General features: G+C 35.5%; 138 protein-coding genes and 3 pseudogenes (2 of these 141 cut by a window edge). 113 read left to right on the forward strand and 28 right to left on the reverse strand.

Features of this window, described 5'->3' with window-relative positions:
• The 34 genes and pseudogenes from ILT06_RS03405 to ILT06_RS03570 form a co-directional block, all read left to right on the forward strand.
• Positions 1–94, forward strand: partial view of a hypothetical protein gene (locus tag ILT06_RS03405; RefSeq protein ID WP_222654828.1) — the 3' end only. The gene continues 296 nt to the left of window position 1, outside the view; 94 of the gene's 390 nt are visible here — the last part of the coding sequence; its start codon lies beyond the left edge, outside the window; the stop codon is at positions 92–94.
• Positions 95–1,010: 916 nt separating this feature from the next.
• Complete coding sequence (locus ILT06_RS03410) at positions 1,011–1,238, forward strand: hypothetical protein (RefSeq protein WP_149692981.1); 228 nt, start codon at positions 1,011–1,013, stop codon at positions 1,236–1,238.
• 216 nt (positions 1,239–1,454) lie between these two features.
• Positions 1,455–1,811 (forward strand): hypothetical protein, encoded by a 357-nt coding sequence (locus ILT06_RS03415; RefSeq protein ID WP_222654829.1) that lies wholly within the window; start codon positions 1,455–1,457, stop codon positions 1,809–1,811.
• Positions 1,812–1,849: 38 nt separating this feature from the next.
• Positions 1,850–1,972, forward strand: a complete 123-nt coding sequence (locus ILT06_RS03420) for a DUF3983 domain-containing protein (RefSeq protein WP_002138060.1) — start codon at positions 1,850–1,852, stop codon at positions 1,970–1,972.
• Positions 1,973–2,085: 113 nt separating this feature from the next.
• Positions 2,086–2,256 (forward strand): hypothetical protein, encoded by a 171-nt coding sequence (locus tag ILT06_RS03425; protein ID WP_222654830.1) that lies wholly within the window; start codon positions 2,086–2,088, stop codon positions 2,254–2,256.
• A gap of 20 nt (positions 2,257–2,276) precedes the next feature.
• Positions 2,277–2,747: an ArpU family phage packaging/lysis transcriptional regulator gene (locus ILT06_RS03430; RefSeq protein ID WP_222654831.1), complete on the forward strand. Its 471-nt coding sequence runs from the start codon at positions 2,277–2,279 to the stop codon at positions 2,745–2,747.
• Complete coding sequence (locus tag ILT06_RS03435; RefSeq protein ID WP_222654832.1) at positions 2,744–3,286, forward strand: tyrosine-type recombinase/integrase; 543 nt, start codon at positions 2,744–2,746, stop codon at positions 3,284–3,286. Before ILT06_RS03430 ends, ILT06_RS03435 begins: the two co-directional genes overlap by 4 nt.
• A 732-nt stretch (positions 3,287–4,018) precedes the next feature.
• Positions 4,019–4,384: a hypothetical protein gene (locus ILT06_RS03440; protein ID WP_222654833.1), complete on the forward strand. Its 366-nt coding sequence runs from the start codon at positions 4,019–4,021 to the stop codon at positions 4,382–4,384.
• Complete coding sequence (locus ILT06_RS03445; RefSeq protein WP_222654834.1) at positions 4,371–4,583, forward strand: hypothetical protein; 213 nt, start codon at positions 4,371–4,373, stop codon at positions 4,581–4,583. The genes ILT06_RS03440 and ILT06_RS03445 overlap by 14 nt, the downstream gene beginning before the upstream one ends.
• 132 nt (positions 4,584–4,715) lie before the next feature.
• On the forward strand, positions 4,716–4,934 hold the full coding sequence (locus tag ILT06_RS03450) for a hypothetical protein (RefSeq protein ID WP_222654835.1): 219 nt from the start codon (positions 4,716–4,718) through the stop codon (positions 4,932–4,934).
• 6 nt (positions 4,935–4,940) lie between these two features.
• Positions 4,941–5,165, forward strand: coding sequence for a hypothetical protein (locus ILT06_RS03455; RefSeq protein WP_222654836.1), 225 nt, complete (start codon positions 4,941–4,943; stop codon positions 5,163–5,165).
• Positions 5,166–5,171: 6 nt separating this feature from the next.
• On the forward strand, positions 5,172–5,345 hold the full coding sequence (locus ILT06_RS03460) for a hypothetical protein (RefSeq protein WP_222654837.1): 174 nt from the start codon (positions 5,172–5,174) through the stop codon (positions 5,343–5,345).
• The gene (locus ILT06_RS32845; protein ID WP_222654838.1) at positions 5,338–5,700 is read left to right on the forward strand and encodes an HNH endonuclease; all 363 of its coding nucleotides are present in this window, start codon (positions 5,338–5,340) and stop codon (positions 5,698–5,700) included. Before ILT06_RS03460 ends, ILT06_RS32845 begins: the two co-directional genes overlap by 8 nt.
• Positions 5,701–5,861: 161 nt before the next feature.
• Complete coding sequence (locus ILT06_RS03470) at positions 5,862–6,242, forward strand: phage terminase small subunit P27 family (protein WP_222654839.1); 381 nt, start codon at positions 5,862–5,864, stop codon at positions 6,240–6,242.
• Positions 6,223–7,995: a terminase large subunit gene (locus ILT06_RS03475; RefSeq protein ID WP_222654840.1), complete on the forward strand. Its 1,773-nt coding sequence runs from the start codon at positions 6,223–6,225 to the stop codon at positions 7,993–7,995. The genes ILT06_RS03470 and ILT06_RS03475 overlap by 20 nt, the downstream gene beginning before the upstream one ends.
• Positions 7,996–8,010: 15 nt before the next feature.
• Complete coding sequence (locus tag ILT06_RS03480) at positions 8,011–9,225, forward strand: phage portal protein (protein WP_222654841.1); 1,215 nt, start codon at positions 8,011–8,013, stop codon at positions 9,223–9,225.
• Positions 9,203–9,958, forward strand: a complete 756-nt coding sequence (locus ILT06_RS03485) for a head maturation protease, ClpP-related (protein ID WP_222654842.1) — start codon at positions 9,203–9,205, stop codon at positions 9,956–9,958. The genes ILT06_RS03480 and ILT06_RS03485 overlap by 23 nt, the downstream gene beginning before the upstream one ends.
• Positions 9,955–11,136 carry a phage major capsid protein gene (locus ILT06_RS03490; protein ID WP_222654843.1) on the forward strand — a complete coding sequence of 394 codons (1,182 nt, stop codon included), beginning with the start codon at positions 9,955–9,957 and terminating at the stop codon, positions 11,134–11,136. The genes ILT06_RS03485 and ILT06_RS03490 overlap by 4 nt, the downstream gene beginning before the upstream one ends.
• Positions 11,137–11,161: 25 nt before the next feature.
• A pseudogene (locus ILT06_RS32850) lies at positions 11,162–11,413 on the forward strand (fibronectin type III domain-containing protein); the annotation flags it as partial.
• An 8-nt stretch (positions 11,414–11,421) separates the two neighbouring features.
• Positions 11,422–11,697, forward strand: a complete 276-nt coding sequence (locus ILT06_RS03500) for a head-tail connector protein (protein WP_222654844.1) — start codon at positions 11,422–11,424, stop codon at positions 11,695–11,697.
• A complete protein-coding gene (locus ILT06_RS03505; protein WP_033679186.1) occupies positions 11,684–12,031 on the forward strand; it encodes a phage head closure protein in 348 nt (115 codons plus the stop codon). Before ILT06_RS03500 ends, ILT06_RS03505 begins: the two co-directional genes overlap by 14 nt.
• Positions 12,019–12,456 (forward strand): HK97-gp10 family putative phage morphogenesis protein, encoded by a 438-nt coding sequence (locus ILT06_RS03510; RefSeq protein ID WP_222654845.1) that lies wholly within the window; start codon positions 12,019–12,021, stop codon positions 12,454–12,456. Before ILT06_RS03505 ends, ILT06_RS03510 begins: the two co-directional genes overlap by 13 nt.
• Entirely contained in the window at positions 12,453–12,812 is a 360-nt protein-coding gene (locus ILT06_RS03515) for a structural protein (protein WP_222654846.1), read from the forward strand. The genes ILT06_RS03510 and ILT06_RS03515 overlap by 4 nt, the downstream gene beginning before the upstream one ends.
• Positions 12,813–12,825: 13 nt before the next feature.
• Positions 12,826–13,410 (forward strand): major tail protein, encoded by a 585-nt coding sequence (locus tag ILT06_RS03520; RefSeq protein ID WP_222654847.1) that lies wholly within the window; start codon positions 12,826–12,828, stop codon positions 13,408–13,410.
• Positions 13,411–13,469: 59 nt separating this feature from the next.
• Positions 13,470–13,865 carry a phage tail assembly chaperone G gene (gene gpG, locus ILT06_RS03525; protein WP_261784463.1) on the forward strand — a complete coding sequence of 132 codons (396 nt, stop codon included), beginning with the start codon at positions 13,470–13,472 and terminating at the stop codon, positions 13,863–13,865.
• A 17-nt stretch (positions 13,866–13,882) separates the two neighbouring features.
• A complete protein-coding gene (locus ILT06_RS03530) occupies positions 13,883–14,023 on the forward strand; it encodes a hypothetical protein (RefSeq protein ID WP_000938714.1) in 141 nt (46 codons plus the stop codon).
• A gap of 15 nt (positions 14,024–14,038) precedes the next feature.
• Complete coding sequence (locus ILT06_RS03535) at positions 14,039–19,054, forward strand: phage tail tape measure protein (RefSeq protein WP_222654849.1); 5,016 nt, start codon at positions 14,039–14,041, stop codon at positions 19,052–19,054.
• 35 nt (positions 19,055–19,089) lie between these two features.
• Positions 19,090–20,571, forward strand: a complete 1,482-nt coding sequence (locus tag ILT06_RS03540; protein WP_222654850.1) for a distal tail protein Dit — start codon at positions 19,090–19,092, stop codon at positions 20,569–20,571.
• On the forward strand, positions 20,568–24,476 hold the full coding sequence (locus ILT06_RS03545; protein WP_222654851.1) for a phage tail spike protein: 3,909 nt from the start codon (positions 20,568–20,570) through the stop codon (positions 24,474–24,476). The genes ILT06_RS03540 and ILT06_RS03545 overlap by 4 nt, the downstream gene beginning before the upstream one ends.
• A gap of 127 nt (positions 24,477–24,603) precedes the next feature.
• Positions 24,604–25,293 (forward strand): hypothetical protein, encoded by a 690-nt coding sequence (locus tag ILT06_RS03550; RefSeq protein ID WP_088028630.1) that lies wholly within the window; start codon positions 24,604–24,606, stop codon positions 25,291–25,293.
• Positions 25,294–25,659: 366 nt separating this feature from the next.
• Positions 25,660–26,619, forward strand: a complete 960-nt coding sequence (locus ILT06_RS03555; protein ID WP_222654852.1) for a tyrosine-type recombinase/integrase — start codon at positions 25,660–25,662, stop codon at positions 26,617–26,619.
• Positions 26,620–26,633: 14 nt separating this feature from the next.
• A complete protein-coding gene (locus ILT06_RS03560) occupies positions 26,634–26,915 on the forward strand; it encodes a hypothetical protein (RefSeq protein WP_222654853.1) in 282 nt (93 codons plus the stop codon).
• 2 nt (positions 26,916–26,917) lie between these two features.
• Positions 26,918–27,130 (forward strand): hypothetical protein, encoded by a 213-nt coding sequence (locus ILT06_RS03565; RefSeq protein ID WP_222654854.1) that lies wholly within the window; start codon positions 26,918–26,920, stop codon positions 27,128–27,130.
• Positions 27,130–27,930, forward strand: a complete 801-nt coding sequence (locus tag ILT06_RS03570) for a GH25 family lysozyme (protein ID WP_222654855.1) — start codon at positions 27,130–27,132, stop codon at positions 27,928–27,930. The genes ILT06_RS03565 and ILT06_RS03570 overlap by 1 nt, the downstream gene beginning before the upstream one ends.
• 359 nt (positions 27,931–28,289) lie before the next feature.
• On the opposite strand, the gene ILT06_RS03575 is transcribed toward ILT06_RS03570, so the two are convergent.
• The gene (locus ILT06_RS03575; RefSeq protein ID WP_222654856.1) at positions 28,290–28,490 is read right to left on the reverse strand and encodes a helix-turn-helix transcriptional regulator; all 201 of its coding nucleotides are present in this window, start codon (positions 28,488–28,490) and stop codon (positions 28,290–28,292) included.
• A 163-nt stretch (positions 28,491–28,653) separates the two neighbouring features.
• On the opposite strand from ILT06_RS03575, the gene ILT06_RS03580 reads away from it, so the two are divergent.
• The 9 genes from ILT06_RS03580 (at position 28,654) to ILT06_RS03620 (ending at position 33,527) form a co-directional block, all read left to right on the forward strand.
• Positions 28,654–28,956, forward strand: coding sequence for a hypothetical protein (locus ILT06_RS03580; protein ID WP_072191936.1), 303 nt, complete (start codon positions 28,654–28,656; stop codon positions 28,954–28,956).
• A 2-nt stretch (positions 28,957–28,958) separates the two neighbouring features.
• Positions 28,959–29,141 carry a hypothetical protein gene (locus tag ILT06_RS03585; protein WP_000170772.1) on the forward strand — a complete coding sequence of 61 codons (183 nt, stop codon included), beginning with the start codon at positions 28,959–28,961 and terminating at the stop codon, positions 29,139–29,141.
• Between the two features lie 115 nt (positions 29,142–29,256).
• Positions 29,257–30,438: an FtsK/SpoIIIE domain-containing protein gene (locus ILT06_RS03590; RefSeq protein WP_222654857.1), complete on the forward strand. Its 1,182-nt coding sequence runs from the start codon at positions 29,257–29,259 to the stop codon at positions 30,436–30,438.
• Complete coding sequence (locus tag ILT06_RS03595) at positions 30,380–31,003, forward strand: replication-relaxation family protein (RefSeq protein ID WP_222654858.1); 624 nt, start codon at positions 30,380–30,382, stop codon at positions 31,001–31,003. The genes ILT06_RS03590 and ILT06_RS03595 overlap by 59 nt, the downstream gene beginning before the upstream one ends.
• A 130-nt stretch (positions 31,004–31,133) precedes the next feature.
• Positions 31,134–31,478 carry a ComGF family competence protein gene (locus ILT06_RS03600; RefSeq protein ID WP_222654940.1) on the forward strand — a complete coding sequence of 115 codons (345 nt, stop codon included), beginning with the start codon at positions 31,134–31,136 and terminating at the stop codon, positions 31,476–31,478.
• Complete coding sequence (gene comGG / locus ILT06_RS03605) at positions 31,475–31,846, forward strand: competence type IV pilus minor pilin ComGG (protein ID WP_046956345.1); 372 nt, start codon at positions 31,475–31,477, stop codon at positions 31,844–31,846. The genes ILT06_RS03600 and comGG overlap by 4 nt, the downstream gene beginning before the upstream one ends.
• A gap of 175 nt (positions 31,847–32,021) precedes the next feature.
• Positions 32,022–32,672: a 2OG-Fe(II) oxygenase gene (locus ILT06_RS03610; protein ID WP_088048115.1), complete on the forward strand. Its 651-nt coding sequence runs from the start codon at positions 32,022–32,024 to the stop codon at positions 32,670–32,672.
• 118 nt (positions 32,673–32,790) lie between these two features.
• On the forward strand, positions 32,791–33,288 hold the full coding sequence (locus tag ILT06_RS03615) for a shikimate kinase (protein WP_000836644.1): 498 nt from the start codon (positions 32,791–32,793) through the stop codon (positions 33,286–33,288).
• Between the two features lie 38 nt (positions 33,289–33,326).
• Positions 33,327–33,527 carry a YqzE family protein gene (locus ILT06_RS03620; RefSeq protein ID WP_000106080.1) on the forward strand — a complete coding sequence of 67 codons (201 nt, stop codon included), beginning with the start codon at positions 33,327–33,329 and terminating at the stop codon, positions 33,525–33,527.
• Between the two features lie 67 nt (positions 33,528–33,594).
• On the opposite strand, the gene ILT06_RS03625 is transcribed toward ILT06_RS03620, so the two are convergent.
• Complete coding sequence (locus tag ILT06_RS03625) at positions 33,595–34,227, reverse strand: VC0807 family protein (protein WP_001073110.1); 633 nt, start codon at positions 34,225–34,227, stop codon at positions 33,595–33,597.
• A gap of 140 nt (positions 34,228–34,367) precedes the next feature.
• A pseudogene (locus ILT06_RS03630) lies at positions 34,368–34,485 on the reverse strand (GTP pyrophosphokinase).
• A gap of 73 nt (positions 34,486–34,558) precedes the next feature.
• Here ILT06_RS03630 and ILT06_RS03635 point away from each other — a divergent pair.
• Together ILT06_RS03635 and ILT06_RS32390 are read left to right on the forward strand one after the other, a co-directional pair.
• Positions 34,559–34,786 (forward strand): hypothetical protein, encoded by a 228-nt coding sequence (locus ILT06_RS03635; protein WP_000032702.1) that lies wholly within the window; start codon positions 34,559–34,561, stop codon positions 34,784–34,786.
• 101 nt (positions 34,787–34,887) lie between these two features.
• On the forward strand, positions 34,888–35,019 hold the full coding sequence (locus ILT06_RS32390) for a hypothetical protein (protein WP_000064661.1): 132 nt from the start codon (positions 34,888–34,890) through the stop codon (positions 35,017–35,019).
• A gap of 36 nt (positions 35,020–35,055) precedes the next feature.
• Here the strand turns inward: ILT06_RS32390 and ILT06_RS03640 are convergent, their stop codons facing one another.
• Together ILT06_RS03640 and ILT06_RS03645 are read right to left on the reverse strand one after the other, a co-directional pair.
• On the reverse strand, positions 35,056–35,850 hold the full coding sequence (locus tag ILT06_RS03640) for a YqhG family protein (RefSeq protein ID WP_001183977.1): 795 nt from the start codon (positions 35,848–35,850) through the stop codon (positions 35,056–35,058).
• Positions 35,837–37,519, reverse strand: coding sequence for a DEAD/DEAH box helicase (locus ILT06_RS03645; protein WP_088048116.1), 1,683 nt, complete (start codon positions 37,517–37,519; stop codon positions 35,837–35,839). Before ILT06_RS03645 ends, ILT06_RS03640 begins: the two co-directional genes overlap by 14 nt.
• A gap of 392 nt (positions 37,520–37,911) precedes the next feature.
• Between ILT06_RS03645 and gcvT the strand changes: the two genes are divergently transcribed.
• From gcvT to ILT06_RS03705, 12 genes are all read left to right on the forward strand, one after another.
• On the forward strand, positions 37,912–39,012 hold the full coding sequence (gene gcvT, locus ILT06_RS03650) for a glycine cleavage system aminomethyltransferase GcvT (protein ID WP_000631766.1): 1,101 nt from the start codon (positions 37,912–37,914) through the stop codon (positions 39,010–39,012).
• A gap of 20 nt (positions 39,013–39,032) precedes the next feature.
• Positions 39,033–40,376, forward strand: coding sequence for an aminomethyl-transferring glycine dehydrogenase subunit 1 (gene gcvPA, locus ILT06_RS03655; protein WP_222654859.1), 1,344 nt, complete (start codon positions 39,033–39,035; stop codon positions 40,374–40,376).
• On the forward strand, positions 40,373–41,848 hold the full coding sequence (gcvPB, locus tag ILT06_RS03660; RefSeq protein ID WP_000795689.1) for an aminomethyl-transferring glycine dehydrogenase subunit 2: 1,476 nt from the start codon (positions 40,373–40,375) through the stop codon (positions 41,846–41,848). The genes gcvPA and gcvPB overlap by 4 nt, the downstream gene beginning before the upstream one ends.
• Positions 41,849–42,141: 293 nt before the next feature.
• The gene (locus ILT06_RS03665; RefSeq protein WP_000639160.1) at positions 42,142–42,345 is read left to right on the forward strand and encodes a DUF3929 family protein; all 204 of its coding nucleotides are present in this window, start codon (positions 42,142–42,144) and stop codon (positions 42,343–42,345) included.
• 70 nt (positions 42,346–42,415) lie between these two features.
• A complete protein-coding gene (locus tag ILT06_RS03670) occupies positions 42,416–42,607 on the forward strand; it encodes a hypothetical protein (protein WP_000535935.1) in 192 nt (63 codons plus the stop codon).
• 118 nt (positions 42,608–42,725) lie between these two features.
• Complete coding sequence (locus ILT06_RS03675) at positions 42,726–43,100, forward strand: GntR family transcriptional regulator (protein ID WP_001021362.1); 375 nt, start codon at positions 42,726–42,728, stop codon at positions 43,098–43,100.
• A gap of 3 nt (positions 43,101–43,103) precedes the next feature.
• Positions 43,104–43,976, forward strand: coding sequence for an ABC transporter ATP-binding protein (locus ILT06_RS03680; protein WP_088048118.1), 873 nt, complete (start codon positions 43,104–43,106; stop codon positions 43,974–43,976).
• Entirely contained in the window at positions 43,957–44,625 is a 669-nt protein-coding gene (locus ILT06_RS03685; RefSeq protein ID WP_002143120.1) for an ABC-2 transporter permease, read from the forward strand. Before ILT06_RS03680 ends, ILT06_RS03685 begins: the two co-directional genes overlap by 20 nt.
• 15 nt (positions 44,626–44,640) lie before the next feature.
• Complete coding sequence (locus ILT06_RS03690; protein WP_088048119.1) at positions 44,641–45,273, forward strand: ABC-2 transporter permease; 633 nt, start codon at positions 44,641–44,643, stop codon at positions 45,271–45,273.
• A gap of 31 nt (positions 45,274–45,304) precedes the next feature.
• The gene (locus tag ILT06_RS03695) at positions 45,305–45,928 is read left to right on the forward strand and encodes an ABC-2 transporter permease (RefSeq protein WP_088048120.1); all 624 of its coding nucleotides are present in this window, start codon (positions 45,305–45,307) and stop codon (positions 45,926–45,928) included.
• Between the two features lie 13 nt (positions 45,929–45,941).
• Positions 45,942–46,535: an ABC-2 transporter permease gene (locus tag ILT06_RS03700; protein WP_088048121.1), complete on the forward strand. Its 594-nt coding sequence runs from the start codon at positions 45,942–45,944 to the stop codon at positions 46,533–46,535.
• 250 nt (positions 46,536–46,785) lie between these two features.
• Positions 46,786–46,971, forward strand: coding sequence for a hypothetical protein (locus tag ILT06_RS03705; protein ID WP_142289408.1), 186 nt, complete (start codon positions 46,786–46,788; stop codon positions 46,969–46,971).
• Between the two features lie 16 nt (positions 46,972–46,987).
• Here the strand turns inward: ILT06_RS03705 and ILT06_RS03710 are convergent, their stop codons facing one another.
• From ILT06_RS03710 to ILT06_RS03730, 5 genes are all read right to left on the reverse strand, one after another.
• The gene (locus ILT06_RS03710) at positions 46,988–47,245 is read right to left on the reverse strand and encodes a DUF3975 family protein (protein WP_064474817.1); all 258 of its coding nucleotides are present in this window, start codon (positions 47,243–47,245) and stop codon (positions 46,988–46,990) included.
• Between the two features lie 15 nt (positions 47,246–47,260).
• Positions 47,261–47,575 (reverse strand): DMT family transporter, encoded by a 315-nt coding sequence (locus ILT06_RS03715; protein ID WP_046956356.1) that lies wholly within the window; start codon positions 47,573–47,575, stop codon positions 47,261–47,263.
• A gap of 1 nt (position 47,576) precedes the next feature.
• A complete protein-coding gene (locus tag ILT06_RS03720; protein WP_000312344.1) occupies positions 47,577–47,909 on the reverse strand; it encodes a DMT family transporter in 333 nt (110 codons plus the stop codon).
• A 71-nt stretch (positions 47,910–47,980) separates the two neighbouring features.
• A complete protein-coding gene (locus ILT06_RS03725) occupies positions 47,981–48,562 on the reverse strand; it encodes a TetR/AcrR family transcriptional regulator (RefSeq protein ID WP_142289409.1) in 582 nt (193 codons plus the stop codon).
• Positions 48,563–48,660: 98 nt separating this feature from the next.
• Positions 48,661–49,638, reverse strand: a complete 978-nt coding sequence (locus tag ILT06_RS03730) for a LacI family DNA-binding transcriptional regulator (protein WP_064474818.1) — start codon at positions 49,636–49,638, stop codon at positions 48,661–48,663.
• Between the two features lie 318 nt (positions 49,639–49,956).
• Here ILT06_RS03730 and ILT06_RS03735 point away from each other — a divergent pair, with 318 nt between their 5' ends.
• Complete coding sequence (locus ILT06_RS03735) at positions 49,957–50,493, forward strand: DNA polymerase III subunit delta (protein WP_142289412.1); 537 nt, start codon at positions 49,957–49,959, stop codon at positions 50,491–50,493.
• A 39-nt stretch (positions 50,494–50,532) separates the two neighbouring features.
• Here the strand turns inward: ILT06_RS03735 and ILT06_RS03740 are convergent, their stop codons facing one another.
• Positions 50,533–50,916 (reverse strand): rhodanese-like domain-containing protein, encoded by a 384-nt coding sequence (locus tag ILT06_RS03740; protein WP_000108656.1) that lies wholly within the window; start codon positions 50,914–50,916, stop codon positions 50,533–50,535.
• 170 nt (positions 50,917–51,086) lie between these two features.
• Between ILT06_RS03740 and ILT06_RS03745 the strand changes: the two genes are divergently transcribed.
• Entirely contained in the window at positions 51,087–51,923 is an 837-nt protein-coding gene (locus ILT06_RS03745; RefSeq protein ID WP_000514071.1) for a lipoate--protein ligase family protein, read from the forward strand.
• A gap of 27 nt (positions 51,924–51,950) precedes the next feature.
• On the opposite strand, the gene ILT06_RS03750 is transcribed toward ILT06_RS03745, so the two are convergent.
• The 3 genes from ILT06_RS03750 to ILT06_RS03760 all read right to left on the reverse strand — a co-directional run bounded on the left by ILT06_RS03750 (position 51,951) and on the right by ILT06_RS03760 (position 53,985).
• Positions 51,951–52,790, reverse strand: coding sequence for a hypothetical protein (locus tag ILT06_RS03750; protein WP_088048125.1), 840 nt, complete (start codon positions 52,788–52,790; stop codon positions 51,951–51,953).
• Positions 52,791–52,990: 200 nt separating this feature from the next.
• Positions 52,991–53,662, reverse strand: a complete 672-nt coding sequence (locus tag ILT06_RS03755) for a DUF1129 domain-containing protein (protein ID WP_064474820.1) — start codon at positions 53,660–53,662, stop codon at positions 52,991–52,993.
• Positions 53,663–53,667: 5 nt separating this feature from the next.
• Entirely contained in the window at positions 53,668–53,985 is a 318-nt protein-coding gene (locus tag ILT06_RS03760) for a PadR family transcriptional regulator (RefSeq protein ID WP_000556083.1), read from the reverse strand.
• 156 nt (positions 53,986–54,141) lie between these two features.
• On the opposite strand from ILT06_RS03760, the pseudogene splB reads away from it, so the two are divergent.
• From splB to ILT06_RS03775, 3 genes and pseudogenes are all read left to right on the forward strand, one after another.
• Positions 54,142–55,168, forward strand: a pseudogene (splB, locus tag ILT06_RS03765) (spore photoproduct lyase).
• Between the two features lie 143 nt (positions 55,169–55,311).
• Positions 55,312–55,740: a transcriptional regulator MntR gene (gene mntR / locus ILT06_RS03770; protein ID WP_001143071.1), complete on the forward strand. Its 429-nt coding sequence runs from the start codon at positions 55,312–55,314 to the stop codon at positions 55,738–55,740.
• A 54-nt stretch (positions 55,741–55,794) separates the two neighbouring features.
• Positions 55,795–56,457, forward strand: a complete 663-nt coding sequence (locus ILT06_RS03775; RefSeq protein ID WP_064474821.1) for an HAD family hydrolase — start codon at positions 55,795–55,797, stop codon at positions 56,455–56,457.
• Here the strand turns inward: ILT06_RS03775 and ILT06_RS03780 are convergent.
• Positions 56,454–56,855 carry an SA1362 family protein gene (locus ILT06_RS03780; protein WP_001014467.1) on the reverse strand — a complete coding sequence of 134 codons (402 nt, stop codon included), beginning with the start codon at positions 56,853–56,855 and terminating at the stop codon, positions 56,454–56,456. The genes ILT06_RS03775 and ILT06_RS03780 overlap by 4 nt on opposite strands.
• Before the next feature lie 79 nt (positions 56,856–56,934).
• Positions 56,935–57,855 (reverse strand): DUF1385 domain-containing protein, encoded by a 921-nt coding sequence (locus tag ILT06_RS03785; protein ID WP_000807116.1) that lies wholly within the window; start codon positions 57,853–57,855, stop codon positions 56,935–56,937.
• Between the two features lie 244 nt (positions 57,856–58,099).
• On the opposite strand from ILT06_RS03785, the gene ILT06_RS03790 reads away from it, so the two are divergent.
• The 4 genes from ILT06_RS03790 to efp are packed head-to-tail and all read left to right on the forward strand — an operon-like array spanning position 58,100 to position 60,726.
• Entirely contained in the window at positions 58,100–58,588 is a 489-nt protein-coding gene (locus tag ILT06_RS03790) for a YqhR family membrane protein (RefSeq protein ID WP_142289410.1), read from the forward strand.
• A 52-nt stretch (positions 58,589–58,640) separates the two neighbouring features.
• Positions 58,641–59,081, forward strand: a complete 441-nt coding sequence (gene aroQ / locus ILT06_RS03795; protein WP_000757087.1) for a type II 3-dehydroquinate dehydratase — start codon at positions 58,641–58,643, stop codon at positions 59,079–59,081.
• Between the two features lie 4 nt (positions 59,082–59,085).
• Positions 59,086–60,147, forward strand: a complete 1,062-nt coding sequence (gene pepQ / locus ILT06_RS03800; protein WP_064474823.1) for a Xaa-Pro dipeptidase — start codon at positions 59,086–59,088, stop codon at positions 60,145–60,147.
• 21 nt (positions 60,148–60,168) lie between these two features.
• A complete protein-coding gene (gene efp / locus ILT06_RS03805; RefSeq protein WP_000626521.1) occupies positions 60,169–60,726 on the forward strand; it encodes an elongation factor P in 558 nt (185 codons plus the stop codon).
• Between the two features lie 35 nt (positions 60,727–60,761).
• On the opposite strand, the gene ILT06_RS03810 is transcribed toward efp, so the two are convergent.
• Entirely contained in the window at positions 60,762–61,082 is a 321-nt protein-coding gene (locus ILT06_RS03810; RefSeq protein ID WP_064474824.1) for a hypothetical protein, read from the reverse strand.
• Positions 61,063–61,641, reverse strand: coding sequence for a GNAT family N-acetyltransferase (locus ILT06_RS03815; protein WP_088048127.1), 579 nt, complete (start codon positions 61,639–61,641; stop codon positions 61,063–61,065). Before ILT06_RS03815 ends, ILT06_RS03810 begins: the two co-directional genes overlap by 20 nt.
• Positions 61,642–61,818: 177 nt before the next feature.
• Between ILT06_RS03815 and ILT06_RS03820 the strand changes: the two genes are divergently transcribed.
• From ILT06_RS03820 to ILT06_RS03860, 9 genes are read left to right on the forward strand one after another with little or no spacing between them, the layout of a single operon-like run.
• Positions 61,819–62,100, forward strand: coding sequence for a YqhV family protein (locus tag ILT06_RS03820; protein WP_000816054.1), 282 nt, complete (start codon positions 61,819–61,821; stop codon positions 62,098–62,100).
• A gap of 27 nt (positions 62,101–62,127) precedes the next feature.
• The gene (spoIIIAA, locus tag ILT06_RS03825) at positions 62,128–63,054 is read left to right on the forward strand and encodes a stage III sporulation protein AA (protein ID WP_064474826.1); all 927 of its coding nucleotides are present in this window, start codon (positions 62,128–62,130) and stop codon (positions 63,052–63,054) included.
• Complete coding sequence (gene spoIIIAB / locus ILT06_RS03830) at positions 63,048–63,563, forward strand: stage III sporulation protein SpoIIIAB (protein WP_000238694.1); 516 nt, start codon at positions 63,048–63,050, stop codon at positions 63,561–63,563. The genes spoIIIAA and spoIIIAB overlap by 7 nt, the downstream gene beginning before the upstream one ends.
• Positions 63,564–63,577: 14 nt before the next feature.
• Positions 63,578–63,781 carry a stage III sporulation protein AC gene (gene spoIIIAC, locus ILT06_RS03835; protein WP_000020914.1) on the forward strand — a complete coding sequence of 68 codons (204 nt, stop codon included), beginning with the start codon at positions 63,578–63,580 and terminating at the stop codon, positions 63,779–63,781.
• 23 nt (positions 63,782–63,804) lie between these two features.
• The gene (gene spoIIIAD, locus ILT06_RS03840) at positions 63,805–64,188 is read left to right on the forward strand and encodes a stage III sporulation protein AD (protein ID WP_077393170.1); all 384 of its coding nucleotides are present in this window, start codon (positions 63,805–63,807) and stop codon (positions 64,186–64,188) included.
• A gap of 10 nt (positions 64,189–64,198) precedes the next feature.
• Positions 64,199–65,371 (forward strand): stage III sporulation protein AE, encoded by a 1,173-nt coding sequence (gene spoIIIAE / locus ILT06_RS03845; RefSeq protein ID WP_000943696.1) that lies wholly within the window; start codon positions 64,199–64,201, stop codon positions 65,369–65,371.
• A 12-nt stretch (positions 65,372–65,383) separates the two neighbouring features.
• Positions 65,384–66,016: a stage III sporulation protein AF gene (spoIIIAF, locus tag ILT06_RS03850; RefSeq protein ID WP_001161039.1), complete on the forward strand. Its 633-nt coding sequence runs from the start codon at positions 65,384–65,386 to the stop codon at positions 66,014–66,016.
• On the forward strand, positions 66,006–66,668 hold the full coding sequence (spoIIIAG, locus tag ILT06_RS03855; protein WP_222654860.1) for a stage III sporulation protein AG: 663 nt from the start codon (positions 66,006–66,008) through the stop codon (positions 66,666–66,668). Before spoIIIAF ends, spoIIIAG begins: the two co-directional genes overlap by 11 nt.
• A 15-nt stretch (positions 66,669–66,683) precedes the next feature.
• The gene (locus tag ILT06_RS03860) at positions 66,684–67,328 is read left to right on the forward strand and encodes a SpoIIIAH-like family protein (protein ID WP_000914706.1); all 645 of its coding nucleotides are present in this window, start codon (positions 66,684–66,686) and stop codon (positions 67,326–67,328) included.
• Positions 67,329–67,413: 85 nt separating this feature from the next.
• Here the strand turns inward: ILT06_RS03860 and ILT06_RS03865 are convergent, their stop codons facing one another.
• The gene (locus ILT06_RS03865; RefSeq protein ID WP_046957516.1) at positions 67,414–67,608 is read right to left on the reverse strand and encodes a hypothetical protein; all 195 of its coding nucleotides are present in this window, start codon (positions 67,606–67,608) and stop codon (positions 67,414–67,416) included.
• Positions 67,609–68,077: 469 nt separating this feature from the next.
• Between ILT06_RS03865 and accB the strand changes: the two genes are divergently transcribed.
• From accB to ILT06_RS03940, 15 genes are all read left to right on the forward strand, one after another.
• Complete coding sequence (gene accB / locus ILT06_RS03870) at positions 68,078–68,566, forward strand: acetyl-CoA carboxylase biotin carboxyl carrier protein (RefSeq protein ID WP_000472874.1); 489 nt, start codon at positions 68,078–68,080, stop codon at positions 68,564–68,566.
• Between the two features lie 16 nt (positions 68,567–68,582).
• Positions 68,583–69,935, forward strand: a complete 1,353-nt coding sequence (gene accC / locus ILT06_RS03875) for an acetyl-CoA carboxylase biotin carboxylase subunit (protein ID WP_000592872.1) — start codon at positions 68,583–68,585, stop codon at positions 69,933–69,935.
• 22 nt (positions 69,936–69,957) lie between these two features.
• Positions 69,958–70,350: an Asp23/Gls24 family envelope stress response protein gene (locus tag ILT06_RS03880; protein WP_000807630.1), complete on the forward strand. Its 393-nt coding sequence runs from the start codon at positions 69,958–69,960 to the stop codon at positions 70,348–70,350.
• 346 nt (positions 70,351–70,696) lie between these two features.
• Positions 70,697–71,089: a N utilization substance protein NusB gene (nusB, locus tag ILT06_RS03885; RefSeq protein WP_000830249.1), complete on the forward strand. Its 393-nt coding sequence runs from the start codon at positions 70,697–70,699 to the stop codon at positions 71,087–71,089.
• Between the two features lie 23 nt (positions 71,090–71,112).
• Complete coding sequence (folD, locus tag ILT06_RS03890; RefSeq protein ID WP_064474827.1) at positions 71,113–71,973, forward strand: bifunctional methylenetetrahydrofolate dehydrogenase/methenyltetrahydrofolate cyclohydrolase FolD; 861 nt, start codon at positions 71,113–71,115, stop codon at positions 71,971–71,973.
• 26 nt (positions 71,974–71,999) lie between these two features.
• Positions 72,000–73,358 carry an exodeoxyribonuclease VII large subunit gene (gene xseA / locus ILT06_RS03895; protein ID WP_000415269.1) on the forward strand — a complete coding sequence of 453 codons (1,359 nt, stop codon included), beginning with the start codon at positions 72,000–72,002 and terminating at the stop codon, positions 73,356–73,358.
• Positions 73,348–73,578, forward strand: a complete 231-nt coding sequence (xseB, locus tag ILT06_RS03900) for an exodeoxyribonuclease VII small subunit (RefSeq protein WP_000428423.1) — start codon at positions 73,348–73,350, stop codon at positions 73,576–73,578. Before xseA ends, xseB begins: the two co-directional genes overlap by 11 nt.
• Entirely contained in the window at positions 73,578–74,468 is an 891-nt protein-coding gene (ispA, locus tag ILT06_RS03905) for a (2E,6E)-farnesyl diphosphate synthase (RefSeq protein WP_064474828.1), read from the forward strand. The genes xseB and ispA overlap by 1 nt, the downstream gene beginning before the upstream one ends.
• Positions 74,469–74,770: 302 nt before the next feature.
• A complete protein-coding gene (gene dxs / locus ILT06_RS03910; RefSeq protein WP_064474829.1) occupies positions 74,771–76,663 on the forward strand; it encodes a 1-deoxy-D-xylulose-5-phosphate synthase in 1,893 nt (630 codons plus the stop codon).
• Positions 76,664–76,666: 3 nt separating this feature from the next.
• Positions 76,667–77,506 carry a TlyA family RNA methyltransferase gene (locus ILT06_RS03915; RefSeq protein ID WP_222654861.1) on the forward strand — a complete coding sequence of 280 codons (840 nt, stop codon included), beginning with the start codon at positions 76,667–76,669 and terminating at the stop codon, positions 77,504–77,506.
• Positions 77,507–77,648: 142 nt separating this feature from the next.
• Entirely contained in the window at positions 77,649–78,098 is a 450-nt protein-coding gene (argR, locus tag ILT06_RS03920) for an arginine repressor ArgR (protein ID WP_001032581.1), read from the forward strand.
• 267 nt (positions 78,099–78,365) lie between these two features.
• Positions 78,366–80,105, forward strand: coding sequence for a DNA repair protein RecN (recN, locus tag ILT06_RS03925; protein ID WP_222654862.1), 1,740 nt, complete (start codon positions 78,366–78,368; stop codon positions 80,103–80,105).
• A gap of 118 nt (positions 80,106–80,223) precedes the next feature.
• Positions 80,224–81,522 (forward strand): SpoIVB peptidase, encoded by a 1,299-nt coding sequence (gene spoIVB / locus ILT06_RS03930; protein ID WP_002096319.1) that lies wholly within the window; start codon positions 80,224–80,226, stop codon positions 81,520–81,522.
• Between the two features lie 287 nt (positions 81,523–81,809).
• Complete coding sequence (gene spo0A, locus ILT06_RS03935) at positions 81,810–82,604, forward strand: sporulation transcription factor Spo0A (RefSeq protein ID WP_033656399.1); 795 nt, start codon at positions 81,810–81,812, stop codon at positions 82,602–82,604.
• Between the two features lie 285 nt (positions 82,605–82,889).
• Positions 82,890–84,413, forward strand: a complete 1,524-nt coding sequence (locus ILT06_RS03940) for a glycosyltransferase family protein (protein WP_098102844.1) — start codon at positions 82,890–82,892, stop codon at positions 84,411–84,413.
• A 189-nt stretch (positions 84,414–84,602) separates the two neighbouring features.
• Here ILT06_RS03940 and ILT06_RS03945 read toward each other — a convergent pair whose 3' ends face one another.
• Positions 84,603–84,749, reverse strand: coding sequence for a YycC family protein (locus tag ILT06_RS03945; RefSeq protein WP_001247671.1), 147 nt, complete (start codon positions 84,747–84,749; stop codon positions 84,603–84,605).
• Positions 84,750–84,799: 50 nt separating this feature from the next.
• Here ILT06_RS03945 and ILT06_RS03950 point away from each other — a divergent pair, with 50 nt between their 5' ends.
• On the forward strand, positions 84,800–85,528 hold the full coding sequence (locus ILT06_RS03950; protein WP_088048130.1) for a glycerophosphodiester phosphodiesterase: 729 nt from the start codon (positions 84,800–84,802) through the stop codon (positions 85,526–85,528).
• A gap of 48 nt (positions 85,529–85,576) precedes the next feature.
• Here the strand turns inward: ILT06_RS03950 and ILT06_RS03955 are convergent, their stop codons facing one another.
• Positions 85,577–85,810, reverse strand: coding sequence for a DUF2627 domain-containing protein (locus tag ILT06_RS03955; RefSeq protein WP_064474833.1), 234 nt, complete (start codon positions 85,808–85,810; stop codon positions 85,577–85,579).
• A 136-nt stretch (positions 85,811–85,946) separates the two neighbouring features.
• On the opposite strand from ILT06_RS03955, the gene ILT06_RS03960 reads away from it, so the two are divergent.
• The 19 genes from ILT06_RS03960 (at position 85,947) to ILT06_RS04050 (ending at position 104,630) form a co-directional block, all read left to right on the forward strand.
• Positions 85,947–88,019, forward strand: coding sequence for a sigma-54 interaction domain-containing protein (locus ILT06_RS03960; RefSeq protein WP_064474834.1), 2,073 nt, complete (start codon positions 85,947–85,949; stop codon positions 88,017–88,019).
• A gap of 195 nt (positions 88,020–88,214) precedes the next feature.
• Entirely contained in the window at positions 88,215–89,114 is a 900-nt protein-coding gene (gene yqiS, locus ILT06_RS03965; RefSeq protein ID WP_088048131.1) for a phosphate butyryltransferase, read from the forward strand.
• 34 nt (positions 89,115–89,148) lie between these two features.
• Positions 89,149–90,249, forward strand: coding sequence for a leucine dehydrogenase (locus tag ILT06_RS03970; protein WP_000171359.1), 1,101 nt, complete (start codon positions 89,149–89,151; stop codon positions 90,247–90,249).
• An 87-nt stretch (positions 90,250–90,336) separates the two neighbouring features.
• Positions 90,337–91,440, forward strand: a complete 1,104-nt coding sequence (gene buk, locus ILT06_RS03975; protein ID WP_000056195.1) for a butyrate kinase — start codon at positions 90,337–90,339, stop codon at positions 91,438–91,440.
• 4 nt (positions 91,441–91,444) lie between these two features.
• Positions 91,445–92,866, forward strand: a complete 1,422-nt coding sequence (gene lpdA, locus ILT06_RS03980) for a dihydrolipoyl dehydrogenase (RefSeq protein ID WP_088048132.1) — start codon at positions 91,445–91,447, stop codon at positions 92,864–92,866.
• 27 nt (positions 92,867–92,893) lie between these two features.
• Positions 92,894–93,895: a 3-methyl-2-oxobutanoate dehydrogenase subunit alpha gene (gene bfmBAA, locus ILT06_RS03985; RefSeq protein ID WP_000852549.1), complete on the forward strand. Its 1,002-nt coding sequence runs from the start codon at positions 92,894–92,896 to the stop codon at positions 93,893–93,895.
• Positions 93,896–93,908: 13 nt separating this feature from the next.
• The gene (bfmBAB, locus tag ILT06_RS03990; RefSeq protein ID WP_000290073.1) at positions 93,909–94,892 is read left to right on the forward strand and encodes a 3-methyl-2-oxobutanoate dehydrogenase subunit beta; all 984 of its coding nucleotides are present in this window, start codon (positions 93,909–93,911) and stop codon (positions 94,890–94,892) included.
• A 15-nt stretch (positions 94,893–94,907) separates the two neighbouring features.
• Entirely contained in the window at positions 94,908–96,218 is a 1,311-nt protein-coding gene (locus tag ILT06_RS03995; protein ID WP_098102846.1) for a dihydrolipoamide acetyltransferase family protein, read from the forward strand.
• Positions 96,219–96,558: 340 nt separating this feature from the next.
• On the forward strand, positions 96,559–97,737 hold the full coding sequence (locus ILT06_RS04000) for an FtsW/RodA/SpoVE family cell cycle protein (protein ID WP_000831201.1): 1,179 nt from the start codon (positions 96,559–96,561) through the stop codon (positions 97,735–97,737).
• A gap of 106 nt (positions 97,738–97,843) precedes the next feature.
• Positions 97,844–98,548 carry a DUF421 domain-containing protein gene (locus ILT06_RS04005; protein ID WP_064474838.1) on the forward strand — a complete coding sequence of 235 codons (705 nt, stop codon included), beginning with the start codon at positions 97,844–97,846 and terminating at the stop codon, positions 98,546–98,548.
• A 70-nt stretch (positions 98,549–98,618) separates the two neighbouring features.
• Complete coding sequence (locus ILT06_RS04010; RefSeq protein ID WP_064474839.1) at positions 98,619–99,083, forward strand: NUDIX hydrolase; 465 nt, start codon at positions 98,619–98,621, stop codon at positions 99,081–99,083.
• A gap of 122 nt (positions 99,084–99,205) precedes the next feature.
• On the forward strand, positions 99,206–99,613 hold the full coding sequence (locus ILT06_RS04015; protein ID WP_064474840.1) for a YjdF family protein: 408 nt from the start codon (positions 99,206–99,208) through the stop codon (positions 99,611–99,613).
• A 143-nt stretch (positions 99,614–99,756) separates the two neighbouring features.
• Complete coding sequence (locus ILT06_RS04020; RefSeq protein WP_001979317.1) at positions 99,757–100,170, forward strand: BrxA/BrxB family bacilliredoxin; 414 nt, start codon at positions 99,757–99,759, stop codon at positions 100,168–100,170.
• A 251-nt stretch (positions 100,171–100,421) separates the two neighbouring features.
• Complete coding sequence (locus tag ILT06_RS04025) at positions 100,422–101,201, forward strand: transporter substrate-binding domain-containing protein (RefSeq protein WP_064474841.1); 780 nt, start codon at positions 100,422–100,424, stop codon at positions 101,199–101,201.
• Between the two features lie 36 nt (positions 101,202–101,237).
• Positions 101,238–101,897 (forward strand): amino acid ABC transporter permease, encoded by a 660-nt coding sequence (locus tag ILT06_RS04030; protein ID WP_001046922.1) that lies wholly within the window; start codon positions 101,238–101,240, stop codon positions 101,895–101,897.
• Positions 101,890–102,612, forward strand: coding sequence for an amino acid ABC transporter ATP-binding protein (locus ILT06_RS04035; RefSeq protein WP_064474842.1), 723 nt, complete (start codon positions 101,890–101,892; stop codon positions 102,610–102,612). The genes ILT06_RS04030 and ILT06_RS04035 overlap by 8 nt, the downstream gene beginning before the upstream one ends.
• A 100-nt stretch (positions 102,613–102,712) precedes the next feature.
• On the forward strand, positions 102,713–103,681 hold the full coding sequence (locus ILT06_RS04040) for an aromatic acid exporter family protein (RefSeq protein ID WP_000472675.1): 969 nt from the start codon (positions 102,713–102,715) through the stop codon (positions 103,679–103,681).
• A 15-nt stretch (positions 103,682–103,696) separates the two neighbouring features.
• The gene (locus tag ILT06_RS04045) at positions 103,697–104,257 is read left to right on the forward strand and encodes a L,D-transpeptidase (RefSeq protein WP_064474843.1); all 561 of its coding nucleotides are present in this window, start codon (positions 103,697–103,699) and stop codon (positions 104,255–104,257) included.
• Positions 104,258–104,390: 133 nt separating this feature from the next.
• A complete protein-coding gene (locus ILT06_RS04050; RefSeq protein WP_000281162.1) occupies positions 104,391–104,630 on the forward strand; it encodes a DUF3894 domain-containing protein in 240 nt (79 codons plus the stop codon).
• A gap of 77 nt (positions 104,631–104,707) precedes the next feature.
• Here ILT06_RS04050 and prli42 read toward each other — a convergent pair whose 3' ends face one another.
• Positions 104,708–104,800: a stressosome-associated protein Prli42 gene (gene prli42, locus ILT06_RS04055; RefSeq protein WP_149173444.1), complete on the reverse strand. Its 93-nt coding sequence runs from the start codon at positions 104,798–104,800 to the stop codon at positions 104,708–104,710.
• Between the two features lie 189 nt (positions 104,801–104,989).
• On the opposite strand from prli42, the gene ILT06_RS04060 reads away from it, so the two are divergent.
• Positions 104,990–105,535: a GNAT family N-acetyltransferase gene (locus tag ILT06_RS04060; RefSeq protein WP_033657628.1), complete on the forward strand. Its 546-nt coding sequence runs from the start codon at positions 104,990–104,992 to the stop codon at positions 105,533–105,535.
• 127 nt (positions 105,536–105,662) lie between these two features.
• A complete protein-coding gene (locus tag ILT06_RS04065; RefSeq protein WP_064474844.1) occupies positions 105,663–106,781 on the forward strand; it encodes a tripeptidase T in 1,119 nt (372 codons plus the stop codon).
• Between the two features lie 44 nt (positions 106,782–106,825).
• On the opposite strand, the gene ILT06_RS04070 is transcribed toward ILT06_RS04065, so the two are convergent.
• The gene (locus ILT06_RS04070; RefSeq protein ID WP_046957503.1) at positions 106,826–107,026 is read right to left on the reverse strand and encodes a hypothetical protein; all 201 of its coding nucleotides are present in this window, start codon (positions 107,024–107,026) and stop codon (positions 106,826–106,828) included.
• Between the two features lie 142 nt (positions 107,027–107,168).
• On the opposite strand from ILT06_RS04070, the gene ILT06_RS04075 reads away from it, so the two are divergent.
• The gene (locus tag ILT06_RS04075) at positions 107,169–108,407 is read left to right on the forward strand and encodes a DNA polymerase IV (RefSeq protein ID WP_088048137.1); all 1,239 of its coding nucleotides are present in this window, start codon (positions 107,169–107,171) and stop codon (positions 108,405–108,407) included.
• Between the two features lie 284 nt (positions 108,408–108,691).
• On the opposite strand, the gene ILT06_RS04080 is transcribed toward ILT06_RS04075, so the two are convergent.
• From ILT06_RS04080 to ILT06_RS32400, 5 genes are all read right to left on the reverse strand, one after another.
• Entirely contained in the window at positions 108,692–109,201 is a 510-nt protein-coding gene (locus ILT06_RS04080) for a hypothetical protein (RefSeq protein WP_088048138.1), read from the reverse strand.
• 12 nt (positions 109,202–109,213) lie between these two features.
• Positions 109,214–109,858 carry an ATP-binding cassette domain-containing protein gene (locus tag ILT06_RS04085; RefSeq protein WP_222654863.1) on the reverse strand — a complete coding sequence of 215 codons (645 nt, stop codon included), beginning with the start codon at positions 109,856–109,858 and terminating at the stop codon, positions 109,214–109,216.
• Entirely contained in the window at positions 109,845–110,705 is an 861-nt protein-coding gene (locus ILT06_RS04090) for a hypothetical protein (protein WP_098102723.1), read from the reverse strand. Before ILT06_RS04090 ends, ILT06_RS04085 begins: the two co-directional genes overlap by 14 nt.
• Before the next feature lie 5 nt (positions 110,706–110,710).
• Positions 110,711–111,064: a hypothetical protein gene (locus ILT06_RS32395; RefSeq protein ID WP_242288681.1), complete on the reverse strand. Its 354-nt coding sequence runs from the start codon at positions 111,062–111,064 to the stop codon at positions 110,711–110,713.
• A gap of 373 nt (positions 111,065–111,437) precedes the next feature.
• Positions 111,438–111,818: the 3' portion of a hypothetical protein gene (locus ILT06_RS32400; RefSeq protein WP_242288679.1), read on the reverse strand. Its footprint extends 117 nt past the window's final position; only the last 381 of its 498 coding nucleotides appear in the window; its start codon lies off the right edge, out of view — the gene reads right to left on this strand; the stop codon is at positions 111,438–111,440.

Here is a 111,818-nt window from a genome sequence, read left to right on the forward strand (position 1 = left end):
TAGTACGTGTGGTTCTGAAATTGAGTATTCAAGAGAAGTTGAGATTACATATTCGACTAAACCTATCAAAAGAAACAATCCTATAAAGCTTTAACAAAATAGTTATTTGAAAAAAAGACCTCTTATGGAAAGATAAGAGGTCATCAAAAAGATGTTGTATTTGAAACACGTGATGTTTCACAAAGGAATTATAACATATATCGATATATTACGTATATATAATATTTGAGACGAAATGAATAAAAGTATACAAAATCCGTATTTAAAAACAAAAAGACCCAGAGTTAGGGCTCTAGGGCTTCTTGTTTTGGTATTCTCACATGGTTCTTCAAAAAGAATAGAACATACTGAAGATAACATGTGAATGTTTCATAAATGTATCAAAAAAGTGAACAAAATTGCTATTGCAGAAGATGCAGAAATGAAGTTTCTAATACGTAAGTACGTGAAAGGTGTTATTTCCAATGGATAAAATGCGCATGGGACACCTAATCATTATTTTATCGGAGGAAAAGAATATGTTATGAACTCGGTTGAATAAAAAAATGAAAATTTTACTTTAAGCGAAGTTAATGAAATATATTTTGGGGGTTAAATCAATGATTGTTATCTCGATGGACACTTTAACTTTATAAAAGTCCTAGAAGAAAAACACAACTATGAGGAATAGTAAGCTATAAAAGTGAACAAAATTGTTATTTAAATAAAAGAAACCCCGATTGTCTGCGGGGCTTCTAAGGGTAATCGTCAAGTAATGACGTACTCGACTAAATAACCATATCATGAATTTTTTGGTAAAAATACTGGTAAATGTGTCCAAATTAGAAAGGGCATCATTTTGAAAAAAACGCTATTTAAATAAAAAAAGAGCTTGCAAGGAAACAAGCTCTAACGTAATTGAGATGCCTATATATTACCATTCATTTCATTATAATTCCATACGCTGTGGTTGAGAAATAAAGTATAAGCAATTTAATAAAAATTTCATTTTGTTGAAAAGGGGAATGGATATGCGAATGTATAGATGGAGAGCTACATTAACTGCTGGTGGAGAGCATGAGCGTCTCAAAAAAATTAAAGAGCGTAATCGAAAACGCAAATTGCATCGTAATTTCACTATAGAATGTCAAGAGAGTTCAACAGTATGGATAGGTTGGATGTGTCCAAAGTGGTTCGCTGAAAGAGCTGACAAAAGAAAGGAAAGGCGCAAATTAAAAAGAGCAGCTAGCAAAAGCTAACTGCTCATGTAAGGAAAACGGAGAAAGATAACCATGTGTCTACAGTATTGACGGAATTTTGAGTTTTATTCAGGGGAGGAAGAGAAAATGAATAAAGAAGAATATGAAACAGCAATAAAAATAAACGGTAAAGATTTAACTCTTACACAGATTTATGAATTGATGGAATATGAAAACAAACCTGTTCAAACACATTGTTAGTAGGGGGAGAGGAAAATGAAAGAAGGAATTGGTAAATTAACTGAAATAAGCGCTTATATGGTTTTTCTTGTAGCAACAACGGATGATCAGTTCGAAGTGGAGCTAAGTGTTTCGTGCGGTGAGGATATAGAGTATTACATGGGATTGCATTTAAAAGAAAATTGGAAAGAGCTGTTTGAAGATACAAAGTACGTATGCGACGCCTCTTTTGAAGGGATTCAGATGGTCGCTAAAGATAAGGAAGATAAGCATGCTTGTTATATTGAAACGATGAATACACGTAGACGAGCAAGTATTAGTATTGATCGACAAGCGCTAAATGACAACAACATAGACAAGCTTAATAGAATTAAGGAAATAATTAATTCTTAATAAAATAATCCTTTGAATAGAAAGCGAGGTTAAGATAAATGTCTAAATTAAAGAAAAAGAAAACCAGAAAAGCTATTGCTCGACGTGCGAAATCCTTTGAAAAATATAGAGTTAAAAGCGCTTGGAGAAACATATTTGTACAAGCTGGTATTTTAAAGTGAAAAGAAACTGAATATAGTCCGGCTAGAAAACTAGAGGACACCAATTTTTAGAGCAGCAATCAAGCTGTTTTAAGAAATGGTGTCCTCTTTATTTTTGAAAGGGGATGTGGAGAATGAAGAACTTAAAAGATCAAATACGTGAATGGAAAAAGCAATCTAAGCAAGCAAAAAAGAAACATAAGAAAAAGAAAGAAGAGAAGCTAACCACTCGTGAAATTGAAAATTTAATGGGGGTTTATGGACCACGTTATGAACGTAGACGTGGTGCATTAAGACAAAAATAATAAAAATGGAGGAATTTAATATGAATAAACAATTATCATTTAAAATGCCAATTGTAGATGGGAAAAGAACAAAACAAGAGGTTGAAAAAGTATTCGAAGATTATCGTAGGTATTTAGCAACAATGCCATGTGATATGTTGCCAAAAGTGACGCCGTCATATTCAATTGTTCCTCCATCAGTTACAAATGAATTTAATAGTTCAACAGAGAATATTGCTATCGAAAGAATAGAGTATGAGCAAGAAAGAAAAGAGTTCATGGATTGGATTTATGATGCTGTGAATCGTTTGAGAGATGATGAACGTGAAGTCATAGTGAAATTTTATATGGAAGATGAAGTTGGATATGATCCAGACATTTGGATGGATTTAGGTATAGGTAAAACAAAGTATTATAAGTTAAAAGGACGAGCTATACTACGTTTAGCATTCAATCTAAAAAAAGAGGTATATCAAAAAACGCGTAGACAAAAAGAGGTGCCAAGCGTATGAATCTCGTTCAACCAATAAGAGACAAAGAATTAATTCAGGAGCTCAAAGAATATTTTAAGGAACAGAATGAGCGCAATTACATTCTGTTCCTTCTTGGGATTAATACAGGATTACGTATTTCGGATATCTTACGTTTACGAGTACGTGATGTAGAAGGATGGAGTATATTTATTCGTGAAAAGAAAACCAAAAAGGTTAAAGAGGTAAAGATGCCTTCTGATTTAAAGAAAGCATTGAGGGAATATGCGAAGGGGAAACTTAAGAACGAGTTTCTTATTAAAAGTAGAAATGGTAAGAATAAACCTATTACTAGATCGATGGCATATGTAATTTTGAATCAAGCGGCCCTAAAATTCGGACTAGAACGAATTGGGACTCATTCACTAAGGAAGACATATGGATACCATCACTACAAACAATTTAAAGATGTAGTTGTTTTGCAAAGAATGTTAAATCATACAGATCAAAAAGAAACATTAAGATATATAGGGATTGAACAAGATACATTAAATGATTATCAAAAGAAATTCAAAATCTAAACAGTTCTTTTTTTTAGCCATTTTTGAATTAGCTACAAAAGAAAAGTGTCAAATTCATTTATAAGAAGTATGGAAAAGCTTGATAGCTCTAAGGGGAAACGAGATGGTCTAATTCAACACAATATGGTTTATAGTGAATTCATTTCTAAGGATTAAAGAACATATTTGTTCAAAACTATGCAAAAAGAGGCTGAAAAACGATGTGAAAAAATACAGAAATAAAAAACGCGAACTATTCGTGAACTATTTGCGAACTATTTACGGACACGTTTTGGTTTTTAACATGATATATTTGTATTGTGAGAAGTGGCGGAAAACATTGCTCACAAAATTCCTTATAACTGAAAATGGATCGTCATAACCGGTGGCGATGGTTGCAGATTGGATGAATAGTTGTTCTTGATTTCATATCCAACTGTAAATTACGTTATACAAACGGAGAAGGGCTTTTGCTCTTCTTCCAGTTACTTAATAATGTTGGCGCAGATGTATGTAACAACATTAGGTGATTGGAAAAAGAATAAAACTTCACGTACCACAATTAAAATACAAATGAATAATTGAGAGAAAAGCATCCATTCGGGTGCTTTTTATTTAGAAAACCATAACCATGTAAGAATGATAAAAGCAAAGAGAATAATTAGTATTTGTGAGAATTTCATAACATGCTCCTTTTAAACTATAGTGTTTGCAAAGAAGTGAGGGAGCATTCCTTATGGAGGAGGATGAAGGATGGAAAGTATAACAAATATAATTGCTATTTTAGAAAGAAGTATTAACGATTTACAAATAGATAGAGATGGCCTAAGACAAACATTACTTCATGTTTCAACGACGGTAGAAGCATTGAATAGAAAGGTTGATATGTTAGAAAAAGGATTAGCAATGAAAGCTGATATAACTCATGTTCAACAAATAAATATACAATCTGAAATAATTAAGAAGATTAACGGTAGTAAGTCGGTAGGGATGGATTCTAAAGTGGGCATTTCATTAGATGGAACTGTAACTCTTGAATCTATAGTTGAACAAACTACAGATGCTATCAAGATATCAGCGACTAATATCAATGGAGTGAGAACAAATGAAACTAAATAAACAAGAACAAGCGGTTGTGATTGGAACATTCATCTCAATGTTAGGAACAGATCTTGTAAATGAGCGTATCGATAAAAAGAAATTAGAAAATGCAATTCCTATCTTTGATGAGATGCAAGATAATACAACACCAAAGCAAAAGAGAGAAGCAATGATTAGTTTGTTAGATAAAACGATGGATGAACTTTTAAAACAATAGCCATAAAAAAAGGAAAAGCAACTCGCATGGGGGCGAGCCACTTTTCCGAATGGCAATGTTAACTCTATTATAACAATTTGTATTTATTTGTAAATATATAATCGGAATATTCTTTCAAATGGAGTGAAGATGATGGAATTAACTAAGCTTGAGAAAGCAATTGCTCTTGGCACAATCCTTAATTCTATTGATGAAGACAAGCTTGAAGATTATGTGGAATTAGAATCATTGCGACCAGTAGTTAAAGTATTGAATAGGTTAAACAAAAGAACAAAGCCGAAAGAAAAGAAAGAAGCCGTAACGAACTTAATCAGTAAGTTGATGGATGATTTATTAAATGATAAGGAGTGAGATAGAATGCTATGGTTATTAGCTTATCTTATTGTAGGTATGGTCTACATTTCTTCTGGGATGCATTCAACTGTACGTAAGTTGTTAAAAGATGATAAAGGAGATCCGAATCAAGAGATGATAACGATTGCGGTAATGTTATTTCTTATTTGCATCTTCACACTTGTGTGGCCAGCGTTAGCAACAATGAGGATTGCTGGTAAGTTTCATAAAAAGAAAGTTAAGGAGTGAGTATAGATGTGTGAGCATAAGTATCAAGTGTTAGATAGTGAGACTACTTCTTTTTATTCTGACGACAAACAATTTAATCGAAAAGTATCAGCTACTTTCTATTGTGAGAAGTGTCTTGATATTCAATACCGAGAGAAGCGGATTGATACAGGTACGATAGAGGTAAAAGATAGTGAATGAATATAACACCAAGCAACAACGAAAGTTCTACGATAAATACAACAGGGATAAAGAAGCGAAGAAGTTCTATGACAGCACAGCTTGGCGAAGGTGTAGAGAGTTAGCGCTAATACGAGACAACTACCGTTGCCAAGAGTGTATGAAGCATGATCCATTGATACCAGTACCTGCTGATATGGTCCATCATATCAAAGAAAGAAGTGAATATCCTGAACTTGCATTAACATTAGATAATTTAATTAGTTTATGTAATGCATGTCATAATAAAGAACATCCTGAAAAAGGTGGAGGGAAAAAGAAAAGCAAAAGGAAGATTCAGTTCGTAAAAGTAAAAGCGAACAAAGAATTCATATAGCCCCCCTCCTTTTATTGTTCAAAGCCGTTTCCGCTCAGACCGGATGCTTCCTTCGTGGGTAGCGCAAGTGATTTTTCTAAAGGGGGGTAAAGCCTGAAAATAAGAGCTTTTTATTTCTGAATTGGTACTTTTTATCCATAAAATGTAAGTGAGGTGATATCGTGGATAAAGGATTGATTGAGAGGAAACCGCCTACGCATTTAAAAAAGGTAGGAAAAGATACTTGGATTCGTATTTGGTCTGTTTTAGAAGTTGAAGGAAAGGCTGATATCAATGATCCTATTGTAGTTGAAGCGATTGCCTTCAGTTACCAAATGTTTAGAGATATGGCAGCTAATGTTAAAAAAGAAGGTCTGACGATGGAGTATACAAATAAAGCTGGTGCTACAAATCTGACTAAGCACACTTTGATACCAGAGATACCTAAGTATTTACAACAGATTCGACAATATTTAGGGGAGCTAGGGTTGACTGGGGCAAGCCGAAAAAAGCTTCAGGAAGAGCTAACTGGAGATTCTGATGATGATTACGACAACTTCTAAACCCTCTGAAATAGCTAAGTGGTATAAAAATTGGCGAAATGAGCAGATACAGCATTTTAATATTTTGGTAGATCCATCTCCTGAACTAAGAACAACTTGGTATGCAGAACAAGTTGTGAAAGGAAACATAATAGCTAGTAAGAAAAATGTCTTGTCTTGTCAACGTCATCTAAACGATTTGAGGAGACAGGGGACTGAGGAGTTCCCTTGGGTTTTTGATGAAGAAAAAGCGCATCGACCTATACGATATATCGAAAAGTTTTGTCGTCCATCAAAAGGTGATTATAAAAGGTTGGTTCTTCAACCGTGGCAACACTTTGTTATAGGTTCTTTGTATGGATGGATTCATAAAGATACAGGTTATAGGCGCTTTCGTGAGGGCCTTATTTTTATTGGACGTAAAAATGGAAAAACTACAATGATTTCTGGTTTATCTAATTATGCCGTTGCTAAAGATAATGAACCAGGTGCTCGTGTTTATGTTTTAGCAAATACAAAACAACAAGCTGGGGAGTTATTTGATGAAAGTCGTGCAATGGTTCAAAAATCACCCCTTCTTCGGAAACATTTACGCGAAAATCAGAAAGGTATTTTCCATGATAAAACGCATTCTAAAATTGAACCTCGTGCATCAGATAGTAAGAAACTAGACGGATTAAATACACATCTTGGTATTTTTGATGAAATACATGAATTCAAAAACTTTAAGTTAATTAATGTTATAAAAAAATCACGTGGTGCACGTAAACAACCAATGATTGTTTATATCACTACGGCAGGATATCAGCTTGAAGGACCACTTGTTCAATACTATGAAATTGCAACTGATGTTTTAGAAGGAGTTATTGACCAAGATAGAAAGTTTTATTTCATGGCTGAAATGGATAGCGTGGATGAAATTGAAAATCCTGAATTATGGATTAAAGCAAATCCTAATATGGGAGTTTCGTTAGATCTTCCATCGCTTATTGATGATTGGAATACAGATAAGCATACAGATGCTGAAAAGAATGACTGGATTACAAAACAATTTAACATCTTTGTTGATAATGATGAAATGTCCTTTGTTGGTATTGAGATATTAAAAAGGAATGAAGAAGTTATTGATATAAAGGGATTAGCTGGTAAAGAATGTGTTGCAGGTTATGATTTATCTGCAACAGAAGATTTTACAAGCGCTTGTTTAGAGTTTCCTTTAGATGATGGAAATGTTTTTGTGCTATCTCACAGTTGGGTTCCGCAGGCTAAAGTTGATCGTGATAACGAAAATATTAGTTTCAAAGAGTTTAAAGACAAAGGTTGGCTCACTATTATCCCTGGTGAGTATGTGAAATATGAGTATGTTTATGATTGGTTTGTTGAGCAATCCGAACACTATTTCATAAAGAAAATTACTTATGATCCAGCAAATGCCTATCGTTTAAATGAAGATTTAAAAGCATATGGATTTAAAACCGAACCAGTTCGACAAGGGCATTTAACTTTAAGCCCAGCATTAAAGGATGTAAAAGAATTGTTGTTGGATGGAAAAATAATCAGTAATAAAAACCGTCTCTTCCGTTGGTATATGAACAATGTAAAGCTTGTGGAAGACAGAAACGGGAATTTTTTACCATCTAAACAGAGTAAATATCGAAAGATTGATGGCTTTGCAGCTTTTTTAAATGCTCATACAGAAGTAATCCCTATGTTATCTCAATTACAAGGTGATGGAAATATTGAATTTATATCAGTTAACGATCTTTTTAAATAGAAAGGCGGTGAGAAATTGAAACTGATTAATCGTGTTAAGGGAGCGATTAAAGGAGCTTCATTGGGATGGAAAGGTGCTGGATATAACTTTTCTTCATGGTTTGGAAGGAAGTTTTGGGGTATTGATAATACAAAATTAGCTACAAATGAGACGATTTTCAGTGTGATTAGTAGATTATCTAATACGGTAGCATCTTTGCCATTAAAGCTCTATAAGGATTATGACACTGTTGTTAATCAAGTGTCTGATGTTGTGATGAATGAGCCTAATCCAAACATGACCGGATTTGAATGGATAAATAAAATTGAAGTTTCAAGAAATGAAACTGGAAATGGATATGCAGCTATCATTCGTGATATTAGATTTCAAGTGGAATCATTAATCCCTATTGAATCTGCTTATGTAACGCCTTTTTTAAATACGGATGATAATAATTTGTGGTATGAGGTACGTGGGATTGAAGGAACGTATTACATCCACAATATGAACATGTTTCATGTCAAACACATCACAGGTATTTCAAGATGGAAAGGTATTTGTCCAATTGATGTTTTGAGAAATACTCTTGAATATGATAAGGCAGTACAAGAATTTAGTTTGTCAGAAATGCAGAAGAAAGATAGTTTTATTTTGGATTATGCGACGCAGGTCGATAATGAAAAGAGACAAAAAATCATTGATGATTTTAGACGGTTTTACCAAGAGAATGGTGGTATTTTATTCAGGGAACCAGGTGTCAATATAGAAGAGATGGAGCGGAAATACTTCGCTTCAGACACGTTAGCATCAGAACGAATTACACGTTCGCGGGTTGCTAACGTTTTTAATGTGCCTGTTTCTTTTTTAAATGATACGGAAGGTCAGAGTTATAGTAGCAATGAGCAATTAATGATTCAGTTTGTTCAAATGACTTTAACTCCTATTGCTCGGCAGTATGAACAAGAAATGAACCGAAAATTGCTAAATAAAGCTGAGAGACAAGCTGGATATTATTTTAAATTTAATATGAGTGGTTTACTACGTGGCGATACAGCAGCAAGAACACAGTTTTATCAAATGATGCTTCGAAGTGGTGGACTAACACCAGATGAAGTGCGTGAATTAGAAGATAAACCACCAAAGGGAGGTTCAGCATCTCAATTGTGGATTTCTGGTGATTTATACCCAATTGATATGGACCCATCTCAACGAAAGGGGGTGAAAAGTAGTGGGAAAGAACAAACAGAATAAGTTTTTTCAAATGAAAGCATCCGCCAATGGTAAAATGGCTGATGTTTTTATTTATGGAGAAATCACAAAGTATGCATGGGAAGAATATGGCGAGGTGTCGTCTATTACTTTCAAAAATGAACTCGACGAGTTAGGTGATAGTATTGAAACTATTAACCTTTACATTAATAGTCCAGGTGGATCGGTATTTGAAACAATGGCCATTATTGCAATGTTACAAAGACATCCGGCGAAGGTTATCTCCTATATTGATGGTATTGGTGCTTCATGTGCATCAGTGTTACCGATGATTTCAGACAAAATCATTATGTATGCTAATTCGATGTTGATGGTTCATAACGCATGGACATACGCATCAGGAAATGCCGAGCAGTTACGTAAAGCAGCAGATGACATTGAACGTATTAATCAATCAATGGTGCAACACTATTTAACTCGTGCTGGTGATAAATTAGATCCAGATATTTTAAAACAATTACTAGATGCAGAGACCTGGCTATCAGCTGAAGAAGCTATGGGGTACGGACTTTGTGATGAAATTATCCCAGCAAATAATGCAGCAGCATGTCTAGATGAAAAATGGATGAAAGAATACAAGAATGTTCCACAACAGTTAGTAAATGCACAAGCTAACATACCATCCAACGAAATGTTAGAACGACAAAAAATTGCCGAAGAAGCGAAAGCTAACGCGGACTATATAAAGACAATTTTAGGAGGAATTCATTCATGAAAACAAAATTTAGATTATCTATTGGTAACTTACAACACTTTTCGAAGAATACATTATTTGAACTAAAACAAAATTTATCTACTATTGGTCAACAGCTCCAAAAAGTAGAGAATGAGCTTTCTCAGAAGGCAATTGATCCATCCGCAACCATGGAGAGTCTCCAAGCGTTACAACAATCAAAGAAAGATCTTCAAATGCGTTTCAATGTAATTAAAGAACAACATGACACGATGGAAGCTGAGCAAAAAGCGCAATTTCAAAATCAAACTGGTTTGCAAGGCATTGAAGATCCGAAACAAAAGATAATTGCAGCAAAAGCAGAATTGGTTCGTGCTACAATCCGTCAACGTTCACTGTCTGAAGATGCAAGAATGGCTTTGGGTGATAATAACTCGACAGGTGGAGAAAAAATCCTTCCAAGTACGATGACAAATGAGTTATTACATGAACCGTTTGTTAAAAACCCTTTAAGAGAGGTATCTACATTTACAAGTGTTACTAACCTGGAAATTCCTAAAGTTACATTTACTTTGGATGATGATGCTTTTATTGCTGATACAGAAACAGCAAAAGAATTAAAAGCTGAAGGGGATGTTGTAATTTTTGGACGTAACAAATTCAAAATTTTCGTCCCTATTTCAGAGACTGTTTTAGCTGCAACGGATGCAAACTTAGTACAAACTGTAGATCAGGCGCTAGAAAGTGGTTTAGCAGCAAAAGAGAAAAAAGTAGCATTCACAGCAACTCCTAAAGCAGGAGAAGAATCCATGTCATTCTATAAAGCTGGTATTAAAGCTATTAAAGGTGCTAATTTATACAAAGCTATTAAGTCAGCAATTGCAGATTTACATGAGGATTTCCGTGCAAATGCAACTATTAAAATGCGTTACGCTGATTATCTAGACATAATTGAAATGCTTGCTAATGGTAGCGCTACTTTATACAATGCTCAACCAGAACAGGTTTTAGGTAAACCAGTTAAGTTCTGTGATTCAGCAGTAAATCCTGTCGTTGGTGACTTCCGATATTCGCACTTCAACTACGATCCGAATATGATTTATGATCGTGACAAAGATGTGAAAACAGGTATTGAACTGTTTGTTTTAACAGCTTGGTTTGACCATAAAATCAAGCTGAAATCAGCATTCCGTATCGCAGAAGTACAGACTACACCCTAACCATCCCCAGGGGCCAACAGGATTAAAAGTTGATTCTACTACGGTAACAACGGCCAACATTAGTTGGTCTCCTGTTGTCTATGATGGGGGCATTAAAGAATATCAAATATTCCGTAATGGAAAACAAGTAGGAACATCAGTCACAACAACATATAAAGATACAGGTTTGACAGGTGATACAACGTATTCTTATCAAATAAAAGCTGTAGCTAATAATGGATTAATTTCATCTTTAAGTGCTGAATTATCAGTGAAAACAAACGCTTCAGGATCGTAGGTGATAGTATGCTGGAGCTTATAAAAGGGAAATTAAAAATTGATGGGAATGAAGAGGATACAGTTATTCAGCTTCTAATTGATGGAGCAAAAGAAGCTTTATTAGGATCTGGTGTTCCTGAAAGTGAAAAGGCACTTTACAAAATAGCAGTAATTACACATGTCTTATTAAACTATGAGAATCAAGATAAATCATTAAATGTCACTGCATTAAAACAGTCATTAGAAACTACTATATTGCAATTAAGGGACTATAATTACGGTGATAATCATGAATCCAAGTAAATTAAATAAACGAATAACAATTCAACAAGAAATTACAAATAAAAAAGATGAAGAAGGGAATCCAATTCCATCCGAATGGAAAGATGTTGTCACTGTTTGGGCAAGAGCAAAAACACCATTTGGAAAGGGGTTTAATTATGAAATATTCGCTGGAAATACCGAGAATGCGGTACGTACAGTGAATTTTTTTATGCGATTTCGTAGGGGAATTGATTCGAAAATGCGAGTCTTGTATGATGATCGACTCTTTGAAATAAAAGCTGTTGTAGATGTTGATGAACAACATAAAGAAACATGCTTGGTGTGTGAGGAGCGATCTATATGGCAGAAGTAACGACCTTTGGAATACAAGAAGCAATTCAGCGTTTTGAAGCTTTAGGAAGAAGTGTAAAAACAATTGAAAACTCAGCATTAAAGAAAGGTGCTGAGGTAGTAAGGGATGCTTTAGAGGCAGAAAGTCCAGTAAGTGCACATCCGAAACCACCTTCACCAAAAGAATCATGGAGAACAGGTAAACATGCAAAGGATCAGGTGCTTGTCGGAAAAATAAAAACTCGAAATGGAGTCAAATCAATTAGTGTGGGGTGGGAAAAAGATGATAATTCCCCACACTTTTATATGAAATTCCAAAATTGGGGAACAAGTAAAATGCCACATCCACCACATAAAGGGTTTATAGAAAAGACAGTAACTCACACGGAAGTAAAGGCAGTTCATGAGATGAGAAATGTCTTTGCAGCAGCATTGCATATCGTATGAGATTTTTAGAAAAAGATGTGTTACGTGCGCTTACGAATCCTTTTATTGTAGAGAAAATTGGTGGAGAATATATCTACAATATGGTTCGTGGTGATGATAACGGAAAAACATGGATTACTTATTCTGAGCTAGATAATGGTGCTGGGAGATACGCAGAGGGCGTGGAATCTACCAGCATTATTTTATTTCAAGTAGATATTTGGTCCTTTAGTCCTGTGAAGGGGGATTTAAAAGAAGCGGTAAACACCTGTATGAAAAATATAGGGTTTCAGCGTATTACAACAGCAAATTTATATGAACCAGATACGAAAATCTATCATTATGGAATGAGATTTCGTACGGAATTAAGAATTTAGGAGGAAAACAAATATGGCAATTGCAGTCGATTTTAGAGATTTACATTATGCGATTTTGACAGAAACACCAGATGGTAAGTTTACGTATGCAGCACCTAAGAAAATTGGAGATGCAGTAAGTGGCAAAGCTTCACCTAAAAATGAATCCGTAACGTTCTACGCAGAAGGAGGTCCACTAGCAACAGCAAGTGCCTTTGGTGGTGTAGAAATCGAAGTAGAAACAGCGGATATTTCATTATCTACTTACGCTGAACTATTAGGAAAGAAACTAATTAAAGGTCAGGTAATCGATAATGTAAATGATGTTGCTCCATATGTAGCGTTATTATACCGTTTACCAAAAGACAATGGGAAAAACCGTTTTTATTGCTACTACAAAACGAAATTTGAAATTCCTGAAGATGAGCACAAGACAGCTGAAGATAAACCAACTTTCCAATCGGCTAAAATTAAATGCAAAGCGATCCAACGTTCAGATGGAAACTGGAGACATCGTTTAGATGAAGAAGAAACAGGATATGATGCAACCGTTGCAGCGAATTGGTTTAAGACAGTTCCAGCACCACCAACAGAAACAGCACCAGCACTTAGCAAATAAAATGATAAAAAAGGTACAGCTTAATGCTGTGCCTTTTATTTATGAAGGGAGATTTAATTATGCAAGAAAATCAAAAAACAGAGTCATTTAAATTAGTTTTAAACTTATCTTCTGGAAAAAAAACATTCTTTTTACCTCATTTTATTCCAGCTACTGATGCTTTTATAGCTTCGGAATGGACAGAAAAATTGAGTGCGGATAGGGTGCATTTTGACTTGTTAAAAGAGGCGACTCAATTTGTTGCTAAGGTTTTTGGTAACCGATTCACTGTAGAAGAGTTCTTAGAGGGGGTACATGCCTGGTTTCTGTCATCCACGATCTATTCTATTTGTTTAGCGATTGTAGGTAGCATTGCTGAAGCTGTGGCAATTATTAATGCAATTGATTCGAAGACAAATTCAGCAAAAAAAAAGAGACAAAGGAACAGAAAGAACCGTTCAACCCAACAGAAATGATGTTAGGGATATATAGCATGTTACAAGATTCTGGTATGTCCCAAACGGATATTAATCAGATGGATTTAGTACTTTTCTTTAAAACATTAGCTTATAAGAAAAAACAAGAAGATAAGAATGTAGTCCGAACAGCAAATCAAGCACCAGATTGGTTGTAAAGGTAGGTGAGATAAATGGCTGGAGATATGGAGATTGGCGCACGAGTTACGCTTGACACCCAACGCTTTGAAAATGGAGTAGCAGGAATTAATCGTGGTTTACGTTTATTAGATTCAGAGTTCAATTTAACAAGTGAAAGAGCTAGATTACTTGGTAATTCTGTTGAACAGTTACAAAACAAGTTAACGCATTTGAATGAAAAATTCACCTTGCAAGGTCAAAAGGTAGAACATTACCGCCAAAAAATTGAACAAGCAAGACAAAAACAAGAGCAATTACAAGCTTCAAATCTAACCTTGGCAGCATCAATGGAACGTCTTGAGACACAGTATAACCAGGCTGTCCAGAACTTTGGGCGTAATTCGCAAGAAGCAAAACAATTGAAGCAAGAATTAAAACAATTGCAGGCTGAATATACAGCAAATGGACAGGCTTTACAAAGATTAAATACACAAATTGATAACAATACAATTGCTATGAATCGTGCGGAAACAGCCCAAGCAAGAATTCAAAATGAAATAAGAGAAACAAATCGTGAATTAGCTGAACAACAAAATCGTCTTCATCGTACCGGAGAACGAATGCGTGATACAGGAAATAAAATGCAAGATGTAGGTGGACAGGTCGGTACTACCTTTGCAGCCATGACAGGCGTTATTGGTGCTGGGCTTGCGATGGCTGTTAAAGAATCTATGAACTTCGAACAGAAAATGGCTGATATTCAAGCAGTTTCTGGTGCGACTGGAGAAGAGATGAAACAAATTGGTGACCTAGCAGTCACTATGGGTGAAAAAACAAAATACTCTTCTGTAGAAGCAGGACAAGGAATAGAGGAATTAATTAAAGCGGGGGTAAGCCTCACTGAGATTATTAATGGCGGTTTGGAAGGTGCCTTAAACTTAGCAACAGCTGGAGAACTAGAATTAGGAGAAGCAGCTGAAATTGCATCGACAGCTTTAAATGCATTTAAAGCCGATCACCTTTCAGTAGCAGATGCAGCCAATATTTTGTCGGGAGCAGCAAACGCATCAGCTACTGATGTAAGAGAGCTTAAATATGGTTTAGCGGCATCATCAGCAGTAGCAGCAGGAGCTGGTTTGACATTCAAAGATACAGCTACAGCTTTGGCAGTATTTGCGCAAAACGGATTAAAGGGCTCCGATGCAGGTACATCTTTAAAAACCATGCTAATGCGGTTAAACCCATCTACAAAAGAAGCATATAACAAAATGCGTGATTTGGGTCTTATTACGTACAATGCACAAGCTGGTTTTGATTTCTTGGTTAAAAACGGTATTCAACCAGCTTCCAGAAATGTAGGGGATATAGAAGTAGCTTTAGAAAAATATGTAATGAAAACAGAAGGCGTTACGAAATGGAATGATAAATGTGATACAACATTCCGCGAATTAGCAACCAGTTCCGCTTTTCTATCTTCAAAATTCTATGATCAGCAAGGACATATTCAAGGGTTGGATAAAATTTCTGGATTATTAAACGAATCTATGAAAGATTTAACGGATCAACAAAGAAGTATGGCATTAGAAACATTATTTGGTTCTGATGCAGTACGTGGTGCAACAATCCTTTATAAAGAGGGCGCAGACGGCGTTAATAAGATGTATGGAGAAATGTCGAAGGTAACAGCATTAGAAGTTGCTGAGACAAAGATGAATACAACTAAAGGTAAAATTGAACAGCTAAGCGGCGCTGTAGACACTCTTAAAAAGTCCTTTGGAGATGCTTTGTTACCGATATTAGTTGACGTAGTAGAGGGTGTTCAAGGTGTAGTGGATTGGTTTAATAATTTAGATGAATCTACACAACAAATGATTGCTAAAAGCTCGTTATTAGCTTTCGGGATAGCGGGAATAACGACAGCTGTAGGATTTTTAGCGATGGGTATCGGTGCTTTATTAGCAAATCCAGTCGCTTTAGCGATTACTGGAGCTGTTCTTGCTGTAGGAGCGCTAGGTATTGCAATTGTTGATCTGAACGAAAAATCTAAACAGGCACAAAATGATATGGATAAGTTTGGACAAAGAGTAAGTGACGCAACGAGTAAAGCAGCTGGTGCCTATGTGGATTTAAAAGATAAGGCTATCAATAACATGATGGATTTAAAACTTAAAACAGGTGAAGAAGCGAATAAAGCAGCTGACGAAACCATTAAAGCTTTTCAAAGAATGACAAATGAAGTCATTAAAGAGTTAGAAGGAAAGAAAAGCGAATTTAATAAGATGTTTAGTCAGTTAATGGGGACTGTCCCAGAGAGTGCCAAACAAACCTTAGAACAAGTTAAGAATAATGTCATTGAATCCATTAATAAAGAGATTGAAGTTGCTACACAAGCAGAAAAGATTTTGGAAGAGGGTATTAGAAGGTATCAAGGAGATACCATGAAAATGCCGAAAGACTTCGCTCAAAAATTCGAACAAGCCTTACAGGTTGCTGACAAAAACGTTCAACAATTCTATGCAAAAGCAAAAGAAATCACATCTATTTCGAAAGAGATTGAAGCTGGCGGAATGTTATCTTTAGATGCTGGAAAAAAACGGTTTGAAAGCATCATAAAAGTATATGAAGATGGTGTTAAATCTTTAGAGAAGCAAACCAAAGGTTGGCGTGAAAATGTAGAAAAAGCGTTTAAATTAGGTGAAATTAAACCAGAAGAAAGAAAAGCAACTTTAGATGCTATTGCACTTTATGAATCAAAGCATGTGAATGATTTGCAATCTATTAGAAATGATGGATTTAAAGTATTGCAACAGCATATGAAGGAAGAAGATGCTGAAGTCTTAGCGTCACAAGCTAAAAGGATTGAAGCAGAAGATAAAGGCTGGGGGGCACGCTTTAAAGCCGCATATGGATTTCGAGAAAAATCAGCTGATCTAGAGCAAAGATTTAGAAGTGATCAAGAAAAGGCAGAAAAAGATTATCAAGATAAATTACTTCAGTATGAGTTGCAATATGGTAAATCTAAAATTGAAAGCATAGGAATGTATCTTTCTGAATTACAAAAGGGTACAGAGTCATCTAGATTGTTAGCTGAATCAATGGCAAAAGAAATTGATGGCAAAATGAAAATTGATTTAGGACCAGCTGGGCAATTCACAATTGATACATTCTTACAGAAGCTTCAAAAGGGAGAATTAGACTCTTCAGCTGTGGCAACTGCAAATGCCAATAAACTGAAAGAAGTTTATAAAGTGGATCTATCACAAAGTGGTATTGAATCCATGCAAAAATGGATTGATGGTATTAAAACCAAAGATACTGGTGAAGTAAGAGAATTTCTAAGTAAAAATATGCAAGGTAATACCACAATCGATTTAGGAATTTACGGGAAAATGACAATGGACTCGTGGATTACAGGACTTCAAACAGGGACTTTATCTTTTGATACTGTATTTCAGTTTTTCCAACAGCAAGTGAAAAATGGTGTGAAGGTAGATGCTACTCAAGAAGGTCAGAACAATATTCAAACTTTAATTAACGGGATGCAAATTGGAGCTTTATCTTTACCACAAGTAGCACAAACTATGGGGTTAGATATTAAAAGTAATGTTCAAGTTGATCTTGGAGAAGCTGGTCAATTTAATGTGCAGACACTTGTTCAAGGTATGCAGAATGGCTCTATTAATGCTGAGCTAGCAGCAAAGGCGATTGCACTGTTAGTTGAAAATGGAGCCAAGTTAGACCTAACTCAGGTCGGATTTGATATAAGTCAAACACAGGCTAATGGGATTTCTGGTAATATGGCTCCAGAGAATGCAGCGACAGGAAAAAAACAAGCTGTGGAAGGAATTATTGGTAGTACCACTGATGGCGGTGGTGGAAGTAAGAGTGGTAGCGAACTAGGGCAAGGGATAATAAGTCAAGATGGCTATATTAAAGGGAGCGCATTGCAAATAGTTGCTAGTGCTCATAACGCTTTTAGCACTATTAATGGAAACCCAGCAGGTAATCAAGGTGGACAAGGCTTCGGAAGTGGTATTGTAAATCAAAAAGGCTATATCAGAGGAAGTGCTTTAGAAGCTGTTACTTCGGCTCATACTGGTTTTAATACAATCAATGGTACTCCACAAGGTCAAAAAGGTGGTAGTCAGTTTGCACAAGGTATGGAAAATACAAAAGGACAAGCGAGATCGAGTGGCTCTAATGTAGCGGAAAGCGGTAATTCTGGTCTAAAAAGTGTTAGTTCGATTAGCCCAGGTGAAGCATTTTCTAGTGGATTTGCTAAAGGTATTTCTAATGGTGAATGGAATGTACAAACTGTAGCATCTAGTTTAGCACGAGGTGCTTTTGAAGCGTTAAAGGCTACGCTTGATGTAAACTCTCCATCAAAGTTAACTAGAGATCAAGGGGGTAAACCTTTTAGTGAAGGGTTTGCTCTAGGTATTCAAAAGGGATCTTATATGGCTGAAAGAGAGAGTCGTACACTTGGCTCAAAGGCAAATAAAGCTTTAGTGAACGAGTTAGCATTAGGTAGTAATTCGAACAAGATGCAATTTACAGGTGTTCAAATGGCAAATGGAATTGCAGAAGGAATTAAAACACAATATTCTGTTGTACGGAATGCATTACAAGATACAGTATCAGGAGCTGTTAATAGTATAAGCTCTTTAAAACCCGAAGAAATATTTAATTTTCAGGGAGATGATCCGTTAACTAAATATTTTAATGCTATTTTTGTAGATGGAGATTGGCAAAACGATTGGATTACACATATTCCTGAAAGTATGCGTGATATGGTCAGTGAAATTGGTCGTCAAATGGAAAGGTTTGAAGGGCTTTCTGTTTATGATGTTGGGAACCTTTCTAGATGGAGAGAAGTGTTATCAGACAATCCTAATGTTGTTCAATACAGACCTGACAATGATAATCCAGACAAACAACCATATACAAAACCAAAACCTGTATATATTGAGATTCCGGTTGTATTGGAAGGACGGGAGATAGCGAGAGTAAGTCATCAATATATAACTGAATATCAAAATAGGGAACAAGCAAGAAACTCAGTCTTTTAGATATGGGTTTCTTTTTTTACAAAAGGAGTGATAATATGAGTTCTTTTTCATTTAATGGGGAACGGAAGAATTATATTCACATCGAAAGAGGATGGAAAAGACCGATATGGGCACCGTTAAGAAGAAATTTTTTAAGTGTTCCGAGTTATCCAGGAGCAAGGTTATTAAATACACAGACTGAAATGCGTGTTTTTTCTGTTCCTGTTGGCATTATTGCTCCATCTGGGATTGATATGAATATGCTTAGTGAGGATATAGCGAATTGGTTAATTACAGATCAGCCAAAAGAACTTATTTTTGATACAGAGCCTGACAGAACCTATTTTGCTGTTGTAGATGAAGATTTTAATGCTGATGAGTTTGTAGAAATTGGACAAGGAAATTTAAAATTCATTTGTCCAATGCCGTATAAATTAGGGAAAATAAATATTCACAAATTTACGCAAGAGTGGTCTACAGAAACAACTTCTTTTTTTACTAATAAGGGAAGTGTAGAAGCTCCAGCGTTAATTGAAATGACTGTAAAAAAACCAAGTACCTTTTTAGATATATGGTTTGGAGAGTATCCGCACAATCGTGATTATTTTAGATTAGGCTACCCTCTGACTGTGGAAGAAACCACAGTACAAGAGCGAGAAAGAGTCATGTGGGATGAAATGGCTACTCCTATAGGATGGACACCTGTTACTGGACAATTCGATGATATGAAAGGGACAGGTAGTTTTAAATCGAGGGGTGGTTATGCATTATATTGCGAAGATTATGGGGAAGGAATAGGATTCTACGGTGCGGTAGCTAAGAAAAACATTCCAGGTGGTCCATTACAAGATTTTGAAATGGAGGCATGGATGACTTTAAAGTCTAAAAACATTGGTGAAATGGGGCGTGTTGAAGTTCTTCTTCTAGATGAGGCGAGTAATGTGGTAGCCCGCATCAATATGAACGATCTATATGCAACTGCTGAAATTACAAGGGCGCATATGAAAATTGGAAATAGCGGAACCCCCAATAGTTTTCGGAAATTAGTTGATACAAGTGGATATTATTCGACTACATTTAACCAATTCCGAGGGCGTTTACGTATCGCTAGGCGGGGTAAGGTGTGGTCTGTATATGTGGCTAAGTTTATAGATGGTACAGAAAAAGATGGCGCTTCGCTTGTAGAACGTTGGATTGATGAAACAGGAAATCCGATGACAGAACGTAAAATTGCACAAGTTATGATTGCAATTTGTAAGTGGGATAATCACCAGCCTATTAACGAAATACAAATTGATGATTTAAAGTTTTGGAAAGTAAACAAAGTGCCATCTAATACACAACCATACATCTTTGATACTGGAGATAAAATTGTTATCGATACTGAGAAAAGTCTTGTCACAATCAATGGGAAGAATGCAATCAATATAAAAGAAATCTTTAGTAATTTTCCTAGCGTAATACGTGGTGAAAATCGTATCGATATAATGCCACCTGATGTAAATGCAACAATCAGTTATAGGGAGAGATACAGATGAGAACACCAAGCGGAATTCTTCATGTTGTTGACTTTAAAACAGATCAAATTATATCAGTTATTCAACCAAAAGATTATTGGGATGATAGACGTCAATGGGAACTTAAAAACAATGTAGACATGCTAGAATTTAAAGTTTTTGATGGCACACCTGAAGCTATTACATTACAACAGCAAAATTTGATTTTAAAAGAAGTGCGTGATGGACGTATTGTGCCATATGTAATTAATAATGAGGTTGAAAGAGATTCTAATGATGGATCTGTTACGGTTCATGCTTCTGGAGCTTGGGTCCAAATAGCAAAAGAGGGTTTTATCAGTCCGCAACGTATAGAGAGCAAAACTGTTAACGAATTTATAGACTTGGCACTCGTAGGGATGAAATGGAAACGTGGTATTACTGAGTATGCAGGATTCCATACATTGACGATAGATGAGTTTATTGATCCTCTTACTTTCTTAAAGAAAATTTCATCGTTGTTTAAATTAGAAATCCAATATCGTGTTGAGGTTAAAGGATCACGAATTATCGGTTGGTATGTAGATATGATCCAAAAACGTGGGCGTGAAACTGGAAAAGAAATAGAATTAGGTAAAGATTTGGTTGGTGTAAAGCGTATTGAACATTCACGAGAGATTTGTACAGCTTTAATTGGATTTGTTAAAGGTGAGGGAGACAAAGTAATCACTATCGAAAGCATTAATAAAGGTCTACCTTATATCGTAGATGCAGATGCGTTTCAAAGATGGAATGAACATGGGCAACATAAATTTGGTTTCTATACGCCTGAAACAGATCATGAAGACATGACTCCACAACGTCTTATGACGCTTATGAGATTGGAACTAGCAAAGCGTGTAAATACATTTGTATCTTATGAAGTTGAAGCACAATCACTTGGCAGGGTGTTTGGTTTGGCTCATGAATTGATTGATGAAGGGGATATAATTCGAATTAAAGACACAGGCTTTACACCTAAATTACATTTAGAAGCGCGGGTTATTGCTGGTGATGAATCTTTTACTGACCCTACACAAGATAAATACATGTTTGGTGACTATCGTGAGATTGTTAATCAAAATGAGGAATTAAGAAAAATTTACAATCGAATCCTTAGTAAATTCGGTGAGAAACAAGAGATCATGGATCAGTTAGATAAATTAGTGAAAGATGCTAATGAAACCGCTAGTAATGCAAAGAAGGAATCAGAAGCAGCAAAAGCACTTGCTGAAAAGGTACAAGAAAATATTAAAAATAATACCGTTGATATCATAGAATCGAAGAACCCACCGACAACAGGATTAAAGCCTTATAAAACACTTTGGCGTGATATTAGTAATGGAAAGCCCGGTATTTTAAAAATATGGACAGGCGCAGCGTGGGAATCGGTTGTACCTGATGTTGAATCAGTAAAAAAAGAAACCCTAGACCAAGTAAGTAAAGATATTGATTCCACAAAAAACGAGCTAAATAAAAAGGTCCAGGAAGCGCAAAATCAAGCAACAGGACAATTCAACGAAGTACAGGAAGGTTTACAAGGTGTCAGCCGTACAATTTCTAATATCGAAAATAAACAAGGTGAAATCGATAAGAAAGTAACTAAGTTTGAACAAGATTCTAGTGGATTTAAAACTTCTATTGAATCGTTAACGAAAAAAGATACTGAAATTAGTAATAAATTAAATACGGTTGAATCAACTGTAGAAGGTACAAAGAAGACTATTTCTGATGTGCAGCAAACAACGAATGAGCTTAAGCAAAAAACAACTGAAATTAAAGAGGAAGCGGGGAAGATAAGTGAGAAGTTAACGAGTGTAGAGACCAAAGTAAATAACACTAAAATAGGTGGACGAAATGTTATTCTTGGCACATCAATCCCAGCTAGTGTAATTGGTAATAATACAGCGAATCAAACTGTAAATATTTATAATTTTGCAGGTGGGGATTCTAGTTCAATTCTAAATAAGGAGATTTGTGTTTCTTTTGATTGGAAAGTTGAAGGTACAGCGACGCCATCGGGTACTTTGTATATGCAAGGGAGTAATCCATGGCCTCTTATTGCATCCAAAATTACATTTTCTCCTCAAAACTTAAGCGGAAAATATTTGAGTGTAATCACGATTAGTGGTAGTGCTTTTAAATCTGTAAATATGAGATTAGATAATTTCACAACTGGAGCAAAAATTATCATTTCTAATTTTCAAATTGAAATAGGCAATACAGCTACCGAATGGACACCAGCTCCAGAAGATCAAGTAACAACCGATGAATTCACCAAGAAAACAACCGAGATTGAGAAAAGTGTGGATGGTGTAAAAACCACTGTAACGAATGTCCAAAATAGCCAAGTTGGTTTTGAAAAGCGCATGTCTACAGTAGAGCAAACAGCAAGCGGATTGTCCTCCACAGTTAGTAATTTAAACAATGTAGTATCAGATCAAGGAAAGAAGCTTACTGAAGCAAATACAAAACTTGAACAACAAGCAACAGCAATCGGCGCGAAAGTTGAGCTTAAACAAGTAGAAAATTATGTTGCTGGGTTTAAGATTCCTGAGTTGAAACAAACAGTTAACCAGAATAAACAAGATTTATTAGATGAATTAGCCAATAAGCTTGCAACTGAGCAATTTAATCAAAAAATGACTCTGATTGATAACCGTTTTACTATTAATGAACAGGGTATCAATGCAGCAGCAAAAAAGACAGAAGTATATACGAAGACGCAAGCGGATGGACAATTTGCAACAGGTTCCTATGTAAGAGATATGGAGTCACGCCTTCAGCTAACAGAAAAGGGCGTTAGCATATCTGTAAAAGAAAATGATGTAATCGCAGCCATTAACATGAGTAAAGAAAACATTAAGTTACATGCTGCACGAATAGATTTAGTTGGTAAAGTTAATGCTGAGTGGATTAAAGCGGGAATACTAAGTGGTTGTCAAATTAGAACATCAAATACAGATAACTACGTAAGCTTAGATGACCAATTTATACGCCTCTATGAAAAAGGGGTTGCTAGATCATTTCTAGGACATTACAGAAGAACAGATGGTTCAGTACAACCAACTTTTATTTTAGGAACAGATGAAAAGACTAATGCTCCAGCAGGCGCTTTATTTATGTCTCAAGCAGGCGCAGGATGGTCTGGGGCTTATGCGAACATTGGTATTAGCGATGGAATAGAAAATGGTGAAATCAAAAAATCCGTGTTTTGGGAATTGCAAAGAAACGGACTAAGTGTTTTAAACGCTAATGATTATCATGTGTTTTATGCAGGTAATGGGAGTTGGTATTTCAGACGAGGAAAAGTGGGGTTATATCAAACTTCGTTAGTCGTTGAAGATAATGGTACAGATTCTGATTTGAGGTTACCTAATGTAACTTTACGTAATAGCCGTGCAGCGGGATATACAGGAGTTATTCAATTGAAATCCTCTGTTACTCAAAATGGTTGGGGGTCTGTTCAAGGTAATTTTATGAGCCCTTCACTACGGGAGTATAAATCTAATATCCGTGATATATCTTTTTCAGCCTTAGAAAAAATTAGAAATCTTAGAATTAGACAATTTAATTATAAGAATGCAGTAAACGAACTATACCGGATGAGAGAAGAGAAAAACCTTAGTGATCCACCTTTGACAACAGAAGATATTAAAACATACTACGGTGTAATTGTAGATGAATGCGATAAAATGTTTGTGGATGAAAGCGGGAAAGGAATTCACTTTTATTCATATGCGTCACTTACAATCAAAGCTTTACAGGAACTTGAAGAAAATCAAAATGCGAAATTAGAAGAAATGGAGAGTAAGCATAATGAAGAAATTACATTAATGAACAATGAAATAGCAACACTAAAAGAGTTAGTTCAAAAATTAATAAATGAGAAACCAGAGCATCCATAAGCTGGTCTTATTATTTTGAACAAAATACGGCTTAGATAAGAAAAGGAGAGACAATATCTCTCCTTTTCTTTAATATAGAAATAGAACATCCGCTTTATGAAGTTAATGAAATATATGAGGTGAATATATGGAACAATTTATTTCAATAATTATATTTTCTTTGCCAGGATTACTTGCATATTTTTGGTTGCAACTATTTGGATTGAATCCAACTGTGAAACATACTCCTACTGAAATGATAGGACTTGTCGCATTATTATGGGTTCCTATTACTGGGCTGACACTTGTAACATATAACTTAATTATTTTTATATTTTTATCATCTAAAGTTTATATTACAAGTCTTAATGAAATAAGTGCTTTATCTATGAAACTTTCGTTTTTATTGTTTTATGTAGTGTTCAGCGTGTTCTATAGTTTTCTAGTATCGTATGCGTGGGGAAGATACTTTAATACGGTTGTTATAAACTTAGTGAATAAAGTGAGAGTCCAACGTAAAGTGTCAGTACTTTCAGAAGAGACCAGTGTTTGGGATTCGTTCTTTTTTAGTCTTGACCAATCGGAAGAACAACCACTAATTGTTGAAATGTATAAAATTGATAAGCCGGAGGAAAAAACCTATGGAGCTGTTATTAGGATGTCCCGTCCTTTTGAGACGGAACGATCCTTGGTATTAGACCAATCGGAGCAATGGAAGAAAGCCCATAAATATTATCAATATCCAGTTAAACGAAGTTATGTAGACGTGAAATCTGGAATGATAGTGAACGAGTTGGACCATTTAAACCCGCGAATTCCTGTTAATCACGAGGTGTAGGTGGAGCTTCAAATGTTGGTCTTTTTACTGAACTATCGGGTAGAGTTACAGGGCCGCTAGATGGTTTCGTGTCTTTAGACATAGTAGAACCTCCTTTCTAAGTTGGGTCATTTATTGCCTACTATCACTTCTTAGGTGGAAGTGGTGCTGAGTATGTAGGTCTTTCTCCTGAACGAATTTCACGCGGTGTAGGTGTTGTAGCCGCATTAGGAGTATTAGTTTGATTTGGGTTGGACATGTTACAACCTCCTTTCTTCCAAATAATACAATAATTTTTGAAAGAATTCGATAAAAAATTAAGAGGTCATTATACAAGTTTAAGAGAAGCGAATATGCTTCTCTTTTTATTTTGAGGAGATGATCAGTGTGAAACGAATAGTAGACCAAGAAATTTATGAAAAGCATGTTAGCCAAGAAAATAAAAACCTAGTCAAAGATTTTCTAATCGAAAAGAAAGCACAAGGAAAAGCGGCAAGCACTTTAAAGCAATATCATTGGGACTTACGAATTATTTTGTTTCTAATACATCAACACTTCGAAAATAAAAATCTAATTGAATTAACACGTAAGGATATTCGAAACTTATCTATTATTTTTCAAGAGCTGGGAATGTCTAATGCACGTGTAAATGGATTAATGAGTGCATTAAGGTCCGCATTAGAATTTTGCGCGGATGATGACGACTATGATTATGAGTTTAACGTGGGTTCAAGGGTACGCGGTTTACCTAAGAATCCAATAAGAGAAATAACGTTTATCACTGAGGACCAGATTAATTGGTTAATTGATGAATTAGTTGATCAAGAAAAATATATGCTAGCAACTTATTTATCACTTTCTTACTACAGTGCAGCACGAAAGAATGAAGTTTACCAAGTTCAAAAAGCAGCACTAACAGATCGATATTATACAAATGTGGTCCGTGGTAAACGTGGGAAAAAATTTAGATTATATTACAATCCACGAGTACAGAAATGTATTCGTTTATATATAAATCAACGAGGTAAAGATGCAATTCCAGATTTGTTTGTGCGAGTTTATAAGAATGGTGAGCGAAAACATTTAAATAAGAGTGTATTTAATTACTGGTGCAAGATATTTGCTAAGATGCTATGTGAAAAGGAAGAAAAGGAATATAAAATTAATCCTCACTGTTTCCGTCATAGCAGATTAGATAATTTAAAAGTGCAAGGTGTACCACTAGAAAAACTAAAATCGCTTGCAAATCATTCGGATATTTCAACAACACAATCCTATTTAAAGGATAGGAGTGAAGAAGATATTGCAGATATTTTTGGAATGGATCCAAGTTGCTTTGCAGCTTAAAAAGGAGTGGGGAAATGACAATTGAAGTAGGAGTACTAATTACAATCGTATCGGCATTTATTGGGTACATGTCTTATTCGCTGAACCGTTCAAAAGAAATTAAGTCAGATGGCAGACAAGGGGCAGAGACAAACGCGAAATTAGAGTACATCAGTAAAGGTGTCGATGATATTCGTATAGATATAAAGACGAATGAAAGACAGATGATTGTACTTGGTGAGCGTATTACACGAGTAGAAGAAAGCTCAAAACAAGCTCATAAAAGACTCGACAATGTAGAAAAGGAGATGGATTAGTAATGAATAAATCAAAAAATAATATCAAAAAACGATTCCGCAACTGGAAAACATGGGTTGCGGTTTTTTCTTTGCTTGGATTTTTATTTACGAAATTCGGTGTTCCAGAAGCTAAGAGTTTCCTAGATGAACTGGCGCCTTATCTATTATCTGTTGGTATAGCACTTGGTATTTGGTCTGATCATGATGTGAATAGTGAAGGAGACGATAAATAATGGGACAAATCGTAGATATTTCAAAATGGAACGGTAATATCAACTGGCCAGTAGCAAAACAGCATTTGGATTTTGTAATTGCACGTGTACAAGATGGTTCAAATTATGTTGATCCATTATATAAAGGGTATGTACAAAGTATGAAGCAACATAACATTCCGTTTGGTAACTATGCATTTTGCCGTTTTGTATCAATTAATGATGCAAAAAAAGAAGCGCAAGACTTTTGGAATCGCGGCGACAAGAGCGCTACGGTTTGGGTGGCTGATGTAGAAGTAAAAACAATGGATGACATGAGAACCGGTACACAGGCGTTTATCGATGAGTTATATCGATTAGGAGCTAAGAAAGTTGGTTTATATGTCGGTCATCATATGTATGCTCCATTTGGTATGGCAAATGTAAAGTGTGACTTTGTATGGATTCCACGTTATGGCGGTAATAAACCAGCATATCCTTGTGATATTTGGCAGTACACAGAAACGGGAAATGTACCTGGTATCGGGAAATGTGACCTAAATTCACTTATAGGGAGTAAGTCACTATCTTGGTTTACGGGAGCAGCACAAGAGCAAGTACAAGCGGAGGCACCTAAACAAAATATCATTCAAACAGGAGCATTTTCACCGTATGAAGTGCTTAATGCCATGCAAGCTCTTACCTCTTTAAAGATGACTGGTCAATTCATCCTTGAGCCGGATGGATTAGCTTATATCGTCACAGATCCTACTTCTGAAGCGCAATTGAAAGCTTGCGAAGAGTGGTTATTACGTCTTGGTTGGCATTATGAAGTTAAATAAAAGAATAGTTTTATGAATAAAAATTATTACCTGATTCTATATGTAGATAATTATATCTTGATTTTCATATTTATAGATGTTAGTGTAAGTATACACCGTTTCTTATTTATCTATGAGTAGTGTCTGTAGAACGAATAGAATAATTAGAAAAACCCCCCTTTTGCACCCATTGCAGAAGGGGGGGTATTTTTATGAGATTTAAAATTTACTTTTAGATAATGCCTTTAATATCGGATTAATGATTTTACTCAATAAACGGAATCCCCTAAATATAGATTGAACAACCTTCACATAATCATCCCCCTTAAATTAAGTAAATCATACTAATTAATTGTATATTTTTAAAGTGTGATTTTATATTATTGTATTTCTTCTTCAATCCATATATCTTCTACTTTCATACCAAGGACCTTAGCAATTCTAATCGCAACTAAAAGTGTTGGCGATCCTCCTTGAAGTAAGTTAGTCATTGTAGAATTAGCTATACCAACTTTTTTAGCTACAAATCCGTAACGTAATCCTTTTTCATCTACAATTTGTTTTAAGTTGCTACGTATCACATTTACACCCCCTATATGTATATTCTTGTGAAATCATTTTTGTCCTTTTAAAAAATAAATTTAAGATGGACAGGCAATGTATTTCATTCTAGTTCATATACCTATATCAAGACCACGAAGAATACCAAGTGGAACTAAGGACATCAAGAGGGGAGAGGATTACATGCGTTGGCAGTATAACCACTTGAATACAACTCCATATTTACATCCTTCAAAAGAATTACGTCAAATGTATAACGAATCCAAATCAAGATCAGAAACAGAATCAATTATGAATCACATGAAAAATCATGAGGTGTTTAATAACAAGGAGTATAAAAGATATTTCAGTTTATCCCAAGTTATTGAAGAAGATCTATACGGCGAAGAAGAAGACATTTTAAATTGGGAAACTTTAATGGATTGTTATGATGCAGTTCTTACGAGAAAAGGTATTATATTCCGTGAAAAAGAAGAGGAGGAATAGCTATGACACTTGCAGGGGAAGCGGTAATTATTTGGACAGCAACAGGGTTGTCAGTAATTGCTATGAAGGCAGCAGAAAAAATGGGGAGAAGTGTTCCATATTGGCTTCCACGTGTAACCTTGTACACAACACTTACAGGCTCGTTTCTATACCTTCTACGTTATGTTCTAGTTGCATTTCTATGAAGGAATACAATGTGGAAGGTCAGGACAACAGACAGGGTATAAGAAAAGGCCCGTCCCGTTATATTCCAAAAGAGTGCAATGATATCCTTATAGGATATCTAAGGGGGAAATGTTTATGTTGGAGTTACTAATAGTTCCTACAGCAGCATTAACATACGCATTAGTAAGTGATAAGTTCAAACGAAAAGATAATGATAAAAAGAAGATTCAAGTCTTTTTTGAGGTGAGTGGAATCGCAATTAAAAGAGAAGATAAGCTACATTATCCCAAGTTTCAAAATCAAGTTGATGATGATCGTAGCACAACATATGTTTACACATTACCTGTAGGTATGCCGAGTAAAATTATTCAGAAGGTCGAGGATGTTGTAAGTGAGGGGTTAAATAAACCTGTTCGGATTCATTATGATAACTATAAATTAAGTATTCGAGTATTTCATAAAGACATACCTAACAAGTGGGAATGGGCAAAAACATTAGTTGAACAAGGAAAATGGCTTGTACCTATAGGGCAAAGCTTAGAAGAGACAATTTATCATGATTTTGATAAAACACCACACATGACTTTAGGTGGCTTAACACGTATGGGAAAAACCGTATTTTTAAAGAATGTAATGACATCTCTTATTACAGCAAAACCAGATCATACGTATTTATACATCGTCGATTTAAAAGGCGGTTTAGAATTCGGGCCATATCAAAATTTAAAACAAGTTGAATCTATAGCAGAAAAACCAATTCAAGCATTTCAAGTTTTAAATACCATTCTTGAGAAAATGGAAGAGAAAATGTTCTTTATGAAGGAAAGGCATTATACAAACGTTGTAGAAACAAATATAAAAGAACGTTATTTTATTATAGTTGATGAAGGGGCTGAACTTTGTCCTGATAAAAGTATGGGTAAAGAGCAGCAAAAGTTATTAGTGGCTTGTCAGAGAATGCTTTCTTATATAGCAAGGATTGGTGGGGCGCTTGGGTTCAGATTGATTTTTTGTACACAGTATCCAACTGGAGATACATTACCGCGGCAAGTTAAGCAAAATTCAGATGCAAAGCTTGGGTTTAGATTGCCGACACAAACGGCTTCTCAAGTGGTTATAGATGAGTGTGGATTGGAATCGATTAAAAGTATACCAGGACGCGCTTTGTTTAAAACGGATAGGTTAACAGAAATTCAAGTACCGTATATTTCTAATGAAATGATGTGGAATGCACTAAAACAATACGAGGTGGAGAAACATGAACATACAAACACACATCAAATTGAATCGTCAGATGATGATTCTGACCTCGATTAGAAAGCTGAAATTTGCTACACGTAGGCATTTAATGGCTATACATGATTTAGGTGGCATAAGAAATGCAAATCGTATATTAAAGGATTTAAGCGCATTTGTTAACAGCACCGTGTACAAAAAAGAATATGTATATTACTTAAATAAAAAAGGGCGCACGCTATTCGATGATACAGAAAAAATAGTACCAACAATTCGATTAGCGCACAGCCTTATGAGAAATGAAGCGTGGCTCTATCTGTTTTGTCCGGATGACTGGCAGATAGAAACACCTATACGCTATAAAATAGATGATAAAAAGAAGATAATTATTCCAGATGTGAAATTCCGAGGCGAAGAAGGAATATTAAATGCTGTTGAAATAGATCGGACGCAGATGATGAATATAAACAGTGAGAAAATGAAGAGGTATGGTGAGTTTACAACTTATTACAAAAATAAATATAAGGGTAAAATACCAATCGTTCATTTTTTTACCGTAACGGAATATAGACAACAAACTTTAGAACAATTTGCAATGAAGAATGGAGTTTACGTGAAGGTGTATGTTGTCCCAGAATTTCAATAAAAAAGAGCTGGATGAAAACCCAGCTCTTTTGCCCCTTTTTTCTCAGTAATGCCCCACCTTTGCCCCGCTTTGTAGAAAAAGATAGAAAACATTTGGAAAAGGTCATGAGTGAAATCACTGATATAACAAGATATTTACAAGGGTAAAAAAACAAAGAAAACGGGTGTACCTATTTATAGGACAAGTACAGTTAGAGTTTCGTGAAGTATCTTTTGTAGAAAAAATAGTCCCTGAAAATAAAGATAATCTTTTACGCTTCCGTCTTCGCACTGGAGATGAAGTGACGTATGAAAAATTGAATAATCATCTTATAAGAAAAGTGAATAAGCGCGGAAGAGAAGTTATATTACAAAATGTTGAAATGGTTTCGTATGAAGTAACACCTCATTTGCTCTTTATAAATGTGAAAGATATGAGTGGGAAAATATATGAAGGTGTAGCTGTCAGATATAGCGAAATGGAAATAAATATATGAGAAAACAAGATGGATTTACGATGCCAGGAACAATCATTTTTCTTGTATTATTAACTTCGTTCTTTGTATACGAAACGAATATGTTGCTTATAGATAAAAAATTTTATATTGAAATAGAGCAAAAGTTTGTACTGGAAGAACTACTAAATCGATCAATTACAAATATAAAAAAAGACTTACAGCAAAAAGAAAAGGAAGATACTTTTTTCTTTCAATATGAAAAGGGCGAAGCAAGTGGGAATTACGTCTTTGAAAACGATGTTATACTCGTTTCGTTGCAGTGCAAAATAAAACAAGAAGTTTTCTACAAGGTTAGTTTTCGGTATAGAAAAAAGGATGAAAAAATATTCGATTGGATAGAAGGATAGAATGTAAAATATACGGATGAAAACCATAATTTCTTATTTTAAAATAGGTTATTTTTTTATAGCAAATGGATAAATATAACGAACGAAAGTTTAAATTTTCTCAAAAAAGAGAAAGGTGGAAAGAATATGATATATTCAAGCTATCCAAACATATTTTTTTAGGGAGAATAGGGAAATGACAAATAACAATCAAATAGGTGAAAATAAGGAACAAACTATTTTTGATCATAAAGGAAATGCAATTATGACGGAAGATAGGGAAATACACATTATTTCAAAATTCGAAGAACCTCTTATTGTCGTGTTAGGAAATGTATTAAGTGATGAAGAATGCGACGAATTGATTGAATTGTCTAAAAGTAAAATGGAACGTTCTAAAGTTGGTTCATCACGTGATGTAAATGATATTCGAACGAGTAGCGGTGCATTTTTGGAAGACAATGAGCTTACTGTAAAGATTGAAAAACGAATTTCATCTATCATGAATGTTCCTGTGTCGCATGGAGAAGGATTACACATTTTAAATTATGAAGTGGATCAACAATATAAAGCGCACTATGATTATTTTGCGGAACATAGTAGATCAGCTGCTAATAATCGTATTAGTACGCTTGTCATGTACTTAAATGATGTAGAAGAAGGCGGAGAAACGTTCTTTCCGAAATTAAATCTTTCTGTGCACCCTAGAAAGGGAATGGCAGTATACTTTGAGTATTTTTATCAAGACCAATCATTAAATGAGCTTACGTTACATGGAGGGGCACCTGTAACGAAAGGTGAGAAATGGATTGCAACACAGTGGGTGAGAAGAGGAGCTTATAAGTAAAAGCGTGTATATAACGTTTTGTTCTTCATTGTATAAGGAGAACAAAACGTTTTTTTATTAAATAATTAAATCTTTCGTTATAATAAAAAATAATAACGGATGATTGAGAGGAACGAACATGAAATCTATATACATAACTGGTTATATGGGAGCTGGGAAAACAACAATTGGAAAAGCGTTAAGTAAAGAACTTCATATGGATGTTGTCGATACAGACCAAAAAATTGAAGAGAATCAGGAGAAGGCAATTCGTGATATTTTTGCCGAAGAAGGCGAAATCGCTTTTCGGGAATATGAAAGTGAAATGTTACGTTCACTACCCAGTTGTAATGTAATTATTACAACTGGTGGTGGAATCATCGAGCGAGAGGAAAACCGAAAGTGGATGAAGGAAAATGGAACTGTCGTGTATTTATATTGTGATCCACATGTAATTGCAGAAAGACTCCGTGAAGATACGACGCGTCCACTATTTCAGAAGAAAGATATAGAGGCATTTGTGGCAAAATTTGAATCGCGCCGAGCTTATTATGAAGAGGCTCATATTCATATCGATACGACGAATAAGTCTGTAAAGCAAATTATGAATGAATTAAAAGAAAAGATTAATGAATAAAAAAGTGGACATACTAATCAAGTAGAGGTGATGATAATATGTCTACTAATGATTATGTTCGCTTTGTGACACAGCAGTTTGTGTCGTACATGGATGCTCCAAAAGAAGATCGTAAACAAAAGAAAGAACAACGCCGTGCTGAAAAAGAGCCATTTATGAATAAGTGGTTTGGTGTTATGCCGCTAAGTGCTGCTTTGTTTTATCGAAACGTAAAAGATAAAAGAAAAAAATCAAGTTAACGATTTCGTAATATGTGTAGCAAAATGAAAATCCCCTAGTAGTATGATGCTACTAGGGGATTTTCATTTACTGTACAGATTCTTTTTCTTCTGTCACTGCATGTATTTTATTGTTTACCCAAACAAATCCAATTCCGATACAAATGGAAATGCCCCACCCAACAGCGGTCATAATCGCTCTCATTTCACCATAGCCATCTACACCGAAAACAGAGATGAAATAAATTTTTAAGAAGCTTTTTAATATAAATTGTAGCCCGAAAAATAGCGTTAAATATTGTAGTGCTGGATAGATACGACTATCACGATACAGTTCACGACTTTTATCACGGTCATGGCCTTGCAATGCGGCAATATCTGCTGCGAAATATAACATAAGTGGTTTTTTTATAAAAATTGTACATATGACGATAATACCGAGTACGATGTGATAATACGCATCGTTCCACAACATTCGTTCAGCTGATCCAGATAATAGGTCTACTGTTGTATTAGAAATGAGTGTAATTAAAATAAAGAACCCTGTCACGTTAAACTGTTTTTCTTTTTTAAAGGTATACAGTGTATAAATAATCCCTGGAACAGAGGAAAGTAACATCGCGTAATAAGGATCGATATAAGGTTTTGCAAATTTCCAAATGAGGAATGGGATTACGAGATAAAAGACAAGATCTAATATAGCTTTTTTATTTTGATTCATATAAATCCTCCTTAAGTCATACATATATTTTATAATATAATTTCTGAAAATTGTATAAGGTTTAATGGGAAAAGAAAAAATATATTAATTTTTGAGGGATTAGTAGATTAAAAAAATTGCCCCTAGCGTAGTAAGTTTTTTTAGTATATAATAAAGGAAACGCTTTCATTTTTTGGTTTGTTCACAAAATGGACGGAAAATCACATATTTACTATCGATATGTTGCTTTATAATGAAACTAATTAAATATACATGCATACAATATTGTGAAATAAATAACATAAATAATCTATATAAATGTAAACGTTATCAAAATAGAGAGGTGGAGACAATGAGTAAATTTTTCTTCAATCATAATCCAGCAACAGTAGAGGATGGAAGGCTTGTTAAGTATGCTGAAATTATTTATGGAGAAGGTGGCCGTTCTGTATTAGAAAATTTAATGGTGAAGGCATCTATCAGATTGCGTGATCGTTATCCGAATAAATCTGACGAGCAGATCTCGAACCTAGTAAATAAAGGCATCCATGATATGTTTCAAAAATACGTGAGTGAGTAAGTAAGAGTAGCCAATGGCTGCTCTTATTTTTTTGTATAAGGATTGTATCTCTAGCTGAAAATAAGGATGTATTTTGAAAGATATAAAAAGGAGTGATAAAGATGAGCAATGGAATTGGTCGTTCAAAAGAAAATCTTCCAACTGATGCTAATCATGTGAGCGCAAAGGATCGTGCGCATCAAAAACGTATGGCAAAGCAAAAACAACAAGAGCGTAATGGCGATAGAGGATAACTCAAAAAAAGCTCCTTCTAAAACAGAAGGGGCTTTTTAAGAAAGAAAATGATTCGCAGTAACATAAAAGAGTCCGCCGTTAATAATTTGCACTGTAATGCGGGGTTCATATTGTTCTTGCAAGGCTTGCTTTTCAATTTCATAGCTTTCGGGAAGTTCATCACTCTCTTCATAAAAACGATTTAAAAGGTCTAAATCGTGATTCCAGCGCACTCTTGCTTCTTTCGCCCACGTATGGTCATCTTCTGCAATAATATTCTTTAAAGCATCCTCTATACGTTGTAAACCGCTTTGCGGTTTAATGATAGGCGAGAGCGTAAAACAAAAGTCAGGTATTTTCGGTGTAAGTTTAATTTTAGCTAATGTTTCATGAAAGTTTGCAATCATTGTGCCAGAAATGAGATGAATCCCAATGGAGTGAAGGATGTCTTTTTTTCGATCACATTGATAGGAAACCTTTATATTTACACCGAGCCAAGGATGGAGCGGTGTATGCGTTGCCCCGCTATGCCGTACTTCCTCATATAAACGTATGTAAGAGCCTAATTCTTTTGTCGTTTGGAAAATTTGATGAAGACGTGGTGAACCGTAGTGAATAAGCTCACCATCGTTTTCTTCACTTTCTGGATTTGTAAGAAGAGTAAGGCGCATCGGATTCGGTACGCCTCCTGTTTTCTCAAGATAGTGCCAATAAAAAGGACGGTTCATTAATAATTTATCCATCTCAATTGTTAACTGCACATCTAATAGATGAGGGGAGCGCTTTAAAATTTCGCAGTTATTCGCCTCAAAAAAATTGTATAAGTAATTATGAATTTCATGTTGCTGCATAGCCTTGCACCTCAGCTTCATTTCGTTTCGCGAAGTCGATAATAGATGTTAAGTTTTCCATCTTAATTCGGATTTCTCCTTCGCTTTTTGACTGCGCAAAGATTTCTTGAATATGCGCGTCGATGTTTTTCATATTAATTCTCGTTAAAATTTCATCAAGCTCGCCGATAACACGCTCAAATAAATTGATTTTTTCATATAACAGTTTCAAAATATGTTCTTCAACAGTATGTTTTGTAGCTAAGTTATAAATATGAACATCATTCTTTTGACCAAGACGGTGAATACGTCCGATTCTTTGTTCAAGACGCATTGGATTCCATGGCAAGTCATAATTGATCATATGGCTACAAAACTGTAAGTTAATCCCTTCGCCACCAGCTTCCGTTGCAATTAATACTTGTGCGTGGTTTTGGAAAAGCTCCTTCATCCAATCTTTCTTCCCGCGTTTAAACCCGCCGCGGAATGGAACGGAAGAAATACCGTGTTGTTGTAAAAACCATTGTAAATACATTTGTGAAGCTCTATATTCAGTGAAGATAATGACTTTATCGTCAATTTCTTTTATAAGCTCAAGAGCTTTATTCGCTTTTGAGTTGAAAGGAATATGATTAATTTTGTCCATTAGCACATCAATATGTGGGTCCTTTATGTAATGCTCATTTTCTTTCTGCCTTTTTTCCACATGTTTTTTTAATGAGTAGTAAACAGCTTCACGACTACTACACGCTTCCCGTTTTAAAGTTAACGATGAGAAAGCAGATGTGAAGGCATCTTGTCCTCGCCAATTTTCAATACCATTATACAAAGCTTGCTCTTCTTCATTAAACTCAACAAAAATTGTACGTACATGTCTCTTTGGCCAATCAATTCCGGTATTATGACGTCGATTTCGGACCATCACTTTGTTAATAAGAGCTTTTAAATCTTCATCAGATTTGGCGGAACGATTTTTTGAAGCGTAATATTCTTCAAAGTTGGATTGATTGCCTAAATGTCCTGGCTTTAATAAAGAAACGAGGTTGAAAATTTCATCAATCTTATTTTGAACAGGCGTAGCGGTTAATAATAAACAAAATTTCTTTTTTAATCGTTGTGCAAATTCATAGTTTTTTGTTTTATTATTTTTAAGTTTATGTGCTTCATCGATAATAATAAGGTCATATTCTAGGTTCAAAACGATATCGCGATGCGGTGAACGTTTTGCAGTATCAATTGATGATACAATCACATCGGCTTGTTCCCACGAGTAGCTTTTCTTTTGGGCTACAGCTGGAATAAAAAACTTTGTATTTAATTCGTATGCCCATTGTGATACGAGAGAGGCAGGGACGAGTATAAGTACTTTTTTCACAAGGCCGCGGACCATATATTCTTTTAAAATAAGCCCAGCTTCAATCGTTTTCCCAAGTCCCACTTCATCTGCTAGTATCGCTTTACCATTCATTTGTTCAATGACATTTTGAGCGACTTCTAATTGATGAGGAAGTGGTGTGAAATGAGATAAATGTTTCGGTGCTTGTAATCCATCGAAAGTAGGAACAAGTAACGATTTTTCTGTTTTATAAGCTAAATGATATAAATCCCAATTTGTCCAAGGACCATCTTCATTAATTCTATTTAAAAAATTGTTTTGCCACGTTCGATCTACGGAAATATCGACATTCATTACGACTCTCCCACCTTTTATAAACTAAAGTAATTATTAAAAAAATCTTTATTATATAAGCCTTGTAATAAGGCGCTATTACACATACTGAAAGTTAAAGAATAGGCAAAGATAAAGGGTTGAATTTTGAAAGTTGTATTTAATAAGATTAAGAATGAAAAATTCTAAATTATTTTTTATGCTAGAATATTGATGAAATATAGCGAATAATGTTAGGATAATGGTGTGAAATGTGTGGAATCTTTCGTATTTTATCCAAGAAAGTGATTTTTTATTTACGCTTTCATAAAAAAATATAATGAGATTCCGTATATCCTATCTTTTCAGCGTGAAAATGTTTAGATATGGCGAGCAACTTTTATTGATTTGTCAAAGCATAAGGGGGAGAGAGCATGATTACATTACAACGTACACCGTTATTTGATGTATACGCGAAGTATGGTGGAAAAACAATCGACTTCGGTGGTTGGGAATTACCAGTTCAATTTTCAAGCATTAAAGAAGAACATGAAGCTGTACGTACGGCTGCAGGTTTGTTCGATGTATCTCATATGGGAGAAGTTGAGGTAAAAGGTGTAGATAGTTTAGCATTTTTACAACGTGTTGTTACAAATGACGTTTCTACTTTAAAAGTAGGAGGCGCACAATATACAGCTATGTGCTACGAAAATGGTGGTACAGTAGATGATTTATTAATCTACAAACGTGGTGAAGAAGACTATTTATTAGTAATCAATGCATCAAATATCGAGAAAGATTACGAATGGTTAGCTAGCCATGTAATTGGCGATGCGACAGTAGTCAATGTTTCTAGTGAAGTTGCACAGCTTGCAATTCAAGGTCCAAAAGCAGAAGGCATTTTACAAAAAGTTGTGTCAGAAGATTTGAAAGAAATTAAGTTCTTTAAATTTAAAAACGATATTCTTGTAGATGGAATTCCAGCACTTGTATCTCGTACAGGTTACACAGGTGAAGATGGATTTGAAATTTACTGTAAGAGTGAAGATGCTGCAAAACTTTGGGAGAAACTTCTTGAAGTTGGAGCAGAAGAAGGCTTAAAAGCATGTGGTTTAGGTGCTCGTGATACACTTCGATTCGAAGCAACATTACCACTTTATGGTCAAGAATTATCAAAAGATATTACACCGATTGAAGCTGGCATTGGCTTTGCGGTAAAACCAAATAAAGAAGCAGACTTCTTTGGAAAAGAAACGTTAAAAGAGCAAAAAGAAAACGGTGCGCCTCGTAAGTTAGTCGGCATCGAAGTAATCGAGCGTGGAATTCCTCGTACACATTACCCTGTATTTATTGGAGAAGAAAAAATCGGGGAAGTAACGAGTGGTACACAATCTCCAACGTTAAAGAAAAGCATTGGTTTAGCACTAATTGATGTAAAATACGCAGCAGTTGATACAGAAGTAGAAATTGAAATTCGTAATAAACGCGTCAAAGCAGTAGTTGTTCCAACACCATTTTATAAACGTTCAAAGTAACGGGGAGAGGGGTAGATTTCATGTTGCATCGTTATCTTCCAATGACAGAAGAAGACAAAAAAGAAATGTTACAAACGATCGGCGTTCAAACGATCGATGAGTTATTCTCTGATATTCCAGAGAGTGTTCGTTTTAAAGGGGATTTAAAAATTAAAGAAGCAAAATCAGAGCCAGAGCTGCTAAAAGAGTTAACTCAAATGGCTAGTAAAAATGCTAACTTAAAAGAGTACGCTTCTTTCTTAGGAGCAGGCGTATATGATCATTACGCTCCAGTAATTGTAGATCACGTTATCTCTCGCTCAGAATTTTATACAGCTTACACGCCATACCAACCAGAAATTTCACAAGGGGAATTACAAGCAATCTTTGAATTCCAAACAATGATTTGTGAATTAACAGGAATGGATGTAGCAAACTCTTCTATGTACGATGGAGGTACAGCTTTAGCTGAAGCGGCAATGCTAGCAGCTGGCCATACTCGTAAAAAGAAAATTCTTGTATCTAGTGCAGTTCATCCAGAATCAAGAGCAGTACTTGAAACGTATGCAAAAGGTCAACATCTTGAAGTTGTTGAAATTAATCATAAAGATGGTGTAACAGATTTAGACGTATTACAAAGTGAAGTAGATGATACAGTTGCTTGTGTAATCGTTCAATATCCAAACTTCTTCGGACAAGTTGAAAAATTAGCTGATATTGAAAAAATCGTTCATCAACAAAAATCATTATTTATCGTTTCTTCAAATCCATTATCATTAGGCGCATTAACACCACCAGGAAAATTTGGTGCTGATATTGTAATCGGTGATGCACAACCATTTGGTATTCCAACGCAGTTTGGTGGACCACACTGTGGTTACTTTGCAACAACGAAAGCATTTATGCGTAAAATTCCAGGACGTCTTGTTGGACAAACTGTAGATTCAGATGGTAAACGTGGGTTTGTATTAACGTTACAAGCACGTGAACAGCATATTCGCCGTGACAAAGCGACGTCTAACATTTGTTCAAATCAAGCGTTAAATGCATTAGCAGCATCAGTTGCAATGACGGCACTTGGTAAACAAGGTGTGAAAGAAATGGCACGTCAAAATATTTCTAAAGCACAATATGCAAAACGTCAATTTGAAGCGCAAGGCTTCACAGTTGCATTTGCTGGACCATTCTTCAATGAGTTTGTTGTAGATTGCAAGCGTCCAGTGAAAGAAGTAAACGATGCATTATTACAAAAGAATATTATCGGCGGTTACGATCTAGGCCGTGATTATAAAGAGCATGAAAACCATATGCTTGTAGCAGTAACTGAGCTTCGTACAAAAGAGGAAATTGACACACTTGTAAACGAAATGGGGGCTATCCAATGAAGAACCAAGACCAAGCACTTATCTTTGAAGTGAGTAAAGAAGGACGCATAGGATATAGCCTACCAAAATTAGATGTAGAAGAAGTGAAACTAGAGGATGTGTTTGAGAGCGATTATATTCGAGTAGAAGATGCTGAGCTACCAGAAGTATCTGAACTTGACATTATGCGCCACTATACAGCACTTTCAAACCGTAACCACGGTGTAGATTCTGGATTCTATCCACTTGGATCTTGTACGATGAAATATAATCCGAAAATTAATGAGAATGTAGCTCGTTTCGCAGGATTTGCAAATATTCATCCATTACAAGATGAAAAGACAGTACAAGGTGCAATGGAATTAATGTACGACTTACAAGAGCATTTAATTGAAATTACAGGTATGGATACTGTTACATTACAACCAGCAGCTGGTGCACACGGAGAATGGACAGGCTTAATGTTAATTCGTGCATACCATGAAGCAAATGGTGACTTTAACCGTACGAAAGTAATTGTTCCTGACTCTGCTCACGGCACGAATCCAGCATCTGCAACTGTAGCTGGTTTTGAAACAATTACAGTAAAATCAAATGAACATGGTCTTGTTGACTTAGAAGATTTAAAACGTGTTGTAAACGAAGAAACAGCAGCACTTATGTTAACAAATCCTAATACATTAGGTCTATTCGAAGAAAATATTTTAGAAATGGCAGAAATCGTCCATAACGCAGGCGGTAAATTATACTATGATGGTGCAAACTTAAATGCGGTATTAAGCCAGGCGCGCCCAGGAGATATGGGATTTGACGTTGTGCATTTAAACCTTCATAAAACATTTACAGGTCCTCACGGCGGCGGTGGCCCAGGTTCTGGTCCAGTAGGTGTGAAAGCAGATTTAATTCCGTACTTACCAAAACCAATTTTAGAGAAAACAGAAAATGGCTATCACTTTAACTATGATCGTCCAGAAGCAATTGGGCGCGTAAAACCATTCTATGGTAACTTCGGAATTAACGTTCGTGCATACACATACATTCGTTCTATGGGTCCAGATGGACTACGTGCAGTAACGGAGTATGCGGTATTAAATGCGAACTATATGATGAGAAGATTAGCACCATTCTATGATCTTCCGTTCGATAGACATTGTAAGCATGAGTTTGTATTATCAGGTCGTCGTCAAAAGAAACTTGGTGTACGTACATTAGATATCGCAAAACGCCTGCTTGATTTCGGTTACCATCCACCAACAATTTACTTCCCATTAAATGTGGAAGAATGTATTATGATTGAGCCGACAGAAACAGAATCAAAAGAAACATTAGACGGTTTTATTGATAAGATGATTCAAATTGCTAAAGAAGTAGAAGAAAATCCAGAAGTTGTACAAGAAGCGCCACATACAACGGTAATTAAACGTTTGGATGAAACATTGGCTGCTCGTAAACCAGTTTTACGTTATGAAAAGTTAGCTCCTGTACAAGTTTGATTAGCATAACAAAGGAAGAACTCGCTATATGCGGGTTCTTTTTTTTGTATGGAGAATTTGTGCAGAATTAGTGAAGAAAATGTTAAAAGTTTATATTTTTTGTTTCATAATGGTGTAAAGAAGCAGTTTTATAGGTGATTTTGTTGAAAAAGTCAGTTTGATAAAAGTATTTATTTTTGTTAGAATTTTATTGAAATTAAGAAGATGTAATGAGATAGGAATGACTCATTTTTATGTATATGTGAAAAAACGAGCAAGCTGGGGGTGAAAATGTGGGATATCGGTGTTATAGAATGATATACCATTTAGAAAACGGAAAAACGATTAAAGATGTAAAAGAATTTTGTTATCGAGATCAAGGAAAAGTACTAGAAAGAGTAGCACATCGTGTAATGGATAATAGAGAAGTGACGGCAATTGATAAGCAAGGAACAATCATTTCAATAGCATGTGAGGACATTGTAAAGGTGGAACTTGATTACATAACAGAAAGTTAACCTTGAGTCATATCGAATTATTCGATACAATATACTGTTGAATGGTGACGAGAGAAGAGAGGAGTTTATTATGGGTAGTACAAGACACTTTTATATGTTTATCTTAGCGTTTGTTCTTGTTGTAGCATTAACGATTTATTTAATTGTTGATAGCACTTGGTACAATACAGTTCATCCGGCGTTCCTTCTGTTTATGTATGTAGGAATTGCGGTAGTGAGTTTTGGAATGAGAGATGAGATGTTAGATCGCTTTGAAAAGTGATACATATACGAAAGATCAACAGGAAAATGTTGGTCTTTTTTTCTTGCCAAAAATAGGATGGTATGTATATACTGTATATATAAGGTATATACAGTATATACACACACTGGAGGAAAACATGAATATTATTATTTCGAATTCTTCCCAAGACCCTATTTATGTGCAAATAAGAAAACAATTAAGCCAGCTTATTTTAAATGGTGGTTTAAAGGGTGGAGACCAATTACCGTCTATTCGTAGCTTAGCGAAGGAATTACAAGTTAGTGTAATTACAACGAAGCGTGCGTACGAGGAGCTTGAAAAAGAAGGATATATAGAAACTGTTGCTGGGAAGGGGACTTATGTTTCACGTAAAAATAATGAACTACTAAAAGAACAGCGGCTACGTCTATTGGAAAGTAAAGCGGAAGAGGTTGTAAATGAAAGTAAAGCGTTGCAGCTTTCACTTGAAGATTTACAGCAGATGATTGCGTGTTTATATGAGGGGGAATAAGAGATGTTAGAGCTAAAAAACGTTTGTAAAAGTCATCAAGATTTTGCAGTGAAAAATATAAGTTTTACGTTACCACGCGGATATATTATGGGATTTGTCGGACCGAATGGAGCAGGGAAAAGTACGACGATCAAAATGATTATGAATTTAATTAGAAAAGATAGCGGTGATATAAAAATTTTTGGCAAGGACAATAAAAAAGCCGAGAAGGAAATAAAACAAAATATCGGTTTTGTATATGATGAAAATCATTACTACGAAGATTTAACGTGTGAACAAATGAAACGTATTATTGCACCGCTATATAAAAAGTGGGACGAAGAGCAGTATCAATCGTATATGCATCGATTGCAAGTTCCGAAGTATAAAAAAATTAAAGAATTATCAAAAGGGATGAAAATGAAATTTGCGATTGCAATCGCACTTTCACACCACGCGGAGTTTATTATTATGGACGAACCAACGGCAGGATTAGATCCGGTTGTTCGAAGTGAATTGCTTGATATGTTGCAAGAAATTGTAATGGAAGATGAAGTATCTGTATTATTATCAACACACATTACAACAGACTTAGAGCGCATCGCGGATTATATTACGTTCATAAATGATGGAGAAATTATATTTACTGGTGAGAAAGATGAATTAATGGAGAACTACGTAATTGTAAAAGGAAGTAATGATTTATTAGATAGAGAAGGAAAAGAATTATTTGTTGGATTACGAAAAAATAAATTTGGTTTCGAAGGTTTAGCAAAGGATAAGCAAGCAATTATCGATTGGTTTGGAAATGAGGTTGTACTAGAAAAACCAACATTAGACGATATCATCGTTTACACCGCGAAAGGGAGAGGTCCCTATGCGTCAGCTCATATATAAAGATTTGTTCTTTTTTAGGGTAACGTGGTTAGTGAATCTAATTGTGCCTCTTGTATTATTTATGTTAGATCCAAGTGGTGAATTGTTATTTTCGATGAGTTGTCTATTTATAACTCTTTCTTCCGTTATGACGTTAACTTTTATGGATGAAAGGAATAACAGTGACATTATTATAAATAGTTTACCGGTAAGCCGAAAGGATATCATAATTGCTAGATATGTTTCCAGTGCAATATTTATTGTTGGTGGCATACTCTCTACGATGTTAGTTGTTTTTCTTGTAAGAGGCATTGTGGTCATTGGTGATATCGGTACCTATCATCCGAATCTATACATTGAAATTCCGTGGTATGAAGTAATAAATGGAGCTGTTTATGCCGTATTTTTTGTTGTAACATTCTTTCCTAGTTATTATGTTACAAGGTCAAAGATAGCACGAAGTATAGTGTCAGGAGCATCAATGGTAGTTGGTGGAATTGCTTGGATATTCATAGGAGATGGATTGGATGAAACAACACCTTCATTCATTGAGTGGATTATGAATCCAGTGCATATCGGTGTATTTATAGTTGGAGGAATTATATTAGCTAGTGTCTATATCGCTTCTATGTTTCTTACAATTAAAATTTATGAAACGCGTGATTTATAGAGAGGGGGAATTCATATGCAACAGTTGATTTTGAAGGAGTTTTTCTTACAGAAGAAGATGTTTCCTTTCTATTTTTTAATACCTATTTTATCCGTTTTTAGAAATTCCGTAGAACCGATGGGGATTGCAATAGGATTATTTATAACATGTAGTACGATTATATATATTTCTTTTTATTATGACGAGAAAAGTAAAACAGAAAAAGTATTAGTGAGTTTGCCTATAACGAGAAAAGAGATAGTTATAGCTAAATATATTTCAAGCTCATTATTTATTATGGCTGGTTTGAGTACAACTTTTATAGTCGTAATATTAGGAAATATTTTATTGAACAGAGACATAGCTATTCCTGGATATGCAATATTTTCAGCAATAGTAGCAACTTTAATTTATTGTGTAGTAACGATACCTACTAATTACATTGGAGGATACAAAGCTATTACTGTCTTGAATGTGATTATGATTTTTCCTTTAATGGGTATGATTGGCCTTATGTGCAATATTTTTGGTGATGAAATAATCATGCTAAAAGTACTTCAATCTGAAGATGCTACATTATCAATGAGTATTCTTGGTATCGGAGTGTTAGTAAGTATAGTCATATCAATGTTTCTCTCAATGAAAATGTTTCAGGAGGCAGAGTTATAGAAGGAGCATTTTCATATTAGGAGGGTAAAACATGATCAAGCAATTAGTCTTAAAAGATATGATGTTGCAAAGAAAGTTAGGGTTTGCGTATTTAATATGTTTGTTTTTTCTTGCTATTGTTGATTTTCGTAGTGATAGTTTTCTGATGACATTTAGCATGTTTATACCTGTTCTTGGAATCATGCTGTTAATGAGTTATGAGAATAAAAATAAAAGTGAAATGCTAGTAAATAGTTTACCGTTACAACGTAAAGAAATTGTCATAGCAAAATACATATTTGTAAGTATTTTAGTTGCTTTAGGTGGGATTTTCTCACTTGTAGTTGGTTTAATCCAGTTACAAAATGAACATATAACTGTATTTATGCTATGGGGAGAGATTCTTGGCGGAATAACGGGAGGATTGGTTTATAGCATGATTGTACTCCCAATCGAATTTTCAGTAGGATATAGCAGTGCAAAACAAATTGCTCCGTTCGCCGGAATTGCATTTGGGTATTTAAGTGGACTGATTGTAAGTAACGTATGGTTAGATGTAGAGAATGCTTGGAACACGAGTCTAGTCGTAAATATTTGTTTTATAGCAGGACTCCTTCTTTTATATGTTATGTCTATGTTTTTCTCAATTCATTTGTACAATGAACGTGATTTATAAGGAGGGAGCGATCGTGAAGCAACTTATAATAAAAGACTTTATCGTGCAATGGAAGTATTTAATATGGCACTTAATGTATCCTCTTTTCTTGTATATGACATTAATAGATATTAAAAGTTTTTACATGATTATGTCAGCTATAATTCCAGTAATAGCAATTTTAAAAACATTTAATGACGATAAAAAATATAATAGTGAAGTAATAGTAAATAGTTTACCGCTAGCGAGAAAGGAAATCGTATTAGCTAAATACATAATGGCACTTATTATTTTTATTATAAGTATGATAGTGTCTAGTCCTGTAGTAATCAATCGATTTGAAGATGGAACTTTTGAATTTATAACGACAACAGTAATTATGATTTCTGGCTTTGTTTTTATATATTTAAGCATTGTTTTACCGATATTGTTTTGGTTTGGCTATAAAAAAGCTTCTTTAATTACGCTATTCATACTAATAGCACCGACAGCAATTGGTACTATGTTCTTTGAAGTCAGCATGGAACAAATTCAATTATATAACAGCGTGTTATTCGTTAGTTCAATATGCATGTTTATAATATCTATCTTCGTTTCAGTGAAATTGTATGAGAAAAGAGAATTTTAAAAGGTGCCTTATATAAGGCACCTTCTTCAATAACGACAATATGAAAGTAAGAGTTTATAAACAGAGAGGCTATTCGGTACAACATCTTTTGGAGTATGTAATATAAAGCTGAAAACGATAACGAGAATGAGAAAGAGGAAAAATAAAAATAGGATCTGCTTATGTATAGAATTTTGCATATTATTCACTCCTTTTTTAGGTAGTATGTCCAAAAGAAAGGAGTGTATGAAAAATTTTAGGAGGGACAATGATGAACAAAAGAAAATGGTTATATAGAATAGGAGTACTTTTATTTTCAATCGGTCTCATATTAGCAAATTTTTACTCAGATATACCATCACCATTTCCTAATTTGCATAAAGGAATTGGTGTAAGTATTGTTATAATTGGTCTTCTTTGTCTTATCGCATCAAACTTCTACAGGAAGTCTGAATGAATATAAAAAAGGACAGTTACTCTTTTTCAGAAGTAATGTCCTTTTTAAATAATTTATTCCATAGTTTGGCGATACTCCATATAATGACGATTGCAATGGAGGCAATAACTGACCAAGCAATAGATGCAATTTCAAGTGCCATGCTAGGAAGGAAGGTAAGAATGGATACTACTTTATGAAACAACCATTCTATTATATGAAAACTGATTTGTAATAGAATGACAATTCCAAGTGTAATCCATGCTAACATTTGTTTTCCTTTTTCTTTCCACATGACATTCACCTCACGTTAGCTTAATAGTTTTAAGCCAACAGCGCCGCATAGAATGCAACTTAAGAAGGCAAGACGACGCCAATCCGCTGATTCGCGGAAAATAAGAATACCTAGAAGTGCACTTCCCGCAGTTCCGATTCCAGTCCAAATCGCGTAAGCAGTTCCCATCGGTAACGTGTTCATCGCAAGGGATAAGAAGAAGAAACTTACGCCGAAGTTAGCGATTAAAATAACTTTTGGTGCCCAGCCTTTCTTTTCAGTGGCTACTTTCATAAAGAGTACACCAATAATTTCACAAATACCAGCTAGAATTAAAAATAACCAAGCCATTTTATGCGGCCTCCTTCGCTTCTTTTTCTTCTGTTACTCGTTTTAGCCCAATTACTCCGAAGAAGATTAAACCAATTAATAGAACTTTTACAATAGAGAAAGGTTCTCCGAAGACGAAAATCTCTGTAAGAACGATCCCACCAGCTCCAATTCCTGTAAAGACTGCGTATACAGTGCCGACAGGTAAATCTTTATAAGCTCTAAATAATAAGACGAAACTAATTGTAATTAATAACGCAACACCAGCCCATTCGAGTGGTGCCTCCGCTTTTTTAAGTCCAATCACCCAAAAGATTTCAATAATACCAGCTATGATTACATAAATCCATGCCATATGTCATTTCTCCTTCCTACCAGTCGTTAGGTAAAGGGCTTAAAAACGACGCATTGCAAAGGAGCAATCCGTCAGTTTGAAAGACCTCGCCAAAATACTTGCCAAGAGGCGTTTAAACGAGTCCCAAAGCGATTTAAACCTGCAAATAGTAGTTCAACCATAAGTCCGTCCAGTAAGCATAGAAAAGCTTCTAGAGCGTCTTTTACTTCAATGTTATGCAGTTCACTTTGCTCGTTTGCCTGTTTAAATATAGGGAATAAAAGTTTTCCGACGTTTTCAATGTGTGCATTCGCTTTTTCGATAATTTGTACGCGGAATGCATCAGGCGGAAAATAGGAAGTTCGTAACCAAAACATTGATTCTTCACTTTCACCAAATCGTTTTGCGTAGCCCTTTAGTAACTGTAAGAGCAATTCTTCAGTAGACGAATTTGAAAATTTTTCGATATCGTCTGTGAAGCTCTGTAAATCTTTTTGAAGAGCGGATTCTAAGCATATAAAATATAGCTCTTCTTTTCCTTTAAAGTGTGCGTAAATCGATGGTTTTTTAATCCCGACTTCTTGAGCAATATTTGCCAATGAAGTTCCTTCATAGCCGTAGCGTGCGAAATGAGAAAGTGCTACAGCTTTAATGCGGTTTGCTGTCATTTTCATCCCCTACCTACCGTTCGTTAGGTTCATTATATGAGATGGGAAATATAAAGTCAATAGGTGAAGAGCTGAAAAAGAGCGCTATAGGTAACGCTCTTTTTTCAGACAGTATCTCGCTCAATTAAATGGAATGAAAGCTCTTCTGCATTCCCGGCAATTTGCTCGCTTTGGATTTGTTTATGGAATAAAGAAAAAGCATGTGAGCCCATTGTAAGGCCGGGATGCTCAATTGTTGAAATTTCTAACGCCTTTGAAATTTCATGATTATCAAATCCAAGGATAGCAAGTTCTTCAGGGACTCGAATACTATGCTTTCGCGCCTCTGTTAATAAACCAGCTGCAACTTGATCGTTCGCTGTAAAAATAGCGGTTGGGCGATTTTTCATGTTTAAAATGCGATGAAGTATTTTTGCACCATCCTGCATCGTATAGCATTGATGAAAAATCCAATCTGGATGTACCGTTTTACCTTCGTTATGAAGCGTATCAGCAAATGCTTTTTCGCGCTCCATAGAATTTGCACTCGTTTTTCTTGCTAAACAGATTCCGATTTTTTCATGGCCTTTACTGAGTAAATAGGCAGTGCCGAGACGGAAGCCTTCATAGTGATCTACGTAGACGGATGAAATGAGGGGATGCTTCATCTTTTCACATGAAATAATAGGGGCAAATTTTGCGAAAGGTTCAATTTGTTCCCAAGAACTCGTTCGAGAGCAAATAATCATTCCATCGAATTGTTTCATTTTCATCATTTCAAGAACACGAATCTCTTCGAGGCTATCGTAATTTGTTTGACATAAATTAATGTGATATCCAGCTGCTAACGCTTCGTTTCCGATTCCTTCAATAATGGTACTGAAGTATGGAAGATTAATGAAGGGGAGCATAACCCCGATTGTATATGTTTTTCCCTTTATTAAATGAATAGCATTTATATTTTTTGCATAGTTCAATTCTTCAACAGCATCTAGAACACGCTTACGTTTTTCTTCTTTTACGTAAGGGTGATTATTAAGGACGCGGGAAACAGTTGATATGGATACACCAGCGGTTTTTGCAATTTGTTTTATATTGGCCATATGTATCACCTCTTTCCTTTATTATAAAGGGAAAATAATAAGAATGAAAAAATCTTGACCTGAAAAGCTTTTCACAAACTATGTTATAAGTAAGGCTTCTTTTTATTCGCGTAACCTTTTTATTTGGGCGTAAGAATGATAGGGGGCTTTTTTGCGTCTATAAAAGAAGTTTTGTCAAAATGTGTGAGAATAACGTGGAAAGTTTTCAAAGGGGGAGTTTGTTAATGAAGCGAATATGAATAGCATATAAACACTTCATTCATAAAGATAGCGGTATGAAAGGGCGGAAACAAATTGAAAAAAAGAATCATTTGTTTCGTGTTTTCTAGTCTAGTGCTAAGTTCATGTTCGTTTCAGCAAACGATGCAAGAAGAAAAAAACTTTGTGGGAACAACAGGGGGAGCTATGGATCGTGTTACGGCTCCTATTCCACTAAAGGAGCTTCCGAAATATTTTCCAGTGAAATTTAAAGTTCCGGCGTTTTTACCGTATGACATTACGAGTGATGTGAAGGGGGAAGTCAGAACGATTGGGAAGAAGAACGCTGTCTTAATGATTAAATATAAACAGCAGGAGCCAGATAGAAATGAGTATATTGAGTTAAATGTTGCAAACTTTCCTTATAGTTTTCCGGATCTCGTGGAAGAGAAGCGATTTCAAGAACAAATGAAATTGAATAGTGGAGCATTCGCTTATTTTAAAAATAAGGATGACTCTGGGCGAGGAGATGAATTCGCTACGCTTATTTGGAAAGAGAAAGGACTTGAATATCAGCTGCTGTATCGTAATGTGCAAGAGAATGATAAAGATGTGATTAAGCAAAATTTAGTATACATTGCGAATAATATGGAATGAAAAAACTAGCTGAATGATTCAGCTAGTTTTTGTATGTTATTATTTCTTTTTAATTTTTCCAGTCCACGTTTTGAATCCACCTTGTAATTGGTAGAAATCTTTGTAGCCTTGTTTCTTTAAGTATTGAGCTGCACGACCAGTACGGAATCCGCTTTGGCAGTATAAGTAAACTGGTTGATCTTTGCGAAGTTCTTTATGACGAAGGCGAATTTGTGATAATGGAATGTTACGTGCGCCTAAAATATGTCCTGCAGTATATTCGTCTGCTTCGCGAATATCGATAAGCTGTGCTTTGCGGTAGCCAGCGCGAAACTCTTCTTCTGAAAGTGTTTTAATTAATTTTCTCTGATAGAAATACATCCATACAGTGTAGCCGATGAACGCTACGATTACGGCTAATAAAATAATCCAAGTTGTTGACACGGTTCTATCGCTCCCTTTTTTCTTATCCTACTTTCAATATTATAATGCCCGTATGTATTTATGCAACAGATTCATTTGCATATAAGAAGAAATTTCGTATTCTTTCACAAATTTTGTCGAATTTGGTAGACTAGAGAATGTGAAAAATAATTGGTTATATGAGGTGCAGGATGGGAAAAGAAAAATGGTGTTATATTAACTCTGGTCAATGTTCACCGGCATTTAATATGGCGTTAGATGAATGTTTATTAAATTGGCAAAGTGAAAAGAAAATGCCACCAACCATTCGTTTTTATGAATGGGAAGTACCAACATTAACAGTTGGGTATTTCCAGCGTGTTGAAAAAGATATTAATATGGATGTAGTTAACGAAAAGAAATATGGATTCGTTCGTCGTCAAACAGGCGGCAGGGGTGTACTACATGATAAAGAATTAACGTACAGTGTTATTGTGTCTGAAGATCATCCAAATATGCCAAAAACAGTTACAGAAGCGTATCGTATTATTTCGCAAGGTTTATTAGACGGTTTTAAGGCATTAGGATTAGAAGCATATTATGCAGTTCCAAAAACAGAAGCAGACCGTGAAAATTTAAAAAATCCACGTTCAGGAGTATGCTTTGATGCACCGTCTTGGTATGAAATTGTAGTAGAAGGAAGAAAAATCGCAGGTAGTGCTCAAACACGTCAAAAAGGTGTGATTTTACAGCACGGATCGATTCCGTTAGAAATAGATTTAGATGAATTATACGATCTGTTTTTATTCCCGAATGAACGTGTAAAAGAGCGTATGAAGAGTATGTTCTCTTCTAAAGCGGTAGCAATTAATGAATTAACAGACCGTACGTTTACAATCGAACAGTTAATTAAAGCGTTTGAGGTTGGGTTTGAAAAAGGATTAGATGTAGAGCTTGTTCCGTATGAATTAACAGAAGAACAGTTACATGAAGTGCAAACATTAGCAAAAGAGAAGTATGAAAGTAAGGAATGGAATTATAAAAAATAAGAGGTGGCAATTGCCACCTCTTATTTTTTATAGTAAATTAAGTACTTTTTCTACTTTGATTCCTTTATCTTGTAAAGAACGAAGGCGATTTACAACGTCCATAATTTCTTTGTCAAATGTAACGCTAATACCTTGGCTTTGTAGTTCTTTTTTTAAGCTTTCAATAGAATCATCTATGTCGATGCCAAGCTCGTAATCTTGACAAACTTCAATTGTCTTTTTCACAAGTTTAACATAATTTTCTTGTAGTTTTGTATTTGTTTCAGTCAAAGCAGGTTGCTTCGGTTTTGCAGGAGCGACCGGTGCTGTCTCTTGCTTTGTAACTGGAGTTGGTGCTGCTTTTTTCACAGGTGCTGGAGTAGATAGTTCCACAGCTGCTTCTACACTTACTGGCTTCGGTGTCGGTACCGGAGTAGGTTTAGGTGCTGCAGGTGTTTCTACTCGCGTAACAGGTTTTGGAGCAGGTGCAACTGCTTTTGGAGCTTCTACAACTACTTCTTTTTTCGGAGTAGCTTCTACAACAGTTTCTTCTTGCTCAGCAGCTTCTTTATTCTCTTTGCTCCACATAACGCGTTCAACTTCTAGAGAAACATTATTTTTGTTCATCGCTGTTAATGTAACTTTACCAACTTCAGCGTTCCCAGTGAAATCAACAATTTTATAAATAACACTCTTGTTCCAATCCACGTTTCCGCTCAAAAATAATTCTTCGTTACATTTCGGCGTTAAGCCCTCGATTTTAATTTCTGCGTTTACACCGTTTTCACTATATACCATAATTAGCGAAGCATTTACATCTTCGTCTGCTAACATTAGTTCACGTACCATTTTGCCGGTGCGTACTTGCGTTTTCTTCTTAACTGACATTTAATTTCTCCTCTCAAAAATTCAGTAATAATAAAAAAATCGTATAACGAAAAATAATTGCTCACGAAGATTTATGATACCGATAATAAAAGCATCACGTCAACAATTAACTTTAATTATTTTGCATTTTTCTTATTTTCTTTATGAAATTTTTCAATTTGTAAAATTAGACAGAAGAAAAACAGCCTTTTGAAAGGCTGTTAAAAATTTGATTTTTTGTATAGTAATTTATATAAAATAAAAAATAAGATAGCGATTAAGGCGTTTTGCCAAAAGGTTAGATGATAAATAAGGTAAGGTTGTTTTCTAAAATAAATATTTACGAATATAGCTGAACAAAATGGAGTAGCAAAAGCGAGCCCGAATAGAATTCGTCTTTTCCAATTTATTTTTTGATCAAAGGAGTAACGCTTTAATAAATATAAAATAAGCAGTATTCCTAGAATAATGAGTGAAACAGACAAAATAGTTCCAGGGATACTAAAAGCTGGGGTGAATTGTTCTACATTATTTTCAAAGATTAAAATGAAAAAGGAAACAATTGCATCGATTCCAAACTGTATAGCAAGAAGTAAGCTAATAACAAAACCGATTAAAGAAGTTTTTTCTAATTTTGTTTGGACAGGCAAAGCTGATATAAGTTCATCGCAATAAGATTGTAAATCATTACCGAAAATGTCGTAAGCACTTTTATTTTCTGCTTGTGCTTCGATAAGATGGTCTAATATTTCTAATAAAAGTTCTTCTACTTGATGTTCGGGTACATTAGATAATCGAAGATATACTAGCATATCGCCATAAGCAGTTTCGTTTTCGGAAGTTAGAAGCTCACGTTTTTTATTATTCAATTCAATCATGTCTTGTGCATTCATCCCTATCACTCCCCTTGTAATAAATTGTTCACCGTAGTTGAAACCATTCCCCAACTTTGTTTAAACTCTTCAAGCTGCTCTAATCCTTTGTCGGTTACGTGATAATATTTTCGCTTTGGACCGAGTGAGGAAGCTTTTAATGTTCCTTCAATCAATTTTTCTTTTTGCATACGTAACAATAACGGATATATGCTTCCTTCACTTACGAATGTAAATCCGTGTTTATTTAATTTTGTACTCAGTTCATATCCGTACACTTCTTCTTGTGAAATGATGTATAGGATGCAACCTTCGAGCACACCTTTTAACATTTGGCTGTGCATGATTTCACCACCTTTTACTCAGGTAACTTGCGTTGCAAGGTAGCTGTTATCCAAATTATAACATTCAGTAACTTGCAACGCAAGTTACTGAAGTGGAAAACTTTAATGAGTGTTAATTCTTCATCGTTTCCCATACTAACGAGAGGAGGGAAGCATATGAAACCATTTATGCCAAAACTCGTTTACTTTGAACCGAAGGCACTCGAATATCCGCTTGGAAAAGAGCTGTATGAGAAGTTTACGAAGATGGGATTAGAAATTCGTGAAATGACATCCCATAATCAAATTAGAAATTTGCCAGGTGAAAATGATTTGCAAAAGTATCGTAATGCAAAGGCAACACTTGTCGTTGGGGTGAGGAAAACATTAAAGTTTGATACGTCAAAACCGTCAGCTGAATATGCAATCCCGCTCGCAACGGGGTGTATGGGACATTGTCATTATTGCTATTTGCAAACGACACTTGGGAGTAAGCCTTACGTTCGCGTGTATGTCAATCTTGATGAAATATTTGAGAAGGCAAAGCAGTATATGGATGAAAGAGCACCAGAAATAACAAGGTTTGAAGCGGCTTGTACATCAGATATTGTTGGAATTGATCATTTAACACATGCATTAAAGCGGGCGATTGAATTCATTGGAGAAAGTGAGCATGGGCGTTTACGTTTCGTTACGAAATATTCGCACGTTGATCATTTATTAGATGCAAAACATAATGGGAAAACTCGTTTTCGATTTAGTATTAATTCACGGTATGTAATCAAAAATTTTGAGCCGGGGACATCACCTTTTGAAGAACGAATTGAAGCGGCTCGTAAAGTAGCAGGTGCGGGTTATCCACTTGGGTTTATAGTTGCACCACTTTAATATGCATGAAGGATGGGAAGAAGGATATCGTGAACTATTTGAGCGACTGTACAATGCGCTAAAAGATTTGTCGATACCGAATTTAACATTTGAATTAATTCAACATCGCTTTACAAAACCAGCAAAAAAGGTCATTCAAGAGCGTTATCCGAATACGAAGCTTGAAATGGATGAAGAGAAGCGCAAATATAAATGGGGACGATATGGCATCGGGAAATACGTATATAAAAAAGATGATGCAGAAGTATTGGAAGAAACGATTAGAGGATATATTCATCACTTTTTTCCTAACGCAGAAATTCAATATTTTACATGAAAAGAACTTGTATTGGAATGCAAGTTCTTTTCATGTAAAATATTTAGGCTTGTTTTCAACTTGTCACGTTATTCTTTCTGGTGTATCATTTTATTGATTGCTTCGTACGGAATGAGCAAAATGAAATTGGATGGAGGAAACCGATGCCTACCCCTAGTATGGAAGATTATATTGAACAAATTTATTTGTTGATTGATGAAAAGGGTTATGCCCGCGTATCTGATATTGCTGAAGCGCTGAGTGTACATCCATCCTCTGTAACGAAAATGGTGCAAAAATTAGACAAAGATGAATATCTAATTTATGAAAAATATAGAGGGCTTGTATTAACATCAAAAGGTAAAAAAATCGGAGAACGTCTCGTATATCGTCATGACTTGCTAGAGCAATTTATGCGTATTATCGGTTTGGATGAAAGTAAAATTTACAATGATGTAGAAGGAATTGAACATCATTTAAGTTGGGAAGCAATTGACCGCATTGGTGATCTAGTGCAATATTTTGAACAAGATGAGGTTCGAGTGGAAACACTTCGTGGCGTTCAAAAAGCAAATGAAGAGAAAAGTAATTAAGGGGGAACGTATGTCGTTTCCTTTTTTATTTCAACCGAAAAGGATGGGGAAATTATGAAAGCAATTATTTTTGATTTTGATGGATTAATTGTAGACACAGAAACAATATGGTTTCACTCTTTCAGAGACGCTGTTCGTGAGTACGGTGGGGAGTTACCTTTAACGGAATTTGCGAAATGTATTGGAACGACAGACGATGTGCTTTACGCATATTTAAATGAGCAATTAAAAGAGAAGTTTAACAAGGATGCATTAAAAGAAAAAGTGAAAACTTTACATAAAGAGAAAATGAAAATACCAGAAGCTCGTGACGGGGTAAAAGAATATTTAGAGGAAGCGAAAGAAATGGGATTGAAAATCGCATTAGCTTCCAGTTCATCTAGAGAATGGGTTACTTCTTTTTTGGAAGAGCTACAAATTCGAGATTATTTTGAAGTCATTAAAACAAGGGAAGATGTTGAGAAGGTAAAACCGGATCCAGCACTTTATCGAATTGCGATAGAAGATTTAGGAATTGATCCGTCTGAAGCTGTTGTATTTGAAGACTCGTTAAACGGATTAAAAGCAGCGATTGCAGCAGGATTAAAGTGCGTTGTTGTACCTAATGATGTGACAAGGAATTTACCATTTGAAAATCATCACCTTCGAATTGAAAGTATGAAAGATAAAAGTTTGAAAGAAGTACTGCAAAATATAAAGAAAGACCGTATTTCCTAAAAGGAAGCACGGTCTTTCTTTTTGTTTTTTTTACCTTCAATGACAGTTAAATGAGATTGTTTTCTTTTTCGCTTCAAAGTGGAAGGAGCGCCTTTCTTACCTTTGTCATTAGAAGCGTTGGATTTCAAGAAAGAATTGCTTAGGGGTGCTACATTTTGTTTCCCATGTTTGCGGTTCGATTGTTTCGCTGCACGCTTATAAGAGCTTTGCGAATTTGCAGAACCACTAGAATTTGTAAACATCTTGTATAGCAAATAAAAGATACCGACAACAAGTAACATGTACCCGATATTTCTTAATACACCCATTGGATTTGTAATGACAGATGAAACAAGGCCGAATATTGCTAATCCGATAATAAGCATAACTATAGCGAATGTAAACGAACGACCGTTCATAAGGGACACCTCCTAAAAACATATATTAAAATTAGTATATTAACGATGAGGAAAGGAGTTGAACACCAATTTTAAATAATTATTGTTTGTTTTCTAAACGTAATAATTCTTCAAACGATGCAATGGCTACTTCCACTTGATCATCTGTTGGTTCTTTCGTTGTTAACAGTTGCAGCCATAATCCGGGATATCCAAGTATGCGTAATACTGGAATATCGCGTAATCGATTTGTAAATTGTAACACTTCGAAAGAAATGCCGAGAACGACTGGAATTAATAAAATTCGGTTTACGACTCTGGCCCAAAGTGGATCTGTAGGGACAAGGAAATAAACAAACATTCCAATAATGACTGTAAATATAATAAAGCTACTGCCACAGCGATAATGAAGGCGAGTTTGTTTTTGCACATTTTCTACAGTCATTGGAAGGTTATTCTCATAGGCATTAATTACTTTATGCTCCGCACCATGGTACTGAAATACCCGCTTAATAAGTGGGGTTAAAGAAATAAAGTATATATAGCTCAATAATAGCATGAGCTTAATGACACTTTCGACAATGATTTGCCCTGTATGAGAGGGGAAAATCGGTCTCGTTAATTCAGCTAGTAGTGCAGGAACTGCTGTGAAAATGACTTTACCAAATATGAAAGATAAAACACCAACTGCTGCAACTCCTAATACCATCGTTAATTTCGATTGTTCTTCTTTGTTATTTGCGATTTGTTCGTCTTCTTCTGGGTGGACATCAAATCGTTCTGAAGCAAAGTTTAAATGTTTTGCTCCATTCGCACTTGCATCCACAATAGCGGCAATCCCTCGTAAAAATGGAATTTTTTTCAGGATAGATAATGCTTTATTACGAACGCGTGGTAATCGATAAAATTCAATCGATTTATCTTTACGACGAACCGCTGTAACAGTATATTCTCTACCGCCAAACATAACTCCTTCTATGACTGCTTGCCCGCCATATATTTGTTTTGACTCTTCTGCCATGTTAACACCAACCTGTATTTGTTTCTCTCTTATGTAGAAAAAGAGGCAATTGTCATACTGGGTTCTGTCGTTTTGAAATAAGACAATCACCGAGTTTCCTTTATTTTATCGACAAATACAAGTATATGACAAGGAAAAATGTTACGAGAGTCGGACATTTCTTATTCTTTTTATAGACAAATTTCGCAGTATTTAAACATGGTTCAAAATAGTTTCGGGCATACTATTGAGCGGAGGTGTCGATGTGAGTCAAGAACAATTAGGAACAAGGAATTTTGTACAAATTGGTTTATTTGGTGGAATCTTTTGGGGGGGGATATGGTATTTCCTTCATATATTTTCATTTACGGAAGCGGGACCGAACTATTTACTTTTACCATTTGCCTTTGGAAGCTGGAAAGAAGGGGTATGGGGCAATGTGTCAGGAATTGTTTGTATGGGACTACTTTCGATTTTAATTGCCTTTTTGTATAAAGCGTTTTTGGCAAAGTTTGAAGGAATTCTTCCAGGGATGATTTATGGGCTATTTTGGTGGGCGTTACTATTTTTCGGAATGGGGTTAATAGCGCCTGCTATTAAAAGCGCACTCCATTTACCGAAAGAAACACTTGTGACGACGATATGTATTTTTATATTGTATGGTGTGTTTATTGCATACTCTGTTTCTTACGCAGTAAATACCAATAAGGCCGAGCAAGAAGGGGAAGAGAAGACGAACTATTCAAACAAGTAACTCCTATGTTAAAATGTTGTATAGATATTTAATATTAAGGAGTTTTAAGCATATGAAAAAGGTACTCCTCGTAAACGGTCCTAACCTAAATCGCCTCGGTGTCAGAGAGGTAAATGTATATGGAAAGGGCACGCTAGCGACACTTGAAGCAGATATGAAGCAAGAAGCAGAAACAATGGGAGTGGAGTTAGAATGTTTCCAATCGAATCATGAAGGTGCGATTATCGATCGTATTCATGAGGCGGAAGATATATATGAAGGGATCATTTTAAATCCTGGAGCATTTACGCATTATAGCTATGCGATTCGAGATGCAATTGCGAGCATTTCGATTCCTGTTATTGAAGTACATATTTCTAACATTCATCAGCGTGAGTCGTTCCGTCATGAATCTGTGACGGCAGCTGTTTGTGCGGGACAAATTGTTGGATTTGGTTTTTATGGCTATAAGTTAGCGTTATTTGCATTAATGGAGAAATTGAGGGAGGCATAAAGTAATGGAGAAAATCGAAAGAGTAAGAAGCGCATTTGATGAGGCTGGTATTGACGGTATTTTGTTAACAAATGAACATAGTCGTAGATATATGGCAAACTTCACAGGAACAGCTGGTGTTGTACTGATTTCGAAAAAACGTGCTCAATTTATTACAGATTTCCGCTATGTAGAGCAGGCTAGTAAACAAGCGGTTGGATACGAGATTGTACAGCATGCAGGATTAATCATTGATGAAGTTGCAAAGCAAGTGAAGGAACTGGGAATTCAAAAGCTTGGCTTTGAGCAAGATACTCTTACATATAGTTCTTATTCAACACATAAAGAAGCGATCGATGCTGAATTTATCCCAACTTCTGGGCTTGTAGAAAAGTTACGCTTGATAAAGACTGATTCAGAGATTAAGATATTAAAGGAAGCTGCACAGATTGCAGATGCTGCCTTTGAACATATTCTATCATTCATTCGCCCGGGAGTATCTGAAATTGAAGTGTCAAATGAACTTGAATTTTTCATGAGAAAACAAGGAGCAACATCTTCTTCGTTTGATATTATCGTTGCTTCAGGTCTTCGTTCGGCATTACCGCACGGCGTGGCATCTGAAAAAGTGATAGAAACAGGAGATTTCGTTACATTAGACTTCGGCGCTTATTATAAAGGATATTGCTCTGATATTACTCGTACGATTGCAGTTGGTGAACCATCTGATAAATTAAAAGAAATTTATAATATCGTTTTAGAAGCACAACTACGTGGTGTGAACGGTATTAAAGCTGGTTTAACAGGCCGTGAAGCGGATGCGTTAACGCGCGATTACATAACTGAAAAAGGATATGGTGAATACTTCGGACACTCTACTGGTCATGGAATTGGTCTTGAAATCCATGAAGCACCAGGTTTAGCGTTCCGTTCTGATACAGTACTTGAACCAGGAATGGCTGTAACAGTAGAACCAGGTATTTATATTCCAGGTATTGGCGGCGTACGTATTGAAGATGATATCATTGTAACAAGTGAAGGTAATGAAGTAATTACGAAATCACCAAAAGAACTTATTATTTTGTAATATACAGGAGGATTTTTTTACATGATTTCAGTAAACGATTTTCGTACAGGTTTAACAATTTCAGTGGACAATGCCCTTTGGCAAGTAATGGATTTCCAACACGTAAAGCCAGGTAAAGGTGCTGCATTCGTTCGCTCTAAACTACGTAACCTTCGCACAGGATCTGTTCAAGAGAAAACATTCCGTGCAGGTGAAAAAGTAGAAAAAGCACACATCGAAAACCGTCGTATGCAATACTTATACGCGAGCGGTGAGTCTCACGTATTTATGGATAACGGAACTTACGAGCAAATCGAACTTGGTGAAAACCAAATCGAGCGCGAACTTAAATTCCTAAAAGAAAACATGGAAGTATCTATTATGACATACCAAGATGAAGTACTTGGTGTTGAACTTCCGAACACAGTTGAATTAAAAGTGTCAGAAACAGAGCCTGGTATTAAAGGTGATACAGCTTCTAACGTAACAAAACCAGCTACATTAGAAACTGGTCTTGTTGTACAAGTACCAATTTTCATTAACGAAGGCGAAATGCTTATCATCAACACTGGTGAAGGTAAATACGTTTCTCGTGCATAGTAGAAAAGCACTCGTGATGATCACGAGTGCTTTTTTTATAGGAAATAGGGTAGGTAGTAAATAGCGGTGATAATAAAACTAACTAAAACAAGTGAAAGAGTACCCGCCATATATGGAGTGAAAACGATTTGAAATGGTTTTATTTCGCCAGTCTCAACACCAGTTAATGTTTTACTTATTGCGTGATCCGTAATATTGTTTCTATGATTACTCATAATAATTAGCCATGTAATTGCAAATATCGCTAAGCTACCAAGGAAAAAGGTCTCCATAAATGACCAACCGACTATTATTGAAAAAAGATAAATAAGAGCTAATTCTACTACGACTGTTAAACTAATTTTTACTACCTTCATATTTTTCCTTCTCCTTTTGTAGGTCTAGCCAATTTAGAAATTTTTCACGTGACACGACATGTAGTACACAAGAAGATTTTACTTCATTCTCTAAGGTAGAATGTTCACCAGGGAATCTATCTTCCACATGCAATGAAATATAAGGCAGTTTTTCTTGTGCTTTTAACGAGCGGACATTATTCGTTTTAGCGCCAGCAAATACGTAGGAAAGTTGTAAGTCCAAAAAAGCAATTTTAAAGATTTCTTTTTTAGCAGCCTCATTATATCCTTTTCCCCAGTATTGATAGCCGAGCCAACTACCAATATGAGATTGTTTCTTCTCAAAATTAATATGTTTAAGTGTGGTGAGACCAATTATTTCGTTTTCTTCATTTACAATCATTCTCGATAAAGATCTCTTTTGGCGCTCTTCTTCTATTGCGAAAAGAAGAAATGCTTTCGTGTCTTCGATCTTTTCTACTGTTATTCCTAATGCATTTTTTACGTGTGGATCACTTGATAGCTTAAAAATCACATTTGCATAGCGTAAATCGAGTGGTACTAAAGTAACGTGTTGCATCGTCTATACCCCTTTTAAATTAAATATACCATAAAAAATTAATATTAAGATTTAATAAAATCGTTAGAGAAAAGTTGTGTTTTTAATTCTGAAATAGACAACCCCTGCATATGGTTGTACAAATATATTCTTTTTTGGAATGTAGCACTAGTAACCGTTATGGGAGAAGGTGGGAGAATGAAACAATGGCTAGCGGCAATGGAAACATCCGTGCTTGTAATGGGGTTACTTCGGTTGTTTTCGGGTAGCGCGGAAATATTCGCCGCTTTGCTTATGCTTTATGTGAATGATGCGAAAAAAGCATTGTTTATAAATGGTATGTTGGCGTTTGTTGGACCGACCGTATTAATTTTAACAATGACAATAGGCATAGCGAGTGTGGCAAGTGAGATTTCTTTCTTGAAACTCTTTTTTCTAGCGCTTGGAATTGGCTGCATTTTTATCGCGTTGTTGAAATAGTAAGTCGAGTATAGTGGGGAGAAGCTGATGAAAGAAGTATTAGAAGTTTTACCGAAAACGATGAAGCAGCTAGTGGAAAGGTGTAAGCAATACAATGCTCTAGAGGAAATTCGTGTTCGAATTGGAAGACCGCTAGAATGTATTGCTCATGGCGAAGTGTTTTTTTATGACTATATCGTTACAGCAGAGGATGCCATTTACTTATTGAATAAGTTAAGTCAATTCTCAATTTATACGATGGAAGAGGAATTAAAACGTGGGTATGTGACACTTCGAGGAGGACATAGAATCGGCTTAGCTGGAAAAGTCATTACAGAAAAAAGCGCAGTGAAAATGATTCGAGATGTCTCTTCCTTTAATATTCGTATCGCTCGTCAAAAAATAGGAATTGCTGAACCACTTTTGCCGTATTTGTATGAGTCAAGATGGTTAAACACGATGGTAATTGGCCCACCGCAAACGGGGAAAACAACACTTTTAAGAGATGTAGCACGTTGTATGAGTCAAGGTGTAAGTGCTTCGAAAATACCTTCTTGTAAAGTCGGGATTGTTGATGAGCGGTCAGAAATTGCAGGTTGCGTGAAAGGCATCCCGCAATATGACTTTGGAGCGCGAGTAGATGTGTTAGACGCATGTCCAAAAGCTGAAGGAATGATGATGATGATTCGTTCTATGAGTCCAGATGTTTTGATTGTAGATGAAATCGGACGTAAAGAAGATAGTGAAGCAATTATGGAGGCCGTGCATGCAGGGGTTCAGCTTTTTATAAGTGCACATGGATTTTCTTATGATGATGTTGTGAAACGTCCATCACTAAAAGCGGTGCTGGAGCTCGGCATATTTGATAGGTTTGTGGAGCTATCAAAAGCAAGAGGGCCAGGAACAGTTATGCAAGTAAAAGATAAATATGGAAAATCGGTATTACCTCATAGAAAGGCTGAGGGCGTATGGTAAAAATATTTGGTGCAGTGTTAATCGTTGCGGTCAGCACCTTTTTCGGGTTTTCATACGCTAAAAGATACAGTGAGAGACCAAGGCAACTTAGATTATTAAAAGCGGCACTTCAATCATTAGAGGCAGAAATTATGTATGGGCATACACCTTTATCTGAAGCCGCTGAGCGATTAGTGAAACAAATGCCGAAGCCGTTAAATTGGATATTTCAAAGTTTCGCTAGAAGGCTAGAAAGTGGAGACCAAACAGTAAGAGAAGCTTGGATAGATAGTTTGAAAGAAAATTGGAAGCTAACAGCATTTCAACAAACTGAGTACGAGATTTTGCAGCAATTTGGCGAAACGCTCGGACAGCATGATCGTGAATCACAACAAAAACATATTCGCTTATGCATTACACATTTAGAGAGAGAAGAAGAAGAAGCGAAAGCATTACAACTGCAATACGAAAAAATGATCAAGAGCTTAGGGGTACTAGCGGGGCTACTTATCGTAATTTTACTGCTATAGGAGGGAGAAAGGCGATGTCCATTGATGTTGGATTAATATTTCAAATCGCCGGAATCGGCATTGTTTTAGCTTTTATTCATACCGTACTAAAAGAATTAAAGCGAGAGGATATTGCAAATTGGGTTATCCTTGTCGGTTTTGTCGTTATTTTATTTCATGTGGCATTTTTAATTAATACGCTATTCGACAAGATTAAGAGTGTCTTTCTCTTCCAGTAAAGGAGGCGGTTCGAATCGAAATTATACAAATTGTCGGATTAGGCCTCGTTGCTACGTTTTTAGCGGCTGTATTAAATCAGCATAAATCTAGCATTACGTCGTTATTTATTGTGTTCGTAGGTAGCGTGATGTTTCTTATTTTAATTGATCAAATTCACTCTATTTTACAAATGATTGAGAGAGTAGCGAGTGAAGCGAAAGTTAGCAACGTATATGTAGAAACGCTGCTAAAAATTATTGGGATTGCTTATATTGCTGAGTTTGGAGCACAAATTACAAAAGATGCAGGGCAGGGTGCAATCGCTTCAAAAATTGAATTAGCTGGAAAAATCTTAATTTTAGTAATGGCGATTCCTATTTTGACGGTTGTCATTGAAACTATTCTCGGATTTTTACCGACGGGATAAGGGGGAGTGAATGTTGAGGGGGTTTGGAGCTAAGCTGCTATTTGCTTGCTTCCTTTTCTTTTCTTTACCGGTTGTTGTACAAGCTTCTCCTGTAGAAACAAACGTCGTTGATCAACAATTGGATAAGCTCGGAATTGAAGATGTGAAGCAATTTTGGGACGGGCTTGTTACAAAATATGGAGGTTATTTACCAGAGAGTCAAAAAGGTAGTTTTATGGAGTTTGTAAAGGGAGAAAAAGAAATTTCTATAAAAGAGTGGATGCTAGGTTTATTAAAGTATTTATTTCACGAGCTTGTTGCAAATGGGAAGCTGCTGGGAACGCTCATTATGCTTACAATTTTTAGTGCATTGTTGCAATCACTGCAATCTGCATTTTCAAAGAGTAGTGTAAGTAAAATTGCGGATGCAGTTGTATATATGGTACTTATTATTTTCGCTTTAAATAGTTTTTATGTCGTCATGACATATGCAAGAGAAACGATACAAACAATGGTAGATTTCATATTAGCGCTATTGCCAATCTTGCTTGCACTCATAGCAACTGGAGGTGGTGTTGTATCTGTATCGTTTTTTCATCCGATTATCATCTTCTTAATGAACACGAGCGGGCTTTTGATGAATTATATCGTTCTACCACTTTTATTACTTGCAACGATATTAAGTATTGTAAGTACGATGAGTGATCAATATAAAGTTACGAAATTGTCCAAGCTTCTGCAAAACGTTAGCGTTGGGATTATCGGTATTTTTTTAACGATTTTTTTAGGGGTATTATCTGTACAAGGAACAGCGACAGCTGTTGCTGATGGAATCGCTGTGAAAACTGCTAAATTTGTAACAGGGAACTTTATTCCCGTAGTAGGAAGAATGTTTACAGAGGCGGCGGATACTGTTATTAGTGCATCGGGATTATTAAAAAACACAGTCGGAATTATTGGACTCGTCATTCTATGTTTAATTGTCGCTTTTCCAGCGATTCAAATTTTTTGTATCGCGTTTATTTATAAATTCGCAGCAGCAGTATTACAGCCAGTTGGCAGCGGAGCAATTATTCAATGTTTAGATATTATCGGACGAAGCATCATTTATGTATTTGCTTGCTTAGCTATCGTATCATTTATGTTCTTTTTAAGTATCACAATTATTATTGCTGCGGGGAACATTACACTTATGATGCGGTAGGAGGTGAAGGGTATGCAATTTGTTACAGAGTGGATTAGAAATATTATCGTTTTTTTACTCTTAGCGACAATGCTTCATCTTATTCTTCCAAATTCAAATTTGCAAAAGTACGTTAAATTCGTTGTAAGTCTATTATTAGTTGTTTTAATCTTAACGCCCCTTTTTAAACTACTGCAAACAGATGTGAATGAAGTAATCGCAAATTTTAATGAAGAGAAGTACGTAGCAGAAGGATCTGTAAAAAATTCAATAGATTCGAAGAAAAAAGAAATACAAGCTCTAACACGTGCATATAGTTTAGAAGAGATGGCTACCAAAATGAAAAAAGAAGTAGGAAAAGAATTCGAGAAAAAGTATGGTATGACAGTCTCTGAAATACAAATAGTCGCAGCGGAAAGTACAGCGGAAGTAAAGTCAGCAAAAGATATTCAAACTGTTGTTGTGACGTTGAAAGAAAAAGAACGTAGTAAAAATGATGCAATCGAAACAGTAAAACCAGTTGAAATTAACACGAAGGAACCTCCGAAAAAAGTAGAAGAAACGAATGTAGAAATGAAAGATTTCTTTTCAAGCAGGTGGCAACTAGAGAATAAACAAATCCAAGTTCAAATGGAAGGGAGGACAGGTAGAGTAAATGGACAATAAAGATAAAAATTCGAAGTTCTCATTTTTTCGAAACTTATTGAATGGGGATGAAAAAGAAAGCAATGAGAAGGGAAAAAAGATAACACCTAAGTTTTTACTTGTCCTACTCATACTTGGGATTTTGCTTATGTTTTCTAGTAGTCTTTTTTCAAGTAAAAAAGAAGAAGTACCTGTATTTAAAGAACAAAAAACGCAAAACCAAGAAAAAGACGTACCAACTTTTGGACAAAAAAATAATGATAGTATGTCAAATGTAGAAAAGTATGACAAAGCGTATGAACAAGAATTAAAAGCAGCCTTAGAAGAAATAGCGGGAGTAAAAAATGTAACGATTAAAGTAAATTTAGATTCATCAGAAGAAAAAATATTAGAGAAAAATACAGTGAAACGTTCACAAACAACAGGTGAAACAGATAAGACAGGTGGTAAGAGGGAAGTAGAAGATGAGTCCCTTGATGAAAAGACAGTCATTATACGTGAAGGTGATAAAGAAACTCCCGTTGTTTTACGAACAGAGAAACCGAAAGTACGAGGTGTTCTTGTCGTAGCAAAAGGAGTGGATAATATACAAGTTAAAGCGATGGTAAAAGAAGCTGTCATACGGCTGCTAGATGTACCAGCCCATCGCGTTTCAGTTTCACCGAAAAATTGATAGGGAGGAAATAAAGTGTTAAAAAAACAAACGGTTTGGCTATTAACGATGTTAAGTTTAGTTGTTGTACTATCTGTTTATTACGTAACAACTCCTGACAAAATGAATACAGCATCGCCGGCAACAGGTGAAAAGATTGGACAAGAAAAACAAGGTACTGATAAAGCAGTAACAAATGAAGCACCTAAAGAAACGCCAAAAAAAGAAAATACAAGCAAGGAAACATCAAATAAAGAAACAGACAAAAAAGAGAGTGCTAACAAAGAAACAAGTAAAAAAGATGCTAACGTAACAGTTCAATCAAGTGATGAAAATTTCACAGCACTACGTATGCAAATGGAAGATCAGCTAAGTGAACAAAAATCAAGATTACAAGAAGTTATGAATTCAGCAAAATCTTCAGCAACAGAAAAGAGTAAAGCGAAAGATAATTTTGATGCAATTACTACAATGGAAACGAAGCAAGAATTACTTGAGACAGTGATTAAGTCTCAAGGAGGATATAAAGATGCCCTTGTAAGAGCTGATGGAACTGATATTAGAGTAACTGTGAAAGCAGCAAAGCATTCACAAAAAGAAGCGAATAAAATTATACAGCTTGTAAGAAGTGAAGGCGGATCAAAAGATGTAGGTGTGAAATTTGATCCACCGACAAAATAAAAACTAATAATCCGCGGGGGAATCCCCTGCGGATTATTAGTTTTTACGAATCGGATTGTTTGAAAATAATTATAGAAAAAAGCTATCATTTTCGATAGCTTTTTTCTGTTTCGTCTTTGTAGTTGTTTTTATTATGTTCAACTCGGAATGGAGAAATACGTTGTGAGTAAAAGATTAGCGGTTCATGGTAACGATGATTACTTTTTCCGGATTTGACGTGGATGAAGAGAACGAATGCCCAGACCATTACGGCAGGTAAGAAGAGAATGAGCCATATCATATGTCCACACCTCGATACGATATATTTTCTACACTTTGAACATACTATTCTTATATGAAGGAATGATGAACGGTGTGTAAACAAAAAAATAATATTTGGTAAAAATATGTTGTTGACTATAGATGAGGTGAAGAGTGGAGCGGTAATGATCTGTTTATTGTGTAGCATTGTGAAAAAAGTAAGGAATGTTTTTTAGAAGTGGTCTTGCCAATTTCGTGTGAAACTTGGTATTATTACTAGGTAATAATTTTTTATTGGAATAATATTTTTACAGGAGTTTCGATTTATTATAAAGAAATATAAATTGGAATGTTTAAAAAATTTATCGTAAGATGGAAATAGCAACTATTTCTATTAGTAAATGAAATGCATTTTCTAATAGAGTACATCGTATTTTTACAGTCAATCTAGTTTTAGTGACGAGAATCTGTAAAAACGGGACAAACAAGAGTATGGGAGTGGATTTTACATGTTTAAAATTCAAGAAGTTCGTGAATTAATTAAATTAATTGATAGCTCTAATATTGATGAATTTGAATACAAAAAAGATGGTACGACAATCAAAATGAAAAAGCGTGGTAATGAAGTTGTTGCGGTGCAAGCACCTGTAGCAAAACAAGTCGTACAACCAGTAGCACCTGTTGAAGTTGAAACAACAGTAGCGGCAGCACAAGTGGAAGTACCAAAACAAGAAGAGAAAAAAGCGGTTCAAAATGAAAACCTACATAAAATTACATCACCAATGGTAGGTACATTCTATTCTTCATCTTCGCCTGATACACCTGCATATGTAAGTGTAGGAGACAGAGTATCAAAAGATTCTATCGTATGCATTGTCGAGGCTATGAAGTTATTTAACGAAATCGATGCAGATGTAGATGGTGAAATTGTTGAGATTCTTGTTAATAATGGACAGCTTGTTGAGTATGGACAACCGCTATTTCTTGTAAAAGCGTAATAAGGGAGTCTTTGTGATGATAAAAAAAGTATTAATAGCCAATCGTGGGGAAATTGCTGTACGAATTATTCGTGCTTGTAAAGAAATGGATATTGAAACGGTCGCAATTTATTCAGAAGCAGATAAAGAGTCACTTCACGTACAAATTGCTGATGAGGCGTATTGTGTAGGCCCAACGATTTCGAAAGAAAGCTATTTAAATTTGACGAATATTATTAGTGTTGCGAAGTTAACAGGCTGCGACGCTATTCATCCAGGATACGGATTTTTAGCAGAGAATGCAGATTTTGCAGAGCTATGCCGTGAATGTAACTTAATTTTTATCGGTCCAAGTCCAGAAGCTATTTCAAAGATGGGCACAAAAGACGTTGCTCGTGATACAATGAAAGAAGCAGGGGTTCCGATTGTACCAGGTTCACAAGGGATTATTAAAAATACCGAAGAAGCGATCGAGCTTGCTAATCAAATTGGATATCCAGTTATTATTAAAGCGACTGCAGGTGGCGGCGGAAAAGGTATTCGTGTTGCACGCCATGAAGAAGAGCTTGTAAAAGGAATTCAAATTACACAGCAAGAAGCTAGTACCGCTTTTGGGAACCCTGGTGTATACTTAGAAAAGTACGTTGAAGATTTCCGCCATGTTGAGATTCAAATAATGGCAGATACACATGGAAATGCCATTCATTTAGGAGAGCGTGATTGTACAATTCAGCGCCGCTTGCAAAAACTACTAGAAGAAAGTCCATCACCTGCACTTGATGAAAATGTTCGTAAGCAGATGGGTGATGCGGCAGTTAAAGCGGCGGTAGCGGTTGATTATACAGGTGCTGGTACGGTTGAGTTTATTTATGAATATAGAACGAAAAGCTTTTATTTCATGGAGATGAATACGAGAATTCAAGTTGAGCATCCAGTTACAGAAATGGTAACAGGGATGGATTTAATTAAAGAACAAATTCGTGTTGCTTCTGGAGAAAAGTTATCGTTACAGCAAGAAGAAGTACAATTTAATGGTTGGGCAATTGAATGCCGAATTAATGCGGAAAACCCTGCCAAAAAATTTATGCCATCTCCAGGTAAAGTAGAAATGTACTTGCCACCAGGCGGATTTGGTATTCGCGTCGATTCAGCTGTATATCCGGGATATTCAATCCCACCTTTCTATGATTCGATGGTTGCTAAATTAATTGTTCACGGAAAAACACGTGAAGAGGCAATTGCAAAAATGAAGCGTGCACTCAGTGAGTTTGTCATTGAAGGCGTACATACAACAATCCCGTTCCATTTGCAATTGCTAGATCATCCTGATTTTGTAAAAGGTGAGTTTAATACGAAATTTTTGGAAGAGCATGAACTTGTGACGCAGTGATACATTAAAGGAGGTTTTTTTCATGGCTGAACATATGTTAGATATGGGTCAAGATACAACTCTTGGTAAAGTAGAAATTGCACCAGAAGTAATTGAAGTAATCGCAGGTATTGCAGCTGCTGAAGTAGAAGGTGTAGCGGCAATGCGTGGTAATTTTGCTACAGATGTTGTTGAGAAGTTAGGTAAGAAAAATCATGGTAAAGGTGTAAAGGTTGAATTAGCAAACGAAGATATTATCGTTGACCTTTATGTTGTAATGTATTTTGGCGTAGCAATTCCAGTTGTTGCACAAAAGATTCAAGACAACATTCGTCAGGCACTCTTTACAATGACAGGGCTTGAGCCAAAAGAAGTGAATGTTCACATCGTTGGCGTAACATTCGAAACACAAAAAACAGAAATCGAACCAGTGTAAGAATGAAAAGGTGCCTAGTAACATAGGCACCTTTTTTATCGTTTCATTTCTTCACAAATTAAAACCCTCTAATTATTATACTATTTCAAAAAATAAGAAATCAAAAAGAAGATGTTTCGTTTTTCCAAAAAACGTACATTGTGATAAGATATGGAACTTGAAGTTAATCTTTTTATTATTTTTCAGCCTTGTAACCCGTGTGTGAAACGATAAATTGTGTTATTATCATTGTATTATAAGGTTGGAAAATCAATGAAAACTGTAAGAGTAAGTGAATTGACGGCTTATAAATTATAATAATATAACAAAGCATAAGGAAAGACTTGAAGCATAAAGGAGAGTTACAATGAAACGTAGGACGGCTAGAGAAAGAGCTATGCAAGCATTATACCAAATGGATATTACAGGTGAATTAGAACCGAAAGTAGCGGTGGAAAACACGCTAGATGAAGGTGAAGAAACAAATGAGTTTCTAGAATCACTTGTAGTAGGTTTTGTAGAAAATAAAGAAGTAATTGATGAAGCGATTCGTCAAAACTTAAAAAAATGGAAGCTGGAGCGTATTAGTATTGTTGATCGCAGTATTTTACGTGTAGCTGTGTATGAAATGAAATACATGGAAGAAATTCCACACAACGTAACAATTAACGAAGCGATTGAAATTGCTAAAACATTTGGGGATGAGGAATCTCGTCGTTTTATTAACGGCGTTTTATCTAATATAAAAGATACACTGTAATTTCTTTAAGGGGGAATCTTAAAATGGTAGCAGTAATCATCAAAGGAAATGAAGTTGCGGAGAAAAAACGAGCACAATTAACAGAAGAAGTTGTGAAGTTGAAAGAGCAAGGGATTGTACCAGGATTAGCAGTTATTCTAGTTGGAGAAGATCCAGCATCTCGTTCTTATGTAAAAGGAAAAGAAAAGGGCTGTGAACAAGTAGGAATCTATTCAGAGCTAATTGAACTTCCTGAAACAATTACTGAGGAGCGTTTGCTTGCTGAAATCGATCGCTTAAATGGCGATGACCGTATTAATGGCATTTTAGTGCAATTACCTTTACCAAAACATATTGAAGAAAAAGCTATCATTGAAAGAATTTCACCAGAAAAAGATGTAGATGGATTTCACCCAATCAGCGTGGGACGTATGATGACGGGACAAGATACATTCCTTCCATGTACACCGCACGGTATTGTAGAATTAGTAAAAGAAACAAATCTTGATATCTCGGGAAAACATGTTGTAGTAATTGGAAGAAGTAATATTGTCGGCAAGCCAGTGGGGCAATTGTTCTTAAATGAAAATGCAACTGTCACATATTGTCATTCTAAAACGCAAAATATGAAAGAGTTAACGAAGTTAGCTGATATTTTAATCGTAGCTGTTGGACGACCTAAAATGGTAACAGCTGATTATATTAAAGAAGGAGCGGTTGTAATCGACGTTGGTGTGAACCGTTTAGAAACAGGTAAACTTTGTGGTGATGTTGATTTTGACAACGTGTTAGATGTTGCAGGTTACATTACACCTGTGCCAAGGGGTGTTGGTCCAATGACGATCACAATGCTTCTTCATAATACTGTTGAATCTGCTAAGCGTGTAGGTGTCGTTTGTAAATAATTTGAGTCGGCTATGAGGAGAGAGAAATGGAAAAACAATATTTAACCGTTACAGCGTTAACACGCTATATAAAAACAAAAATAGAATATGATCCGCATTTGCAGTCTGTTTGGTTAAAAGGTGAAATTTCCAACTTTAAAAATCATAGTCGTGGCCACATGTACTTTACATTGAAAGATGAAAATGCAAGAATCGCAGCGGTTATGTTTGCGGGTCATAATCGTAATATTAAATTCAGACCTGAAAATGGGATGAAGGTACTTGTGAAAGGGAAAATTTCCGTTTACGAGGCGAGTGGTTCTTATCAAATTTATATTCAAGACATGCAGCCTGACGGAGTCGGAAACCTGCATTTAGCTTACGAACAATTAAAGGTTCGTTTAGAGGAAGAAGGTTTGTTTTCTCAAGTTTATAAAAAAACAATTCCTCCTTATGCTAAAACAATAGGTGTGATTACGTCGCCAACAGGGGCAGCGATTCGTGATGTTATAACAACGATTAAACGTCGTTATCCAATTGGAAATGTTATTGTGTTTCCGGTACTTGTACAGGGGGAGTCAGCAGCTCCCTCAATTGTACAAGCGATTCGTACAGCGAATGAAATGGGAGAGATAGATGTCCTAATCGTTGGGCGAGGGGGAGGCTCTATTGAAGAGTTATGGGCTTTCAATGAAGAAATGGTAGCAAGGGCAATCTTTAAGAGTGAGATCCCTATTATTTCGGCAGTAGGCCATGAAACGGACTTTACAATTGCGGATTTTGTTGCCGATTTACGTGCGCCAACACCGACTGCAGCAGCTGAGCTGGCAGCGCCTAACATTATAGAGTTACAAGAAAAGGTATTACAAAGAACTCTAAGATTGCAAAGAGCAATGAGAGAGTTAGTACATAAAAAAGAAGAAAAACTACAAGTATTGCAAAAATCTTATGCGTTCCGTTATCCAAGACAAGTATATGAGCAAAAAGAAGAGCAATTAGATAGAGCGTTAGAACAGCTTGTTTTAGCGAAAGAGCGCTATATTGATAAAAAGGTAAATCAGTTAAAACAGCTTTCATTTTATTTAGAGAAGCACCACCCAGCTCAAAAAATTATGCAAACGAAGGTAGCGGTTGAAACATTGCAAAAGCAATTGCAACGTGAAATGCAAACATTACTTCAGACGAAAGAATTTGCTTTTGTAAGAGCTGCTCAAAAACTTGAAGCGTTAAGTCCGCTTAAAGTAATGATGAGAGGGTACGGGCTTGTATATGATGAAGAGAAGCAAGTGTTAAAAAGTGTGAAAGATGTCAGCCTTGGAGATGCTGTTTCAGTTCAATTACAAGATGGAATACTAGATTGTAGCGTATCAGGCATAGAGGAGCGTGAATTGAATAATGGAAAATAAATTAAGCTTTGAAGAGGCAATTTCGCAACTTGAGCACCTCGTTTCTAAGCTAGAGCAAGGTGACGTACCTTTAGAAGAAGCAATTTCTTATTTTAAAGAGGGTATGGAATTATCTAAGCTTTGTGATGAGAAGTTGAAGAACGTACAAGAACAAATGGCAGTTATTCTTGGGGAAGATGGAGAGCTTGAACCGTTTACTGCTTTAGGAGATGAAGCATAGTGACTATTGCTTTTGATACTTTTTTGAAAGAAAGTAAAACTTTCGTAGAAGAGAAGCTTGTAAGCTATGCAAATGAATTACAATGTCCAAATGTACTTCGTGAAGCGATGGCATATTCTTTGGAGGCAGGTGGAAAGCGTCTCCGCCCGTTACTTTTATTTGCGACATTACAAGCGTTTGGTAAAGAAAGAAATCTTGGAATAGGTGCAGCTTGTGCTCTTGAAATGATACATACATACTCGTTAGTTCATGATGATTTACCTTGTATGGATGATGATGATTTAAGAAGAGGTAAGCCCACAAATCATAAAGTATTTGGTGAAGCGATGGCAGTTTTAGCAGGCGATGGTTTGTTGACGTATGCTTTTCAAATTATTATGGCATATGAACAAAAGGAAATCTCTGCTGAAAAAAAAGTAAGACTTGTACTTGAGCTTGCAAAAGCGGCAGGACCAGAAGGAATGGTTGGCGGACAGGTGGCAGATATGGAAGCTGAAGGGAAACAGCTTACGATGGATGAGTTGGAGTATATTCATAAGCATAAGACTGGGAAACTACTTGAATTCGCTGTGCTTGCAGGATCGATACTTTCTGATGCCACAGAAGAACAAGAAGAAAAGTTACTTGCGTTTGCAAAATATATCGGCCTAGCTTTCCAAATTCGAGATGATATTTTAGATGTGGAAGGAACCGAAGAAGAGATTGGAAAACCAATTGGTAGTGATGTTTCCAACGAAAAGAGCACATATACGACGTTATTTACTGTAGATAGAGCAAAGGATATTTTAGAAGAAACAATTGCAAAAGCAAAAGGTGCTATTGGTTCCTTGCAATTACAAGATGAATATTTACTATCTATTTGCGATTTGATTGCAAAACGTAATAACTAATATAACAGCGTTTCCATTTGTTGAGTCATTCATCATTTTATGATATAAATGTAGGAAAAGGTTTTTCTTTTCTTGTTATTGGCAAAAATATATGTAGATTACATTGCCGTTATCACTTCGTGTTAGCGGCTATTTTTTTCATCGCCTAAAGAAATATGGTTTATAATGGGATTAGGGCGCAATAGACTGGTTAATTGCAGGACAAGGTGAAAAATAAAAAAAGATAATTTCTTGTTTTGTGTAAATGTTTTTTATAATATTTGACATGTTGACAGATTATGAAATGAAAGTGAGTGATCCATGTGGATCTAACGCAAATTCAAAACCCTAGTTTTTTGAAAGATATGTCTATCGGTGAACTAGAGGGATTGAGTGAGGATATTCGTAAGTTTTTAATTGAAGAGCTCTCTCAAACAGGTGGACATATTGCACCTAATTTAGGTGTAGTAGAACTCACAATTGCTCTGCATAAATTATTTGATAGTCCGAAAGATAAATTTTTATGGGACGTAGGACATCAATCCTATGTACATAAAATTTTAACAGGACGTGCAAAGGAATTCGGTACATTAAGGCAATATCAAGGTCTATGTGGTTTCCCAAAACGTTGCGAGAGTGAGCACGATGTATGGGAAACTGGCCATAGCTCGACATCATTATCTGCTGCAATGGGAATGGCTCTAGCACGTGATTTAAAGAAAACGAAAGAATATGTTATACCAATCATTGGAGATGGTGCTCTAACAGGCGGAATGGCTTTAGAGGCATTGAACCATATTGGACATGAAAAAACAGACATGATTGTTATTTTGAATGATAATGAAATGTCAATTGCACCAAACGTTGGTGCGCTTCATAATGTACTTGGACGTCTACGTACCGCAGGGAAATACCATTGGGTAAAAGATGAACTAGAGTATATATTAAAGAAAATCCCAGCAGTCGGTGGGAAAGTTGCTGCGACAGCAGAGAAAATAAAAGATAGTCTTAAATATCTACTAGTATCCGGTGTCTTTTTCGAAGAATTAGGCTTTACATATTTAGGTCCAGTTGATGGGCACGATTATGAAAAGTTATTCGAAACGTTGCAATACGCAAAGAAAACAAAAGGCCCAGTGCTTGTTCATGTTATTACGAAAAAAGGAAAAGGTTATAAACCAGCTGAGAGTGATGTTATTGGAACTTGGCATGGAACAGGACCTTATAAAATTGAATCAGGTGACTTCGTTAAACCGAAAGAGGTTGCACCAGCATGGAGTGCTGTTGTTAGTGATACAGTACTTAAGCTAGCAAGAACGGATGAGCGTATCGTTGCAATTACACCTGCAATGCCTGTTGGATCGAAACTTGAGAAATTCCAAAAAGAATTCCCGGATCGTATGATTGATGTAGGTATTGCAGAACAACATGCTACAACAATGGCAGCGGGTATGGCAACGCAAGGAATGAAGCCATTCTTAGCGATTTATTCAACATTTTTACAAAGAGCATATGACCAAGTTGTTCATGATATATGCCGCCAAAATTTAAATGTCTTCATCGGAATCGATCGCTCTGGATTAGTAGGAGCAGATGGTGAAACGCATCAAGGTGTATTTGACATCTCATTCTTACGCCACTTGCCGAATATGGTAATTATGATGCCGAAAGATGAAAATGAAGGGCAACATTTAGTATATACGGCGATGCAATATGAAGATGGACCAATCGCATTACGTTATGCGCGTGGTAATGGACTTGGTGTTCCTATGGATGAAGAATTAAAGGCGATTCCAATCGGTTCATGGGAAACGTTAAAAGAAGGTAAACAAGCGGCTATTTTAACATTTGGTACGACAATACCAATGGCAATGGAAGCAGCTGAGCGTCTTGAAAAGGCTGGAGTTTCAGTGAAAGTAGTGAACGCTCGCTTTATTAAACCGATGGATGAAGCATATTTACATGATCTCTTAGGGAAAAATATACCGATTTTAACGATTGAAGAAGCTTGCTTAATTGGTGGTTTTGGAACGGGAGTAGTTGAATTTGCGTCTGAGAACGGGTACCATAGTGCGTTAATTGAACGAATGGGTATTCCAGATCGTTTCATAGAGCACGGTAGTGTAACAAAATTATTAGAAGAAATCGGTTTAACGACAGATGCTGTTGTAGACCGTATTCATACAATGATTCCATCAAAACAAAAAAGGGCGTAACAAATGAGTGCAAAAAAAGAAAGAGTAGATGTACTATTAGTAGAGCGAGGACTTATAGAAACACGTGAGAAAGCAAAACGCGCCGTTATGGCTGGACTTGTATATGCGAATGAGATGAGACTTGATAAGCCAGGAGAGAAGATCCCACAAGATACAGAGATTACGGTGAAGGGCCAAGTTATGCCGTATGTAAGCCGTGGTGGTTATAAACTTGAAAAGGCATTAGAGACATTTCACCTGGATTTACAAGATAAAGTTATGATAGATATTGGTTCATCAACTGGTGGCTTTACAGATTGTGCGCTTCAAAACGGAGCGGAATTATCTTATGCATTAGATGTAGGATACAATCAACTTGCGTGGAAATTGCGTCAAGATGAGCGTGTTGTCGTAATGGAACGGACAAACTTCCGTTACGTGACACCAGCAGACTTAGAACGTGGTTTACCGCAATTTGCTAGTATCGATGTGTCATTTATATCATTAAAGCTTATACTGCCGGTTTTAAAAACAATGCTTATGCCTAATGGGGATGTAGCAGCGTTAATTAAACCGCAGTTTGAAGCTGGAAGAGAGCAAGTTGGGAAAAAAGGTATCGTTCGTGATCGAAAAGTACATGAGGCTGTCGTAGAAATGATTGTCGACTTTGCTATAAAAGAAGGATACGACGTAGAAGGTTTAACATTCTCACCAATTACGGGCGGGGATGGTAATATTGAATTTTTAATTCATCTGAAATGGCATGGTGAACGTGAGAATGGCGAAAATCATTCTCCAGTTTCTGTTGAGCAAGTAGTTACAGAGGCGCATGATGTCCTAAAACAAAAAGGAAAAGGGGAATAACATATGTTATTCCTCTTTTTGTTGTAATTGTATAATGATTGTAAAAACAATTGTGTACAAGCAACGAATTATAAGTTAACATAAATAAGTGAAGTATACCAATGTTTAAACTATGGTAAGAGATAGTGTGAGGTGCAAATGTATGAATAAAGGTCAGCGCCATATTAAAATCAGGGAAATTATTGCGAACAAAGAAATTGAAACACAAGATGAATTAGTTGATATTTTACGTAATGAGGGATTTAATGTAACGCAAGCAACAGTATCGCGCGATATTAAAGAACTGCACTTAGTGAAAGTGCCATTACATGATGGTCGCTATAAATATAGCTTGCCAGCAGATCAACGATTTAATCCGTTACAAAAATTAAAACGCAATCTAGTGGATTCATTTGTAAAATTAGACACGGCAGGACATATGCTTGTGCTAAAAACATTGCCTGGTAACGCTCATTCACTTGGAGCACTTATTGATCATTTAGAGTGGGATGAGATCATCGGAACCATCTGTGGTGATGATACTTGCTTAATTATTTGCCGTACACCTGAAGATACAGGTGTTGTCTCTGATCGTTTCTTAAATATGCTGTAATAAAAAAATCTTGTTTGCTTTCCTCTGTAAAGTGGAAAGTGAACAGGATTTTTTTATTGGTTAAAAATGTGAATTCTTAATTGTAATATAATATTTTCTTTGAATAAAATTAGAAAATAGGTGGATTGACCCGTAAAACGAATGTTTGGTACAATGGAGCGGTTAGAAAAGTAATTTATACATACAAACATATAGTATGACTATTTGAATGAAGAACTGAGAAAAGCCCTTAATAGGGGATTAGTTTATAACGAGGTGAATGGGGCATTGTTATCGGAATTATCGATTAGAAACTTTGCTATTATTGAGGCATTAAATATTTCTTTTCAAAAAGGGTTAACGGTTTTAAGTGGTGAAACAGGGGCCGGAAAATCGATTATTATTGATGCGATTAGTTTACTTGTAGGGGGTCGTGGTTCAGCGGAATTTGTTCGATACGGAACAGAAAAAGCTGAGATAGAAGGGCTATTTTATGTAGAAGATGATAAGCATCCGTGTATTGAAAAGGCAGAAGAGTTGGATATAGAAATAGAAGACGGCATGATTATTTTGAAGCGTGATATCGCTGCAAATGGAAAAAGTGTATGTCGTGTAAATGGGAAACTGGTCACCCTTAGTATATTAAAGGAAATTGGAAAAACACTTGTTGATATTCATGGGCAGCACGAAACACAAGATTTAATGAATGAAGAGCGTCATATGTTTATGCTTGATCATTTTGATGGAGATCGCATTGTTAAACAATTGGGTATATATCAAAATGTATACGCTGACTATGAGAAATTAAAAAAACAGTTGAAATCGTTAAGTGAAAATGAACAACAAATGGCGCATCGCTTAGATTTAATTCAATTCCAGCATGAAGAAATCAGTAAGGCGGATTTAAAGATGGATGAAGAAATTGAATTAACTGAAGAACGATTGAAAATTTCTAATTTTGAAAAAATTTACAAAGCATTAGGCGATGCATATCGCTCATTAAGCGCTGACGGACAAGGTTTAGATAATGTAAGAAGTGCAATGGGACAAATGGAGAGTATTACACATTTAGATGAAGTGTATCAAGAAAATCATGATTCAATTGCAAATAGCTACTACTTATTAGAAGAAGTTGCGTATCAACTTAGAGAAAAGCTCGATATGATGGAATATGATCCGAATCGTTTAGACGAAATTGAAACGCGTTTAAATGAAATTCGTATGCTAAAGAGAAAATATGGAAATACTGTAGAAGAGATTTTAGCGTATGCTGATAAAATTGAACAAGAAATTTTTACGATTGAAAATAAAGACGTTCATATTGAAACGACGAAGAAGCAATTAAAGGAATTAGAAAGTGTTATTCTGCAAGAAGCAACGTCCTTAAGTAATATGCGTCATGAGCTTGCAGAGCATCTTACAAATGCCATTCATCAGGAATTAAAAGAATTATATATGGAGAAAACAAAATTTGAAGTTAGAATCATGAAGAGAGAAGGAAATGCTGAAGAGCCTCTTGTTGAGGGTGCCCCGGTAAGGCTTACAGCGGATGGCTACGATCATGTGGAATTTTATATTTCAACAAATCCAGGTGAGCCGCTAAAACCACTTTCAAAGGTCGCTTCTGGCGGAGAGTTATCTCGTATTATTTTAGCTTTAAAAAGCATTTTTTCTAAGCATCAAGGTGTTGCATCTGTTATTTTTGATGAAGTGGATACTGGTGTAAGTGGTCGAGTTGCACAGGCTATTGCGGAAAAGATTTATCGAGTATCAGTAAACTCGCAAGTACTTTGTATTACGCACTTACCTCAAGTAGCTTCAATGGCGGATTCACATTTATTTATTCGAAAACAAGTAGCGAATGATCGGACAATTACATCAGTTACCGTTTTAACTATGGAGGATAAAGTAACAGAAATAGCTCGAATGATTTCTGGTGTGGAAATTACAGATTTAACGACAGAACATGCGAAAGAATTACTTACGCAAGCGCATCATTTTAAACAGACAGCAGAGGCTATCCAGTAATGGATAGCTTTTTTTCTCAAATAATGATTTCTTAATTCTTCCGGTTATAAATAAAGCACTGCAAGGAGAGATTAAAAAGTGAAGCCAAGAGGCTGAATGTGGGGTAGGAGCGAGGAGAGTGAACAAATTGAGATTAGAAAGATTTCGCAAAATAATAGGTCTTTGTCTCCTTGTTTCTTTAGTTTTTATTGGGTGTTTTAAACCGCTTCGGACGTTTATTTCATCCCCGAAGCAACTTGTTGTTTTTGAAGGACAACAATCAGAAATAGCTTCATTACCAGTTTTTCAAGCTTCATCTACAGATCGTCATGTGTTTACAGTAAGTTCCAATGAACAAAAACAAGGACTTATGGTAAATCCTCATCAAAATGGTGAAGCAGATATGGTGTTTCAGCTTGCTGGTTTTCCAGTGAAAAAAGTAAATGTGAAAGTATTGAAAGATTTTAAAGTTATTCCAGGTGGACAATCAATTGGTGTGAAGTTAAATACAAAAGGGGTACTTGTTGTAGGGCATCATTTAATTCAAACTGAAAAAGGGAAAGTCTCTCCTGGTGAAACAGCTGGTGTGCAAATTGGAGATATGATTACTGAAATTAATGGTAAAACAATTGAAAGAATGAGTGATGTAGCACCATTTATTCATAATAGTGGTGAAACAGGCGAACCGCTTAATCTTGTTTTGCTAAGAGATGGGAAACATATCCGCACTAAGTTAACACCACAAAAAGACAGTGGAGAATCGTCTTATCGAATTGGTTTATATATTCGTGATTCGGCAGCTGGAATCGGAACAATGACATTTGTTCATCCTGATTCTATGAAATATGGGGCACTTGGTCATGTCATCTCTGATAACGATACGAAAAAGCCGATTCAAGTCGAAGATGGACAAATTATGCGTTCGACAGTTACATCAATTGAAAGAGGTAGTCATGGGAATCCAGGAGAGAAATTAGCGAGGTTCTCACCAGATCGTGAAGTGATTGGTAATATTACAATAAATAGTCCATTCGGTATATTCGGAAAATTAAATACAAATATACCAAATGGCGTAATGGATAAAGCGATGCCTATTGCACTATCTCATCAAGTGAAAGAGGGACCGGCAAAAATATTAACAGTTATTGATAAAGATAAAGTGGAAGCGTTTGATATTGAAGTTGTAAGTACAGTACCGCAAAAGTTCCCAGCTACAAAAGGCATGGTAATAAAAGTAACAGACAAACGTTTATTAGCGAAAACGGGTGGTATCGTACAAGGCATGAGCGGAAGTCCAATTGTACAAAACGGGAAAGTAATTGGTGCTGTTACACATGTATTTGTAAATGATCCAACATCAGGATATGGTGTTCATATTGAATGGATGTTACATGAGGCTGGAATTAACATTTATGAGCAAGAAAGAAAAGCGAGCTAATTATTAATTAGCTCGCTTTTCTGTTGAAAAATTCGTTGAAATTTTGTAAAAGCTCCGCAAGAGGTGTTTTTTGTTGTAAAATAAAAGAAAAGGGTTGAACGTTTCGTTGTATTTCTATGATGGAATGTGTTGCGAAAGGGAATAAATGAACGATAAACATATTTTTTTGTGATTTTATCGGAAAGTAACAAACTTTAAAAGGGAATTTTCACACAATTGTCGAACAATTCATGTAGCCTAGAAGGATACACATGTCGGAGAATCGATTCGGTAAGGGAGGAAAAGCTGTGGAGAAAATTAAAGTATGTCTTGTGGATGATAATAAAGAATTAGTATCAATGTTAGAGAGTTACGTAGCTGCTCAAGATGATATGGAAGTAATTGGTACTGCTTATAATGGTCAAGAGTGTTTAAATTTATTAAATGATAAGCAGCCGGATGTACTTGTTTTAGACATTATTATGCCACATTTAGATGGTTTAGCTGTACTAGAGAAAATGCGACATATTGAAAGGCTAAGACAGCCTAGCGTAATTATGTTGACAGCATTTGGACAAGAAGATGTGACGAAAAAAGCAGTTGACTTAGGTGCTTCATATTTCATATTAAAACCATTTGATATGGAGAATTTAACGAGTCATATTCGTCAAGTGAGCGGTAAGGCGAACGCTACCATTAAACGTCCACTTCCATCTTTCCGTTCAGCAACTACAATAGATGGAAAACCGAAAAACTTAGACGCGAGCATTACGAGTATCATTCATGAAATCGGTGTGCCTGCTCATATTAAAGGGTATATGTACTTAAGGGAAGCAATCTCTATGGTGTACAATGATATCGAATTACTTGGATCTATTACGAAAGTATTGTATCCAGATATCGCGAAGAAATATAATACAACAGCAAGCCGCGTCGAGCGTGCAATCCGTCACGCAATTGAAGTAGCATGGAGTCGTGGGAATATTGATTCTATTTCGTCCTTATTCGGTTATACAGTATCCATGTCAAAAGCAAAACCTACGAATTCCGAGTTCATCGCAATGGTTGCGGATAAGCTGAGACTTGAACATAAGGCTAGCTGAGAGTAAAGATAGTAAGGGATTTAAGTTTTAGTAAAGCTTAATCATTCTTTAAATTTATACTCGATATTAAATGTAAAACCAATGAACTTTTTATTTAATGACCAATGAATTTTAGAATTCGTTGGTCTTTTTATTTGCTTTGATTTAAGGATTTTGAAGGAATGCATATGTATATAAAAAATGCAGTGAAAATAGGGTGTGCACAGGAAATACGTGGGTTTGACATCATAATCTCTATAACGTATCATTGATTGGGAAAATTTAGAAATATAGGAGAATGGATGAATGACTTTAAAAAAAATAGTGAATCGAGCTTACCCACTCATTGTTATGACGGTGTTTTTATCTATATTTTCAATGATAGTAAGTAAATTTTTTATCCCCAAAACAATTTTGATGAGTGGTGAATTTCCTTATCCGACTGAGGAGTATACTCCTGAAAAAGTCGGTGCTGTTATAGCGGTGACGTTGCTTTTATTTGCGCTCTTTTTTATGTATTATAAGTGGGTTATTAATAAAATGAAAAGAACACACACAAATATTATGATTACTTTAGGTAGTATAATCATTTTGATGATGGAAATATTTATTACTTCCATAGCATTTAACCCTGTTATAGGAGATTATGCCATCCTTAAACAAGGGATTGTCTCTGTGTTTAATGGAGATGATCAATTCTTAGAAATGGGACAGCTTCTATTTTATCCATATAATACACATATCGTATTATTAGGAGGATATTTTGCTAGATTGGTAGGAAGTGTAGATTTAGCGATAAAAATATTACCGATAGCCTGTATAACAGGTAGTATTATTTTAAATGTATTGATTGTAAGGAAAATTACAAACTTTAAAGTTGCTCACATATCGATCGTGTTATCTGTGCTAAACATTTTTATATATTGGCAGGCACCAGTTTTCTATACGCATACATTAGTAATATTTTTTATTTCAGCAACGATGTATACATATTTGTGCTTGAAAACGGCGGAAACAAAAAGAATGAAGATTATTTTATGGATTTTATTAGGGGGTTTCGCAGCTTGTACTTATATTATAAGACCAACCGCATTGGCTGTAGCTTTAGCGATTTTAATTGAAAATATTTTAAAGTTTCGTAAGGAATATTCTATAAAGGTGTTAAGTAGTGTTTTATTTTGTTTAATCCTTATTGTAAGTTTTAAAGGTATAACGACAAAGTTAAATCTCAGCACCGATAATGAAATTGAAAAAATTCCATTCACTCATTGGGTGAAAATGGGGCTGAACAAAGATACGTATGGTGTGTGGAATCAGGCAGATGCAGATTATATTGATGATGAAAACATAAAGAATACGAAGGATTTGAATGAACACAATAAAGAAGTTATAGTGCAGCGTTTCAGTGAACTTGGTGTAACGGGTTATGTACAACATTTAAATGAAAAAATAACTAGAGAATGGGTATCAAGTCAGTTCTCCATGTACCGTATTGGAGAATGGTTTGAGCAGAAGAATGACACGATAACTAATTACGTATCGAACTATAGTACAACGAATTATGAAATCGTTACTATATATTCGTATGTTATCAAATTATTCGTTTATGTAGCTGTTCTGGCGGCTATTATTCTTTATAAAAAGAAAGATGAAAATGAATCGGAAGTTATACGAATTGCGATGATTAGTACATTAGGAGTATTTACTTTCTTGTTACTATGGGAAACAGCTCCTCATTATACGTATGAAGCATTTGCATTTATGAATATTCCAGCTTCTTTAGGGTTGTATAAATTGTTTATGATTTTTAACAAAGAAAAAAATGCATAATTTGAGTAATTGAAACAAGTAGTAAGAACCCCCTTCTTTTATTAAAAGAGGGGGGTTTCATTTAATTGAATATAAATGTTTTGAGAAAAGATTACATGGAATCATAGTGCATCTGTTAAAGGGTTTTAGCAGGGAAGTCATCCGTGATATAATAGAAAATAATAAAAAGCCCTGCAAAACAGGACTGTATTATTCTTCGTCTTTATTTTGTTTTTCTAATTCAACTAACTTTTGAATTAAAATGTGCTGCGGCATATGCATAAGTTGTTCAAGTGGAACACCTAATGCTTTTGATAGGCGGACTGCAGTGTCTGGAGAAATTTGTAATGGTCTCATAGAAGTACCTCCTTTTTCGTATAGTATAGCATAAGATTGGGGGAGTGAGGATGACTCTTATATTTGCACATCGTGGTGCAGCGGGAACGTACCCAGAAAATACAATGATTTCATTTGAAGCGGCTGAATCTTTTAGAGCAGATGGAATTGAGCTTGATGTTCAATTAACGAAAGATGGAAAAGTTGTCGTCATTCATGATGAAACAGTGGACCGGACAACAAATGGAAAAGGTGCGGTTCGTAATTATTTATATGAGGATTTATGTAAATTAGATGCGAGCTATAAATTCGGTGATAAAGTAGGTTTTTGTAAAATACCTCTTTTAGAAGAGGTGTTAGAATGGATTGAAAAAACAGAGTTGCTACTTAATATTGAACTTAAAAATAATAAAATTCCATACAGAGGTTTAGAGGAAGAAGTTATAACGCTTGTACGGAAATGTAATCTAGAAAATCGTGTTATATTTTCTTCATTTAATCACTACAGTATGAAAAGGTGTCATATGATGGCTCCTGATATTCAAACAGCGATTTTATATCGCGAAGGTTTGCATAGTCCATGGGCATATGCGAAAAAAATGGGCGCTACAGCAGTGCATCCTAATTATCGTTATCTTCAAGAAGCCGTTGCTGAATTAACGATGGAGAGTGGTGTAGAGGTTCGCCCTTATACAATTAATGAAGAAACGCTTATGCGTAAATATTTTGATATGAATATTTCGGCGATTATTACTGATTATCCTGAAACAGCAAGAATGTTATTGCCAATAAAAAAATGAGACCGAGTGTAACGGTCTCATTTTTTATTTATAAATAGTGGGGCTTTCCTATCTTCTAAAGCGAGCTTGTACTTTATTTCGTTTACGGTCTCGGTGTAAGACGAAGCCACCAAAAATATAAAACCCGAGCGCGAAGCAAAGAGCGCCAATTAAAAATTGTAACCACAGTATAGAGAGTGGAGGAAATAGAATCCCGAATACAGTATCTCTCATTAACTTAATGCCAAACACAGCTAATGAAATAGGGATGAGTGCTAATGATAGAGCAAGGTAACGCTGCATATAAACGCTCCTTTTCAGATTATTTTGTTTATTTCAATGATGTTATATGAAAAGGGGGTTTGTCAAGAGGGGGCTGAACGAGTAAGATAAGGGTGTGAAAAATTTTGCAGAGATACTTCGAGAGGAAGTGTAATATATGAAACAAAAAGTTTTAATTGTTGGTGCAGGTGAAGGTGGCAGTACACTGCTGAATCTGTTGCAAAGTTCGAATATATTTCAAATTATAGGGATTATTGATATAAATCCGATAGCGAAGGGATTACAAATGGCTAAGGAATACGGGGTTACAATTGGAGAGAGTGTAACGCCGTTTCTTTCTATGCATATTGATGTAATGTTTGATATGACGGGTGACGATGATTTACATAAAGATTTAATAAAGAAAAAGCATAAAGATACTCTTCTTATACCAGGTGATATTGCGAAAATTGTTACGAGATTAGCACATGAGAAGGAAGGTTTAATTGGAAAGTTAGAAGAACAGACGCAGCAAGGGGATTTAATTTTAAATTCTACGCATGACGGTATGATTGTGATTGATCGAGATGGACAAGTACGCCTATTTAATAAAAGTGCAGAGCGTATTATCGGATATAAAAAAGAAGATGCGGTAGGGAAATATATTTTAGAAGTTATTCCGACTAGTAAGTTGCTTCGTATTATACGTACGAAACAAATAGAAGTAAATTATGAACTGACATTAGAGAATGAAAAGAAAATTATTACAACCCGTATTCCAATATTAAAAGAGGGAGGAGAAGTACAAGGGGCATTTGCGATTTTTAAAGATATAACAGAGGTTGTAGATCTTGCGGAAGAAGTTACAGATTTAAAGGAGATTCAAACGTTACTTGAGGCGATTATCAACTCGTCTGAGGAAGCAATTTCGGTCGTGGATGAAAAGGGAAGAGGATTAGTAATTAACCCTGCGTATACGAAATTAACAGGTTTAACGGAAGAGGACATTATTGGGAAACCGGCTACAACTGATATTGTAGAAGGTGAAAGTATGCATATGAAAGTACTTCGAACGCGTAGGGCGGTACGCGGAATACATATGAAGATTGGACAAAAGAAGCGTGATGTAATTGTAAACGTAGCGCCAGTTATAGTGGATGGGATATTGAAAGGAAGCGTTGGTGTAATTCGTGACGTATCAGAAATTCAAAAGTTAACAAATGAATTGAATAGGGCAAGGCAAATTATTCGAACGTTAGAAGCGAAATATTCATTTGATGACATTGTCGGAAATTCAGATGAAACAACGGCTGCTATTGAGCAGGCGAAACTTGGGGCGAATACACCAGCAACAGTATTGCTACGCGGAGAATCCGGAACGGGTAAAGAATTGTTTGCACATGCAATTCATAATGGAAGTAATCGAAAATATAATAAATTCGTCCGGGTAAACTGTGCTGCTATTTCCGAGACTTTATTAGAAAGTGAATTATTCGGTTATGAGGAAGGTGCATTCTCAGGAGCAAAAAGAGGCGGAAAACGAGGTTTTTTTGAGGAAGCGAATAACGGTAGTATCTTTTTAGATGAAATAGGAGAATTGTCTGCAAATACGCAAGCGAAACTCCTTCGCGTGTTGCAAGAAAAAGAAATTGTAAAAGTTGGTGGAACGAAAGCGATACCTATAAATGTCCGGGTAATTGCAGCAACACATGTGAATTTAGAAAAGGGCATTCTAGAAGGAGGGTTTAGAGAGGATTTATATTATCGATTAAATAAAATTCCAATTCAAATTCCGTCTCTTCGTCAGCGAAAAGGAGATATACCGGCAATTGCAGACAGGTTGATTCAAAAAATTAACCAAGATTATGGCCGGAATGTAGAGGGGCTCACTGATTCGGCTATTTCATATTTACAATCATATGAATGGCCAGGAAATGTGAGAGAGCTTGAAAACATTTTAGGACGAGCTATTATCTTTATGAATTATAACGAAATATATATTGATGTCCATCATTTACCACCTTTACATACAGAAGAGCAGACTGAGGTAAAACAAAATAACTTATTACCTGAATTAGAAGAAAAGCCACTTGAACATTTAGTGACAGAGTTTGAAGGGCATATCATTCATGAATGTTTAGAGAGGTTTGATGGAAATAAAACAAAAACTGCAAGAGCGTTAGGAATTTCGGTTCGAAATTTATATTACAAGCTAGAAAAGTATGAGTGTGCAAAAAATAGCATGCAATAAATTGCGTACCATGCAATTTATTGCATGGTATACAAAATACGACAAAACAAGACAGAATGTTTTGTTATTTTCCAAAGTATTGATTTTACTGCATTTTGAATGCGTTTTCATTATTGGTAAGACCACTTTTGAAAGTTGGCACGGTATTTGCTTTATAAATAGACGAGGGACGACGGAAAGGGTTGATTACAAAATATGAAGTTAGAACACTTAATTGATCAAGCAGCAGGACAGCCTAAAAAAACTGTGGCTGTAGCAGTAGCTGAAGATCATGAAGTAATTGAAGCTGTAGCGAAAGCAATTAAATTACAGCTAGCTCAATTTCGTCTATATGGAAATCAAGAAAAAATAATGGGGATGCTACAAGAACATGGTTTACAAACTTCAGAACACATTGAAGTGATTGCAGCAGCGTCAAGTGCTGAGGCTGCTGAACTTTCTGTTAAAGCTGTAAGAAATGGCGAAGCAGATGTTCTTATGAAGGGAAACATCCCAACAGCAAATATTTTGAAAGCTGTATTAAATAAAGAGTGGGGACTTCGTAAAGGTAGCGTACTTTCACACGTTGCAGCATTTGAAGTTCCAAATTACGATCGTCTTATCTTTGTTACAGATGCAGCGATGAACATTGCACCTGATGTAACACAAAAAGCTGCTATTATACAGAATACTGTAGAAGTTGCCCAGGCAATAGGAATAGATTTGCCGAAGGTAGCACCAATTGCAGCGGTAGAGGTTGTTAATCCTGCGATGCAAGCGACAATTGATGCCGCGATGTTAACTCAAATGAATCGCCGCGGACAAATTAAAAATTGTGTCGTTGATGGACCACTTGCTTTAGATAATGCAGTATCACAAATTGCAGCAGAACATAAAGGCATAGTAAGTGATGTAGCAGGTAAGGCAGACATTTTACTCGTCCCAACGATTGAAGCTGGAAATGTGCTATACAAATCACTCGTATACTTTGCGGATGCAAAAGTAGGAGCTATGATTGCTGGCGCAAAAGCACCGATTGTTTTAACATCTCGTGCTGATTCAGCAGAAACAAAAGTATATTCATTAGCATTGGCAGTTACGACTGCTTCAAAATAAACCAAACAGGGTAAATCACTAGGGGGAAACGACAATGACATTAGAAATCTTCGAATACTTAGAAAAATATGATTATGAGCAAGTAGTATTTTGTCAAGATAAAGAATCTGGTTTAAAAGCAATCATTGCAATTCATGATACAACACTTGGACCAGCTCTTGGTGGAACAAGAATGTGGACATATGATTCTGAAGAAGCGGCGATTGAAGATGCATTGCGTCTTGCAAAAGGGATGACATACAAAAATGCAGCAGCTGGCTTAAACTTAGGTGGTGCGAAAACAGTAATTATCGGTGATCCACGTAAAGATAAGAGTGAAGCGATGTTCCGTGCATTAGGACGATACATTCAAGGACTAAACGGACGTTACATTACAGCTGAAGATGTTGGTACAACAGTAGATGATATGGATATTATTCACGAAGAAACTGATTTTGTAACAGGTATTTCACCATCATTCGGTTCTTCTGGTAACCCATCTCCAGTAACTGCATACGGTGTTTATCGTGGTATGAAAGCAGCTGCGAAAGAGGCTTTCGGTACTGATAATTTAGAAGGAAAAGTAATTGCTGTTCAAGGTGTTGGTAACGTAGCATATCACCTATGCAAACATTTACACGCTGAAGGAGCAAAATTAATCGTTACAGATATTAATAAAGAAGCTGTACAACGCGCGGTAGAAGAATTCGGTGCATCGGCAGTTGAGCCAAATGAAATTTACGGTGTTGAATGTGATATTTACGCACCATGTGCATTAGGCGCAACAGTTAATGACGAAACTATTCCACAACTTAAAGCAAAAGTAATCGCAGGTTCTGCAAATAACCAATTAAAAGAAAATCGTCACGGCGACATGATTCATGAAATGGGTATTGTATACGCACCAGACTATGTTATTAATGCTGGTGGTGTAATTAACGTAGCAGACGAATTATATGGATACAATAGAGAACGTGCACTAAAACGTGTTGAGTCTATTTATGACACAATTGCAAAAGTAATCGAAATTTCAAAACGTGATGGCATAGCAACTTATGTAGCAGCAGATCGTCTAGCTGAAGAGCGCATTGCAAGCTTGAAAAACTCTCGTAGCACATACTTACGCAACGGTCACGACATTATTAGCCGTCGCTAATCATTCATATATTACTTTTACAAAAGGTGTGGTTACCTCTTATGAGGTTTCCATCTCCTTTTGAATTTATTAGTGGAGGTAGCAACAGTGTCTTTAAATCGAATTCTTGTTATTAATCCGGGTAGTACATCCACAAAAATTGGTGTTTTTGATAATGAAAGACCTGTTTTAGAAGAAACTATTCGTCATGACGAAGAACAAATTGGAAAATATAAGAGAATTATCGATCAATATGAGTTTCGCAAAGAAACGATTTTAGAAGTTCTACATTCTCACGGTATTAACATTTCAAAATTAAACGCAGTTTGTGGGCGTGGGGGATTACTTCGTCCAATCGAAGGCGGAACATACACAGTAAACGATTCGATGTTAGAAGATTTAAAAAATGGGTTTAGCGGTCATCATGCTTCAAACCTTGGAGGCATTTTAGCATATGAAATCGCTTCTGGATTAAATATTCCGGCATTCATAGTAGATCCTGTCGTTGTAGATGAAATGGAGCCGATTGCTCGTATAAGCGGTATTGCTGGTATGGAACGTAAAAGTATTTTCCATGCATTAAACCAAAAAGCGGTTGCTCGTAAAGTGGCTGAAGAATTAAATCACAAATACGAGGATTTAAATTTATTAGTTACACATATGGGTGGCGGTATTACAGTTGGTGCTCATAAAAAAGGAAAAGTTATTGATGTGAATAACGGCTTAAACGGAGAAGGACCATTTAGTCCAGAGCGTGCGGGTACAGTACCGGTAGGGCAATTAGTTGAGATGTGTTTCTCTGGTGAGTATTACCGTGACGAAATGGTTAAAAAACTTGTTGGACAAGGTGGACTTGTAAGCCTAATCGGTACAAATGATGCGATCAAAGTAGAACAAATGGTTGAAAAAGGTGATCCGGAAGCAACTCTTATTTATAAAGCAATGGCATATCAAGTTGCAAAAGAGATTGGCGGAGCTAGCGCTGTACTTCACGGGAAAATCGATGCAATCGTTTTAACTGGTGGACTTGCGTACAGTAAAATTCTTGTTGATGAAATAAAAGAACGTGTTGACTGGATTGCAGATGTTATCGTACATCCAGGGGAAGATGAATTACAAGCATTAGCAGAAGGAGCACTTCGTGTATTACGTGAAGAAGAAGCACCGAAAGAGTATGTTGTACGAGAAAAACAAACAGTAGCTAGGGGTTGAGATAATGGCAAGAGAATATGATTTAGTCATCGTTGGCGGCGGTACTGGTGGATATGTTGCTGCTATTCGAGCATCACAACTAGGTTTAAAAACTGCACTTGTTGAAAAAGAAAATCTTGGTGGTACTTGTTTGCACAAAGGATGTATTCCTAGTAAAGCTCTTTTACGTAGTGCGGAAGTATACGCAACTGCTAAAAAAAGCGAAGAGTTCGGAGTTATTGCAAGTAATGTAGAACTAAACTTTGCGAAAGTGCAAGAGCGTAAAGAGAAGATTGTAACACAACTTCATAAAGGTGTTCAACACTTAATGAAACAAGGTAAAATTGATGTGTTTGAAGGTATCGGCCGTATTCTTGGCCCATCTATTTTCTCTCCAATGCCAGGGACAATTTCAGTTGAACTTGCAAGTGGAGAAGAGAATGAAATGTTAATTCCAAAAAATGTACTTGTTGCAACAGGTTCTCGTCCAAATTCATTACCAGGTTTAGAATTAGACGGAGAGTATGTAATGTCTTCCGATCATGCCCTAAGAATGGAAACGCTTCCTAGCTCAATTATTATCGTTGGTGGCGGTGTAATCGGTATTGAGTGGGCATCTATGCTTGCTGACTTCGGTGTAGAAGTTACAGTATTAGAGTATGCGAAAACGATATTACCACTAGAAGATCAGGACGTTTCAAAAGAAATGCAACGTCTATTCAAGAAAAAAGGTATTAAAGTGGTAACTGGTGCAAAAGTATTACCAGAAACATTGGTAAAAGATAATGGAGTAACAATTCAAGCTGAACATAACGGTGAGAATAAAGAATTTAAAGCAGAAAAAATGCTTGTATCTGTAGGAAGACAAGCCAATACGCAAAATATTGGTTTAGAGAATACGGATATCGTTGTGGAAAAAGGATACATTCAAACAAATGAGTTTTATCAAACGAAAGAATCTCATATTTACGCAATTGGAGATGTAATCGGTGGCTTACAACTTGCTCACGTTGCTTCTCATGAAGGAATAGTTGCAGTAGAACATATTGCTGGTAAAGAAGTTACACCAATTGATTACTCTATGGTATCAAAATGCGTATATAGCAGTCCGGAAGTTGCTTCTGTCGGTTTAACAGAGCAAGAAGCGAAAGAAAAAGGCTATAAGTTAAAAGTAGGTAAGTTCTCATTCCGTGCAATCGGAAAAGCACTTGTATACGGCGAATCAGATGGTTTCGTAAAACTTGTAGTTGATGAAGAAACAAATGACATTCTTGGTGTTCATATGATTGGACCACATGTAACAGATATGATTTCTGAAGCTGGTCTTGCAAGAGTACTTGATGCAACACCGTGGGAAGTAGCACATACAATTCATCCGCATCCATCATTATCTGAGGCGATTGGTGAAGCAGCATTAGCTGTAGATGGAAAAGCGTTGCACGCATAAAAATGTGGATTTAGGAGGTTATGAAAAATGGCAGAAGTAAAAGAAAAGCGCCATGAAGAGCTTGGCTTAAGTGATGAGCAAGTATTAGAAATGTTCCGTACGATGTTACTTGCACGTAAAATCGACGAACGTATGTGGTTATTAAACCGTGCGGGTAAAATTCCATTCGTAATTTCTTGTCAAGGACAAGAGGCTGCACAAGTTGGAGCAGCATTCGCTCTTGATAGAGAAAAAGATTATGCATTACCATACTACCGTGATATGGGTGTTGTACTAGCGTTCGGCATGACAGCTAAAGAGCTTATGTTGTCTGCTTTCGCGAAAGCTGGAGATCCAAACTCTGGTGGTCGTCAAATGCCTGGTCACTTCGGTCAAAAGAAAAATCGTATTGTGACAGGATCATCTCCAGTAACAACGCAAGTACCACATGCAGTTGGTATTGCATTAGCTGGAAAAATGGAAAAGAAAGATTTAGTAACGTTTGTTACATTTGGAGAAGGTTCTTCAAACCAAGGTGACTTCCATGAAGGGGCAAACTTTGCTGGTGTACACAAACTACCTGTTATTTTCATGTGTGAAAATAATAAATACGCAATCTCTATTCCAGTTGAAAAACAATTAGCATGTAAAAACGTATCAGATCGTGCAATTGGTTACGGTATGCCTGGATATACAATAGACGGAAACGATCCGCTTGCAGTATATAAAGCTGTAAAAGAGGCAGCAGACCGCGGCCGTCGTGGTGAAGGCCCAACTTTAATTGAAACAGTATCATATCGTTTAACAGCACATTCTAGTGACGACGATGATCGTGTTTATCGTGATAAAGAAGAAGTAGAAGAAGCAAAGAAAAAAGATTCAATCATAACATTTGCAGCTTATTTAAAAGAAGCTGGCGTGTTAACTGAGGAATTTGAAAAACAAATGTTAGACGAAATTATGCATATCGTAAATGAAGCAACAGAATATGCAGAAAATGCTCCGTATGCAGCACCTGAAGATGCATTGAAGCACGTATACGCAGAATAGGGGGGAACGTTTCATGGCTGTAATGTCTTATATTGATGCTATTACATTAGCAATGCGCGAAGAAATGGAACGCGATGAGAAAGTATTTGTTTTAGGTGAAGATGTTGGTAAAAAAGGTGGCGTATTTAAAGCGACACACGGATTATATGATCAATTTGGTGAAGATCGTGCGCTTGATGCACCGCTTGCAGAATCTGCAATTGCTGGGGTAGCAATTGGTGCGGCAATGTATGGTATGCGTCCAATCGCTGAAATGCAGTTTGCTGATTTCATCATGCCAGCAGTAAACCAAATTGTTTCTGAGGCAGCAAAAATTCGTTATCGTTCTAATAACGATTGGACTTGTCCAGTTACAATTCGTGCGCCATTTGGCGGCGGTGTTCACGGTGCATTGTATCATTCACAATCTGTGGAAGCGATGTTTGCGAACCAACCAGGTTTAAAAATTGTTATTCCTTCTACACCATATGATGCAAAAGGTTTATTAAAAGCAGCAATTCGTGATGAAGATCCAGTATTATTCTTTGAGCATAAGCGTGCATATCGCTTAATTAAAGGTGAAGTGCCAGAGGATGATTACGTATTACCAATCGGAAAAGCAGATGTAAAACGCGAAGGTGATGATATTACTGTTATCACGTACGGATTATGTGTTCACTTTGCTCTTCAAGCAGCTGAAAAGTTAGCGCAAGATGGCATCTCGGCACATGTTCTTGATTTACGTACTGTATATCCATTAGATAAAGAAGCAATCATTGAAGCAGCTTCTAAAACAGGTAAAGTTCTTCTTGTAACAGAAGACAATAAAGAAGGAAGTATTATAAGTGAAGTGGCAGCAATTATTGCTGAAAACTGTCTGTTTGATTTAGATGCGCCAATCGCACGTCTTGCAGGTCCAGACGTTCCAGCAATGCCATATGCACCAACAATGGAAAAATTCTTTATGGTAAATCCAGATAAAGTTGAAAAAGCAATGCGTGAACTTGCGGAATTTTAATCGGGGGGACTATACATGGCTGTAGAAAATATCACAATGCCTCAGCTCGGGGAGAGCGTTACAGAGGGTACAATTAGTAAATGGCTCGTTAATGTTGGCGATCACGTAAACAAGTATGATCCGCTTGCAGAAGTAATGACTGATAAAGTAAATGCTGAAGTACCATCTTCTTTCACTGGTATTGTGAAAGAATTAATTGCTGGTGAAGGTGAGACGTTAGCTGTAGGTGAAGTAGTTTGTGTTATTCAAGTAGAAGGCGCAGATGAAGTAGCAGCGACAGCTGTTGAGGAAAAAACAAAAGAAGAACCAAAGGCAGAAATAGCTACACCTGAAAAAGCACCGAAAGCAAAACAACCAACTGATGGAAAACCACGTTTTTCACCAGCTGTTTTAAAACTTGCAGGTGAGCATAATGTTGATTTAGATTTAGTAGAAGGTACGGGAGCAAATGGCCGTATCACTCGTAAAGATATTTTAAAGCTAGTGGAATCTGGAAATATTCCGCAAGCAGGTGCGAAGAAAGAGGAAGCAGCAGTAGTAGAAGCGCGTCCAGAAGCACAAAAAGCAGCGCCAGAAGCACAAAAAGTAGAAGCTGCAAAACCAGTTTCTGTACCAACAATGCCTGGCGATATCGAAATTCCAGTAACAGGTGTGCGTAAAGCAATTGCAGCGAACATGTTACGTAGTAAACACGAAGCGCCACATGCTTGGATGATGATTGAAGTAGATGTGACAAACCTTGTGTCATACCGTAATTCAATTAAAGGTGATTTCAAAAAGCGCGAAGGCTTTAATTTAACGTTCTTTGCTTTCTTCGTAAAAGCAGTAGCGCAAGCGTTAAAAGAGTATCCTCAAATCAATTCAATGTGGGCTGGCGATAAGATCGTTCAGAAGAAAGATATTAACCTTTCTATCGCTGTTGCAACAGAGGACGAACTATTTGTACCAGTAATTAAACATGCGGATGAGAAGACGATTAAAGGTATCGCTCGTGAAATTACAGAGCTTGCAGGAAAAGTACGTACGAAATCGTTAAAAGCGGACGAAATGCAAGGTGGAACATTTACAATTAATAACACAGGATCATTTGGTTCTGTTCAATCTATGGGTATTATTAATTACCCACAAGCGGCTATTTTACAAGTTGAATCAATTGTAAAACGCCCAGTAATTATGGATAATGGTATGTTTGGTGCTCGCGACATGGTTAACTTATGTTTATCACTTGATCACCGTGTACTAGATGGCTTAATTTGTGGTAAGTTCTTAGGACGTGTAAAAGAAATTTTAGAAAATACGTCAGAAAATAATACATCTGTATATTAATAAAAAGCTCGCTTATGCGAGCTTTTTATCATCTTATTTCTTCAGCTACATCCTACTATATGTATAATATCTTTCCCAGTAATCTTACAATGAACGATTATGTATTAGGAATTTATGAAAATACATTGCTGATATATGGTATATGGATATAAAATAAGAAAAGAATAATTTTTTTGGCAAATCTTACTGACGAAACTGTAGTATAATATATTGTATTGTATGAAAAAGAGAGTTATTCTATATAAGTGTTTTATAGATAATGTGTAATCAGTCGTCAAAACATGAAGAATGTTGACTCCTGGTTTTTTATTTTGCTGTAACAATGTTTCAGGAGGATGTCATGAAAAGAAGTACCGAGTTTCTAAAAAGTTTAGATGTAAAATTAATATTAATTTTGTTAGCATTATGTGTTACGAGTATAGCTGCTATATATAGCAGTCAGCAAACTGGCCAATATGGAGAGGCAAACTTTGCGATGAAACAGGGTTTGAACTACATAATTGGAGTTGTATTGTTATTGCTTGTTGCAAGCATCGACTTAGATCAATTACAAAAATTGTCTTGGCCACTTTATATCGTCGGATTTGGTTCACTTATTCTTTTGAAAATACTACCGGTTTCCACTTTCACACCTGAAAAATTAGGTGCAAAAAGATGGTTTGTATTTCCGTTAGTTGGACAAATTCAACCATCTGAGTTTTTCAAAATTTCATTGCTTCTCGTAGTAGCAAGTATAGCAGTGAAACATAATGCACAGTATATGGCAAGGACATTCCAAACGGATTTACAATTAGTAGGTAAAATTGTGCTAGTATCCCTCCCGCCTATGGCTGTTGTATATAGCCAACCGGATACAGGGATGGTGTTCTTATATGCTGCTGCAATTGCATGTATTTTATTTATGTCAGGTATTCAGAAGAAATTAATAGCGTTATGTACAGTTATTCCAGTCACCATATTATCTGCGTTAATATTTATTTACGTAAGGTATGAAGATTTCTTCTTTAATAAGTTAGTTACGTTACTAAAACCTCACCAACAATCACGTATTTTAGGTTGGTTAGATCCATTCGAACATACAGATCAAGGTTATCAAACACAGCAATCGATTTTAGCTGTAGGTAGTGGCGGTATGGAAGGGAAAGGATTTGGCGAAGGGAACGTCTATATCCCTGAGAAGCATACTGACTTTATTTTTGCTACAATTGCCGAAGAAGGTGGATTTATCGTAGCAGCGTTAGTTGTATTCTTGTTCCTATTACTACTATATAGAACAATTATTATCGGTTATTCTGCTGATAATTTATTCGGTACATTATTATGTGCTGGATCAATTGGAATATTAACGGTTCAAATATTCCAAAACATCGGTATGATCGTTGGATTAATGCCTGTAAAAGGGATTGCATTACCTTTCTTATCATATGGAGGAAGTTCCTTATTCTCAAATATGATTATGATGGGTCTTATATTATCGGTACGGAAAACGTATAAAAAGTATATGTTTTCTGTTAAATAAAAAAGCTGGTTCGTGTAAAAACGAACCAGCTTTTTTACATATATGCTCTTAAACGTTGCAAACTAAAACAGAATAGCAGTTTGAGATGGGTAAGGAGTGCAAAGTGATGCATATGCATATTTTTGAAGGGGCACGGCATCTTTCTAATAGTGAATGGGTTATTCGGGCTATTATAGCATACATATTTTTAACATTAGTTGCGAAAGCGATGGGGCAAAGGTCCATCGCGCAACTTCGTTTTTTAGATGTTGTATTAGTATTATTGCTTGGTGGGAATATTTCTAATGCATTATCTGATGAAAAAGTGGGGTTACTCGGCTCAATGATTACAACGTTCATACTCGTTGTACTTCACATTATAAGCTCAGTCTTAATGTTGAAATGGGATAGATGGAGACGCTTTTTAGAGCCAGCACCTATTATTCTTATACACAATGGTTCCATTGATTTTAGCAATTTGAAAAAAGCGAGAATTACGGTGGAATATTTATTTGCGGAACTTCGTATGCGAAATGTGAGCGATATTCAAACGATTAAATTAGCATTGTGGGAAGCGAATGGTGTTGTTTCTATATTTCAGTATCCAGAGTATGAAGCAGTTTCGCGGCTTGATCTGAAAGTGGCGGGAAAAAGATCTCCAGTTTCTTTTGTATTAGTAAAGGATGGGAAGATTCAGAAAGATGTTCTTGCTTTATTAGGAAAAACAGAAGAGTGGGCGAGAGAATTTCTAGAGAAGAGTGCAGAAGTCAAATCCATTATGTTAGCTACAGTAGATGAAGCACATAAAATAAATATTTTGTTAAAAAAATGAAAAATATACGCATTTTGTCGTTTCATACATATGATACAATAGTGTGGACAACGAAAAAGGAGGCGATACGATGGGATATGTAGAAGAATTACGAAAAATAGTTGGTCATCGCCCTTTAATTTTAGTTGGTGCTGTTGTACTCGTTATAAATGAAAATGGAGATGTTTTATTGCAACAAAGAACAGAGCCTTACGGAAAGTGGGGGCTGCCTGGTGGGTTAATGGAGCTTGGTGAATCACCAGAAGAAACAGCCGGCCGTGAAGTATATGAAGAGACAGGAATAGAAGTGAAGAACTTGCGATTAATTAATATATTTTCTGGAGCGAACTATTTTACAAAACTAGCAAATGGTGATGAGTTTCAATCTGTCACAACAGCTTATTATACGGATGAATACGAAGGGGAGCTTGTTATGAATAAAGAAGAAGCCGTTCAGCTTACATTCTTCCCACTAACAGAACTACCTGACTATATTGTAGGGTCGCATAAAAAAATGATTGGCGAATATATGAAGATTATGGAAAAAGAGATATAATAATAGTGAAAGAAATACAAAAACACAGTTCTGGTTGGTAGTCCAGACGCATGATTACGTGTCAGTAACCTTCCCCTCCGGGATGTCCCGTATTTCTAATTTTTTTAAAGGAGGGGCTGTCAATGGATTTGACAGTATATCACGATGGTCAATTTTTCGTAGGAATTATTACGCATAAAGAAACAGGGAAATTGTATGGAGCGAGGTATATTTTTGGAACGGAGCCGTCAGACGAAGAAATACTTATATTTGTGACTGGTCCAATGTTAGCCTATTTTCAGCACTTTGCAAGATGTGGTGTGGAAGTGAAAGAAAAACAGCGTCCCAAAAATATAAAGCGTATCATACGAGAAGCAGCAAAAGAAGTAAATATAAACCGTTTTACTAAGGCGCAAGAGGCAATTAGCTTATCTTATGAATTGCATAAACAAGAAAAGAAAGTGCAATCTAAGGAGAAGCGAGAAGCTGAAAAACAAAGAAGACGTTTAATCAAAGTACAAAAAGCAAAGCAAAAGCATCGTGGCCATTAAGAAAAGGTGTTAGAGCAAGAGCTCTAACACCTTTTCTATACCCAAATACAAGTAAACTTACTTGTATTTCATAAACATTAACTGGTAAGATACAAATAGGTAGTTTTAGAGGAGGGAAAAGATTGATTAATTTTAACTTTTTTATGAATGATGTTGTCCGCCAAGCACGTGAAGAGATTGTCTCTGCTGGATATACAGAATTGACGACGCCGGAAGCAGTAGAAGAAGCGTTTAAAAGAAATGGAACAACACTTGTAATGGTAAACTCTGTATGTGGTTGTGCAGGTGGTATTGCTCGTCCTGCTGCTGCGCATTCCGTACATTATGATAAACGTCCTAACCATCTTGTAACGGTGTTTGCAGGTCAAGATAAAGAAGCAACAGCAAGAGCTCGTGAATATTTCGAAGGGTATCCACCTTCTTCACCATCATTTGCTTTATTAAAAGATGGGAAAATTGTAACGATGGTAGAACGTCATGAAATTGAAGGTCATGAACCAATGCAAGTTATTGCAAAACTACAATCTTATTTCGAAGAGAATTGTGAAGAACTATAAATATAAGCGAAAAGGCGGTACGTCCACAATGAAGTGGATGTACCGCCTTTTTTATTTAGTATTAAAATTTATGGGATATGCATAGTTATGTTGTTTTATGCATTATTTTATACATTGTAAACGGTATTAATATTGTTATTTTATTTATTTTTATTTTATATATTGCATAAAAATTAAAGTGCTGATACAATACAAACATCGAATAAATATTCTATTAAACTTTTAAATATACATTATTAGGGGGAAGAAAGATGAAGAAGTTATTATCAATATCGTTTGCACTTATTTTAATTGTAAGTATGTTCAGTGCTTGTAGTAATGGGGAAGAAAAGGCTACTGGAAAAAATAAGAAAGTACTGGTTATGGGGACTTCAGCAGATTATAAACCATATGAATACGTAGAAGCTTCAAAAAGTGATGAAATTATCGGCTTTGATGTTGATGTTGCTAAATATATCGGAAAAGAACTTGGTTATGAAGTGAAAGTGAAAGATATGGATTTTGGTGGTTTATTAGCATCTCTTAGCTCAGGAAAAGTTGATTTCGTAATGGCAGGTATGACGCCAACGGCAGAGCGTAAAAATAATGTTGATTTCACAGACATATATTTTGTTGCGAAAAACATGGTCGTTTCTAAAAAAGATTCTAATATTCAATCTGTAGAGGATTTAAAAGGGAAAAAAGTAGGGGTACAAACAGGATCTATCCAAGAAGAGAAAGCAGCAGAATTTAAAAAACAAGTAGATTTCAAAATTGAGGGACGTGACCGTATACCAGAAATCGTACAAGAAATTAAAGCTGGTCGTTTTGACGCTGCAATTATAGAAGACACAGTTGCTAAAAATTATTTAGAAAAAATGAAAGAATTACAAGGAATTGAAATTAAAGAAGCACCAGAAGAAGTAGGAGCAGCAATTGCCCTTCCGAAAAACAGTGATAAAACAGCGGAATTTAATAAAGTAATTAAAAAAATGCAAGAAAATGGAGAAATGGATAAATTAGTGAAGAAATGGTTTGGCAGCGAAAAATAAGCTGCCTTTCACTTTTCTGTGAGGGGAATGAAAAGAATGAACTTAGATTTTTCGGCGATTACGCCTTCGATACCATATATACTAAAAGGCCTAGAAGTTACTTTAAAAATTGTAGCAGTATCAGCGTTAGTTGGGTTTATTTTAGGAACGTTATTAGCGCTTTGCAAAATTGCTAGAATACGAGCATTAAATATAGCGGCAGATTTTTATACATCAATTTTCCGTGGTACACCACTTGTATTGCAATTAATGATTATTTATTTCGGTGTCCCGCAAATAATTGGTTATGAAATACCAGCATTCGTAGCAGCTGTATTAGCATTTAGCTTAAATTCAGGTGCATATATGTCAGAGGTAATTCGTGCCGGCATTCAAGCGGTTGATAAAGGACAAACAGAAGCAGCGATGGCTTTAGGGATTCCTTACGGGAAAATGATGCGAAATATTATTTTCCCTCAAGCATTAAAAAATATATTACCAGCGCTTGTGAACGAGTTTGCGACACTTACGAAAGAATCGGCTGTAGTAACAGTAATAGGAGCGACCGATTTAATGCGCCGTGCTTACATTGTAGGCGGTGAGACGTTTAAATATCTTGAACCATTACTTTTTGTTGGACTCATTTATTATATGTTAGTCATTATTCTTACATTAGTCGGGAAGGCAATTGAAGGGAGAATGAAGAAAAGTGATTAAAATTGAAAACCTTCATAAATCATTTGGAAAAAACGAAGTATTAAAAGGGATTACAACAATGATTGAAAAAGGGGAAGTAGTAGCAATTATTGGACCGTCTGGATCAGGGAAATCAACATTTTTACGTTGTATGAATGTGCTAGAAGCACCGACAAATGGTCACATTTGGATTGGAACGGAAGAAGTAACGAATCCGAAAACGAATATTATGCACGTTCGTGAAAATGTCGGAATGGTATTTCAGCATTTTCACCTATTTCCTCATATGACTGTATTAGAAAATATTACGTATGCTCCTATCAATGTAAAAGGAGTAACGAAGCAAGAAGCTGACAAGAAAGCCGAGAAACTTTTAGAAAAGGTCGGTTTATTAGATAAAGAAAATACGTATCCCAATCGTCTTTCGGGAGGACAAAAGCAACGTGTAGCAATTGCGAGAGCGTTAGCGATGGAACCAGAAGTTATGTTATTTGATGAACCAACATCGGCACTAGATCCAGAGATGGTAAAAGAAGTGTTAGAAGTTATGAAATCATTAGTTACGACAGGAATGACAATGGTGATTGTTACACATGAAATGGGATTTGCAAAAGAAGTAGCAGATCGTGTTCTCTTTTTAGATGGTGGAAAGCTTGTAGAAGATAGTGCGCCAGCAGAATTTTTTGTAGCACCGAAAAGTGAACGTGCGCAACAATTTTTACAAAAAATATTGTAATATGTAAAGGTTGCGTGAATAATAAGTAGAAAAGGATGACATTGTGTCATCCTTTTTTTATACTAACTTTAAATACGTTTATACATATAGGAGCAGTGCTATGTTCAAAATTGGATACCGTACAGTAAAAACAGCAATAGGGACAGGCGCAGCAGTTTTTATTGCGCAGTTATTAGGATTAGAATTTTATAGTTCAGCGGGCATTTTAGTTATATTATGTGTACAAAATACGAAACGTAAATCACTTCAAGTGTCGTTACATCGTTTTTTAGCTTGTGTATTATCAATGGTATTCGCGTTTTGTATTTTTGAAACAATTGGATATACACCACTTGCAATTAGTATATTATTACTAACATTTATTCCGACTGCAGTTATGCTTAAAATTCAAGAAGGTATTGTCACGAGTTCAGTTATTGTGATGCATCTATATTCATTGAAACAAATTACATGGCTTATTGTTGGGAATGAAATTGCGATATTAACGATAGGAATTAGCGTGGCTTTATTAGTGAATATGTATATGCCAAGTAGTGAAAATAAGCTAAAAGAGTATCAGGATACAATAGAAAGTAATTTTAAAACAATTTTGTTTGAAATGGTCGTGTATTTACGAAACAGAGAAAGTAGCTGGAGTGGGGCAGAACTTATTGAAACTGAAAATATGCTAAATGAAGCAAGGGATTTATCGTTTAAGAAACTTGAGAATGCATTTATGCGAGAAGATGGCTATTACTATCGTTATTTTAATATGCGCATGCAACAATTCGAAATTTTAGAACGGATGATACCATTAGCAGCTTCTTTATCATGGACATATGAACAAGCTGATATGATTGCGGATGTGGTTGAAAACATTGGAAATGCTATTAGCCCTGAGAGTACTGGGGTTATTTCCTTAAGACAGCTTCAAGAAATGAGAGAATTATTTAGAGACATGCCATTGCCCGTTACACGTGAAGAATTTGAGATACGTGCGAAGCTTGTTCAACTGGTGTATGAAATGGAACAATATTTACTCATTAAAAGTCGTTTTAAGGGAAAGGATAATATAAAAGAACTTATATAGAAGGTAGGAATTATTATGCCGTATCTTCTCTCTTTCATATTATGTCTTTCTTTATCGCCTATTTGGCCTCTTGGTGATAATCCACGTGCCGGAGATCCTTTTATTATTGTAAATAAAGCGACGAATAAACTAGCTTATATTGACGATGGAAAGATTCAAAAGGTTTTTCCAGTAGCGACAGGGAAAACAAATGAATTAACTCCAGAGGGAACTTTTGATGTTGTAATGAAAGCGAAGGATCCGTATTATATTGCGAAGGATATTCCAGGTGGGTCACCGAAAAATCCACTTGGATCAAGGTGGATTGGATTTAATGCAAGAGAAACTGATGGAAGTAAATATGGAATACATGGAACAAACCAACCTAGTTCAATTGGAAAGTATATTTCACAAGGATGTATAAGAATGAAGAAAAACGATGTGGAGTATTTATTTGATCGCATTCCAATTGGAACGAAAGTATGGATTGTGAAGTCGAAAAAATCATTTCAGCAATTGGCAAAACAAAAAGGAGCCATTGCATATGAAAAAGCCAACGAAAAGGTTGGCTTTTTCTATTGTAATAAGTTGTCTTGACATGTGTACATAACCATGAGTTAATGAGAATATAGAAAGATAAAGTGAAACTTTAATCAGTGGGAGGTTTTTTACCCGCGGATTATCAGCCCTCACCAATCGGGATAAAAAATTAGATAAAGGGGTTGCTCATATGTACTTGAATCCAAAAATTTCGTATATGCAATTTTTTATGGGATTTCTATTTGTTATTACATTCATATTGGCAACTTTTAATATATGTTCTTATCTTGTAGCAATTGTTTGTATGGCATTACTCAATCTTACTTTTGTTATTGGAGCATTTCAGCAGAAACAATATACAAGTTTTATAACAGCACTTGTAATGTCATTTTCCTTTAGTATTGTAGCGATTGTGCTTTATATAAAATAAACCATCTCGATATCGAGATGGTTTATTTTATTATGTTATGTGTAAAAAGTAAAAAAAGGACGAACACATCGTCCTTTTTACCAAAACATACTTGCGCCAGCAAGTAATGTTGTTACAAGCATAGAAATTAGCATTACATAAATCACAACTTTTTGAGCTTTTTTATGCATCGTTAAACCTCCTTGCAAATCAGTACAATATCATTGTAACGAGAAATGATATTGTGGACAAGGGGAGAGAAGTGACAAAATTCGAGAAGTGCGTGTAAAGTATAACAGGAAATTTGTATGTATGTAGAGAATATATAATAATGATAGAGTATAAGTTTTTTGTTATGCAAGCTGAAGAATGGAGATACGATGATGAAAATATATGAAACAAATCGTTTACATTTAAGGGAAATTGATGAGTCGTATGCTGAAAAAGTTCTTCAATATTACGACAGAAATCGTGAATTTTTAAAAGCTTGGGAAGAGTATAGACCGGATGATTTTTTTACGTTAGATTATCAGAAGAAAAAGTTACAAAAGGATAGAAAAGAGTTTGCAGAAGGTAAAATCATCAGGCTTTGGATTTTTAAAAAGGGTGATGATACAAAAATTATTGGGTGTATCTCATTCAATCTAATCGTTCGCGGTATTTATCAATCTTGTGTGCTCGGCTATAAATTAGATAAGGCAGAATTGAATAAAGGTTACACGACAGAAGCGCTTAGGAAAGCTATTCAAGTTACTTTCGAAGAATTTCAGTTACATCGTATAGAAGCACCGATTATGCCACGAAATTTAGCATCTATACAAGTAGTGACAAAGATAGGCTTTCAATATGAGGGCGTGTCTAGGAAGATGTTAATGGTAAATGGAGTATGGGAAGATCATATGCGCTGGGTATTGTTAAATGAGTAATAGAAAGCAGATGGTTATCTAGACATATAAACCGTCTGTTTTTTGTCTTGTATTTCGAAACTTTTGCGAAATTCTGTTATAATTAATAGTGTTACATACATAATGGTAGTGCAGGAGGCGCAGTCTTATGATTAATCAAGAACGTTTAGTAAATGAATTTATGGAATTAGTACAAGTAGATTCTGAAACGAAATTTGAAGCAGAAATCTGCAAAGTATTAACAAAGAAATTTACAGATTTAGGTGTAGAAGTATTTGAAGATGACACAATGACTGTTACTGGGCATGGTGCAGGTAATTTAATTTGTACTTTACCAGCAACAAAAGATGGTGTTGATACAATTTACTTTACTTCTCATATGGATACAGTAGTTCCTGGTAATGGAATTAAGCCTTCTATTAAAGATGGATATATCGTATCAGATGGTACTACGATTTTAGGTGCGGATGATAAAGCTGGATTAGCATCAATGTTCGAAGCAATTCGTGTTTTAAAAGAGAAAAACATCCCTCATGGTAAAATTGAATTTATTATTACAGTTGGAGAAGAATCTGGTCTTGTTGGTGCAAAAGCATTAGATCGTGAGCGCATTACAGCGAAATACGGTTACGCATTAGATAGCGATGGAAAAGTTGGTGAAATCGTTGTTGCAGCTCCAACACAAGCGAAAGTGAATGCAATTATTCGTGGGAAAACAGCTCACGCTGGTGTAGCACCAGAAAAAGGTGTATCTGCAATTACTATCGCAGCGAAGGCAATTGCGAAGATGCCACTTGGTCGTATTGATTCTGAAACAACTGCAAATATTGGACGTTTTGAAGGTGGTACACAAACAAATATCGTTTGCGATCATGTACAAATCTTTGCAGAAGCGCGTTCTTTAATCAATGAGAAAATGGAAGTACAAGTTGCGAAAATGAAAGAAGCATTTGAAACAACTGCAAAAGAAATGGGCGGTCAAGCAGACGTTGAAGTAAACGTTATGTATCCAGGATTTAAATTTGCTGATGGCGATCACGTTGTAGAAGTTGCAAAACGTGCAGCTGAAAACATTGGTCGTACACCTTCTCTTCACCAAAGTGGTGGCGGAAGTGATGCAAACGTAATTGCAGGACACGGTATCCCAACAGTTAACTTAGCGGTTGGTTATGAAGAAATTCATACAACAAACGAAAAGATTCCTGTTGAAGAATTAGCGAAAACAGCAGAATTAGTTATAGCAATTATTGAAGAAGTAGCGAAGTAATGTAATAGAAAAAGCGTGTAAATCACAATTGATTTACACGCTTTTTATTTTGATTCAATTGCTTTTACAAGGCGGATCAGCCAATACAAGAAAATCCATGGCAATATATAAGTTGTTGCTATATGTACTAGGCGAGGGAAGAATCCAAACGTATTAATATTGAAAATAGGAAGCAGTAAATAATTAATGGCTATGATTAATATAATCACAAGGAACGTATAGTTGAGTTTATTAGTTGATTTCATCATAATCACCCCTTTTGTAATTTTATACATTTTATGTAAATTATATCAAATGTATAAAAGGAAAAGAACAAGTAATTATTATAACTATTATGCAAAATTTGATATAATGAAGGAACAAATGTTCTTTGAAGGGGTGAGTACTATGCGAGAAATGTATCCGAAAAATGGTCGTGTTATTTTGCATGTAGATATGAATTGTTTTTTCGCATCTGTTGAAATTGCTCATGACCCATCATTACAAGGGAAGCCGTTAGCAGTTGCTGGAAATGAAAAAGAAAGAAAAGGAATTATCATAACATGTAGTTATGAGGCGAGAGACTATGGAATACGTACAACGATGCCTCTTTGGGAAGCAAAAAGGTTATGTCCACAATTAGTTGTAATGCGTCCTAATTTTACATTATATCGTGAAGCTTCATTTCAAATGTTTCAAATCCTTTCCCGTTTTACAGAAAAAATACAACCAGTCTCAATAGATGAAGGATATTTAGATATTACAGATTGCTACGCACTCGGTTCGCCTCTTGAAATAGCAAAGATGATCCAGCAGGCGTTATTAACAGAGTTACAGCTTCCGTGTAGCATCGGAATTGCTCCTAACCTTTTCCTAGCAAAAACAGCTTCTGATATGAAAAAGCCTCTCGGTATTACTGTGCTTCGAAAACGAGATATTCCAGAAATGATTTGGCCACTTCCAGTTGAAGCGATGCATGGAATTGGAGAAAAAACAGCTGAAAAATTAAATGATATTCATATAAAAACAATTGAGCAGTTAGCAAAAGGAAACGAACATATCATTCGCGCTAAAATTGGAAAGCATGGTGTTGATTTAAAGTGGCGGGCAAAAGGTATGGATGATAGGGAAGTTGACCCGAGTCAAATGGGACAACATAAAAGTGTCGGTAATTCGATGACTTTTTCAAAGGATATGGATGAAGCGAAAGAATTACTTGATATGTTAGAACGGCTATCAAAATCAGTAAGTAAAAGATTACAAAAGCGAACTCTTGTCAGCTATAATATTCAAATTATGATTAAATATCATGATAGGCGGACAGTAACGCGGAGTAAGCAATTGAAAAATGCGATTTGGGAAGAACGAGATATTTTTCAGGCAGCCTCTCGTTTATGGAAGCAACATTGGGACGGTGATTCCGTTCGTTTATTAGGTGTTACAGCTACTGAAATAGAGTGGAAGACAGAATCGGTGAAACAATTGGATTTGTTTTCATTTGAAGAAGATGCGAAAGAAGAGCCGCTACTTGCTGTCATCGATCAAATTAATGATAAGTATGGAATGCCGATTTTACAACGAGGTAGTCAATTATTACGTAAGCAAGAAAAGTCTTTTCAGCAAAAATTAGAAAATAAGTTTATGTAGAAGGTGTCATGAAGTTGTAAATATCATGACACCTTTCATTTTTAACTTGCTTCTAAATCTAATGAAGTTTTCCAACCAGCTGCAGTAACGCCACAAAAAGTATTAGACTTACTATTCGTTGTCCCAAGTAAAAATTTTAACTTCTTCGGTATGTTTTATAACGGCTTTATCTATTAAAATTTTCACTCTTGTTTGATAGAAGCTATTAAAATAGGCAAAGTGTAATACAAGATGACATATATTACAAATCATCTTATTCAGAAATCAACAAGCAAATTAGGCCTTTAGTTGTTAGGTAAATCTAATATGTATTTTATTTTTTTACCATCTTTTTCACCTAGATATACTAATTTCGCAGGTGTATTAAGTGCAACTCCCCAACTTTCCCTCATTTTCATTGTTACAATGCCTTTATGGTTTTGTAACTTCTCCCATGAAACTATTGTTTTCTTTGTATTCTCATTAAACATTCCATTCGTCTTATTAACTCCTTTTAAGGGTGCCAATATATGCAAACCTGTAAAAATTGTTTGTTCAGTTTGCGTGTTATTTGTTGCTTCAATATCAAAAAGATAATGAATTTCTTTATTTCCATTATTATCAATTACTTGTTTCTTCTCGAAAGAATTAATGCTAAATTTAAATATATCTGTATTAAATGATTGACCTAGATTAATATTTTCTGATTTCACAATATAAGATTCATTTAAATTATTTACTACCTGATATCTCCAACATGCCCCTATTATAAAAAATGTACAAATAATCATAAAAACATATCGTTTTTTATTCATATCTTTCTCCCTCTACATCTGTGAAGATAGTGATACTTTACCATTCTCAACTAGGAATATTCTGTCTGCAATTATATTTAATGTTTCACTATCGTGACTCGCAACTAATATAGTTGTACCTTTAGACTTTAAATCTAATAAGATTTTAGTTATATCCTGAATTCCATTTTCATCTAAAGCGTTTGTTGGCTCATCTAAAATTAATAACTTAGGGCTCTCCATAATTGCTTGTGCTATACCCAATCTTTGCTTCATTCCAAGTGAATATTTTTTTACTTTTCTTGTATCTTCTGGATTTAATCCTACGAGCTCCATTGTTTCACGAATTATATTATCCGTTATTTTATTTTGAATAGAAGCTAATAGTTTTAAGTTTTTAAATCCTGTATAGTCTGGAATGAATCCCGGATATTCAATGATAATGCCTGTATTTTCAGGAAACGGATGATCAATACCAATTATTTTTCTATCTATTAATATTTCACCACTATCTATTTTCATCAATCCTAATAAAGCTCTAAAAAGCATTGTTTTACCTGAACCATTTCTCCCTTTAAAACCATAAATTTTCCCCTTTTCTAATTCGAAATGAACATCATTTAAAATAATATTGCCTTTTAGCACTTTAGAAACATGTTTAGCCTCAATGTAAATCATCAGAAGTATCCTTTCTATTAACAAATTCAAATGTTTTCCCTATCCAATAACCACTTATCCATAGAAAAAAAGCGCACAAAAGAAAATAGAATATAGAATATAGAAAATGTTCATTATTAACGTAAAATAAATTCTTACGGATTAACATACTATCAAACGGATTATATATAACCGGCATAAATATAGTCATGGTAATAATCACTATAATCACTATATATGAAATAATACTTTTTAATTTAGTAGACACAATTAAATAAACCCAAACTAATAAGGAAGATGTTATTAGTTGTAAAGTAAAGCTTTTTATAATAAAAATGGTTTCTTTAAAATAATTATAAATTGTAGGATTGACCTTCTCTGTATATATTCCCCAGTCAAATTGATAAGAACAAAAAATGCCTCCCCAGAAGAACACGGCAATATAAAATAATAAAGTTATACAAATAGTTAATATACATGTACTAATAAATTTGCTAAACAATACTTGATACCTAGACACTTTCCTCGTTAAAAGATACGGTGTCTGTTGTATAAAATCAGCTCTTACATACGTACCTAATATAAAACAATAAGATAATTGTAATATAAGCCATGTTACAGGAAGCTGAAATCGCCCCATTTCAACTTCTTTAAAAGATATTCCTTTTAGCAGTTCATACAAGACATCAAGAATTGTTATAGCATTTGAAGGAAGTTCTCTATACTGGGCTGATTGCTTTAATAAAAATACTTCTCCCACCACCAACACACTATAAACAATAAATGATATTATAAATCTTAATTTCATACTATGACTGCTTAATATTAAATCCCTTTTTACCAATTTATAAAAAACACTATTTTTCATCGTAATTAATCACTTCCGTTATATAAGTCCATCCGATGTAAACAAATATTCAATATAGCAAATAAAATACTAATAATCCCTAACATAAAAGCTAATTTCAGCAAGGTTATATCTATTAGAAACCAGTCCTTTTCTTGAAAAATCAAACCTTTTGACCAAAATAAAGAAAAATTATATTTTTTTTCTGATAATTGATCTATCGTAATAAGAAAGTAAATAGTAAAAATACAAATAGCTTTATGTTTAACGAAAAATACTAGTATTTGTGCAAAAATACATATTGCTACAGTTACTAACCATAACGATACTATAAAATATATAATTACTAACCAATTTGAAGATGGAAGCAACCAAATCACTATTTTCTCTTTTACAATTAAAAAATTTATTCCTACAATTAACAGGTAGATACTTGAATATATAATTGCTAGACTTACAATTTTTCTGATTAAATGAAAACAATATGATTGACGAGTTTTATGTCTAAAATACACATAAACATTTTTATCTGTATAATTAAATGAATAGAAAAACAGAAGCAATAATGGAAGATAACTAAATAATATTATTTTCATATCCCTTGAAGTACTAAGAAGTGAAAACAAAGAATCATTAGATAAAAAGTAAAATGATCTAATGAGGTGAATCGACACACCTACTATAAGAAATAAAATATTAATCACAAATAACCTTCGTTTTTGAAACAACTCTAATAAATACATTTTCAAAAGGCTATAAAATAACATGGCGTTTTACTCCTCTTAAAAATAAAAGTATCGATAAAATAAAAATCCCTACCAACACTAAAATAGAAACAATGATATCGGCTCCATGATATATATGAAATTCAGATAAGAAATAGATAGGAGCAAGGGGCGTTGAATAAAATAAATTGATTATCATTAAAAAAAGTTGTAATAAAAAAGCACTTAATAAAGTTATAAAAGTATGCTTGGCATAAAAGGACATACTAAGAGAAAACAAAGCAAATGCTCCTCCATAAACAAAAGCAATAACTGTATATAAAATCATATGAATAAAAGGGTGAGTGAAATAAATGTTAATAAAAAAGGTTGATCGCTCGTACATCCCTATATTAGAATTTAAAACTTC

It is taken from the genome of Bacillus sp. 17RED48, from assembly GCF_019837545.1.
Classification (GTDB): Bacteria; Bacillota; Bacilli; order Bacillales; family Bacillaceae_G; genus Bacillus_A; species Bacillus_A wiedmannii.

Excerpts from the sequence above, each read along its gene's own strand:
- ILT06_RS03915 (WP_222654861.1), top strand. The coding sequence starts at position 76,667 with ATGAGTGCAAAAAAAGAAAGAGTAGATGTACTATTAGTAGAGCGAGGA.
- ILT06_RS03440 (WP_222654833.1), top strand. The coding sequence starts at position 4,019 with ATGGAAAGTATAACAAATATAATTGCTATTTTAGAAAGAAGTATTAAC.
- ILT06_RS03580 (WP_072191936.1), top strand. The coding sequence starts at position 28,654 with ATGCGTTGGCAGTATAACCACTTGAATACAACTCCATATTTACATCCT.
- mntR (WP_001143071.1), top strand. The coding sequence starts at position 55,312 with ATGCCTACCCCTAGTATGGAAGATTATATTGAACAAATTTATTTGTTG.
- aroQ (WP_000757087.1), top strand. The coding sequence starts at position 58,641 with ATGAAAAAGGTACTCCTCGTAAACGGTCCTAACCTAAATCGCCTCGGT.
- ILT06_RS03685 (WP_002143120.1), top strand. The coding sequence starts at position 43,957 with ATGCGTCAGCTCATATATAAAGATTTGTTCTTTTTTAGGGTAACGTGG.
- ILT06_RS03645 (WP_088048116.1), bottom strand. The coding sequence starts at position 37,519 with ATGAATGTCGATATTTCCGTAGATCGAACGTGGCAAAACAATTTTTTA.
- bfmBAA (WP_000852549.1), top strand. The coding sequence starts at position 92,894 with ATGGCAGAAGTAAAAGAAAAGCGCCATGAAGAGCTTGGCTTAAGTGAT.
- ILT06_RS03620 (WP_000106080.1), top strand. The coding sequence starts at position 33,327 with ATGTCTACTAATGATTATGTTCGCTTTGTGACACAGCAGTTTGTGTCG.
- ILT06_RS03490 (WP_222654843.1), top strand. The coding sequence starts at position 9,955 with ATGAAAACAAAATTTAGATTATCTATTGGTAACTTACAACACTTTTCG.
- ILT06_RS03665 (WP_000639160.1), top strand. The coding sequence starts at position 42,142 with ATGATATACCATTTAGAAAACGGAAAAACGATTAAAGATGTAAAAGAA.
- ILT06_RS03420 (WP_002138060.1), top strand. The coding sequence starts at position 1,850 with ATGTCTAAATTAAAGAAAAAGAAAACCAGAAAAGCTATTGCTCGACGT.
- ILT06_RS03640 (WP_001183977.1), bottom strand. The coding sequence starts at position 35,850 with ATGCAGCAACATGAAATTCATAATTACTTATACAATTTTTTTGAGGCG.
- ILT06_RS03950 (WP_088048130.1), top strand. The coding sequence starts at position 84,800 with ATGACTCTTATATTTGCACATCGTGGTGCAGCGGGAACGTACCCAGAA.
- ILT06_RS03940 (WP_098102844.1), top strand. The coding sequence starts at position 82,890 with ATGACTTTAAAAAAAATAGTGAATCGAGCTTACCCACTCATTGTTATG.
- ILT06_RS03730 (WP_064474818.1), bottom strand. The coding sequence starts at position 49,638 with ATGGCCAATATAAAACAAATTGCAAAAACCGCTGGTGTATCCATATCA.
- ILT06_RS03745 (WP_000514071.1), top strand. The coding sequence starts at position 51,087 with ATGGGAAAAGAAAAATGGTGTTATATTAACTCTGGTCAATGTTCACCG.
- spoIIIAF (WP_001161039.1), top strand. The coding sequence starts at position 65,384 with ATGCAATTTGTTACAGAGTGGATTAGAAATATTATCGTTTTTTTACTC.
- nusB (WP_000830249.1), top strand. The coding sequence starts at position 70,697 with ATGAAACGTAGGACGGCTAGAGAAAGAGCTATGCAAGCATTATACCAA.
- ILT06_RS03680 (WP_088048118.1), top strand. The coding sequence starts at position 43,104 with ATGTTAGAGCTAAAAAACGTTTGTAAAAGTCATCAAGATTTTGCAGTG.
- spoIIIAG (WP_222654860.1), top strand. The coding sequence starts at position 66,006 with ATGGACAATAAAGATAAAAATTCGAAGTTCTCATTTTTTCGAAACTTA.
- xseB (WP_000428423.1), top strand. The coding sequence starts at position 73,348 with ATGGAAAATAAATTAAGCTTTGAAGAGGCAATTTCGCAACTTGAGCAC.
- bfmBAB (WP_000290073.1), top strand. The coding sequence starts at position 93,909 with ATGGCTGTAATGTCTTATATTGATGCTATTACATTAGCAATGCGCGAA.
- ILT06_RS03760 (WP_000556083.1), bottom strand. The coding sequence starts at position 53,985 with ATGCACAGCCAAATGTTAAAAGGTGTGCTCGAAGGTTGCATCCTATAC.
- ILT06_RS03715 (WP_046956356.1), bottom strand. The coding sequence starts at position 47,575 with ATGGCTTGGTTATTTTTAATTCTAGCTGGTATTTGTGAAATTATTGGT.
- lpdA (WP_088048132.1), top strand. The coding sequence starts at position 91,445 with ATGGCAAGAGAATATGATTTAGTCATCGTTGGCGGCGGTACTGGTGGA.
- spoIIIAE (WP_000943696.1), top strand. The coding sequence starts at position 64,199 with ATGTTGAGGGGGTTTGGAGCTAAGCTGCTATTTGCTTGCTTCCTTTTC.
- argR (WP_001032581.1), top strand. The coding sequence starts at position 77,649 with ATGAATAAAGGTCAGCGCCATATTAAAATCAGGGAAATTATTGCGAAC.
- ILT06_RS03750 (WP_088048125.1), bottom strand. The coding sequence starts at position 52,790 with ATGTCAGTTAAGAAGAAAACGCAAGTACGCACCGGCAAAATGGTACGT.
- ILT06_RS03550 (WP_088028630.1), top strand. The coding sequence starts at position 24,604 with ATGGAACAATTTATTTCAATAATTATATTTTCTTTGCCAGGATTACTT.
- ILT06_RS03710 (WP_064474817.1), bottom strand. The coding sequence starts at position 47,245 with ATGTGGAAAGAAAAAGGAAAACAAATGTTAGCATGGATTACACTTGGA.
- spoIIIAC (WP_000020914.1), top strand. The coding sequence starts at position 63,578 with ATGTCCATTGATGTTGGATTAATATTTCAAATCGCCGGAATCGGCATT.
- ILT06_RS32390 (WP_000064661.1), top strand. The coding sequence starts at position 34,888 with ATGAGCAATGGAATTGGTCGTTCAAAAGAAAATCTTCCAACTGATGCT.
- ILT06_RS03530 (WP_000938714.1), top strand. The coding sequence starts at position 13,883 with ATGTTACAAGATTCTGGTATGTCCCAAACGGATATTAATCAGATGGAT.
- ILT06_RS04030 (WP_001046922.1), top strand. The coding sequence starts at position 101,238 with ATGAACTTAGATTTTTCGGCGATTACGCCTTCGATACCATATATACTA.
- ILT06_RS03955 (WP_064474833.1), bottom strand. The coding sequence starts at position 85,810 with ATGCAGCGTTACCTTGCTCTATCATTAGCACTCATCCCTATTTCATTA.
- ILT06_RS03780 (WP_001014467.1), bottom strand. The coding sequence starts at position 56,855 with ATGAACGGTCGTTCGTTTACATTCGCTATAGTTATGCTTATTATCGGA.
- ILT06_RS03945 (WP_001247671.1), bottom strand. The coding sequence starts at position 84,749 with ATGAGACCATTACAAATTTCTCCAGACACTGCAGTCCGCCTATCAAAA.
- ILT06_RS03460 (WP_222654837.1), top strand. The coding sequence starts at position 5,172 with ATGTGTGAGCATAAGTATCAAGTGTTAGATAGTGAGACTACTTCTTTT.
- ILT06_RS03675 (WP_001021362.1), top strand. The coding sequence starts at position 42,726 with ATGAATATTATTATTTCGAATTCTTCCCAAGACCCTATTTATGTGCAA.
- ILT06_RS03705 (WP_142289408.1), top strand. The coding sequence starts at position 46,786 with ATGAACAAAAGAAAATGGTTATATAGAATAGGAGTACTTTTATTTTCA.
- ILT06_RS03435 (WP_222654832.1), top strand. The coding sequence starts at position 2,744 with ATGAATCTCGTTCAACCAATAAGAGACAAAGAATTAATTCAGGAGCTC.
- ILT06_RS03785 (WP_000807116.1), bottom strand. The coding sequence starts at position 57,855 with ATGGCAGAAGAGTCAAAACAAATATATGGCGGGCAAGCAGTCATAGAA.
- ILT06_RS03720 (WP_000312344.1), bottom strand. The coding sequence starts at position 47,909 with ATGGCATGGATTTATGTAATCATAGCTGGTATTATTGAAATCTTTTGG.
- ILT06_RS03535 (WP_222654849.1), top strand. The coding sequence starts at position 14,039 with ATGGCTGGAGATATGGAGATTGGCGCACGAGTTACGCTTGACACCCAA.
- ILT06_RS03610 (WP_088048115.1), top strand. The coding sequence starts at position 32,022 with ATGACAAATAACAATCAAATAGGTGAAAATAAGGAACAAACTATTTTT.
- ILT06_RS04085 (WP_222654863.1), bottom strand. The coding sequence starts at position 109,858 with ATGATTTACATTGAGGCTAAACATGTTTCTAAAGTGCTAAAAGGCAAT.
- xseA (WP_000415269.1), top strand. The coding sequence starts at position 72,000 with ATGGAAAAACAATATTTAACCGTTACAGCGTTAACACGCTATATAAAA.
- gpG (WP_261784463.1), top strand. The coding sequence starts at position 13,470 with ATGCAAGAAAATCAAAAAACAGAGTCATTTAAATTAGTTTTAAACTTA.
- ILT06_RS04010 (WP_064474839.1), top strand. The coding sequence starts at position 98,619 with ATGGGATATGTAGAAGAATTACGAAAAATAGTTGGTCATCGCCCTTTA.
- pepQ (WP_064474823.1), top strand. The coding sequence starts at position 59,086 with ATGGAGAAAATCGAAAGAGTAAGAAGCGCATTTGATGAGGCTGGTATT.
- ILT06_RS03810 (WP_064474824.1), bottom strand. The coding sequence starts at position 61,082 with ATGAAGGTAGTAAAAATTAGTTTAACAGTCGTAGTAGAATTAGCTCTT.
- spoIIIAA (WP_064474826.1), top strand. The coding sequence starts at position 62,128 with ATGAAAGAAGTATTAGAAGTTTTACCGAAAACGATGAAGCAGCTAGTG.
- ILT06_RS03455 (WP_222654836.1), top strand. The coding sequence starts at position 4,941 with ATGCTATGGTTATTAGCTTATCTTATTGTAGGTATGGTCTACATTTCT.
- ILT06_RS04015 (WP_064474840.1), top strand. The coding sequence starts at position 99,206 with ATGGATTTGACAGTATATCACGATGGTCAATTTTTCGTAGGAATTATT.
- ILT06_RS03430 (WP_222654831.1), top strand. The coding sequence starts at position 2,277 with ATGAATAAACAATTATCATTTAAAATGCCAATTGTAGATGGGAAAAGA.
- ILT06_RS04060 (WP_033657628.1), top strand. The coding sequence starts at position 104,990 with ATGATGAAAATATATGAAACAAATCGTTTACATTTAAGGGAAATTGAT.
- ILT06_RS03520 (WP_222654847.1), top strand. The coding sequence starts at position 12,826 with ATGGCAATTGCAGTCGATTTTAGAGATTTACATTATGCGATTTTGACA.
- ILT06_RS04000 (WP_000831201.1), top strand. The coding sequence starts at position 96,559 with ATGAAAAGAAGTACCGAGTTTCTAAAAAGTTTAGATGTAAAATTAATA.
- ILT06_RS03570 (WP_222654855.1), top strand. The coding sequence starts at position 27,130 with ATGGGACAAATCGTAGATATTTCAAAATGGAACGGTAATATCAACTGG.
- comGG (WP_046956345.1), top strand. The coding sequence starts at position 31,475 with ATGAGAAAACAAGATGGATTTACGATGCCAGGAACAATCATTTTTCTT.
- ILT06_RS03410 (WP_149692981.1), top strand. The coding sequence starts at position 1,011 with ATGCGAATGTATAGATGGAGAGCTACATTAACTGCTGGTGGAGAGCAT.
- ILT06_RS03615 (WP_000836644.1), top strand. The coding sequence starts at position 32,791 with ATGAAATCTATATACATAACTGGTTATATGGGAGCTGGGAAAACAACA.
- ILT06_RS04050 (WP_000281162.1), top strand. The coding sequence starts at position 104,391 with ATGTACTTGAATCCAAAAATTTCGTATATGCAATTTTTTATGGGATTT.
- ILT06_RS04080 (WP_088048138.1), bottom strand. The coding sequence starts at position 109,201 with ATGAATAAAAAACGATATGTTTTTATGATTATTTGTACATTTTTTATA.
- ILT06_RS04065 (WP_064474844.1), top strand. The coding sequence starts at position 105,663 with ATGATTAATCAAGAACGTTTAGTAAATGAATTTATGGAATTAGTACAA.
- ILT06_RS03510 (WP_222654845.1), top strand. The coding sequence starts at position 12,019 with ATGGCAGAAGTAACGACCTTTGGAATACAAGAAGCAATTCAGCGTTTT.
- ILT06_RS04020 (WP_001979317.1), top strand. The coding sequence starts at position 99,757 with ATGAATGATGTTGTCCGCCAAGCACGTGAAGAGATTGTCTCTGCTGGA.
- ILT06_RS03475 (WP_222654840.1), top strand. The coding sequence starts at position 6,223 with ATGATTACGACAACTTCTAAACCCTCTGAAATAGCTAAGTGGTATAAA.
- prli42 (WP_149173444.1), bottom strand. The coding sequence starts at position 104,800 with ATGCATAAAAAAGCTCAAAAAGTTGTGATTTATGTAATGCTAATTTCT.
- gcvPB (WP_000795689.1), top strand. The coding sequence starts at position 40,373 with ATGAAGAACCAAGACCAAGCACTTATCTTTGAAGTGAGTAAAGAAGGA.
- ILT06_RS03625 (WP_001073110.1), bottom strand. The coding sequence starts at position 34,227 with ATGAATCAAAATAAAAAAGCTATATTAGATCTTGTCTTTTATCTCGTA.
- ILT06_RS03415 (WP_222654829.1), top strand. The coding sequence starts at position 1,455 with ATGAAAGAAGGAATTGGTAAATTAACTGAAATAAGCGCTTATATGGTT.
- ILT06_RS03815 (WP_088048127.1), bottom strand. The coding sequence starts at position 61,641 with ATGCAACACGTTACTTTAGTACCACTCGATTTACGCTATGCAAATGTG.
- ILT06_RS03560 (WP_222654853.1), top strand. The coding sequence starts at position 26,634 with ATGACAATTGAAGTAGGAGTACTAATTACAATCGTATCGGCATTTATT.
- ILT06_RS04075 (WP_088048137.1), top strand. The coding sequence starts at position 107,169 with ATGCGAGAAATGTATCCGAAAAATGGTCGTGTTATTTTGCATGTAGAT.
- ILT06_RS03545 (WP_222654851.1), top strand. The coding sequence starts at position 20,568 with ATGAGAACACCAAGCGGAATTCTTCATGTTGTTGACTTTAAAACAGAT.
- spoIIIAB (WP_000238694.1), top strand. The coding sequence starts at position 63,048 with ATGGTAAAAATATTTGGTGCAGTGTTAATCGTTGCGGTCAGCACCTTT.
- accC (WP_000592872.1), top strand. The coding sequence starts at position 68,583 with ATGATAAAAAAAGTATTAATAGCCAATCGTGGGGAAATTGCTGTACGA.
- ILT06_RS03865 (WP_046957516.1), bottom strand. The coding sequence starts at position 67,608 with ATGATATGGCTCATTCTCTTCTTACCTGCCGTAATGGTCTGGGCATTC.
- ILT06_RS03970 (WP_000171359.1), top strand. The coding sequence starts at position 89,149 with ATGACATTAGAAATCTTCGAATACTTAGAAAAATATGATTATGAGCAA.
- ILT06_RS03820 (WP_000816054.1), top strand. The coding sequence starts at position 61,819 with ATGAAACAATGGCTAGCGGCAATGGAAACATCCGTGCTTGTAATGGGG.
- ILT06_RS03695 (WP_088048120.1), top strand. The coding sequence starts at position 45,305 with ATGATCAAGCAATTAGTCTTAAAAGATATGATGTTGCAAAGAAAGTTA.
- ILT06_RS03500 (WP_222654844.1), top strand. The coding sequence starts at position 11,422 with ATGCTGGAGCTTATAAAAGGGAAATTAAAAATTGATGGGAATGAAGAG.
- ILT06_RS03880 (WP_000807630.1), top strand. The coding sequence starts at position 69,958 with ATGGCTGAACATATGTTAGATATGGGTCAAGATACAACTCTTGGTAAA.
- gcvPA (WP_222654859.1), top strand. The coding sequence starts at position 39,033 with ATGTTGCATCGTTATCTTCCAATGACAGAAGAAGACAAAAAAGAAATG.
- ILT06_RS03565 (WP_222654854.1), top strand. The coding sequence starts at position 26,918 with ATGAATAAATCAAAAAATAATATCAAAAAACGATTCCGCAACTGGAAA.
- ILT06_RS03670 (WP_000535935.1), top strand. The coding sequence starts at position 42,416 with ATGGGTAGTACAAGACACTTTTATATGTTTATCTTAGCGTTTGTTCTT.
- ILT06_RS03635 (WP_000032702.1), top strand. The coding sequence starts at position 34,559 with ATGAGTAAATTTTTCTTCAATCATAATCCAGCAACAGTAGAGGATGGA.
- ILT06_RS03775 (WP_064474821.1), top strand. The coding sequence starts at position 55,795 with ATGAAAGCAATTATTTTTGATTTTGATGGATTAATTGTAGACACAGAA.
- ILT06_RS04005 (WP_064474838.1), top strand. The coding sequence starts at position 97,844 with ATGCATATGCATATTTTTGAAGGGGCACGGCATCTTTCTAATAGTGAA.
- ILT06_RS04070 (WP_046957503.1), bottom strand. The coding sequence starts at position 107,026 with ATGAAATCAACTAATAAACTCAACTATACGTTCCTTGTGATTATATTA.
- yqiS (WP_088048131.1), top strand. The coding sequence starts at position 88,215 with ATGAAGTTAGAACACTTAATTGATCAAGCAGCAGGACAGCCTAAAAAA.
- ILT06_RS03690 (WP_088048119.1), top strand. The coding sequence starts at position 44,641 with ATGCAACAGTTGATTTTGAAGGAGTTTTTCTTACAGAAGAAGATGTTT.
- folD (WP_064474827.1), top strand. The coding sequence starts at position 71,113 with ATGGTAGCAGTAATCATCAAAGGAAATGAAGTTGCGGAGAAAAAACGA.
- ILT06_RS03450 (WP_222654835.1), top strand. The coding sequence starts at position 4,716 with ATGGAATTAACTAAGCTTGAGAAAGCAATTGCTCTTGGCACAATCCTT.
- ILT06_RS03590 (WP_222654857.1), top strand. The coding sequence starts at position 29,257 with ATGTTGGAGTTACTAATAGTTCCTACAGCAGCATTAACATACGCATTA.
- ILT06_RS03445 (WP_222654834.1), top strand. The coding sequence starts at position 4,371 with ATGAAACTAAATAAACAAGAACAAGCGGTTGTGATTGGAACATTCATC.
- ILT06_RS04045 (WP_064474843.1), top strand. The coding sequence starts at position 103,697 with ATGCCGTATCTTCTCTCTTTCATATTATGTCTTTCTTTATCGCCTATT.
- ILT06_RS04040 (WP_000472675.1), top strand. The coding sequence starts at position 102,713 with ATGTTCAAAATTGGATACCGTACAGTAAAAACAGCAATAGGGACAGGC.
- ILT06_RS04090 (WP_098102723.1), bottom strand. The coding sequence starts at position 110,705 with ATGAAAAATAGTGTTTTTTATAAATTGGTAAAAAGGGATTTAATATTA.
- gcvT (WP_000631766.1), top strand. The coding sequence starts at position 37,912 with ATGATTACATTACAACGTACACCGTTATTTGATGTATACGCGAAGTAT.
- ILT06_RS03725 (WP_142289409.1), bottom strand. The coding sequence starts at position 48,562 with ATGAAAATGACAGCAAACCGCATTAAAGCTGTAGCACTTTCTCATTTC.
- ILT06_RS03515 (WP_222654846.1), top strand. The coding sequence starts at position 12,453 with ATGAGATTTTTAGAAAAAGATGTGTTACGTGCGCTTACGAATCCTTTT.
- ILT06_RS03995 (WP_098102846.1), top strand. The coding sequence starts at position 94,908 with ATGGCTGTAGAAAATATCACAATGCCTCAGCTCGGGGAGAGCGTTACA.
- ILT06_RS03505 (WP_033679186.1), top strand. The coding sequence starts at position 11,684 with ATGAATCCAAGTAAATTAAATAAACGAATAACAATTCAACAAGAAATT.
- ILT06_RS03595 (WP_222654858.1), top strand. The coding sequence starts at position 30,380 with ATGAACATACAAACACACATCAAATTGAATCGTCAGATGATGATTCTG.
- ILT06_RS04025 (WP_064474841.1), top strand. The coding sequence starts at position 100,422 with ATGAAGAAGTTATTATCAATATCGTTTGCACTTATTTTAATTGTAAGT.
- ILT06_RS03425 (WP_222654830.1), top strand. The coding sequence starts at position 2,086 with ATGAAGAACTTAAAAGATCAAATACGTGAATGGAAAAAGCAATCTAAG.
- ILT06_RS03540 (WP_222654850.1), top strand. The coding sequence starts at position 19,090 with ATGAGTTCTTTTTCATTTAATGGGGAACGGAAGAATTATATTCACATC.
- ILT06_RS03585 (WP_000170772.1), top strand. The coding sequence starts at position 28,959 with ATGACACTTGCAGGGGAAGCGGTAATTATTTGGACAGCAACAGGGTTG.
- accB (WP_000472874.1), top strand. The coding sequence starts at position 68,078 with ATGTTTAAAATTCAAGAAGTTCGTGAATTAATTAAATTAATTGATAGC.
- ILT06_RS03960 (WP_064474834.1), top strand. The coding sequence starts at position 85,947 with ATGAAACAAAAAGTTTTAATTGTTGGTGCAGGTGAAGGTGGCAGTACA.
- efp (WP_000626521.1), top strand. The coding sequence starts at position 60,169 with ATGATTTCAGTAAACGATTTTCGTACAGGTTTAACAATTTCAGTGGAC.
- ILT06_RS03755 (WP_064474820.1), bottom strand. The coding sequence starts at position 53,662 with ATGAATGCACAAGACATGATTGAATTGAATAATAAAAAACGTGAGCTT.